This is a genomic window from Pantoea alhagi (assembly GCF_002101395.1).
Lineage (GTDB): Bacteria > Pseudomonadota > Gammaproteobacteria > Enterobacterales > Enterobacteriaceae > Mixta > Mixta alhagi.
On the sequence record NZ_CP019706.1, the window covers coordinates 115,344 to 229,283 of the forward strand.

Here is a 113,940-nt window from a genome sequence, read left to right on the forward strand (position 1 = left end):
GGCGACACGTTTTTCCGCTTCAGCGCGCGACATGACCTTGTGGATCAGCAGCGGCTCCATAATGGAAAAACCGATGGTGAGACGCGGGTCGAGCGAAGCGTAAGGATCCTGAAAAATAAACTGAATATCGCGCCGCAAATGCGCCAGCTGATGCGGCTTCAGCCGATCGATACGTTGCCCGTTAAAGGTAATGCTGCCGCCCTGGCTCTCTACCAGCCGCAGCAGCGAGCGGCCGGTAGTGGATTTACCGCAGCCCGACTCCCCCACCAGCGCCAGCGTTTCACCGGCATACAGGCTGAAGCTCACCTTTTCTACCGCATGTACCCGCCACTTCACGCGGTTCAACAGACCGGCGCGAATATCAAAACGCGTGACTAAATCACGCACTTCCAGGATCGGCGCTTCATGATGTTTTACCGTATCCACCTGCGCCCCGGTGTTCTCCTGCTCGCCCGGCAGCGGAAATTTACGCGGCAGGGGCTGCCCCTGCATAGCGCCAAGACGCGGCACCGCCGCCAGCAGCGCACGGGTATAGGGCTTCTGCGGTGCGCTAAACAGCGTGGCGGTGTCGGCGCTTTCGACCACGGCACCACGGTACATGACCTGCACCCGGTCAGCCATTTCCGCCACTACGCCCATATCGTGGGTAATAAAGATCACTCCCATCGCCATCTCTTTTTGCAGCACGCGGATCAGCTGTAAAATCTGCGCCTGGATAGTGACATCCAGTGCGGTAGTGGGCTCATCGGCAATCAGCAGCGCCGGACGACAGGAGAGCGCCATGGCGATCATCACCCGCTGGCGCATGCCACCGGAAAGTTGATGGGGATAGCGCGTCATAACATTTTGCGCTTCGGGAATGCGTACCAGATCGAGCATTCGTCGCGCCTCCGCCAGCGCCTGCTGGTGGCTTTTGCCCTGATGAAGCCGCACCGATTCAGCGATCTGCTCGCCAACCGTAAAAACCGGATTCAGCGAGGTCATTGGCTCCTGAAAAATCATCGCCATATCCGCGCCGCGAATGGTACGCATCTGCGACTGCCGCAGCTGCGCCAGATCTACCAGCGAGTTATCACGCCGCCGCAGCCACAGCTCACCGCTATCCAGGCGGCCGCCGCTCTGCTCAATCAGACGCATCAGCGCCAGCGAGGTCACCGATTTTCCTGAGCCGGACTCGCCCACCAGCGCCAGGGTTTCACCGCGTTGTACCTCCAGCGAGAGCTGACGTACCGCCTGGATGGTATGGCCCTGCTGGTTAAAGCTGACGCTAAGATTACGTACCGCCAGCACGCACTCTTCGGCCAGCGGTAAAGAGGATGGCTGTTGCATGCTGGCTCCTTAAGCTTGCCGGTAAATCGCGACTACCGGCTCTTGATCCGCGTAACCGTAGCCGCGATACATGCCTTCAGTATTGAACGGCAGCGCAATGTTTCCCTCAGCGTCGACAGCAATCAGGCCGCCGCTGCCGCCCAGCGTTGGGATTTTATCGAAAATAACCTGTTCGCAGGCTTGCTGCAGGCTGAGCCCGCCATACTCCATCAGCGCGGCGACGTCGCCAGCCGCCAGAATGCGGATAAAAACTTCCCCGGTACCGGTACAGGAGACCGCCACGCGGCGATTGCTGAAACAGCCTGCGCCCGGTAACGGCGAATCGCCAATGCGCCCGACCCGTTTATTGGTCATGCCGCCGGTTGAGGTGGCGGCAGCGAGATTGCCCGCGCTGTCGCAGGCTACCGCGCCGACCGTACCCAGTTTGCGGTCGGCATCCAGCGGCGCAGATCCCTGCGCTGCACCATCATGATCCAGCAGCGTTTGCTGGCTGGCGCGGGCGCGCTCCAGCTGCTGCCAGCGTTCATCCGTGGAGAAGAAGTCCGCCGCGACCGGTGCCAGGCCCTGTTCCTGAGCAAACTGCTCTGCACCGCTGCCGCACAGCAACACATGCGGGCTGTGCTCCAGTACCGCGCGCGCCGCCAGGATCGGATTGCGAATATGCGCTACGCCAGCCACCGCACCAGCATCCTGAGTGCGCCCGTCCATGATGCAGGCGTCCAGCTCATGCGTGCCCTGATGGGTAAAGACGCTGCCTTTCCCGGCATTAAACAGCGGACACTCCTCCAGCAGGCGCACCGCTTCGGTGACCGCATCTAACGCACTGCCGCCAGCGGCAAGGATCCTCTGGCCGCTGGCGACAATTTCGCTCAGCGCCCGGAGATAACGCTGCTCCTGCTCCGCGCTCAGCGCCGAACGTGCAATCGCGCCCGCGCCGCCGTGAATGGCAATGGCTGCTCTGCCCATCATTATTTACCCTGTGTTCTGAAACCGCCGGAAACGGCTGAATGGATGTGATGTTATGATTTTTCGGCAAATTTTGACTATAGGTAGCCGCCGGGATGATGTAAAGCGTAAAGCCAGTTAAGTCCTAATAACAAAGCGTTATATCTCATAACTAAAAGCACATCATAAGCCTCAGGTGCGCTGGTGGGGTGATCGTCAGGGCATTTCGCGCCATAATAGGCGTTATCTGTAGGTTCTGGCCGGAGGCCAAATGGAAAGTTTTACTGCGGGATTGATCTCCCTTGAAGAGGCCCGGCAAAAAATGCTGGACCGGCTCTCCCCTCTTAGCGAGAGCGAAACCCTGTCGGTCTACGCTGCTGCCGGGCGGATTACCGCCGCTCCGGTTATTTCACCGCTCAACGTTCCGCCATTCGATAACTCGGCGATGGACGGCTATGCGGTGCGTATGGCGGATATTGCACGCGGCGAAGCGCTGCCGTTGGCTGGCAAAGCCTTTGCCGGCGCTCCCTTTAGCGGCGAATGGCCCGCAGGCAGCTGTATTCGCATTATGACCGGCGCGCCGGTGCCGGAAGGCACGGAGGCGGTGATCATGCAGGAGCAGACCACAACGCAAGGCGAACGTATCCGTTTTACCGCTGAGGTTAAAGCGGGACAAAACATTCGTCGCGCCGGAGAAGATATTCGTCAGGGCGACAGCGTGCTGGCGGCGGGCGTGCGCCTCGGGGCTGCCGAACTGCCGCTGATCGCGTCGCTGGGCATCGGCGAGGTTGAGGTAGTGCGTCGGCTGCGGGTCGCCATTTTTTCTACCGGCGATGAGCTACAGCCGCCAGGTCAGCCACTGGCGGCCGGACAAATTTATGACACTAACCGCTTTGCCGTACGGCTGATGCTGGACCAGCTGGGGTGCGAAGTGATCGATCTCGGCATTATTCGCGACGACCCGCAGGCGTTGCGCGCCGTCTTTATTGAGGCTGACCGCGAGGCGGATGTGGTGATCAGCAGCGGCGGCGTCTCGGTGGGTGAGGCAGATTACACCAAAGCGATACTGGACGAACTGGGTGCCATTACGTTCTGGAAACTGGCGATTAAGCCAGGCAAACCTTTCGCCTTTGGGCGGCTGAGCAACAGCTGGTTCTGCGGCCTGCCTGGCAATCCGGTTTCCGCCGCTGTGACCTTCTATCAGCTGGTACAGCCGCTGCTGGCGAAGCTGAGCGGTCAGCAGCGCGCCGCCCTGCCGCCGCGTCAGCGCGCTCGTGCCGCTACGCACCTGAAGAAAACGCCTGGCCGCCTCGACTTTCAGCGCGGTATCTTCAGCCGTGGCGAAAATGGCGAACTGCAGGTAGTCACCACCGGTCATCAGGGCTCGCACGTATTCAGCTCTTTCAGCCAGGCCAACTGCTTTATTGTGCTGGAGCGCGAACGCGGCCATGTCGAGCCGGGCGAATGGGTAGAGATCGAGCCTTTTAATCACCTGCTGGGAGGCTGACATGCTGCCGGAGCTGAGCGATAGCGAAACCCTGCGTTATAACCGACAGATCGTGCTGCGCGGCTTTGACTTTGATGGTCAGGAGCGGCTGAAAGCATCGAGCGCGCTGGTGGTAGGTCTGGGCGGGCTGGGCTGCGCCGCCAGCCCTTATCTGGCCTCGGCGGGCATCGGCACGCTGACGCTGCTCGATTTTGACGTCGTTTCCCTCTCTAACCTGCAGCGTCAGGTGTTGCACAGCGATGCAGAGATCGGCGAAGCGAAAGTCGAGTCGGCCCGGCGACGGCTGGCGCAAATTAATCCGCTGACCCAGCTACGCACCGTCAATGCCCGGCTGGATGATGAGGCGCTGGATGCGCTGGTGGCGCAGCATCAGGTGGTGCTGGACTGTAGCGATAACGTCGCCACGCGCGAACAGCTGAATCGCCTCTGTTGGCAGCGGCGGATCCCGCTGGTGTCGGGGGCCGCAATACGTATGGAAGGCCAGATCAGCGTTTTTAGCTGGCAGGATGAAACGCTGCCCTGCTACCGCTGTATCAGCCGTCTGTTCGGCAGCGATACCCTGAGCTGCGTGGAAGCGGGGGTGATGGCCCCGCTGGTTGGCGTAATCGGTTCGCTGCAGGCGATGGAAGCGATTCGTCTGCTGACGCACTACGGGGCGGCCGCCTCCGGGAAGCTGCTGATGTATGATGCCATGACGCTGCAGTTCCGGGAAATGAAGGTGGCAAAAGATCCTGCCTGTGAAGTATGCGGCACCGCTTCCTGTTAATTAAAGTTGGTTATTCAGCAGCTTCCCTTTCCCTGGCTATAGTTGAAACATGGAAAATGGAAATGCGCCCCAGGCGCAGGCGTTGAATAAAGCAGACAGCGAAAGCCGTGCTGCAAAACCAGTGCTGCGTCAGATGATGCTGGTCTTTCTGCTGGTTATCAGCAGCGCGGTAATCGCGATCAACGGCTGGAGCCTGTGGAGCAGCTGGCAACGAACGCTCCATCTTACCGAGGAAAACGCGCGTAACCTGTCGGTGTCGCTTGCGCGTCAGGCGGAAGATACCTTTCTGCAAATCGACCTGACCCTGCAGGATGTGCGCGATCGCATTAACCAGGGCGGGATTGAGCAGCAGGCCGCTAATCTGCATCAGCTGCTGATGGCGCGAAAAGCCGCTCTGCCTCCGCTGGACAGCATTGTGATTTATCACGCTTCCGGCTATCCCGCGCTCTCTTCCTCCCCGGTGACGCTATCGAAAACCAGCGTCGCCGATCGGGAATATTTCCGTTTTCATCAACGTTCACCCGACAGCAAACTGCATATCGGCGACGTGGTGCGCAGTCGTGTTAGCGGCAATATGGTGATCCCGGTGACCGAACGCCTGAGTAATCCCGACGGCACCTTTCGCGGCGTGGTGATGGCCTCGATTCGCCTCGATTATTTCCGCCAGGTTTATGATTATTACAACCTGGGCGAACGCGATCTGATGGCGCTCATGAAAGCGGATGCTAACCTGGTCTATATTCGCCCCTACAGCGAAGCGCTGATTAATCGCAATATCTCCCTTAGCCCGTTGTTTACCCAGCTGTTAACCACGACCGCCAGCGGGGCCGCCATTTATCGCGCAGCAGTTGATGGCAGGCCGCGCATTTTCGGCTATGCCCGGCTGACCAATTATCCGCTGGTCGTAACCGCAGGCTACGATTTGCAGGAGGTGCGACAGGACTGGATCGCGGATTCCATCGGCTTTGTTTTGCTCAACCTGGTTCTGCTGGCGTTGCTGTTTCTGCTCGGCTTTATCGTACTGCACCATATCCGCCTGAATCTGCATAATCAGCTGGAGTTAACCAGGGTACGCGATCAGCTCACCCATATGAACCGCACCCTACAGAACATGGCGCTGGTGGATGGGCTCACCGGGCTGGCAAACCGCCGTCAGCTGGACTGGTTTATCCCCAGAGCGATGGAGCGCGCAATAAAGCTGCATACGCCGTTAACCATTGTGCTTATCGATGTCGATTCGTTTAAGGCCTATAACGATACCTATGGTCATCAGGCGGGCGATGCCTGCCTGCGTAACGTAGCCGATTGTTTGAACCGCCTGCCGCTGCGTCATGATGAGCTGATTGCCCGTTACGGTGGCGAAGAATTCATGCTGGTACTGACGGATAAAACACAGCCGGAAGCGCACCTTATTGCCATGCAGGCGGTGCGCGCAGTAGCGTCGCTCAGGATGCCGCATCAGGCAAGCAGCGTGGAGGAGAAGGTCGTCACCATCAGTATTGGCATGCACTGGCAGCCACGGGTGTTCGCCGGGGTTTTACCCGCAGAATTTATCGACAAGGCGGACGAAGCCCTTTATCAGGCGAAACGTCGGGGGAAAAACCGGGTCTGGATGAGCAATATGCCGCCGACGGCAGGATAAAAGTAAGGCCGCCATTTCGGCGGCCCTGAGTCGGCATTTTGGCACCAGTTGAGCTGGCGCCTCAGCGCTTACTGAACGCCTTTGCTGCGCAGATAATCTTCATAGCTGCCGCTGAAGTCGATGACTTTCTCCGCTGTAATTTCCAGCACGCGTGTCGCCAGCGAGCTAACAAATTCACGGTCGTGAGAAACAAAGATCAGCGTACCCGGATAGATCTCCAGCGCCATGTTCAGCGACTCGATCGATTCCATATCCAGGTGGTTAGTCGGCTCATCCATAATCAGGATATTGGGGCGTTCCATCATCAGCTTGCCAAACAGCATGCGGCCCTTTTCACCACCCGACAGCACTTTCACCGGCTTTTTGATCTCATCCTGACCAAAGAGCAAACGGCCCAGCACGCTGCGCACCGCCTGTTCATCGTCGCCTTCCTGCTTCCACTGGCTCATCCAGTCAAACACATTCAGATCGGTATCAAACTCTTCCGCGTGATCCTGCGCATAATAACCAATGCGCACGTTCTCAGACCATTTCACCGTACCGCTGTCAGGCTGTAAATCGCCCACCAGGGTTTTCAGCAGCGTGGTTTTACCCACGCCGTTGGTGCCCAGTACCGCCAGCTTTTCGCCGACTTCCAGCAGCAGATTCAGATCGCGGAACAGCGGGCCGTTATCGAAGCCTTTGGTCAATGCTTCCACTTCCAGCGCGTTGCGGAACAGCTTTTTATCCTGCTCAAAACGGATAAACGGATTCTGACGGCTGGAGGCCTTGACCTCGTCCAGCTTGATTTTATCGATCTGTTTGGCGCGGGAAGTAGCCTGACGCGATTTAGAGGCGTTGGCACTAAAGCGGCTAACAAATGACTGCAGCTCGGCGATCTGCGCCTTTTTCTTGGCGTTATCAGATAGCAGACGCTCACGCGCCTGGGTGGCGGCGGTCATATATTCATCGTAGTTGCCAGGATAGATACGCAGCTCGCCGTAATCGAGATCCGCCATATGCGTGCAGACCATGTTCAGGAAGTGACGGTCATGCGAAATGATGATCATCGTGCTGTTGCGGTCGTTCAGCACCTGCTCCAGCCAGCGGATGGTATCGATATCCAGGTTGTTGGTTGGCTCATCCAGCAGCAGAATATCCGGGTTCGAGAACAGCGCCTGCGCCAGCAGTACGCGCAGCTTCCAGCCCGGCGCCACTTCGCTCATCAGACCGTAGTGCTGCTCAAGCGGGATCCCCACGCCCAGCAGCAACTCACCGGCGCGCGCTTCGGCGGTGTATCCGTCCATTTCGCCATACAGCACTTCCAGATCGGCGACTTTATAGCCATCCTCTTCGCTCATTTCCGGCAGCGCATAGATACGATCGCGCTCCTGCTTTACCTGCCACAGCTCATCGTGTCCCATAATCACCGTATCCAGCACGCTGAATTTTTCAAACGCGAACTGGTCCTGGCGCAGCTTACCGATACGCTCATTCGGGTCACAAGAGACGTTGCCGGCGGACGGCATTAAGTCGCCGCCCAGAATCTTCATAAAGGTTGATTTACCGCTACCGTTCGCGCCGATCAGACCGTAACGGTTGCCGCCGCCAAACTTAACGGAGATATTTTCAAACAGCGGTTTGCTGCCAAACTGCATGGTAACGTTGCTGGAAACTAGCACAGGGATTGCCTTACTTATGCGGGGAAGAGTCCCGTTATAGTTCACATAACAGGGGAGTTAACGCTATGCGCTGACTCGGGCCGTGCCTGAGATGCAGCGGTTCGTTGCCTGCCTGCTGTTGAATTATTTCAGGGAATAACGAAATTTGGCGGGCATTGTGCCATAAAAAAAGGCTGGCGAATACCGCCAGCCTTGCGTAACCCCATTAGCTACCGTGCTGTTCCGCCTTGTGCCTGGTCGGCGCAGGCAGCGGAGGCGTTTCACGATCGGGTGAAAGCCAGTCGCGCAGATAGTGTTCAATCTGCTCCAGGCTGCGGTTGCGCGTTTCCGGGATACAGTTAAGCACAAAGATCGCGCCGCCGATGCCGATAGCGCCGAAGATAAAGAAAGCGCCTGCCAGGCCCACCGATGCCAGCATCACCGGGAACATTAGTGAGATAAGGAAATTGGCGATCCACATGGCGAATACCGCGCCGCCCATAAAAATACCACGCAGGCGCGTCGGGAAAATTTCTGACAGCAGCAGCCAGGTCACCGGCGACAGCGCCCCCTGCTGGAAGCAAAGAAACATCAGCATGCCCAGCAGCACCATATAGCTACGCAGCATATCGGGCTGGCCGTTAAGGGTTTCCGGCATCAGCCAGCTTACCGCGCCGATAAAGAACAGACAGGCGGTACAGCCAAACTGTCCGATCATAGTCATGGTGCGACGGCCAATTTTCCCCAGCAGCCAGATGCCGACAAAAGTCATCAGCACCGAAATGACGCCATTGGCGATAGTGGCAAACAGCGCGGCACTGTTGCTCATGCCGACGCTGGTTAATACCGTCGGCGCATAGTACATAATGGTATTGACGCCGGTCAGCTGCTGGATCACCGCCACGCCGATACCGATCAGAAACAGCTTAAACAGCCAGGGCTGTTTCAGCTCGCGCAGCCGTGGTTTTCCCTGATTTTCCTGCTCCTGCAGCGTCTCTTCGATTTCAGTGAGTTCCCATTCAACATCCTCTTTGGCACGGGTACGCTCCAGCACGCGGCGCGCTTCCGCCAGGCGACCTTTCATCGCATACCAGCGCGGCGTATCGGGCATAAACATCATGCCGAACCACAGCAGTACCGCCGGTAAGGTAGCCACCGCCAGCATCCAGCGCCAGGTATCCGCCCCGCCCCAGATAGCGTCAAAGGAGGCGTTAGAGATATAGGCCAGCATCTGACCGGAAACGATCATCAGCTCCTGTAAGGTTACCAGTTGACCGCGCTTATTCGCCGGAGCGATTTCAGCGATATAAACCGGCACCGTCGCCGCCGCACCACCGACCGCAACGCCCAGCACCAGACGGAAGAAGATCATCCAGTTAACGTCTGGCGCCAGCGAGGTTCCCAGAGCGCCAATGGCAAAGATTACTGCCAGCACCAGAATGATTTTTCGGCGTCCGGCGGCAGAGGCGAAATGTCCGGCCAGCAGCGCGCCAAAGGCGGCGCCGAACAGCAGCGAACTGGTCACCAGTCCGGTGGTGAAAGGTGTGAGATGCAGTTCGTCGCCCATAAACAGCAGCGCGCCGGAAATAACCCCGGTATCGTAGCCAAACAGCAATCCGCCCAGCGTTGCGACCATTGCGATCACTTTAACGAAGGGTTCAGCGGGTGTGCTGCTGTTTGGCCCCGAGGCCTTGCTCAGCGTAATGTATTGTTCTTTTGGCATAGTGACTCCAGCAACCTGGTTGAAGTGGAAATCCGATCTGCGCCCTGCTGACAGAACACAAACCTTTCACAGTACAACATAGATTATTTTTTTCATTTCAAATAATAGTGAAACACCAATTTTGTGGAGGGAGTCATAATCTTCGGTCTGAAGGCTGATCATGGTCACACTATTCCGTTTGCAGAGTTGTTAAATCCCTGCAAAAACCGTTACTGGCGTTAACGGCATACGTTTCGTTTTAAGAAAAAAAGGAAATGTTTATTTTAAATTATACTGCGCGGCGGGCTATGGACAAACAGCGCAGAAAAAAGCCGTCAGGTGAGTACTGACGGCCTGAGATGCATAACGCAGGCGACGACACCCCTTTGTTTTGGTATCCCTGCGCATTAAGCGGTTAACCGGCAGGCGTCGCCGGACCAAACACGTTGAATTGCGGCAAGGCGACGTTTTGATAATTTTCCCAGCCGCCGCCAAGCGCTTTATAGAGCGCGACCAAATCCAGGCTGCTTTGTACGCGCGCCTGCTCCGCCTGCTGTTTTGCCTGCGCCAGCTGACGCTGCGCATCCAGCACCTCAAGGAAGGTAGAGAGACCTTTTTTATAGCTGTCGCTGGCCAGATCAAAGCTGCTCTGCAGGGCGCTAACGGTTTCATCCATCTGCGTTGCCCGCTCCTGATCGGTACGGTAGCTGACCAGCGCATTTTCCACATCCTGCAGCGCGGTTAGCACCGTTTGCCGATAGTTTAATGCAGAGCTGGCCTGCCGGGCGCGGGTAAGCTTCACGCTGGAGACCAGCCTGCCCCCCTGAAAAACAGGAATCGACAGCGCCGGGCCATAGCTGTAAAAGTGGCTGCTCCAGTTATCCAGATAGCTGGCGTCAGTATTGCGCACGCCCAGCTGGCCGGTTAATGAGAGGCTGGGGAAAAGCTGCGCAACCGACACGCCGATATTTGCCGTCGCGGCATGCAGATTAGCTTCCGCCTGACGAATATCGGGACGACGGCGCGCCAGCGTTGAGGGAATGCCTACCGGCACGGCGGCAGGCAGCGCGGGCAGCGCTTTTTCGGCGCTCAGTTCGCTATCCAGCGCGCCGGGCGGTTTGCCCATCAGCACCGCCAGCCCGTTCATCGCCTGACGCGCCTGCGCCTGATACTGCGGCAGCTGAGCGCGTAGCGAGCTAAGCTGCGCGCGGGCGTTTTCCACATCCAGCTGCGGCGCAAGGCCGTTACGCTGCTGGCTTTGCGTCAGCTCCAGCGTCTGCTGCGCCACATCTATCTGGGTTTGCAGCGTGCGCGTTATCGCCTGCGCGCCGCGCAGCTGCAGATAAGCGCGCGCGACTTCAGCCTGCAGCGAAACCAGCGCATCGTTGCGGCTCTCTATCGACTCCTGTTGTTGTGCTGTGGCAGCTTCTGTCTGCCGACGTACTTTGCCCCACAGATCCAGCTCCCAGGAGGCGTCAAAACTGCCCTGGTAGAGATTAATCGGCTGCGTCAGGCTATCCAGCGAGGAGCGCAATTCAGGCGCATATTCATCTATCTGATCATAAGCGCCGTTGGCTTCCAGCACGCCTTTTGCGCCCAGCTGCTGACGTCTTGCAGATACATTGCCGTTAACGGCAGGCAACAGTCCGCCGCGCGCCTGCGCCAGCTGCTCCCGCGCACCGGCAATGCGCAGTATCGCCTGCTGCAATGAGAGATTACCGGCAATGGCGCGGTCGATCAGGCTATTTAGCTGCGGATCATTAAAGCTGCGCCACCAGCTGGGATCGATCGCGCTGGACTGCGGCTTTGACGCCGCCGTTGAAGAGAGATCGCGCCAGCTGACAGGCATTTGAGGCCGGGGCGGCTGGTAATCGGGCCCCACCGCGCAGCCCACCAGTAGCAATGATAAAGCCAGCAGGCCAGGGCGCGAACGCATTATCCCCTGAGTAACGTTCATGTCAGTGTGCTCCTGCACTGCCTTCGCTCTTGACCGGCGAAAGCAGGAAACATAAAGGGATCAAAATAAAGGCGACAATACCCAACCCGACAAATACATCGACATAGGCCAGGATACGCGCCTGCACAATCATTTCCTGATAGAGCTGACCGGTGGCCAGCGTCAGCGGATCGCCAGCGGCCAGGGTAAAGTCGCGGATACTCTGCGCCCAGCGTTCAACGGTGATATTGAACTGCTCATTCAGTGGCGTCATGTTATGCACCAGATGCGCGCTACGTACCTGTTCGCGCTCGGTTATCGCTGCGGTAGAGAGCGAGATGCCAATCGATCCGGCGACGTTGCGGAACATGGTGAACAGCGCCGAGGCGTCGGCATTCAACCGCTGCGGAATGGTGGCAAAGGCGATAGTGGTTAATGGCACAAACAGGAACCCCAGGCCGATAGACTGGGCGCTGCGCATCAGCACCAGCGTCGCAAAGTCAACCTGCGGCGTTAAACCAGAAGAGTAGAACATCGACACCGCCAGGCAGGTAAAGCCGAAAGCGATAATCCAGCGCGTTTGCACTATCGGCATCAGCTTCAGTACCAGCGGAATAGTGAGCACGATCAGGATCGCGCCCGGCGACAGCACCAGACCGGACCAGGTCGCGGTATAGCCCAGATCCTGCTGCGCCAGTTGCGGCAGCACCACGGAGCTGCCATACAGGATCATCGCCATGCCCGCCATCAGCAGGCCGGAAACCCAGAAGTTACGATCACGTAACACACCGATTTCCACCACCGGCTTACGCGCATACATCAGCCAGTAAATCGCGCCGGTCAGGCCAATCAGGGTCATCACGCCGAAAAACTGAATAAAATGCGAGGCGAACCAGTCTTCATCTTCGCCGCGATCCAGCATGACCTGCAAACAGCCGAGACCTAATGTAATCAGGCTGATGCCGATATAATCGATGGTTAATTTACCTTTGGCCCAGCGCCGCTCCCACGGCGGATCTTCCAGCAGTTGATAGATCGCCAGCGTAGCGAGGATGCCCACCGGCACGTTAATAAAGAAGACCCAGCGCCAGCTGTAGTTATCCGTAATCCAGCCGCCCAGCGTCGGCCCTATCACCGGCGCCACAATAATCGCAATGGAGGAGAGGCCGAACGCCTTACCGCGATCTTCCGCCTTAAAGTAATCCAGCAGCACCGACTGCTGTACCGGCTGCAGTCCGCCACCAAAAAAGCCCTGCAGAATACGGAACAGAATAATTTGCCACAGCTCCGTGGCGATGCCGCACAGAAATGAGCAGACGGTGAACATCACAATACAGATCAGAAAATATTGTTTGCGTCCAAACAGGCGGGAAAAGAAGGCGGAAATCGGTAGCACGATGCCGTTCGCCACCAGATAAGAGGTCAGTACCCAGGTTGATTCGTCGTAGCTGGAGGAGAGCGTGCCGGCAATATGCGGCAGCGCCACGTTAACGATGGTGGTATCCAGGATCTCCATGAATACCGCCAGCGTTACCGTTACCGCGACCAGCCAGGGATTACTGGCCGGCTGCCAGCTTTGACTCTGGCTCATTCCACCGTAACCTTAGGCACCACGGAGAGTCCCAGCGGCAGAGGCCTGTCTGGATCAAGCCCTTTATCAATGACAATCTTAACCGGCACGCGCTGTACGATTTTCACGAAGTTGCCGGTGGCGTTCTCCGCCGGGAAGGTAGAGAAACGTGAGCCGGAACCCATCTGAATACTGTCTACGTGCCCTTCAAGCTCCATGTCCGGCCAGGCATCCACGCTAATAGTTACCCTGTCACCCGGTTTCATGCGCTCAAGCTGTGACTCTTTAAAGTTAGCGGTTATCCAGATATCCGGCGAAACCAGTGAAAAGAGCGCGCTCCCCGCCTGCACTAACGATCCGGGCTGTACATTACGTTTGGTCACAAAGCCATCATAAGGTGCCCGTACTTCACTATAAGAGAGATTCAGCTCGGCAACATTGAGCTGCGCCTGAGCCTGCTCAACCTGGCGACGTCGCGCTTCAACATTGGTCTCCTGCTGACGGATCTGCAATGCCACCTGCGAGGCCACTTCGACCTGCGCCTTCGCACTTTGCAGCTGCGCCTGGGCAGAACGCAGCTGAGCGCTGGCGGTATCAATATTACGTTGTGAAGTTGCCCGTGGATCAACGCCGCGCAACCGGCGATAGTCCGACTGAGCATTGAGCAGATTGGCTTCGGCCTGCGCCTGCTGCGCCAGCGCCTGATCGCGCTGCGCCGGATACTCTACTTTTGCCAGCGCCAGCTGTGCTTCGGCCTGATGCAACTGCGCCTGCGCCAGGCCCAGCTGTGCTTTCGCCTGATCGCGCTGCGCCTGTGTATCACGCGGGTCAATCACCAACAGCAGATCCCCTTTTTTAACCCGCTGATTATCGTTAACCAGTAGTTTCACCGCATAACCGGAAGTTTTTGCAGCAATAGTGACCGCATTGCCTTCGGTAAAGGCATCGTCTGTGGTCTCTTCATTTCGCGTGGATAGCCAGAAGAAAAGCGCCACGATAATCATCACCACGACCACCACGCCTAAAATAATCAGCGGTTTTTTCCCAGGGCGTTTACGCGGTTGTTCTTGTTCCTGCTGGCCTTCGTCATGGTCCTGATGCGTTTTATCATTACTGCCCGACGTATCGTTTGAATGAGTCATAGGTTCCATTTTCCTGCAGTACCAATCCTGAACTTACGATTTGAGATTAGCCATAGAAGTAAAAATTACAAATGCCAGGATTAATTGACAAACTGAGTGTAGCGGGAAATGGGCAGGGATAAAGTAAAGAAGCCGTATTAATGATCGGCAAAAAAGGTAGCGGAGCGCTTAATCAAGCGCGGCGCTGAAAACGCGCCGCAGAAAAGCATGCTGTCAGGGTGGCCCTGAATAGTGCGGTACCAACGGAGATTGCCGCCTGGCTGGTAGTATTGGCAGGAAAGTTACTGACGGCTCTCGTAGAACTGACGGAAAACAGTCAGGGTTTCATCACTGACGTGGTGTTCAATTCCTTCGGCGTCGCGTCGTGCGGTATCGGGGCTGATGCCCAACGCCAGCAGAAACGTCTCAACCACATGGTGACGCGCCCGACTCTCTTCAGCCAGCTTCTCCCCTTCACTGGTTAAAAAGACGCCGCGATAGGGTACCTGTTCTACCAGGCCTACGCTTCCGAGGCGCTTCAGCATTTTCGCTACGGTAGGCTGCGATACGCCCAGGCGTGCCGCCATATCGACCTGGCGCGCTTCGCCAAATTCGCGAATCAAATCTGAAATCAGCTCAACATAGTCATCGATCAACTCACGGCGATGCGCCTCGCGAACCTGTCGAAACCCTTCGACATGTTCTTCAATTTCTTTTAACGGCCCATTTATCCTGGCAGGAGCGGGCTTTGCGCGACGACTCATTCAGCTTCCTCTTATTCTTCAACCGGTCATTATCAGGCCTGCCGGTGTGTTGGCGCATCATTGTAAACCATCAGCAAAGAAGCACAAATTTTAGCTGATTAGCATTGGCTAAAGGATATAGCCAGTGCTATATTTGTAGATAAAGTAGTCAGCCAGTATTAACAGCGGAGGAGCCAAAATGAACGAGCCTTACCTGTTGCTGTTAATGTTTCTGCTGTTTATCGCAGGGCTGTGTCTCTTAATTGTCAGACGTTAATCGGGAGGTTCCCATGAACACAACAAAACACTGTCTGGACTGTGGCAGATGTGTTCAGCGCACGCGCCAGGCGAATATGAGCTGGAGAGGTATCCTCTGCTTGCTGACACAATCGCCTTTTCGTCTGCGCCTGATGCTGCTGGAACGTTTGACAGGCGAATGCGCGGAAAGCGCTAACTGCCCACGTTTAATCTGGCGCGGCTAAACGCGCGGCGGTACGCTGCACATACCGGCTTTATCTGAAAAGAATATTTTTGTAGATAACAGCCATAAAAAAACGGCCCTTCAGAGGGCCGTTTTTGTTATCCTGCCAGCGGCAAGATTAGAAGCTGTAGCCAACGCCTGCAATCCAGGTGCCAACGTCAACGTTGCGGATACGGCTCTGCTCGTAGCCTACGTCGATAGCGAAGCTTTCATACGGGTTGAACTGCAGGCCAGCACCGTAAGAGAAGCCAACATCGCTGGTGTCGGACTTGTTACGTACAGCCTGTTCGTTCTGCTGGAATTTACCGTAGCCGATACCTACTACGCCGTAGATGCTGGCCCAGTCGTTCAGACGGTAAGCCGGACCACCGGTGATGCCGTAGTACTGGCCTTTGTTGTAAAAGCCATCTTCGCTACGATCTTTCTCGGTGTAGGTGAAAGAACCGATCCAACCCAGCGGGTTAGAGCCATCTTCGTAACGATATTTCAGGTTGAAGCCGTTAGCTTTATTAGCAACGCCCTGCATATCGCTCTGAGCGTAACCGCCAGTAACGGTGCTTTGAGCCATTGCGGAACCGGCAGATACAGCCAGTACACAAGCCAGTGCTGAAAGACATGCAATTTTTTTCATAACCACCTCAAATGTGATAGTACTTCTCTCCTGACAACGCTGAAAATATAACAAAACTTAGCGGGAAACTCTGCCTCGAAATGGTTGTCTAACCGATAGTTTGGTGTAACAGAAAGTTAATGAAATTTTCTATATCATTCTTTTTTCTTATGAATTTCAGCTTTACGACCCTCTGAATTCTACGATCAAAAAAAGGTTCATTAAGATTGTTCTTAAATAAACCTGACGTTTCTTTACGTAAAAACGCCCTTTCTGGTTAATAATCGCCCGCTTCGCACGCTTACTTTTAGACATAAAGCGCAAAATTTCCTCTCGCCGATGACTTTTTTTAGCCTGACTGTACACTGTTGACTCTTAACATCTGATGGATATTTAAGGCGGATTACAGGATGTCTCTGCGCGCTTTGCAAAAAAATCTTCTTTCTTCACACACTATCATGCCGATAATGGTAATTCTGATCGCCATGATCTCTATACAGTGTGGCGCGGCGCTGGCAAAAACGTTGTTTCCCACTGCGGGCGCAACCGGTATTACCGCGCTGCGTCTGGGTATCGGCACGCTTATTCTTAGCCTGATCTTTAAACCCTGGCGGTTACGCTTTTCCCCACAGCAGCGCAAGGCGCTGATTTTGTATGGCGTTGCGCTGGGTGCCATGAACTATCTGTTCTATCTCTCTATTCGTACTGTTCCGCTTGGTGTGGCGGTTGCGCTGGAGTTTACCGGTCCGCTGACGCTGGCGCTGATTGGTTCACGCCGGGCGACTGATTTTATCTGGATTTTGCTGGCAGTGCTCGGGCTCTGGTGGCTGCTGCCGCTGGGCCACAGCTTTAGCCATGTTGATCCGACCGGCGCGGCGCTGGCAATCGCTGCCGGCGCCTGCTGGGCAGTTTATATATTGGCTGGCCAGCGCGCTGGCGCAGATCACGGTCCGGCAACGGTGGCGATGGGATCGATTATTGGCTCGCTGATTTTTGTGCCGCTGGGATTAACCTTTGCCGCCGACACCATTTGGCAGCTCTCTATCCTGCCGGTGGCGTTTGCGGTAGCGGTACTTTCCAGCGCCCTGCCCTATTCCCTGGAGATGATGGCGCTGACAAGGTTGCCTGCGCGCACTTTCGGTACTTTGATGAGCCTGGAGCCAGCAATGGCAGCAATCTCTGGCATGCTGTTTCTTAACGAATTACTGACGCTGATGCAGTGGCTGGGATTACTGGCAATTATCATTGCCTCGGCGGGTTCTACCATTACCAGCCGCCCGCGTCATGCCGTTGTAACGGAAAGCGGAAAAATAACAGAGTAGTGTGGCTACGAATATTCTTATTTAGCCTGACTTAACAGGCTGAATAAGGGTCTGTTTATTATTTTTGTAATATTCTTAAGGCCGTGATGAAATTATCTTGTTTATATTTTGTTATATTTCATAAAATTTATTCTCAATATCTCCCGCCTGTACAACATGAAAAATAACCTTTTAAATTCATGTAGTTAAATAATTCAATCTTTGCGCATGCCATTTTCTCTGTTGGTTCACTGACCAAAGCGCTAAAAAATTTCTTTACCCAACAGTTTGATAAGCGCTATCTGTTCAATAGGCAGTAACTTTCCTGCAGCCTCTAAATCCGGTGCTATACTTAATTCCGTGCTTAATTAGGACATACGACATTAGAGGATATTAATGATGAGTACCGCAAAACTGGTAAAAAACACATCTTCCGATCTGATCTACACCCGTAATGACGTGGCAGAGAGTGAGAAAAAAGCCACCATCGAGGTACTTAATCGTCTGGTTGTTGAATTCATCGACCTGTCGCTGATCACTAAGCAGGCGCACTGGAATATGCGTGGCGCTAACTTTATTGGCGTACACGAGATGCTGGACGGCTTCCGTACTACGATCACCGACCACCAGGATACCATGGCAGAACGTGTGGTACAGCTGGGGGGCGTGGCGTTGGGTACCGCACAGGTAGTGGTAGATAAGACCCCGCTGCAGAGCTACCCGCTGAATATTCATAGCGTACAGGATCATCTGAAAGCGCTGGCAGATCGCTACGGTCTGGTAGCTAACGACGTGCGTAAAGCAATCGGCGAAGTTAAAGATGAAGACACAGCGGATATTCTTACCGCTGCGTCACGCGATCTGGACAAGTTCCTGTGGTTTATTGAATCAAACATTGAATAATCTGACATTGATTCAGCAAACAAGCGGATGGTTGCCATCCGCTTGTTTTTTGCCTTTTTAACATGTATTTATGACATATTTAACAATTTAAACACTTCACGGTTCACCTTCCCCCCTTTTTCTGGCTCAATCCCTGAGGGCATTGCACCAAATTACGTCAATGCACCAAAAAGGGTCACAACTTTAGTGCATTGGCAGAATTATCTGAATCTTTGGGCTTATCCTGTCCGTTAAGCACTGGTTTCATCCAGTGATATAAAGTTGGCATAGATTTTTCATATGACCATCAGCAACAGCGGTGCAACAGGTACCGCATCGGTAATAAGGATAAAATGATGAAGTCTGTTTTTAAGCTTTCCCTTGCTGCTTTAGCGTTAACGTTTGCCGTTTCCGCCACCGCGGCGGAGAAAAAACTGGTTGTCGCAACCGATACAGCGTTCGTCCCGTTTGAATTTAAGCAGGGCGACAAGTATGTCGGCTTCGACATTGATTTGTGGGATGCCATCGCAAAACAGCTCAACCTTTCCTATAGCCTGAAGCCGATGGATTTCAGCGGTATTATTCCTGCCCTGCAGACGCGTAATGTCGATCTCGCCCTGGCGGGCATTACCATTACCGATGAGCGTAAAAAAGCGATCGATTTTTCTGATGGCTACTACAAAAGCGGTCTGCTGGTGATGGTGAAAGCCAATAATGATGAAGTAAAAGGCATCAACGATCTTAACGGCAAAGTGGTTGCCGTGAAGAGCGGCACCGGCTCGGTTGACTATGCTAAAAAGCATATTAAAACCAAAGATCTGCGCCAGTTCCCGAACATTGATAACGCCTACATGGAGTTGGGCACCAACCGTGCGGATGCCGTGCTGCACGATACGCCAAACATCCTCTATTTTATCAACACCGCAGGCCGTGGGCAGTTTAAAGCGGTAGGCGACTCTCTTGAAGCACAGCAATATGGCATCGCCCTGCCGAAAGGAAGCGATGAACTGCGCGAGAAGATCAACGGCGCGCTGAAAACGCTGCGTGACAACGGCACCTACAATACCATCTATAAAAAATGGTTCGGCAGCGAGCCGAAATAAACCTGCAACCTGAAAGCGTTAACCACGTCAGGGATGCCTACGCATCCCTGCGTTTCTTTATTGCAACAATGACGGATTTTTTCCGGAGAAAACACCATGGAATTTGACTGGAGCGTGATCTGGCCAGCCATTCCCCTTCTGCTGGAAGGGGCCAAAATGACCCTGCTGATCTCAGTACTTGGCCTGATTGGCGGCCTGGTTATCGGCGTTATCGCCGGTTTCGCCCGCGCCTACGGCGGCTGGCTGACCAATAATATCGCGCTGGTTTTCATTGAGCTGATTCGCGGTACGCCGATTGTGGTGCAGGTGATGTTTATCTATTTTGCCCTGCCGATGGCCATACCTGACCTGCGTATCGATCCCTTCACTGCGGCGGTAGTGACGATTATCATCAACTCCGGTGCCTACATTGCGGAAATTACCCGTGGCGCGGTGCTGTCGATTAACAAAGGATTCCGGGAAGCAGGTCTGGCGCTTGGCCTGTCGCGTCGGGAAACTCTGCGCTATGTGATTATGCCGCTGGCGCTGCGCCGTATGCTGCCGCCGCTGGGCAACCAGTGGATTGTCAGTATCAAGGATACCTCGCTGTTTATCGTTATCGGCGTTGCCGAGCTGACCCGTCAGGGGCAGGAAATTATTGCCGGTAACTTCCGCGCGCTGGAAATCTGGAGTGCGGTGGCGATTATCTATTTGGTTATTACGTTGGTGTTGAGCTTCGTGCTGCGTCGCCTTGAAAAAAGGATGAAAATCCTGTGATTGAATTTAAAAACGTTTCCAAGCACTTTGGACAAACCCAGGTGCTGCACAATATCGATCTGAAGATTAATCAGGGCGAAGTGGTGGTGATTATCGGCCCATCCGGCTCGGGTAAGTCCACCCTGCTGCGTTGTATCAACAAGCTGGAGGAGATCACCAGCGGCGAGCTGATCGTCGATGGGTTAAAAGTTAACGATCCCAAAGTGGATGAGCGTCTGATTCGTCAGGAAGCGGGCATGGTTTTCCAGCAGTTTCATCTGTTTCCGCAGATGACCGCACTGGAGAATGTCGCTTTCGGTCCAATCCGGGTACGCGGCACCAAAAAAGAGGCGGCGCATCAGCTGGCGAAAACGCTGCTGGCGAAGGTTGGCCTGGCGGAGCGTGCTCACCATTATCCTTCCGAGCTATCGGGCGGTCAGCAACAGCGCGTCGCCATTGCGCGTGCGCTGGCGGTTAAGCCCAAGATGATGCTGTTTGATGAGCCGACTTCAGCGCTCGATCCAGAGCTGCGTCATGAGGTGTTAAAGGTGATGCAGAATCTGGCTGAGGAAGGGATGACGATGGTTATCGTGACGCATGAAGTGGGCTTTGCGCAACAGGTGGCTTCACGACTGATCTTTATTGATAAGGGCCGCATTGCGGAAGATGGCCCGCCCGATGCGCTGATCTCTAATCCACCCAGCGAACGTCTGCGCGAGTTTTTACAGCACGTTTCTTAATCGCACCTTTGGTCTGGCCTGTCAGACAACTGAGCAGCTGAGGCGCGGGGAGCCCAGACAGAAGAGTAAAGCGTCCCGCGCCATGGACGGCGCGGGCCGAGCTGTCAGGGATGACGTTTTTTGCGTCTTTACGATCGGCCTGGGCTCCCCGCGCAGGCACGATTTTATTACCCTGATATAACCAATCTACTGATGGTTCTCCCCTGGCTGCTGAGCCGTATGAATAAGATAACTGTCCCCGCCCTGCGTACTGGCTGTTGAGCCGTGTAAAAGGGAGAATTAACCTCTGCATGTCCTTCTCGTCCAACCATAAAAGTCATTTTCTCCGCTAGCCTGGCCTCAGGATTCAGACTATTGCCTCAGTATCAGCGTCTATACTTTTCAGGCGCTTCTGCCGTACCGGTTGCTATTGGGGAGAAAGATGTTGGGAATAAACGTCGTGTGGTGTCGTCTGCGTCAGGGAGTTCTGTGTGTATTATTGCTATGCCTGATATCGGCAGCACAGGCCGTGTCGCTGCCCGCTGCTGCCGTTGCCAGCCAGCAGGCTCAGAAACCCGCCAACGAAGCGGCAACGCATGAGCCAACCATCGAAGAGAAAAAAGCGGCCTGGCTTGCTCTGGCAACCATTCTGGAAAACGATGAGTCGCGTCAGGCGCTGATCAAACAGCTGCGTGAAGCCGCCGCCAGCCCCTCCACCACTGACGAGCCAGCGCTAACGCCGCCGGTCGCCGCCGAAGAGCAGGAAGATAAAACCGTTCTGCAAAGCATTACCGATGTCACGCGCGAATATAGCGGACAGTTCGCCGGCAGTTTTATTCGTCTTTATCACAACATTATCTCCGCGCCGCAGAAAGCCTTTAACAAGGCCACCTTCTTTAACGCGCTTAACCACTTCCTGATGCTGGCCGTGGCGCTGTTCGCCTTTTACTGGGCGATACGCATGCTGGTCACGCCGCTTTACCGGCATATGGGTCACTGGGGCCGCAAAAAAAGCAATCAGCCAGGCAGCTGGCTGCATCTGCCGTTAACCATTATCGGCGCCTTTGCGATTGATCTGCTGCTGCTGGCGCTGGCGCTGTTTGTCGGACAAATCCTTAGCAACAACCTGAATGCGGGCAGCCGCACCATTGCCTATCAGCAGGGCCTGTTCCTGAATGCCTTTGCGTTAATTGAATTCTTTAAGACAGTGCTGCGCATGATCTTCTGTCCGCGCTTTCCTGAACTACGCCCGTTTTCATTTAACGACGTGCGGGCACGCTACTGGCATACCCGCCTTAGCTGGCTTAGCGGCGTGATTGGCTATGGATTACTGGTGGTAGTGCCGATTGTCTCTAATCGGGTCAATGTGCAGACCGGCGCGCTGGTCAACGTCATTATTATGGGATTAATGACCGGCTGGGCGCTGTGGCTGATATTTCATAACCGCCGCAGCATACAGCGCGAGCTCATTGCGCTTTCCGAACGCTCGTTATCCTTTTTTACGCTGTTTATTCGCGCCTTCGCCTTTGTCTGGCACTGGATCGCCAGCGCCTACTTTATTGTGCTGTTCTTCTTCTCCATCTTTAACCCCGGCGGCAGCCTGAAATTTATGATGTCGGCGACGGTGCGCAGTCTGGTCATTATCGGCCTGGGTGCCGTTGTGTCCGGCATGCTGACGCGCTGGATCAGTAAAACCATTACCCTTTCGCCTGAGCTGCGCCGCAACTATCCAGAGCTACAAAAACGGGTGAATGGCTGGATCTCTTTTATGCTGAAAGCGGCGCGTATTCTCACGGTCTTCGCCGTGCTGCTGCTGTTGCTGAATGCCTGGCAGCTGTTCGACCTCTGGTACTGGCTTACCGTGGGCGCGGGCGAACAGCTGGTGGATGTACTGATCAGGGTATTTATGATCCTGCTCTTCTCTGCCGTAGGCTGGACCTTACTGGCCAGCCTGATAGAAAGCCGTCTCTCTTCTGATATTCACGGTCGTCCGATGCCCAGCGCACGCACGCGTACGCTGCTGACGCTGTTTCGCAATGCGCTGGCGGTGGTCATCAGCACCATTACCATCATGATATTGTTATCGGAAATCGGCGTTAATATCGCGCCGCTGCTGGCGGGGGCCGGCGCGCTGGGTCTGGCGGTCTCTTTTGGCTCGCAAACACTGGTCAAAGATATTATTACCGGGATTTTTATTCAGTTTGAAAATGGCATGAATACCGGCGATCTGGTTACCATCGGGCCGCTAACCGGCACCGTGGAACGTATGTCGATCCGCTCGGTTGGGGTGCGCCAGGATACCGGTGCTTATCATATTATTCCCTGGTCTTCGATCACCACCTTCGCCAACTTTGTCCGTGGTATTGGTTCCTTTGTGGCTAATTACGATGTCGATCGCAGCGAAGATAGCGATCGCGCTAATGCCGCGCTGCGCTCCGCCGTGGCTGAGCTGATGGCGCGTGAAGATATTCACGCCTTTATTATTGGCGAGCCAAACTTTGCCGGGCTGGTTGGGCTAACCGAGCGCGCCTTTACCGTGCGCGTATCAATTACCACTCAGCCGTTAAAGCAGTGGACGGTGCGCTTTGCGCTGGATGAGCTGGTGAAAAAACATTTTGATGCGGCAGGCATTAAGGCGCCGCGCCAGACGGTACAGGTTGTCCCATCCGGCGACGGCGGCACCGACGCGGCGGCAATAAAAAGCCTGCCGGCGCCGGAGTAAATGTCTCAGGGTCGCGGCTTCATCAGTCGCGTCCGCGCCGCGCTCTCCTGAAAGGTCCAGGCGATAAAGCGGCTCTGCTTCTGCCCCTGCGCCATATCCACAATTCGTACTTCGTGCGCGCCTGCGTCGGTTAATGCCTGGCGCAGCGCAGGCAGATGCTCCCGGCGTGACACCAGCGAGGTGAACCATATTACCTGGCGCGCATAACTCACGCTTTCGCTGATCATCTGACCAATAAAGGCTTTTTCACCGCCTTCGCACCACAGCTCCGCCTGCTGGCCGCCAAAATTGAGCGGCGCATCTTTCGACAGGCCCAGATTACGCACCTTGCGGGCGCTACCTTCCGCAGCCTGCTCGCTGGAGGTGTGGAACGGCGGATTACAGACCACGGCGTGATAGAACTCATTTTTATGAATAATGCCCTGGAACATCCGATCGCTGTTTGGCTGACGACGCAGGCGAATGGCGCGACGCAGTGTCGGGTTAGCCTCCAGGATCGCCCCGGCGGCCTTCATTGCCTGCGCGTTCACTTCAGAACCGGTAAAGCGCCAGCCATACTCACGAAAACCAATCAGCGGATAGATGCAGTTCGCGCCGCAACCGATATCCAGCACGTTAATATCGCGCGGCACCTGCTGTGCATTATCCTGCGCCAGCAGATCGGCCAGCCAGTGCAGATAATCTGCACGTCCCGGCACCGGCGGACACAAAAAGCCATCCGGGATATCCCAGCTGTGGATCTGATAAAAATATTTTAGCAGTGCCTGGTTCAGTGTTTTCACCGCCTGCGGATCGGCAAAATCGATCGAGCTGTCGCCGCGCGGTGTGGTGACAATAAAGGGCTGCAGCGGCGGATGGGCCGCGCTCAGCGCAGCAAAATCATAGCGCTCGCGATGACGGTTTCGGAGATGCAGTTGGTTTTTAGTGGCGGGCTGTTTCATCAGACTCTCTCTTGGGTAACGGCGCGTAAGATACCCGCTCCGGAAAAAACCGTAAACAATTGAGGTGCATTTTTTCACGCCGAAGCGGCTAAGATGAAGCTGTCGCTTAACTCTGAGGATAATTATGTCTCGTCAACGTTACTCCTATCAACCACGTGCGGGCCACGGTCTGCCGCACGATCCCTTTAATGCAATCGTTGCGCCGCGCCCTATCGGCTGGATCAGTTCACTCAGCGCTGCTGGCGTACGCAACCTGGCTCCCTATAGCTTTTTTAACAGCTTTAACTATCAGCCGCCGATTATTGGTTTCGCCAGCCTTGGTAAAAAAGACAGCTTGCGCAATATCCTGGAAACCAAAGAGTTCGTCTGGAATCTGGTCACGCGCCCGCTGGCGGAAGCGGCCAATGAAAGCTCCGCTTCGGTGGCGCAGGAGGTGGATGAGTTTATGTTAGCGGGCGTGACGCCCATCAGCGGCGATCTGGTCAGGGCGCCGATGGTGGCGGAAAGTCCGGTTAACTTTGAGTGCCGCCTGACGCAGCATCTGCAGTTACAGAATGCCGACGGCGCGCCGCTGGATAGCTGGCTGATCCTCGGCGAGGTGGTTGCGGTACATATTGATGATACGCTGCTGGAAGAGGGCATTTATCAGACCAGCAAAGCGCAACCGGTTCTACGCGCCGGTGGCCCCAGCGCCTGGTACGGCATCAGCGAAGCCCAGCGCTTTGAGCTGCAACGCCCGGACGCACGCAAAAAGTAACCCGCCCAGCGCCGCACGTCCCTTACTGGCATCGCCACACTGGCGGAATGAATCGGCTGGATCCGGCGGAAGAGATCTTTCTGCATGAATATTTCGCGGTTCCCGAACAGCGCCGCGATTTAGCCATTAAATAACTACGACTGTTTTACGTCGCGACCGATAGACTGCATCGGCTCTCTCTTCTAGAGTGAAGTTATTCGCTGCGCAAAGAGGCGCGGCCCGAAGAGAGGACCGTTATGAGTTTACCCGCAGCGTTAATTGAAGAGGCGGTGCAATGGCGCCGTCAGCTGCACGCTCAGCCAGAGCTGGGCTACCAGGAACAGCAGACTGCCCATTTTGTTGCCGAACAGCTACGCAGTTTTGGCTTACAAGTCGCGACCGGCATCGCCAAAACCGGCGTCATTGGCACGCTGGAGTGCGGCCCTGGCCCCACGATTGGCCTGCGCGCCGATATGGATGCTTTACCCCTTACGGAACGGGGAGATAAGCCCTGGCGATCGCAGCGATCCGGCGCAATGCACGCCTGCGGTCACGATGGTCATACCGCCATTTTGCTGGCCAGCGCGAAGTGGCTGGCGCAGACACGCCGCTTCAGCGGCACGGTGCATTTTATTTTTCAGCCTGCCGAAGAAAATCTGGGCGGCGCACGTCAAATGGTGGAGGAAGGGCTGTTCCGGCGCTTCCCGATGGATGCCGTTTATGCGCTGCACAACTGGCCTGGTCTGCCGTTAGGCACGCTGGCTGTCAACGATGGCGCAATGATGGCCTCCCTCGATTCGTTTGAAATTACTCTTACCGGCAAAAGCTGCCACGCCGCTATGCCGGAATGCGGTGCCGATCCCATTGTAGCGGCGGCCCAGCTGATTCTGGCGTTGCAAACGATTCCTGCGCGTCGGCTGTCACCGCTGGCCTCTTCCGTGGTCAGCGTTACCCAGATCCAGGGCGGAGAAGCCATTAATGTGATCCCGGAGGCGGTGACGCTGCGCGGAACCGTGCGCTGTTTACAAAGCGAGGTCAGGGAGAAAGTACGCGGGCTTATCGGGTCGTTTGTGGAGGTTCTGCCGCAGCCGCTGGGAGTAGAGGGAACGATTTGCTGGTATCCCGGCTATCCGGTGACACAAAATCATGCTCTGCCCGCCGCCCGCGTGCGCGAGGCGGCTATCGGGCTGTTCGGCGCGGAACAGGTACGCTGGCAGGTGGATCCCTCAATGGCGTCAGAAGATTTCGCCTGCATGCTGGAAGCCTGCCCCGGCGCCTATTTCTGGCTCGGTGCCGATGGCGATACGCCGTCCCGTGCGCTGCATAACGCCAGCTATGACTTTAACGATGCGCTGATTGAACCGGCTGTCGCCTTCTGGCAGCGGCTGGTTGAGAGCCATTTGCCGCTGCCGATAAATCAACGCTAGCGTCGGTTCAGTAGCCCGCCGCCGTCAGCGCCGCCACGCCCTCATCCAGCGAGGCGCTGCGGCCACTGGCCAGATAGCAGCAGGCGATCTGCAGCCGTAATGATTGCGGTACCGGACGGGATTTTTCCAGCACCTGCTGGATCCAGGCGGCAGTGACCGTCGCCTCTTTGCTTTCCGGCAGATCGCAGGTGCACTCCGGCTGACGCGCCACCAGCTCCTGCGGTTCCGCCGCCGCACCGTGGATAAGGTTAATAGCGGGGCAGCGCAGCGGGTTAGCGTAAACTTCCCCTTCCGTGCCGTTCAGGAGTAATGCCCTGCCGCCCTGCGCGCTGAAAAATTTTGCCACGCGCGGAATATATTCTGGGTGGGAAACGCTGGCGAAACGCAGCGCTGCATCCTCATCAAAAGGAGTAATCAGCTTAGCCAGCGTGTGTGCGCTGTTACGCACGCCCAGACGCCAGCGCAGCCCCAGCTGTTTGGCCAGCGGCGCACAGAGATTATCTACGGTGATAAACACCGGCTCGCCCTGCTCCAGTTTCGCCTGCGCACTTTGCGCATCGCTGACGGCAGCAACGCCAAGCGCCTGGAAAACCGTCTCGCTGGTCACGCGCGTGGCATCGTCGCTGACGCCATGTACCACTACCGGAAAGCCAAGACGCGAGAGCAGCAGCGCCAGCAGCGGCGTCAGATTGCCCTGACGGCGTGCGCCGTTGTAGCTGGGGATCACGATGGGCAGCGGCTTGCCCGCCGGTGGCGTCAGCGAAAGCACTCGCTCCTGTACGGCGCGATAGAAACCGGTCATTTCCGCCTCGCCTTCCCCTTTGATACGCATCGCAATCAGCAGCGAACCCAGCTCCAGATCCGGCACTTCGTCGTTAAGCATGGCGCGATAAAGTTGATACGCGCTCTCTTCATCCAGATCGCGCGCATGGTTTTTGCCACGGCCTACTTCTTTAATCAGTTTGTTGTACTGCAACATTTAATGCTTTTCCTTTTTTCGACGCCGCGCCGCCGGTTCGGGCCCGGGTTTGCGGGTGCTTACCGGCGCTATAGTGCCTTCAGGCATCGGCGGCTGCTCTATGGGAAAAACCGGCAGGGCTTTTAACAGGCGCGCACCGTATGTTTTGGTGATCAGCCGCCGATCGTAAATCACAATTTCACCAAAGCACTGATGGCTTCGGATCAATCTTCCCACCTGCTGGATCAGGCTAAATGAGGCGCTGGGCAGACTTTGCACCTCAAACGGGTAGCGCTTCAGGCTCTTCAGCCACTCCCCTTCGGTTAAAATTACCGGACTGTCCACCGGTGGAAAAGCGATTTTGTGAATATGTACCTGAGAAAGCAGCTCGCCTTTTAAATCCAGCCCTTCAGCAAAAGATTGCAGGCCCACCAGCACGCTTGCCTCGCCCTGCTCTACCCGCTTGCGATGCAGCTCTACCAGCCGGTAGCGCGGCTGATCGCCCTGCACCAGCAGCATCAGCCGCAGATCGCTCAGGTGCGTCAAAAACTGCTGCATGGCGCGGTTGCTGGCAAACAGCACCAGCATGCCTTTGTGCTGCCCCGCTTTCACCTGATGGCGAAAGAAATGAGCCATTTCAGCGATATGCTGCGCCTCATTTGCCATCAGCGGCTCAAAGCGCATCTGAGGGATAATCAGCTTGCCTTGCTCAACATGATTAAACGGCGAGCCGAGCGCCACAAAGCGATCGCCCACCTTTTCGTTAAGCCCGGAAAGTTCCTGTAATCGGTTAAAGCTGTTCAACGATTGCAGCGTTGCCGACGTCAGCACCACATGCGGCACTTTTCGCCACAGCAGCTTTTCCAGCTGTTCACTAACGCGAATACCGGCGCAGTGGAAAAAGAGGTGTGGCTGGCCTTCCCGCAGCTCGCGGCTGACCCATTTCGAAACCGGCGCGCCGGAGGCCTGCTCCATCGACGCCAGCCGCCACAGTTTGCTGATGCTTTCAAACCAGCCGAAAGCGCGGTTCATCTGCAACATCGTGCGGTGCAGGCGCACCACATCGTATTGTCCGCTCTTTTCGCTGAGATCGTTTAACAGCCCTTCCGCCAGCCCGCGCAGACCGTCGCTCAGTTTGAAAAGGCGGGCGCATAAGGTTTGCATCTCTTCCGGCAGTTGCCCCATTTCAAAGCGATGCTCACCTTCCTGCGGCTCCGGCGGCAGCCACAGCGCCAGAATGCGCGTCAGGCTGGCAAGATGTTCGCGCCATTCGTCACAGTGGGTTTTTAACCGCTCGGGATTTGCCAGCGGCGGCGGTGATTTTGGCCGAAACTGCGCCATACAGGTTTCCACCAGGCGCACAAACAGATCAAGTTGCAGGCTGGTCCAGGCGGCGGTGATGTCAGCGCTGGTTTCCAGCGCATCGCGCGCTACCTCCGGCAGATGATGGCCTTCATCCAGCACCAGCAGCAAATGTTTCGCCGGTGGCAGCACCGATTCGCTCTCCAGCGCCGCCATCACCAGCGCATGGTTAGCCACCACCACGTCCGCCTGCTCGATCTCCCGCCGGGCGACAAAAAAGGGACATTCGCGATACCAGTGGCAGTTGCGCGCCAGGCAGTTAGCCTTATCGGTGCTTAAGCGCTGCCAGAGCGTATCGTCGATCGCCTCTTCGCAGTGATCGCGCAGGCCGTCCCACTGATGCCGATCCAGCGACTTTTCCAGTTTGGTACAGAGCTTGCGCTCATCTTTGTTGGCCACCAGATTGTCATCAAGAAACAGCAGCAGATCGCCCTGCTTTTCGCTGTCGGTCGCCAGCGCGTTCAGGTTACGCGGGCAAACATAGCGCCCGCGCCCAAAGGCGGCGGTGAATTTCAGATCGGGGATAATTTTTCGCAGCAGCGGCAGATCTTTACTAAAAATCTGATCCTGCAGCGCGACGTTCGCGGTGCTAATCACCAGCGGTTTCTCTTCGGCACGGCCAACGGCAATGCCCGGGATCAAATAGGAAAGGGTTTTGCCCACTCCGGTCGGCGCTTCGATCGCCAGATGACGCCCATCGTCTCCGGCTAGGGTTTTTGCCACTTCGGCAATCATCTGCCGCTGCGGCGCGCGTGGGATAAAATCGGGAACCTGCTGCTGCAGCGCTTTATACCATTCGCCAATCTGCGCTTTTAACGCTGCGGTTAATGCCATCTTGCTCTCTTCCTGCGTTGATAACCTGTATTTTTACACAGTATGACGCTGGCGTCAGCCGCTTATCGATGAATATGGAAGAGCGCTTCCGGCATTGATGCGCCCACTACAGCGGGCGTAGCATTCAGCCGCAAAGCGTAAAATCAGGCCAGCCGCTTATACATCACGGTGGTAGCATCCATCGCACCTTCCGTTGACTGCGCGTAATAAGGAATAGCTCCGGCCACTTCCCAGCCCAGCGACAGATAAAGCAGGCTGGCGATATCACCGCTGCGGGTATCCAGCACCATCAGGCTGCGCCCTGCCTGTTTAACCAGTTGCTCCGCCCGCTCCATCAACTCACGCGCAATGCCTTGCCGCCGCGCCGCCGGATGTACCAGCAGCTTGCTGATTTCAGCGCGATGGCGTCCGTTGGGCATCATATTCCATAACACCATCACCGTGGCGACAATCCGTTGTTGCTGACGCGCCACCAGCAACAGCCGATCGCCCTGTTCGAGGCCGTTAAAATTATCCTGCCAGAAATTTCTCATTACCTGTCGATCGTCGGGATCGATAAATCCCACGCTGGCACCTGCGCTGACACACCCCTGCAGAACATCAGTTAATGCTTCCAGCTCGTTTATCGCCTGTTGCCGATTAATAATCTGATATTCAATCATCTTTGCTCCACCAGTAAACATTATGCGTCCGCCGCGCAAAAGGATCGCTAACAGCACTCGGACCTCTGAGAGTTACCGGCTTTGCGGCCTGGATCAAGTTGTACAACTAAAAAAACTATGTACACGTTAACTCAGCTCCGCTAAGGTTAACGCAGATAATGTATTTAAAATGCAAGTTGAGGCAGTCAATGGCCCTGTACAGCATCGGTGATGTCGCCGAACGCTGTGGTATTAATCCTGTAACGTTACGCGCATGGCAGCGTCGCTATGGGCTGCTTAAGCCACAGCGCACCGAAGGCGGGCATCGACAGTTTGATGAAGAAGATGTTCAGCGTATCGAAGAGATCAAGCGCTGGATAGAGAGCGGCGTGCCGGTAGGCAAAGTTAAATCGCTGCTGGAAGGCGAAAATATTGATACGCATGACGGCTGGCTGGCGTTGCAGGAAGAGGTAATGAGCGTGCTGCGGCACGTTCGTCCGGCGAAACTACGGGCTAAAATCGCCAATATCGGTCGTGAGCATCCTGTTGATGCGTTAATTGATCATGTGTTTGTGCCGGTTCGTCAGCGGCTTGGGCTTGATCAAAACACGGCGAAAACCATGTGCAGTCTGCTGGATGGCGCCCTGATCGATTATGTCGCTTTTTACCTGAGCAGCGCGCGTAAAAAGGCGGGAAAGGATGCGCTGCTGATTGGTTGGGGGGTGGAAGACCGCACCCGTATCTGGCTGGAAGCCTGGCGTTTGTGTCAGCAGGGCTGGCGTGTCGACGTGCTGGCAGAACCGCTGGATAACCCCCGCCCGGAGCTGTTTCCGGGTCAGCAAATTTTTGTCTGGACGGGTAAAAAACTGACCCGTCGACAAGCAGAGCAGTTTACTCACTGGCATGAGCAGGGCTTCTCAATCAGCCTGCATGGGCCGAATTAAAAATGGCGTAAATTGCCTGGTCGCCAGGCACGGATCGGGTTATGATCCGCTCTCTTGTTTGATCGTTACAGGCAGTAGTATGAACTGGCAAAAATTTCTGGTTGGCACCCTGTTTTTCATTATGGCCGTCGGCGGTACCGGCGGCCTGATGCTGGTGGGCTATACCATTATCTTACATTCCCGCTAAAGCAGCGCTGCAGGCGCTCAAACAGCCGGTCCACCACCAGTGCCAGTAGCGCCACCAGCAACGCTCCCTGAATCACATACGCCGTATTAAACCCGCTCAGGCCGATAATAATCGGCGATCCCAGGCTTTTCGCGCCTACCGTAGAGGCGATGGCGGCGGTGCCAATATTGATGATCGCCGAGGTGCGCATCCCGGAGATAATTACCGGCGCAGCCAGCGGCAGCTCCACACGGGTTAAACGCTGCCAGTTGCTCATCCCGACCCCCTGCGCCACTTCTTTAACGCTGGAGGGCACCGATTCGATCCCGGCCAGGGTGCCTTGCAGCACAGGTAAAATTCCATACAGCATCAGCGCGATAATCGCTGGCTGCTCGCCAAAGCCGATTACCGGCACGGCCACCGCCAGCACCGCTACCGGCGGAAAGGTTTGCCCGGCGGCAGCCAGCGTCTCCACCAGCGGACGAAACTCCTGCCCGGCACGGCGCGTCACGGCAATACCTGCGCCCAGCCCTGTCAACGCCGCGCCCAGGCTGGAGATCGCCACCAGTTGCACATGCGCCAGCGCCAGCTGGAAAAAACTCTCTTGCTGATAGACCGGGCGTTCCAGCCCGGGGAACCAGTGGGCGAAAAGCGGCCCGCTCAAGGGCATCAACAACAGCAGCGCGATAAAAAGCGCAATCAGCCACAGCAGCGGATCGCGCGTTAGCCGTTTCATGCACCCTCCCGCTGACGCAGCAGATCGCTGAAGTGCAGCACGCCCAGCGGCACGCCCTGCGCATCGGTTACCGGTAGCTTATCGGTTTGTCGGGCGATAAACAGCGAGAGTGCCTCACGTAACGAAATCGCCGCCGACACCGGCTCCTCCTCCAGCCATTCGCCGCGCCTGGCCGCGCTGCCCGCGTTACCCAACGAGAGCAGGCGCACGCCCAGCTCGCTGCGGCCAAAAAAGTCACGGACAAACTCATTGGCGGGACGGGTTAACAACTCGATCGGCCTGCCCTGCTGTACGATGCGTCCGTTATCCATCAGCACAATGTTATCCGCCAGCGTCAGCGCCTCATCAATATCATGCGTTACCAGCACAATGGTACGTCCGGAAAGCCGATGAATGCGCAACATCTCCTGCTGCAGCGCGCCGCGCGTGACCGGATCAAGCGCGCCGAACGGCTCATCCATCAGTAACACCTCAGGATCGGCCGCCAGCGCCCGCGCTACGCCCACCCGCTGCTGTTGCCCACCGGAAAGCTGATGCGGATAGCGCTGACGCAAGCCCTCATCCAGGTTAAGCAGCGCCAGCAGCTCACTTATTCGCGCCTGTCTCTTCGCCTGCGGCCACTTCAGCAATCCCGGTACGGTGGCGATATTTTTTTCAACCGTCCAGTGTGGAAACAGCCCAATCGACTGGATGGCATACCCCATTCGTCGCCGCAGCGTTTGCGGGTTAAAGCTACGGATCTCTTCGCCGGCAAACAGAATGGTCCCTTCATCATGCTCAATCAGCCGGTTAATCATTTTCAGCGTGGTGGATTTACCTGAGCCGGAGGTGCCAATCAGCACGGTAAATTCTCCGGCGGCGACATGCAGATTGATGCCATCCACCGCCGCCTTACCGGCAAAGTATTTGCTCACCTGGTTAAATTGAATCATAAGGCGTTCCTTTGCAGCAGGGAGATAACGATTTTAAACAGCGTATCCACCAGCACCGCCAGGGCGATAACCGGGATCACGCCCAGCAGCACCAGTTCCAGCGCGCTGCTGAGTAATCCCTGAAAAATAATTGCGCCGAAGCCGCCTGCGCCAATCAGGGCGGCGATAACGGCCAGGCCAACGGTCTGAATGGTCACTACACGCAGGCCGCTAAGCAGCACCGGCAACGCCAGCGGGATCTCTACCTGCCAGAAGATTTGCGCCTGCGACATGCCCATGCCGCAGGCGCTTTCGCGCACGCCCGCCGGCACCTGTTGCAGCCCCGCCACCAGGCTGCGCACCAGCGGCAGCAGCGCATACAGCACCAGCGCAATCAGCGCCGGTGCAAGACCGATGCCGCTAACGCCAAGCCGGCCCAGCCAGGGAAAATGCGCCGCCAGCCCTGCCAGCGGCGCGATCAGCAAGCCGAACAGCGCTACCGACGGCACGGTCTGGATAATATTCAGCACGGAGAAAATCACGCTCTGCCAGCGTGCGCGCCGATAGCAGATCAGGCCCAGCGGGATGCCAATAAGCAGCGCCGGCAACAGCGTCGCCGCCAGCAGCAGCAGATGACGCGCCAGCGCCTGGTCAAACACCTCCTGACGGTTGGCATACTCTTTCAGCAGCGAGAGCTGATCGAGCTGTCCGCCGAACAGCAGCGCCAGCAACGGTAGCCAAACCTGAGCATTCAACAGCAGCCGCCACGGCACGCTGCGCGTCAGGCGCGTCACGCTGTCTGCGGCAATCAGCAGGCAAAGCGCGATAGCCGCCCACAGTCCGCTGCCGAAACCGGTACGCGCCAGCGCGCTGCTCTGCCCGGCCAGCATTTGCGCCGCGTGGCCGCCAAGCGCCACCAGCAGGGTGAGCAGAATTTCGCTTAGCGCCAGCGTCAGGATCAGCGTTGGACGATTCAGCGGCTGCCAGACCAGCAGCAACAGAAGCGGAAGAATCAGCAGGATCAGCCAGCTCACCCCCTGCAGCAGTTCAGTCAGCATCACCGGCTGGCCCGACACCAGCCGGTTCGGTGCAAAACTGGCGAAGGGTAAAAGAAACAGCGCTGCAATCAGCAGCGCGGTCAGCAGCAGCAGTACGCGATTACGGGGGATCAAACGCCGCATGGTTTCGTTGCTGTGAATTACAGCAGTTTTTGCTGTTGCAGCCATTCAGCGGCCACCTTTTTCGCATCCTGCCCTTCAACGGCAATTTTGGCGTTCAGCGACTGCAGGGTTTTTTCATCCAGGGCGCTAAATACCGGTTTCAGCCAGGCGGCGATTTCCGGGTACTGTTTCAGCGCTGCGGCACGGATCACCGGCGCGGGCGCGTAGATCGGCTGGACGCCTTGAGGATCGCTTAATGTTTGCAGCCCCAGCGCCGCCACCGGTCCGTCAGTACCGTAGGCCATCGCCGCATTCACGCCGGAAGTTTGCTGCGCCGCCGCCTTGATAGTGACGGCCGTATCGCCGCCCGCCAGTGACAGTAGCTGGTCCTGACTGAGCTTAAAGCCATACGCCTTTTCAAAAGCAGGCAGCGCATCGGCACGTTCGATAAATTCGGCAGAGGCGGCCAGCTTAAAGGTGCCGCCCTGCTTAAGGTAGCGGCTGAGATCGGCCAGCGAAACAAGCTGGTTTTTCTGCGCCAAATCACCGCGTACCGCAATAGTCCAGGTATTGTTAGCCGGTGCGGGCGTCAGCCAGACCAACTGATTTTTCTGCTCGTCCAGCGTCCTGACTTTTTCATAGCCCGCCTGCGCATTTTTCCATGCCGCATCGCCAGCCAGATTAAAAAAGAACGCGCCGTTGCCGGTATATTCAGGATAAATATCCAGCTCGCCGGCGGTTATCGCACCGCGCACCACCTGCGTATTGCCCAACTGAATTTTATTTACCGTTGGCACGCCATGCTTATTCAGCACCTGCAAAATAATGTTGCCCAACAGCGAGCCTTCCGTATCGATTTTCGAGCCGACGCGCAGCGGATCGGCAGACTGTGCGGTGCCAGACAGCGTCATCAGGGCGGCAAAGAGCAGTATGCCGCGACGCGCAGTAGCAAAAGCCATGGCAGTTTTCCTTTTCAGCAAAGTGAGTCTGTCAAAGCGTAGCGCAAATGTATGCAGTACGAAAATAAAACGGCCTGTGATGGCCCGGCTGGGTGCGGCGATGGGCTGCTCTGATCTACCCATTGGATGCGGCAGGCTTTAGCTGGTCCGCATGCTGAATAAAGCGCGTTAGCTGCGCGGGAATGCGGGCAAACGTATATAAAAACCAGGGAGTAAAGCGGGCAGGATCGTGTGTTATCTCCTGTTGAATGGCTTCCAGCGAAAGCCAGCGACAGGCATCCGCCTCTTCAGGATTGAGCTGTGGCTGGGCGTCGCTAATGGCAAAAAAGACATGCCCATATTCATGCTCGGTCAAACCGTTACTTAACGGCAGGTTATAGCTCAGTTCAAACATCGCCGTCAGGGTTAAATCAAGCCCCATCTCTTCCCGCAAACGCCGTTCGGCGGCATGCTGAGTGGGTTCCGAAGGATAAGGATGGCCGCAACAAGTATTGCTCCACAGGCCGCCGCAGTGATATTTAGCGCTGGCGCGGCGTTGCAGCAACAGCTGATGTTGAGGATTAAAGACGTAAACGGTTACCGCGCGATGCAGTAACCCTTTTTCATGCACTTCCTGTTTTTCCATTATGCCGACAGGGCGATCAAGAGGATCAACAAGGATAACTTCAATAGCGGACATACGGGCTCCTTCAGACTAATCCCAGCTATTGTGGCATAACCACTTGCTCTTTAGCCGCAAAAAAGTCCCGCGTATTCATCAGAATATGTACAAAAAAGTAACCTGATTTACTCCTTCGCTCCGCTGCCCGATTGCACAGCGGAGCCTGTGGATTTATCGCTTACAGTTTGAAACGGGTTACTACCTGCTCCAGCTGAACGCTCTGCTCTTCCATTGCCTGAGCGGCAGCGGAAACCTGCTCAACCAGGGAGGCGTTCTGCTGCGTGGTGTTATCCAGTTGGTTGATCGCCACGTTAACCTGTTCAATTCCCATGCTCTGTTCGCGGCTGGAAGACATGATTTCGCTCATCAGTGTCGTCACGCTGCTGACGCCCTGCATCAGTTCATCCATGGTGCGGCCCGCTTCATTGACCAGCTGGCTGCCCGCATCGATATTTGCCACCGACGTCTCAATCAGTTTTTTAATCTCACGCGCCGAGTTGGCCGAACGCTGCGCCAGATTACGTACTTCGCTGGCAACCACCGCGAAGCCGCGCCCCTGCTCACCGGCTCGCGCTGCTTCTACCGCCGCGTTCAGCGCCAGGATATTAGTCTGGAAGGAGATACTGTCAATCACACTGATAATATCCACCACTTTACGTGAGGAAGCGTCAATTTCGCCCATGGTGGCCACCACCTGTCGTACCACGCCGGTACCGCGCTCCGCCACTTTCGCGGCTTCGCCCGCCAGCTGGTTGGCGTGGGTGGCGTTATCAGCATTCTGACGCACAGTGCCGGTTAACTCTTCCATCGACGCCGCAGTTTGCACAATAGAGCTGGACTGCTCTTCCGTACGTGCCGAGAGATCAAGGTTGCCGCTGGCGATCTGGCGCGAGGCGGAGGTAATAGCCAGCGCGCTGTCACCGACCTGCCGCATCAGCCCCTGCAGATAGCTAATAAACTGGTTAAAGCTCTCTGCCACGGCGTTAAATTCCGGGCTGTTACTGGCTGGCAGACGCTGGGTTAAATCGGCCCCGCCAGTGGATAAGGCCTGGATATTTTCGTTAAGCAGGCTCAGGCGCTTCATCATGCTGCGAATAAAGCCCAGCAGCACCAGCAACAGCACAATAGCTAACGGGATCTGAACCATGCCCAGGCGCGTCATCATTGAGTGGGTCTGCTGCGTCAGCAGGCTGGTCGGCACATCGCTGGCCAGATACCAGGGGCTTCCGGCGATCTGCTGAACAAACAGCGTGCGGTCGCCCTCTTCGCTCTGATACTGGCTCTCTACCGGCTCTTTCCCGGCATTGGCCAGCAGCGTCTTCAGCGGCGCAGCCATCGGCAGGGAAAGCTCATTGAGATATTGCAGTTTCGGCGTACCCTCCGCCAGCGCTGCGTTGCCAACGACTTTGCCATCGGCTTCTACGATCAGCACGCGTCCCTGAATCGCCTCACCCATCTCTTTCGCCAGGTGGTTAAAGAACCCCAGCGTCACGTCAATGGTGGCAACGCCCCAGGCTGCGCCGTTGCGATAGATCGCCATGGCGCAGTTGGTACGCGGCTGCGGGCTGGCGGCATCCTGATAGGCGTTAGCCCAGGCGCACTCTCCTTTGCTGGCAGCAAGACCGGCTTTATACCACGGCTGTTCATAGTAGCGATCCGCCTCTGGTGAGTTCCAGAAGGTGTTTACCTGTAGCTGATTGCTGGCGTCACGGGCAAAGAAGGTGCTGAATTTTTCCCGGTCTGCGGCACGCATGTTCGGCAACGGCCAGATGCCGCCGCCAAAGACGTTGCTGTCATTATATTGATTAACCAGCGCCGGCAGCAGGCTGTCGATAGCGGCGCTATCCAGTACGCTGGCCGCTTCGGTAATGGTGCGTTGCTGAGCCTGAACCCGGTTCATCTGTTCGATAATCCGGGCCGCAAGCGTATCAACTTCGTAGCGCACCAGGCGCTCTTCATTGGTTTTTAATTGTGGAGCAACAAAAAGATTGATGACCACCACGGTGATTGCCATCAATAACAGAAAAAATGCCACGATCGCCGCGGTAAAGCGTGCCTGCGTTGTTTTTATCATGTTCACACCACATAACAGGAAGGGCCATATTGCCCTTCTCGTGTTAACGGCATGTAACTATTTTACTTGAGGCGATCGCTATCACAATTTACAAATCTTCTCTCTGGTCAGAGAAAGTAGTAACAGCCAGCGGTGGCGGGCATCACCACAACAGACGCAGCCATTATGTTTCCTGTTCAACCACCTGCTGGCGCGGCCGGAAGATATGATTCGCGCCATGCTGCAACAGACGCGTAACCAGTAGAATACCGCCCTGGTCATCCGCCTGAGCAAAGGCCTGTTCGGCGGCCGTCACCGGCGTGGTCCACAATAAATTTACCCGCTCGCCTTCGCGTTTTGGCAAGGCAAACTGTCCGCCTTCCGCACCCAGCGTGGCAGAGAGCAAAAATCCTTCAAAGCCCACCGGCGCAACGGAAGAGGACAGCGTATGGCCCTCGCCCAGCCAGTTCAGGCTGCTCCAGGGATAGTGCGCATAGTTCGCCAGCGCGCTGGCCATCTGGATAGCATTATCTTCTGTCATTACTTCCGCATCGATCGCCGTCGCCAGTTCAGTGCGGCGATACTGCGGAGCCAGATCCTCATAGAGAAAATCTACCCACGGCATCGGACGGATGCACATACCAAGCGTGAAGAAATACCAGACGCCCTGATGATAATGTTGCGAAATCGCCATCGGCGGCCACTGGCCCTGGTCGATCGAGTAATATTTAAGCGACGGGCCGTAGTGTGATTCGTAGCACTGCAGCAGATCGTGCTCGACCGGCTGCCAGAGATGCCCGTCATGCCAGTCGCGCCAGAACTGGCGATGCGCCAGAGCCTGAGCGTAATAGTGGTTAGTTGATGCCGATCCCAGCGGCGCGGTCAGGCGATTCTCCTTGATGCAGCCTGCCGAGAAACTCACCTGTTTATTTTGATACAGGCTCCAGCCCGGGATCACCGCCAGCAGTTGCCCCTGATACCAGACCGCCGCGCCATCGTCGGTCGGCTCCCAGATGATTTGCAGACCGGCCGGATCAAGGGGCGGCTCAGCCTCCAGCGTGCGACAACAGTCGGCGCTTAACAGCGGCGCGATCCCCTGCTCTATGGCCGCGCTGTCTTCTTCAAATGGCGCGGGCAGCAGGTTACGCAGCCAGCAGCCGCGTACCGCAAAGCGGGAGCGAAACGGCTCGGTGGGCCAGATATAAAAATAGGCGGCCCGTTCGGTCTGTTCGATGATGGCGGTTAACGTCTGTTGCTGATTAGTCACCTCAGCAATCAACTGCGAATATGTCATAGTGCCTCAACGCAACGTGGAGGAATCCAGCTTCCCCGAGAATAGAGCAGGATCTCCCTTATTGCGACACAGCGGCAAGGGTAATAATCTCAAAAATCACGCCCCATGCGCCGCATTGCGCGCGGAAACGCGCCGTTACGCACCGACCAGCGTAGCATGAGTGCCAGTAAGCGGATGCGTCGATCGATAATGGCCTGACGCCGCGCGCTCAGGGTCAGATCGCTCATCTGCTGCGCCCAGTCGGGTAGCAGGCCCATGCCCGCTTCCATCAGCGTGCCCATAACCAGTTTTGCTGGTCTGCTGGGCGCGGGAGCCTGGCGCAGCAGCCTGATAACTTCGCGGGTGCGCGCGTCACAGCAGAGCCGGGGGCGCATCCGCTGCAGGTACTCCTCTACCGCCTGTACGCTTTTGGGCACCTGCTGCGCGCCCAGCGCCTCGGCAACCTGCGCCGCCTGTGCATAATAGAGATCGCGTTCAGCCAGGCTAAGCGCCGGGTTTTTATAACGCAGATGGCCCGCAAGAAAACAGCTGGCTTCGGCGACATGCACCCAGGTTAACAGCTCAGGATCGCTGGCCGCATAAGGATTGCCATAAGCATCGACGCCGTTAACCTGTAGATGGATACGCTTTACCCGTTCAATTAAGGTAAGCGCATCGGCACGGTTGCCAAAGGTAGTGACCGCGACAAACTGGCTGGTACGACGCAAACGTCCCAACATATCCTGGCGAAAGGATGAGTGATCCCAGACGCCTGCCAGTGCCGAAGGATGCAGCATTTGTAACAGCAACGCGCCAATGCCGCCGCACAGCATGGAGGTGAAGTCGCCATGCACCGGCCAGACCAGGCTCTCAGGGCCAAACAGCCCTGGATCGCCCGGCGGCTGGGAGAGATCGAACTCATTAAGTGACAGGCCGTTTACCCGGAAAACCTGCTTTTCAATGCGCCTGCGTAATAATTCCATTAAATATCCATTGTTTCTGTGCCTGCCGCTGCGTTCTGCAATAAACAAATACACTCTTTTACGCAGAATTACGTCTCTGGCAAGCACATGATTAATAAGATAAAAATTTAATAAGCAAAGTACAAATTAGCACAAACCTTTATCTTTCATCTGTTTGTAAGCGAAGCGCAGATTATTTGCCTGTTTTATCACCGTCTACCAGGCTTTTATGGCAACCGCAGCACACCAACACCTAATTAATAGGGAGATAAGCGTTATGACTATGCAATCGTTAAACGATCTGTTTGTTCATACTCTAAGCGATGTTTACAGTGCTGAAGTTCAGTTAACCAAAGCGCTGCCAAAAATGGCCGAGGCCGCCACTGAAACTCAACTTGCCGAAGGCTTTAGACAACACCTCGAGGAGACCAAAGGCCATATCGAACGCCTTGATCAGGTTATCCAGTCTCTCGACAATGTGGAAATGGAAAATGTTACCTGTGTAGCAATGGAAGGGCTGATCAAAGAAGGCGAGGAGATTATTCAGGAAGTGGAAGAAGGGCCGGTACGCGATGCAGGCCTGATTGTTGCCGCTCAGAAAGTCGAACATTATGAAATCTCCAGCTACGGTTCGCTGATGGCGCTGGCGAAAAATCTGGGCTACGACAATGTCGTCTCTATCCTGAAAAATACCCTGGATGAAGAAAAAGCGACTGATGAAAAACTCACCATGCTGGCTGAGCAACAGGTTAATCAGCACGCCGCCTGACGGCCTTAAGCGCGAAGTGATCTCATTAAGCGTTTTTAACAGAGCATAGATACCAGATAAGCCGATCGGTTGGCTGCCGATCGGTTTTTTTTGTGCCGGTTATCGTGATCCTGTCCCATGCGCATTCATTCCTTTTCATTCGTTGTGCCTGCGTCTCTCTGCACCTCCCTGTTGGCAATACTCAACTGAAGTGACACGATCCTTCGTCATAATATTTATCGCTATTGCCTTGCTGAGTTTGAACATTACATTAATGATGTTTATCACCAGAAAGCGATAAACAGGCGAATCGGACAGAACGAATGAAAAAACACATTACCTTAATTACCGGTGGCGATCGTGGTATTGGACGCGCCACCGCGCTGCTGTTGGCGCAAAAAGGCCATACGATCTGTATCGGCTATCGCAGCCAGCAGGCGCAGGCTGAAGAAGTGGTAGCGCTGATTCGGCGCGACGGTGGCAACGCCATTGCGGTTCAGGCGGATATTGCCGACGAGGAGCAGGTGATAGCGATGTTTCAGCAGGTTGACCGCGAGCTTGGCATGCTGACCGGTCTGGTGAACAACGCCGGCATTCTCAAATCACAGGCCACCATTGAGCAACTGGATGCGCAGCGCATCGCCTCCATTTTCGCCACTAACGTCAGCGGCAGTTTTATTTGCGCGCGCGAGGCGGTAAAGCGCATGGCGCTGCGTCACGGCGGCCAGGGCGGCGCGATTGTTAACGTCTCTTCCGCCGCCTCGCGGCTTGGCGCGCCCCATGAGTATGTCGACTATGCCGCCTCAAAAGGCGCCATCGATACACTGACCACCGGCCTGTCGCTGGAAGTGGCGGCGCAGGGCATCCGGGTTAACGCTGTGCGGCCAGGCTTTATTTATACCGGGATGCACGCCGATGGCGGCGAGCCCGGGCGGGTTGATCGGGTAAAAGAGAGTTTGCCAATGAAGCGCGGCGGCCAGCCCGAAGAGGTGGCGCAGGCGATCGCCTGGCTGCTGTCCGATGAGGCCTCATACATCACCGGCAGTTTTCTCGATATGGCGGGCGGCAAATAGACGTAAAAAAACCGACCCTGAAAGGTCGGTTTTAAACAGAGCCATATGCCTGCATCAGGCGTTGGTTGCCTGTAAGGCTGCAAGCGCCCTACCGCTGAGGCGCTGCGTTACAGGTAAGTGAATTCCGCATCCTGCGTTCTCACCGAATCCAGGCCAATCATCACTTTAAACTTGCCTGGCTCCGCTACCCACTGCATCTGCTGGTTCCAGAATTTCAGCGCTTCCACATCAATCGGGAAGGTCACGGTTTGTGACTCGCCTGCTTTCAGCATGATACGCTTAAAGCCGCGTAGCTCTTTTACCGGGCGGCTGATGCTGGCAACTTTATCGTTCAGATAGAGCTGCACCACCGTTGCACCGTCGCGTTTGCCGGTATTGGTTACCGTAACGCTGGCTTCAACCTTGCCATTATGCGGCATGGTCGATGAGGAGAGCTTCACCGGCGAGACGCTGAAGCGGGTATAGCTCAAACCGTAGCCAAAGGGATAGAGCGGCCCGTTAACCGCATCATAATAGTGCGAAGTATATTTGTTCGGTTTTGCTGAATTATAAGGACGGCCGGTTGGCAGATGATTGTAATAAATCGGGATCTGCCCCACCGAACGCGGGAAGGAGACCGGCAGCTTGCCTGACGGGTTATAGTCGCCAAACAGCACATCGGCGATAGCGTTGCCCCCTTCGGTGCCGCTAAACCAGGTTTCCAGCAGCGCATCGGCCTGCTGATCTTCACGCACCAGCGCCAGTGCGCGTCCGTTCATCAGCACCACCACCAGCGGTTTGCCGGTGGTTTTCAGCGCCGCCAGCAGCTTTTGCTGGCTCTCAGGCAGCGTCAGATCGGTACGGCTGGAGGCCTCATGCGCCATTCCCTGCGCCTCGCCCAGCGCCACCACCACCACATCCGCTTTTTTCGCCGTGGCCACCGCTTCGTCAATCATCTGCTGCGGCGTGCGGCTATCCACGCTTACCGCCTGCTCATAGAGGTTCAGAAAATCCTGGATCCCTTTATGATCGGTAATATTCGCGCCTTTGGCATACAGCAGCGTCGCCTTGTCGGCGGTGGCGTTTTTCATCCCCTGCAGCAGCGTTACCGACTGCTTCGCCACGCCCGCCGCCGACCAGCTGCCCATAATGTCGCGCTGGCTGTCCGCCAGCGGACCGATCAGCGCAATGGTGCCCGATTTTTTCAGCGGCAGCGTTTCCAGCCGGTTTTTCAGCAGCACAATACTTTTACGCGCCACTTCACGCGCATCTTCACGATGCAGGCGGCTTTCCGCATTGGTATCAGTCGGATCGCTGCCCTTCGGTCCTAAATGGCTGTAAGGATCGTTAAACAGCCCCATGTCATATTTCACGTTCAGCACATGGCGCGCCGCATCGTCGATCTCCTGCTGCGATACCACGCCGCGCTTCACCAGCCCCGGCAGATACTGGCTGTAGTAGACATCGCCCATGCTCATATCGATACCGGCTTTTAGCGCTACCCGTACCGCATCTTCAGGATCGCTGGCGACGCCATGTTTGATCAGCTCTTTAATCGCGCCATGATCGCTGATGGTAATGCCTTTGAATTTCCATTGATCGCGCAGCAGATCTTTCAGCAGCCAGCTGTTGGCGGTGGCCGGCATGCCGTTAATGGAATTCAGCGACACCATCACCCCGCCGCTGCCAGCGTCCAGCGACGCCTTATAGGGCGGCAAATAATCCTGGAACATGCGCTGCGGGCTCATATCCACGGTGTTATAGTCGCGGCCGCCTTCAATCGCGCCATACAGCGCGAAATGCTTAACGCTGGTCATCAGGGAATAGCGATCCGCCGGGCTTTTACCCTGCATCGCCTCAACCATGGTGCTGCCCATTTTAGAGGTCAGGAAAGTATCTTCGCCAAAGCCTTCTGAACCACGGCCCCAGCGCGGTTCACGCGTGACATCCACCATCGGTGCCCAGGTCATATTCAGGCCATCGTCTGCCGCCTCCCAGGCAGAGACGCGACCAACGCGGCTGACCGCATCCAGATCCCAGGTGGCCGCCAGGCCTAACGGGATCGGGAAAATGGTGCGTTGACCATGCACCACGTCATAGGCAAAGAATAACGGGATTTTCAGGCGGCTAAGCTGCATTACCTGATCCTGCATAACGCGAATATCGGGACGGGTAACGGTATTAAAAATCGCGCCGACCTGTCCTTTCTGGATCATGTCGCGGATCGATTCTTTTGGGTTGTCCGGTCCGACGCTAATCAGCCGCAGCTGACCAATTTTTTCATCCAGCGTCATTTTCGCCAGCAGATCGGTGACAAACGCATCGCGCGCTTCTGGCGTCATGGGATGTGGACCGAAAAGATCGTCAGCGAAGGCGGGCTGCACCGCCAGAGAAACAGCGAGACTCAGGGAGTAAATCCATTTCATCAGATTGGGCTCTCAACAAGAACGCGGAACGGGTTTTTTTACCCTAAATAGTTGGCGTTGCAGGCAGGCGGCCAGCGCGTAAATTCCGGGCGCTGATGCAAATCAGCGGCCGGGGTAAGCGAGCGCAGCCGACATACCTGCAGCGTGAAGTATGAAGGGTAATTAGTGCTACAGCAATAAGATAGCTACTGTGTGCAACAGCAAGAGAATAGCAGGTAGTTTTGCCGTTGAACGCTTTTGTGTCGGAGCTGCTACAGTAAATTTGACCCACATAACAGGACAATGGATATGCACCCTCATACTCAATCTGCCAGTCAAACCCTGATTAATGAACTGCGCCGTATCGTTGGCCGTAGTCATCTGCTGACCGATCCGCGTAAAACCGAACGCTATCGCAAAGGCTTCCGCTCTGGTCAGGGCGAGGCGCTGGCGGTGGTTTTTCCCGGCTCGCTGCTGGAGCTGTGGCGCGTGCTGAAGGCTGCGGTCGCGGCAGATAAAATTATTCTGATGCAGGCGGCGAATACCGGCCTGACCGAAGGCTCAACGCCGAACGGCAACAATTATGATCGCGACATTATTATTATCAGCACCCTGCGCATGGACCGTATTCAGCTGCTGGATAAAGGCAAGCAGGTGCTGGCATTTCCCGGCAGCACGCTGTTTCAACTGGAGAAAATCCTTAAGCCGCTGGGACGCGAGCCGCATTCAGTGATCGGCTCCTCCTGTATCGGCGCCTCAATCCTCGGCGGCGTGTGTAATAACTCCGGCGGCGCGCTGGTGAAACGCGGCCCGGCCTATACCGAAATGGCGCTTTACGCTCAGTTGGATGAGCAGGGGCAGTTAAAGCTGGTTAACCATTTGGGCATTGAGCTGGGCAGCACGCCGGAGCAGATTCTGGGGCGGCTGGATGATGAGACCTGGCGCGAGAGCGACGTGCGCCATGACTCCCGCCAGGCGTCCGATCACAACTACGTCGAGCGTGTGCGCGACGTAGAGGCAGACACGCCGTCGCGCTTCAACGCTGACGCCAGCCGCCTGTATGAAGCCTCCGGCTGCGCCGGCAAGCTGGCGGTATTTGCCGTACGGCTGGATACCTTTGAGGCGGAGAAAAAGCAGCAGGTCTTCTACATCGGCAGCAACGATACGGCGGCGCTGGAGGATATTCGTCGCCATATTCTGGCCCATTTTAAAAACCTGCCGGTGGCGGGCGAATATATGCATCGCGATATGTATGACATTGCCGAAAAGTATGGGAAAGATACCTTTATTATGATTGACCGGCTGGGCACCGATAAGATGCCGCGTTTCTTTACCTTGAAGGGACGTATCGATGCCATGCTGAGCCACATTCCGCTGTTCCGCCCCCATTTTACCGACCGCATGCTGCAAAAGCTGAGCGTGCTGTTTCCGACGCACCTGCCGAAAAAGATGAAAATCTGGCGCGACCGCTATGAGCATCATCTGATGTTGAAAATGTCCGGCGACGGCGTTGAAGAAGCGCGCCAGTTTTTAAAGGACTTTTTCCGCGAGGGCGGCGGCGACTATTTTGAATGCACCGATGAAGAGGGCTCGAAAGCCTTTCTGCATCGCTTTGCCGCAGCGGGCGCAGCGGTGCGCTATCACGCGGCGCATCATGATGAAGTCGAGGATATTCTGGCGCTGGATATTGCGCTGCGTCGTAACGATCGCGACTGGTTTGAGACGTTGCCGCCGGAGTTTGACGATAAGCTGGTGCATCGCCTCTACTATGGCCACTTTATGTGCCATGTGTTTCATCAGGATTACATCGTGAAAAAAGGCGTAGACGCGCACGCCCTTAAAGAACAGATGCTGGAGATCTTAAACCAGCGCGGCGCGGAATATCCGGCGGAGCATAATGTCGGCCACCTTTATCAGGCAAAGCCGCAGTTGAAAGCGTTCTATCAGCAGCTTGATCCCACCAATAGCTTTAACCCCGGCATTGGTAAAACCAGCAAACTGAAACACTGGGCGGACTGCGGCTGCGAGGCGCATCATCCGGCCGATTAAACGCCAAAAGGCCGCCGTTTCCATGCGAAAAGGCGGCCCTGGCGCGACTTAGCTCTGCTGCGGCTCTTTAACGACCATCTCACCATTCTTGCGCTCAATGATCATGGTTTGCGGGCGCGACAGCACGATGCCCTCTTTACGCAGGCGCGTCAGCAGATCGAACAGCAGATCGCTTTTCACGCTGCCAGTCTGCCGCTGGTTAGAGACGTTACCGGTCACGCTCAGCACAATTCCCTGCGGGGTAAGATCTTTGAAACTGACCGAAGGCTCCGGCGTATCCAGAATGCGTTCGTTTTCCTGATAGACCCCCAGTAAAATCTCCCGCACCTGCACCGGATCGATATCCAGCGGAAACGTCAGCGTAATGGTAACCACGCCCTGAGCATTACCCATGGTGGCGTTACGCACGTTCTGCGAGATCAGCTGCGAGTTCGGTACGATCACCGTAGACTTGTCGCCCAGCTGGATCTCCGTGGCGCGCACGTTGATGCGGCGAATATCGCCTTCAATCCCGCTGATGCTTACCAGGTCACCCACCTTCACCGGACGTTCAGTCAACAGGATCAGGCCGGAGATAAAGTTTTTCACAATCTCCTGCAGGCCGAAACCGATACCTACCGACAGGGCGCTGACAATCCAGGCCAGCTTGTTCCACTGCACGCCCATGGTTGAGAGCGTTAACAGAATAACCAGCACATAGCCGATATTACTGAACAGCGTTACCAGCGAAACGCGCATGCCGATATCCATGGTGGTTTTCGGCAGAAAATCGTTATCCAGCCAGCGACGCACCACGCGTAGCACATAGATGCCAATAACCATGCACAGCAGCGCATTGACCAGATGCGCAGGCACAATATTCAGCGATTCCAGGCCTTTGCCGCCCCAGAACTCCACCGCCTTTTGCAGCAGTTCAATCGGCGTCGAGGTGCCGAAAGTGCCGTTCAGCACCGCCACTACCGCAAACAGCAACAGAATGGTTTTTCCCAGCGCCGACAGCAGCGCCGCCGCCTGCGACAGATGCCGCTCATCGATATTCAGCGAGGTCTGCATCCGCTTGCCGGTCAGGCTATTTACCGACAGCAGCGTTTCGCAGCCATCGCTCACCAGATGGCTAAGGAAATAGTAAGCGCCGCAGACGATACCCAGCCAGACCAGCTCGTAACTAAGAAAGCGCGCCAGGGTAACGTAACCGATAATCAGCGACAGCATGATCGCCAGACCGATAAGCGTAATCGACATCTGAACCAGGCCGACTAAGGTGGATCGAGCCTCCGGCGTCTGCCCTTCCTGCACCAGACGACGACGTACGCGGCTGGAGCGGAAGCTGATAGAGAGCGCGGTAGCGCCGACCAGTAGCGCCGTCATGCCGTTTGCCAGAATGGTGGTGCCGACGCTGGTGCCAACGGTGGTATTCAGCGCTTCTACCGTCTGGAAAATAAATACCAGAAGCGCGGTCAGCGGCGGGTAGGGTTTCAGCGCCTGCGCCACCTCGTTGGAAATCGCTGGCAGTCGCCATGAAGGTCGGCGTGTCGACAGAAACGCCCGCCCCAGCCCGGCAATCAGGCCGCAAAACAGGCTGAGCTGCACCAGACGATCGGCAAAGCCCTGAACATCATCAGAAACTTCCTCGCGGCGGGTAAAGGCCTGGTCAAGAAAGTTAAACGCCAGCACCACCGCCACCAGCGTGGTCAGGGCGATCGCCGCTGCCAGGAAGCTGCGCCGCAGACGCCCTTCCGGCAACTTGTTAATACTGATCCACGCGAGGAACTCCTCTCCGTAGCGGCGGCCCAGCGTAGCGATAAGCACCGCTGCTACCAGCCACAGTACGGTGCCGAGCCGCCAACCCGGCTCCCAGGCCAGCGCCACGGTATCCGTCAACTCGTCACGGAAATTGGCCAGCTTCTCGCCGTCCAGCTGCTGCATACCAAACAGCGGCGCCCAGAAACGCGGACCAAAAATACTGCCAGAGTTCAATGCCAGCTGGGTTTTCAGATTATCGCGCCGCAGATTAACGATCTGCGCGCTGAGGTTAAGGGAGCCGCTTTTGATCGCCTCCGCCTGTTTAATCTGTTCGTCCAGCTTTTGCTTTTGATTTTCCAGCGTGCTTCGCTTGCGAGTGACTTCCGGCGTCTCTTTCACGCCGCTATCCGCTTTTGGCGCCGGACCTAATACTGCCAGCTGCGCCATTAACTGTTGCCGCTGCGGGATCAACGCCTGTCCCAGCGTATCGGCATTGCCCGACAGCTCCAGCGCCATCTCGTTGAGCTGGGAAAGCTGTGCGTCATTGGTTTCGCCGGAAACCTGCCCTTTGATTTTATCGAGGATTTTTTGCATTTTCGGCAGTTCTGCCGACGCATTTACCTTTACTACAGTCTCTTCACCTGCCGCCGCGCTATCCTCAGCGTTTTCCGCCGCGTGAATCACAAACGGCGCCATTACCAGCAGCGCCAGCAGGCTTGTGCGCATTAATCGTAACCACTTTGACATCGAAGGTCATTCCACTCTATTTCTGTTCCACGGCCTCGCCGCGATCGCGCGCCAGTTTATGCTTTTGCCTGCCGCTTCACTATAGGAAAGCGTGAAGAAAAATCGCTCTTTTTGCATAAGAATTTGTTATGAAGGGCTACCGTACGCCTGTGTCAAAGTAAGACTTTCATCCGGTATAAGGAGAAGTTATGTCTGAGAAGGCTGAACCCCTGCTGATTCGTGATGCATACGCGGCTGATATCGCCGCTGTCAGCGAAATTTACGCCTGGCATGTGCAGTACGGCTGCGCCTCTTTTGAGGAGACGCCACCCGATACGGCGGAAATGCAGGCCCGTTTTCTCAAGGTGCAGGCGCAGGAGATGCCCTGGCTGGTCGCTGAACAGGCAGGCCGCCTGGTTGGCTTTAGCTACGCTTCACCCTATCGTCCGCGCCCTGCTTACCGGTATAGCGTGGAAGAGTCGATCTATCTGGCACACGACGCGGCGGGACGCGGCATCGGTAGCGCGCTGCTGGCGGCGCTGATTGCACGCTGTGAACAAGGTCCCTGGCAGCAGATGCTGGCGATTATCGGCAACGGCGAGCAGAACATCGGCTCGCTGAAGCTACATCTCAGGCTGGGATTCCGCCAGGTGGGCGTATTAAAAGAGGTGGGATTTAAGCATGGTGCCTGGCGCGATACGCTGATCATGCAGCGCGCGCTCTCCTCCGCTGATCGCCCAGCGGAGGAGTAACGCATTAGTCGATCTCGCTATTGCTGGCGGTATTCGCGGTTTTTTGCTTTTTATACGCCAGCGCCGCCGCCGGAACCGGTGCGGATTTGCCGGTCTCCAGCCAGTCGCGTAGCCGTTTGGCATCGGCAAAATGGGTATATTTGCCAAAGGCATCCAGCACCACCAGCGCGACCGGACGCTGTTTGATCATGGTGCGCATCACCAGACAGTGTCCCGCCTGATTGGTAAAGCCGGTTTTGGTGAGCTGAATGTGCCAGTCCGGCTTATAGACCAGATGATTGGTATTACGGAAAGGCAGCGTATAGTCCGGATTGCTGAAGCGCGCCATCTCCTCGTGGGTGGTGCTGAGCTGGCCCAACAGCGGATAACGTTTCGTGGCGATCAGCAGCTTTGTCAGATCGCGGGCGGTGGAAACGTTATGAATCGACAGGCCGGTCGGCTCTACATAATGGGTATTGGTCATGCCCAGCGCACGCGCTTTGGCGTTCATGGCGCGAATAAAGGCGTCATAGCCGCCGGGATAATGATGTGCCAGGCTGGCCGCAGCGCGGTTTTCCGACGACATCAGCGCCAGCAGCAGCATATTTCTGCGGCTGATTTCACTCTTCAGGCGTACGCGAGAAAACACACCGCGCATCTCCGGCGTATGGCTGATATCAATATTCAGCATCTCATCCAGCGGCTGATGCGCATCCAGCACCACCATCGCCGTCATCACTTTGGTAATCGAGGCGATTGGCCTTACCCGATCCGGGTGCGAGGCATACAGCACTTTATTAGTATTCAGATCGACAATCATCGCGCTGCCGGAGGCAATTTGCGGCTGGGAGAGCGGCGCAGGCGTGCTTAATGGCGAAGCGGCCAGCGCCTGACCCATCAGGCCCTGCGCGGAGAAAAGAAAAGCCAGGCTCAGCAACGAATAACGAAATTTTGCGGGCATCGTTTAACAACTTACCGGTTCAGGATTGCGCGCTGTGTGTAACACAGGCTGCCGTCGCAAGAGTCAACAGGTGCAACGGCTGGCAGACAGAATAATACGCCGGGCGCTCAGTAAATTCCTATCAGAGATTCGTTTCCGGGCGTAAACGAAGACCTTCTATATTCAAACAGTCATTAATGTTTCCTTATTGTCAACATCAACCGTTCTGCGATATGCTGTTTCCTGCCAGGAAACATGGAGAGTCAGCGATGCATATTATTACGAGGGAACCCTTCGATAAAGCTGCAAAGCGTTTTCCCAACCATGCTTTAGCGCTTGATGACTTATATCGCCACTTAAAGCGGGTAAGGTTTACCAGCCCGGAAGATCTTAATGAAACCTTCCCCAGCCTGGACAGAATGAAGTATCGCGAAAAATGGTGGGTAATCGATATAGGAGGCGGCAATCTGCGCGTCATGTTCTTTGCAGATTTTGAGCGAGGGAAGATCTTTATAAAGCATATAGCCACTCACGCAGAATACGATAAGTTGACTGACTTTTATCGGAGAAACAAAGAATGATTTTCAGCGACGCAATTGAGGCAGCAGATAGCCTGGTGAGAATTCTCCCTCTGTTAGGAGGCAGCACTTGCCGTAAAGACTATGAAGAAGCGGTCAGGCTGGTGGAATATCTGGTGGAGCATCAGCCAGACAGCCCGCTGATCGAAATGCTGACAGCGAAAATTGATGCTTATGAAAACAATGCACCAGAATTTGCCGAGTTTAATGCACGTATTGATACCGAACCGCATGGCGTATCATTGTTACGTATTTTGATGGATCAATATGGACTTAATCAAACCGACTTTGCAAAAGAGATTGGTCAGCGTTCGCTGGTAAGCCGCATATTAAAAGGTGAACGTAAGCTGACGCTGGAACATATGCGTAACCTGGCTAAACGCTTTAACATCCCGGTAAGCCGCTTCGTCGATTAAAAACGTCATTAAGCCACCCGCAGGTGGCTTTTTTAGCGATGCAGAAATATCCGCTGCGGCTGCGCTTCTCTTCACGCGCGCCAGCTTATCCCATACGGAAGCCGTAGCCCCACAGCAGTACCGTTAGCGCCAGCAACACCTCAAACAGCAGAATGCCGATAGCCAGCGTTGAGCCGGAAAAACGCAGGCTCTCATCGCGATCGATATTAAGCAATTGCGGAATGCCCACGTAGAGCAGATAGCCGGTCCAGGCAAGCGCGATTGCTCCTGCCAGCACGCACAACCAGACCACCGGATAAAGCGCAATAATACCGCTCAGGAACAGTGGCGTAGCGACATAGCCGGCAAAAACCGTACAGCGCTGCATGCTGGGACGCTGCGGATAGTCACGCGCCATCCAGTGAATGACCCGTCCCATCACCGCCACGCCGCCCAGAATTAACAGATAGAACAGTACGGCAAGCATCAGTCCGGTCGAAAGCGCGAGCGGAACCGAGCGCCCTCCGCCGAGATACCACCCCATCTGGGTGGTACCAATCAGGGAGCAAATCACCGGAATCGCCGCCATCAGTAAAACGTGATGAGTGTAGTGGTGGGAAACGCTTTCGTTTTCCCGTTCGATATTGCGCATCTCCCGATCGGGATGCGCCAGCAGGCCCCAGACATGATTCATGATATCGCCCTCAGTACCTTGCCGCCAATCTGGCGACGGTTACCTAAGTATACGTCATCTGCCTATTTTTTCACCAATCAAGGGCGCCACCTTTTCCCTGTATCGCCTTTTTTCGCAAGGCAGAGTTAACGAGGTGTACACTTACCCTGACGCTAAGCATAAAAGGGACGGTACGTTTTGCATTTCGATATCAACCAGTTTATTCAGCAGTATGGTTATCTGGCCGTGGTTATTGGCTGTATTGCCGAAGGGGAAACATTCGCGCTGCTGGGTGGCATCATGGCGCACGAAAAGCTGCTGCGCTATAGCGGCGTGGTGCTGGCGGTAATGCTCGGCGGCTTTCTGGGCGATCAGCTGCTTTACTATATCGGTCGTCAATTCGGTTCCCGCATCCTGCGGCGCTTTAAAAAACATCAGGGCAAACTGAAGCGCGCCAATCGCCTGATCCGTCGTTATCCGGTGCTGTTTATTATTGGCGTGCGCTTTATGTACGGCTTTCGCATTATCGGACCGATTATTATCGGTGCCAGCCGCCTCAGTCCGCTGAAATTTATGATTTTTAATGCCATCGGCGCCTTTATCTGGTCACTGGTCTTTGTGACGCTCGGCTATTTTGCCGGTGAAATGATCACGCCCTGGCTGCATCGCCTCGATCATCATCTGAAGCATCTGCTGTGGCTGGCTGCTGCGGTGGTGTTTGTGCTGCTGCTGCGTCTGGCGTTTCGCCGCTGGTCGCGGCGAAACGATGATTAAAAAAGCAGCTGCGCGCGGGCGTTATAAAAGCGACGATAGCCAAGCCAGGCGGCGATGATTGTTGAAATCGCCGCCGTTCCCAGCAGCATAAAGGTCACCATGATCTGATATTTAATCGCCAGCACCGGATCGATACCGGCAAAGATCAGGCCTGACATCATACCCGGCAGGCTAACCAGCCCCACGGTTTTCGCCGCATCCACCGTTGGGCTCATCGCGGCGCGGATGCTGTCGCGTACCAGCGTTGCCGAAGCCTGTTTAACCGATGCGCCAAGACTCAGCATCTCTTCAATTTTCTGACGGTTATCGGCAAAGCGCTGATTCAACTGGGCGTAGCATAATCCCACCGCCACCATCGCGTTACCGGCGATCATGCCGGAAACCGGTATAACCTGCATCGGCACAAAATCAATCGCGCCGCTTGATACCAGAATGGTCAGCGTCATGGCGGTGCCGGAAGTAATGGCGATAAAAGAGATAACAAAGGCGTTACCGATGCGTTTACTGCGTTTGCGTGCATGCAGCGCCGCATTGGTACAGATAAACAGCACCATCAGCAGCGTCAGCCAGCGGTTATTAAAATCGAACAGCGTGTGCAAGACGTAGCCGACCAGGGTGAGCTGAATGATGGCACGCGCCACGCTCCATAAAATATCTTTATGCAGTCCCAGCTTCTCTTTCTGGCTGACGAACAGGGCCACCAGCACCAGCATAAAGGCCAGCGCCAGCGAGGTATTGCTAATTTCCGGATGATTCATTGCGCTGCGTCCATGCGGGTTAAAGAGATAATGCGGGAGCCGTTGTCGATCTCCTGCGAGTCGTGACTGATCCAGAGTACGCTCATCGGCTGCTGCTGCGCCGTCTGGCGGATAAGCTGTTTTACCTGAGCTTTATTCTCTTTATCCAGCGCGCTGGTAACTTCATCCAGCAGCAGAACCGCCGGAGGAAACTGTAAATTGCGCAGTAGCGCCACCCGCTGCCGTTCGCCGCCGGAAAGATCGGTGATGGGCTGCCCGAGTATTTCCGGGTCTAAATTCAGCTGCGCCAGGCTGGCGCGCAGCGCCTGCTTTTCAGGCCGCTGCTGACGAATTAACCAGGGAAAAGCCAGGTTGTCATAGACGCTTTCGCCGAACAGTTGCGGCGTCTGGAAGCAGTAAGAGACCTGCCGACGCCAGGTTTCCGGTTTCAGCGTAGTGCTCTCCTCGCCGCGAAGCGCGATGGTGCCGGTCGTCGGTGACAAGAGCGAGGCAAGAATTTTCAGTAATGTGGTTTTACCGCTGCCCGAAGCACCGGTGAGCCAGACAATTTCATGTTGCTGCAAAGTAAAAGAGAGAGGAGCCAGCAGCATTTTATCCGCCAGATGATAGCTGACGTCACGTACCGCCAGCAGTGGGATCTCCATAGCCATATACGCTTCCTTCTTGATTGTGCGACAAATAATAACGCGGAAGGAGGCGGAACGGAAAAGCAAAACGGGGCAACAGCCTGCCCCGTGAGCGTGCTAAAGCGCCGGAGGTTACTGAGCAGCCTGCTGTTGCGCGGCGGCATACTGCGGATTAGCGAGCATAAAGCCGCCGTCAATAATAAACGACTGACCAGTGGTATAGCCAGACCACTCAGAGCAGAGCCAGGCAACCATGCTGGCGATTTCGCGCGTATCGCCGGGGCGACCGGCAGGAATATTGGGCAGGGAAACCTTGTGCGCGTCGGCATTTTCCATATCGTTCATTGGCGTGGCGATAGCGCCTGGCGCGACCGCGTTAACCAAAATTTTCTGCGGCAGCAGGCTGAGCGCCATCGCCTTGGTCAGGCCGCCCAGCGCATGTTTAGCCGCAGTATAAGAGACCGAACCTGGCAGCGGCGTATGCTCATGCACCGAGGTGATATTGATAATGCGGCCGCCTTCGCCCTGTTTGACCATCTGACGCGCAGCAATCTGTCCGCAAACAAAAGCGCCGTCGACATCCACGGTAAATACTTTACGCCAGTCATCAAAGGCAATATCCAGAAAGTCGCCCTTAACGTTGGTACCGGCATTATTCACTAACACATCGATGCGACCCAGCTTCTCAATCAGCGACGCCAGCGCTTCACCCCCCTGCTGCGGATCGGAAAGATCCATCTGCACCAGTTCCGCCTGGCGTCCCAGATTACGCACCTCTTCAGCTGTCTCCTGCGCGCCCTTCTCATCCGAACGCCAGGTAATGCCGATATCGTAACCCTGCTCTGCCAGCATCACCGCACAGGCTTTCCCGATACCGGAATCCGAGGCGGTGACCACTGCAACCTTGTTTGTCGGCATAGCTTTACTCCTCTGTTACGCTCAATAAATGAACAGCAAGTATAGCCGCTCTGCCCGCCGCTGCCGCCCAGCCTGGCTATAGTAATAGTTCACACAGCGCAACCGGGGAACGGCATGGCTGATATCAAACGACCTATCGGTAATCACGGCGTCATTGGCGATCTGCGTACCTGCGCGCTGGTGGCGGACGATGGCACTATCGACTATTTTTGCTGGCCCAATCTGGATAGCCCTTCGATATTCACTGCCCTGCTGGACAGTGACGAGGCGGGCGTCTTTAGTCTGACGCCGGAGTGGAAAGCGAGCCGCCGCCAGCAGCTCTACCTGCCGGATACCAATATTCTGCAAACACGCTGGCTGGCTGCTGAAGGTGTAGCGGAAATTACCGATTACATGCCGATCTGCGAGCAACAGGACACCAAACCGCGCATTATTCGCCGGTTGAAGATGGTGCGCGGCGAGGGGCGTTTTTCGCTGCGCTGCGCGCCGGTGCATGACTATGCACGTGCCACGCCCAAAGCGAAGCTGCGCGATAATGCCGTGCTGTTCAGCGCCGACGGTCAGCCTACGCTGCGCCTGACCGCCACCATACCGCTCTCTCTCGATCGCCAGGCGGCGGTAGCGAGCTTTACCCTGAAAACGGGCGAACATGCAGAATTTATTTTCGGCTGCGCGCAGGATGAGCATCTGGATAACCTGCAAACCGATATCTGCTTTAAGGAAACGCTACATTACTGGCGCAGCTGGTGTCATCAAAGCAACTGGCGCGGACGCTGGCAGGAGATGGTGAAACGCTCGTCGCTGGCGCTGAAGCTACTGACCTCGTGGCAGCACGGCTCGATTGCCGCCGCCGCAACCTTCGGGCTGCCGGAAGAGCTGGGCGGCGAACGTAACTGGGACTATCGCGCCTCCTGGATCCGCGACGCTTCTTTTAGCGTTTATGCCCTGATGCGCCTTGGCTATGTTGATGAAGCGAAACGCTTTACGCACTGGGTAGGTCATTGTGTGGAAAACAGCCATCATGATAAAGAGCGGCTGCAGGTCATGTACCGCCTTGACAGCGCCACCGAGCTGCATGAAAGCGAGCTTCCGCATCTTTCCGGCTATGGTGACTCGCGTCCGGTACGTATCGGTAATGATGCCTGGCGGCAAACGCAGCTCGATATTTACGGCGAACTGATGGATGCGGTTTATCTCGCCAACAAGTATGGCGAAGCAATCTCTGAGCGCGGCTGGCGCAACGTCTGCAGCACCATCGATTATCTGTGCGAGCACTGGCAGGAGCCGGACGCCGGAATTTGGGAAATGCGCGGCGAACCACAACACTTTCTGCACTCGCGCCTGATGTGCTGGGTGGCGCTGGATCGTGCGCTGCGCCTTGGCATGAAGCGATCGTTACCAATGCCCTATGAGCGCTGGGATCGCGTGCGCAGCGAAATTCGCCAAGAGATCTGGCAGGATTTTTGGGATCCTGAACAGGGACACTTTACCGCTACGCGCCATGGCAAATCGCTGGATGCCTCGATGCTGCTGATGCCGCTGGTGCGCTTTGTAGGCGCAACCGATCCCGACTGGCTCTCAACGTTGGATGCGATCAAGGCGAAGCTGGTGCGCGACGGTATGGTCTGGCGCTATGACCGTGAAGAGACGCCTGCCGATGCGCTAAGCGGTCGTGAGGGATCCTTTGTCGCCTGTTCATTCTGGTACGTGGAGTGTCTGGCGCGGGCCGGACGGGTTGAAGAGGCTCATTTCGAGTTTGAAAAGCTGCTGAGCTACGCCAGTCCGCTGGGCCTGTATGCCGAAGAGTTTGATTTTCATGGCTACGCGTTGGGCAACTTTCCGCAGGCGCTCAGCCATCTGGCTTTGATCAGCGCCGCCTTTTTCCTGAATCGCAAACTGGATGGCGATGACCCGCAATGGCAGCCCTGAATGTAAAAAATCACTTCAGGCCCGGCAAGATTCTGTTAAATGACATAGAGTTAAGGAAAGTTGGTGCGGTTACGAAAAATCCTGGTTCCACAATCAGAGGTTATGCACATATAATGTGCAGCCGGTCACAATGGCCGCACCTGGGTCGACTCTCTAACAAGCCATTTAATGGCATTAATCAATTGAAATAAGATGAAAAAGAGCATTCGCGCGATCGCTTCACTGGCAGTAGCACTGGTGGCATTTAGCCAGCAGGCGCTTGCTGTGGTTTATCCTCTGCCTCCGGCCAACAGCCGTTTGACGGGAGAAAACCTGGAAATTACCATCCCGCAGGACAGCAAACTTCCTCTGGAAGCTTTTGCTGCACAATATCAAATGGGCCTGAGCAATATGCTCGAAGCCAACCCCGGCGTTGACGTTTATCTGCCGCAGGCCGGTTCAAAACTGATTATTCCCCACCAGTTGATTCTGCCCGACGCGCCGCGTGAAGGGATTGTCATCAACAGCGCCGAAATGCGTCTCTATTATTACCCGAAAGGTACCAAAACCGTTGTGGTGCTGCCTATCGGCATTGGCGAACTGGGCAAGGATACCCCGGTAGACTGGACGACCACCGTGCAGCGCAAAAAAGCGGGCCCGACCTGGACGCCAACCAAAAAAATGCATGAAGAGTACGCCGCGCGCGGCGAGACGCTGCCTGAAGTGTTCCCGGCCGGTCCGGATAACCCAATGGGACTTTATGCGCTTTATATCGGTCGCCTCTATGCGATTCACGGCACCAACGCTAACTTCGGTATTGGCCTGCGCGTAAGCCACGGCTGCGTACGTCTGCGCGCTGACGATATTAAATGGCTGTTCGATAACGTGCCGGTTGGCACGCGCGTGCAGTTTATCGACCAGCCGGTTAAGGCGTCGGTAGAGCCGGATGGATCGCGTTATGTTGAGATCCATAATCCGCTCTCCACTACCGAAGAGCAGTTTAAATCTCGTGCGCCGGTACCGATCAAGTTAACGCCTGCGGTGAGCAAAATCTTGTCTGACGCCAGCGTAAACCAGACGATCGTCGATCAGGCGATGAGAGTGCGCTCCGGTATGCCGGTAAAGGTTAACGGATTAGCGGAAGAAGCGCCGGTTGAGCCAGTGGTACCGCAAAATGCTGATACCCAGGCACCAAATCAGACGCTGCCGACCAATGCTGCCGAGCAAAACGGCAATCCTGCGCCAGTGGATCAGGCTCAGCCTGCGGTACCAGCTGGTCAGGTACCGCCTGCAGCGCCAGCCGATCAGCCTCAGCCTGTAGCGCCTGCTGACGAAAACAGCGGTTCCTGAGCATAAAGCAGTATCAAAAAGGGCGATGATTATCGCCCTTTTTTTACCATTTCACCCCCAGTCCGGTGGTAAAACGCCGTTCATTCAACGTATCGCGCGTACCGCTCACCAGGTTACGTCCATAGCCGATATTCAGGGTTGACCAACCGGTCAGGGCATAACGCAAGCCCACCTCCGCATCCAGCATAAAAATACCTTCGTCATCCAGTGAGTGCCCCACTTCGCCATGACTGAACAGCGTGACATCTTTGCCACGCAGGTAGCGCTGATAATCCCAGCGCAGGGAAGAGCCGAAATGTCTGTCAATGGTGCCGTCGCTGTAGCCATAGCCGAAAGCGCCGGTCAGTATTGAAAGCGAGAATGAACCCCGTTCATCGTCCCAAAACTGATAGCCAGGCCCGGTGCCGATGAGCGCCTGATGCGCCAGATCTTCAACCCAGTCACGCTTGTAACTGGCGCGTCCCTGCCAGAAGAACTGTTCACGAAAGGTATAATCTATCGCATAGCGCAGGCTGTAATTATAGGTGTTGACGCTGGCGTCTTCTGTTTCGCGACTCCAGGTTGCGCCGGAATTATGCCGCCATTTACCCTGGCTAATTTTATTGTTAAAAGAGAAATGGGTATCCTGCGTTTCAGTCGATGCGTGTTTCAGGTTAATGCCTGCATCTACGTTGCCGCTCCAGTTGAGCCGATCGCTTTTGACTTTCGCTTTCATAAAATCATCAATACGGGAAACCGCGACCTTCTCTTCCTGCTGATTACTGCTGACCACCTTCAGCCAGCCCGCTTCAGCCGCCTCCAGTTTGACGCCATAACTCTCTCCAGTCTGACTATTGCGTAAAGTAATCAGGTTCTTACTGTTAAGCGTGCTGACTGCGCTCCAGTTTAGTGACAGCGTACCGCCCCAGTCGGTATCCATTATTAATTTTCCGTCTTCCAGCGAGCGTACGGTACCGCTAAGGCGATCGCCATTTTTTAGCCAAACGGTGTCGGCCATCGCTGCGCTGCACCACAGCGCAATCAGCCAGACGGCAGGAAAAAGGAGGCGGGAAATTTTAAAGTAGAGCATGGCCTGGTATCTGGGATCCCTGACGGGCAAAAGAGTAAGCCTGGCAGCGAACCGGCAGCAGTAAAAGAGAAGATAATTCTGAAACCGCTATCCGGCGCGGTTGTGGCTTGCCGTGCGCAGGGAATACCTCTGCTGCCAGCCTTTTCATAACGTCATACTGTTGTCATATAAAAAGCGTATCACCACAGGAGCATTCCATAATCTTACGATGTGATATGAGCGATTACAGCACTTTTGCCCGCTATAACTCACGCTTCCCCACGCTTTATCCGGCACGCTCCGGTCGGCAACAGCGTCTGCGAATGGCAATAGCTGGCCTGCTTCTGCTGGTAGCGATCGGCTGGATGATGGCACAGCTTACGGCTGAGATGCGCGCCTCGGGCAACGTTTTTACTCCTGACCTGCTGCTGAGCGGCGCCTTGCTGTTGGCTCTGGGCTTTATTTTTGTTAACGGCATGCACGATACCGCCCATGCCGTTACGACAGTGATTTATACCGGTACGCTCTCCCCGGGGCGGGCAGTGCTGATTTCCGCCATCGCGAATATGCTGGGCGTGCTGCTGGCAAGCGGCGTGGTGGCCTGGGGCGTCATGTCTCTGTTGCCGGCAGAGGGGCTGCTGCAAATGGATGCCCGTCATGGCTATGCGCTGATTTATGCCCTGCTGCTGTCGGCGATTAGCTGGAATCTTGCCAGCTGGTACTTTGCTATCCCTTCTTCCTCTTCACATGCGCTGCTGGGGGCGATGGTGGGCGTGGGCGGTGCCAGTAGTTTGCTGAACGGCAATGGCGCGTTGACCGGAATCGACTGTCATCAGGCTGGCTGGGCTGGCTGGGCGCTGCTGCTGTCGCCGGTGCTGGGTTTTGTCGCCGCCGGGCTGTTGCTGCTGGCGATGAAGGCGCTATTGCCGACTCGCCAGCTCACTCAGGCTGCCGATCTGCAATGCCCTCCTCCGCTCTGGCTGCGCGGCATGCTGCTACTGACCAGCAGCGGCGTCTCTTTCGCGCACGGTGCCAACGACGGGCAAAAAGGAATGGGATTGATTATGGTCATCCTGCTGATCGCGCTGCCGGGCACGTTTGCCCTGAACCGCACCCTGCCGGAGCGCGAAATAGCCAGCTTAACCGTACTGACCGCACAGGCGCAGGCGCAGCTGCCGCAGCGCAGCGATCTCACGCTGCCGATGGCAGAAAGTGAACTGCAGCGCTATTTACAGCAGCAGCACTGGCAGCAAGAGGTATTGCCAGCGCTGGGCAAAGTTACGGGCAGCCTGCATCAACAGCTGAGCGCCCTGCCCCACTTCGATCGGCTCTCAACCAGCGAGGCAACCCGCCTGCGCCTGCAAATGTCGCTGACCAGCAAAACCCTGCATCAGCTGTTAAACAGCCCTGCGCCGCTGACGCATAATGAGCGCGCGCTGCTGACGACGCTGGCCGGACAGTTAAATCACGCCAGCAGCCTGATCCCCTGGTGGGTAAAAATCATGGTGGCACTGGCGCTGGGATTGGGTACCTTAACCGGCTGGCAGCGCATCGCTATTACCATTGGCGAACGCACCGGTAAAGCGCCGCTTAGCGCAGCGCAGGGTGCCAGCAGCGAACTGGTCACCATGACAACGTTAGGCATGGCAGAGCAGTTTGGCCTGCCGGTTTCCACTACTCAGGTACTGACCTGCGGCGTCGCAGGCAGCATGGTGGCGAATCGCAGCGCCCTGCAGTGGCGAACACTGAAATGCATGGGCCTGGTATGGCTGCTGACGTTACCGGCTTGCGCGCTAATGGCCGCGCTGTTTTATACGCTGCTGGTAATGCTATAACGCCTCGTTGAGAGACAAAGCCTCGGCCAGCTGGCACTGAAGATCGATCGCCGCTGCGATCTCCGGGGAGCTTTTCAGGGTTCGGACGGTCGTAAACAGCGTATCCGCCTGCGGGTAAGCTTTGCGCAGATAGCCAAGCCACTGTTTGATACGTGCCACATGGTACATCCCGGTATCGCCCTGCTTTTCCAGCCGGGTGTAGCGATGCAGCAGCGCCATAACCTGCGGCCAGGGCATCGGCGGCGCATTCTCTTTAATAACCCGGCTCAGGTTAGGCACGTTAAGCGCGCCACGACCAATCATTACCGCATCGCAGCCGGTTGCCGCCATACACGCCTGCGCGCTTTGCCAGTCCCAGATCTCGCCGTTGGCAATCACCGGAATCGATAAACGCTGACGAATCTCGCCTATCGCCTGCCAGTTAATCGCCTCAGCACGATAGCCATCCTCTTTGGTACGCCCATGCACTACCAGTTCGCTGGCGCCTGCCTGCTGTACCGCATCGGCAATTTCAAAACGTCGCTCGCCGGAGTCCCAGCCAAGACGCACTTTCACCGTGACCGGTAGCGTAGCGGGCACCGCTTCACGCATCGCTTTGGCTGCACGATAAATAAGCTCAGGATCTTTCAGCAGCGTAGCCCCACCGCCGCTGCCGTTCACCAGCTTCGAAGGGCAGCCACAGTTGAGATCGACGCCCCACGAACCCAGTTCAACCGCCCGCGCCGCGTTTTCTGCCAGCCACTGCGGATGTTGTCCCAACAGCTGAACCCTGACTAAGGTGCCGGAAGAGGTACGGCTCTGGTGCTGTAGCTCCGGGCAGAGACGCAGAAAAGATTTTACCGGCAGCAGCTGATCCACCACGCGTAAAAATTCGGTGATGCAAAGATCGTAATCATTCACTGAGGTCAGTAATTCACGTACCAGAGAATCAAGTACGCCTTCCATCGGCGCCAGTAACACCCGCATGAGAAATACCTTTGACAAAATTGACGCGCAAGTTTACGCCTTTTGCCTGAAAGTGAGAATCACCCGGGCAGGTGTTTATTGCAGAAGCGGATAAAAAACAGCGGGAAGGTAACGCAAAATGCAGCAAAAAAAACGGCTACCACAAGGGTAGCCGTGTTTAGCCAGGCGAAATTAACGATTGCCGGAAGGCTTATCGCTGCGCGCCTGTGCCGGGCGCTGGCCGGAAGTGCGGCGCGGCTGATTGCTATCGCCGGAAAGTCGGCGTGGATGGCTGCTGTCGCCGGAAGTGCGGCGCGGATTGCTGCCATCGCCAGAAGCGCGACGCGGCTGATTGCCATCACGCTCGCCGGAAGCGCGACGCGGATTGCTGCCATCGCCAGAGGCGCGGCGCGGCTGATTGCCATCACGTTCGCCGGAAGCGCGACGCGGCTGGCGATCGGCTGAGGCGGATTGACGCTGGCCTGAAGGCTGACGATCGCCGCCCTGAGCGCGACCGCCCTGGCTACGTCCACCGCCGCCGCCACGCTGCTGGCGGCCATTGAGGATCGGCTCCGCTTTAATGCTCGGATCCGGCTCAAAACCTGGCTGCGCCATACGCGGGATTTCACGCTTCAGTACGCGCTCAATATCACGCAGCAGCTTGTGCTCATCCACACAGACCAGCGAAATCGCTTCGCCGGTTGCGGCGGCGCGACCTGTACGACCGATGCGGTGCACATAATCTTCCGGCACGTTGGGCAGTTCATAGTTCACTACGTGTGGCAGCTCTTCAATATCCAGGCCGCGCGCGGCAATATCGGTCGCCACCAGCACACGAATCTGACCGCCTTTAAAGTCGCTCAGCGCACGGGTACGCGCGCCCTGGCTTTTATTACCATGGATCGCAGCGGCGGTAATGCCATCTTTATTCAACTGCTCGGCTAAATGGTTAGCGCCATGTTTGGTGCGGGTAAATACCAGCACCTGCTGCCAGTTGCCCTGGCCAATCATCAGCGACAGCAGTTCCCGCTTGCGTTTTTTATCAACAAAATGCACATGCTGAGTAATCTGTTCAGAAGCGGTATTACGACGCGCAACTTCAACCTGGCTGGGGTTATCCAGCAGCTTTTCCGCCAGAGCTTTAATTTCGTCGGAGAAGGTGGCGGAAAACAGCAAATTTTGACGTTTCGCCGGCAGGCGCGCCAGAACGCGACGGATATCATGAATAAAGCCCATATCGAGCATGCGGTCCGCTTCATCCAGCACCAGGATTTCAACCTGTGACAGATCGACCGCATTTTGCTGCGCCAGATCGAGCAGACGGCCCGGCGTTGCCACCAGCACATCCACGCCGCCGCGCAGTTTCAGCATCTGCGGGTTGATGCTGACGCCGCCAAATACCACCAGCGAGCGCAGGCTCAGATATTTACTGTATTCACGTACGTTTTCGCCTACCTGCGCCGCCAGTTCACGCGTCGGGGTAAGAATTAATGCGCGTACCGGGCGACGGCTTTTCGCCGCCAGCGGTTTCGCGCTCAGGCGCTGCAGAATAGGCAGCGTAAAGCCTGCCGTCTTGCCGGTGCCGGTTTGGGCACTGGCCATCAGGTCGCGGCCTTCCAGTACCACCGGGATAGCCTGGCGCTGTACAGGGGTAGGCTCACGATAGCCTTGCTCGGCCACGGCACGCAAAATATCGGCGTTCAGGCCGAGAGAATCAAAGGACATAGGGGTTCAACTCCGGTTCCGCCCTGACCGTCGTTAACGGTGCAGTTTCCAGGGGGGAGATCATGACGCTTGTTGAGCAAGCGGTTGAAAGGGCACAAACTACGGTGCGTAATGAGATCAGTGTAACAGTTTACACGTCGGGGGGATAGCGGCGTGGCGCTGTGGTGTTAAAAAGCGTATGGCGGCGAAAAAACCAGGGCCGCACAAGGCGGCCCTGACAGCAGAAGAACAGCAGGCTTAGCTACGTTTCTTTTCGATACGCGGCGGCGGCTCTTTCGCCAGCAGCGAAACCAGTGCCGGTCCCGCCAGCATCACCAGCCCCAGACAGGCCAGCAGCAGATTGTTATGCAGGATGCGCGAAACTAAAAACAGCAGCAGCATCGCCGCGCCGAAATAGTAGGTGGTGGTGATCTCTTCTAAAAAATCACCGGTGCGTCGCAGACGCGGTATACGCTGCGTCAGCAGCATAGCGATAAATACCGCAGCATAGGCGGCAACCAGTACGCTGCTCACTTCAACCAACGCCCGTTCCCGCCAGCCCCAAACCAGAGCGACAAGCATCACCAGATGCAAAGAAATGTGCAGACAGGGTTGGCCAGTGGCAATCTGTATACGGTTAAACCATTTCATTCTCTTCTCCTGATCGCGTTTAAATGCGATCCAAGTAGTCGGCAAAGCCAACGACGAATGTCCATAATGTAACGCAGTTTTCGGACAATGCCGCAAAACGCGGCGGAAGTCAGCGCCCTTTTGTGACAAAGACTACACTTTATCGGAAATCAAAATCAAAAGGAGAGCGCCCCCAGTATGTCACAAAAAGCGCAAGGATTTTCCTTTAAAGTCCTGACAATTAATACACATAAGGGTTTCACTACTTTCAACCGGCGCTTTATTTTACCTGAACTGCGCGAAGCAGTACGCGCGACGTCCGCCGATATCGTTTTTTTACAGGAGGTAATGGGTACGCACGCTGTGCATCCGCTGCAGGTGGAAAACTGGCCGGACACCCCGCACTATGAGTTTCTCGCTGATACCATGTGGAACGATTTCGCTTACGGACGTAACGCTGTCTATCCTGAAGGGCATCACGGCAACGCAGTGCTTTCCCGCTTCCCAATCGTTGAGTATGAGAACCGCGATATTTCAGTAGCGGGCACCGAGAGGCGCGGCGTACTGCACTGTCAGTTACAGCTTCCTGACCGCGATCAGACGCTGCATGTTATGTGCGTTCACCTTGGTCTGCGCGATGCGCATCGCCATGCGCAAATGAAAATGATGTGCGAGATGATCGCCGCCCTGCCCCCCGATGCGCCGCTGGTGGTGGCAGGTGATTTTAATGACTGGCAAATGCGCGCCAATAAAATGTTGAAGCGTTGCGCCAATCTTGATGAGGTATTCAGCCGTAAGCACGGACGCCCGGCGCGCACTTTCCCGGCGCGTTTTCCGCTGTTGCGCCTCGATCGTATTTATGTGCGTAACGCCGCAACCAGTCATCCCTGGGCATTACCTGTGCGGCCCTGGTCTCATCTTTCCGATCATGCGCCGCTGGCTGTGGAGATTCACTTATGACAATGAACTGGCGCGATGGTAACCGTATCCAGTTACTGGAAAACGGTGAACAGTTTTTCCCACGCGTATTTGGGGCAATTCAGCGCGCACAGCAGAGCGTGCTGCTGGAAACCTTTATTCTGTTTGAGGATAACGTTGGCAAGGCGCTGCATCGCGAACTGCTGGCTGCCGCGAAGCGCGGCGTAAAAATCGAGCTGATGGTTGATGGCTACGGTTCACCCGATCTGTCGGATGAGTTTATTTCCAGCCTTACCTCCGCTGGCGTGCGCTTTCTCTATTATGACCCGCGCCCGCTGGTGATGGGCATGCGTACCAATGTCTTTCGTCGACTGCACCGTAAAATTGTGGTTGTCGACGGCGTTATCGCCTTTGTCGGCGGCATTAACTTTTCCGCCGAGCACAACACCGATTTCGGTCCGGAAGCCAAGCAGGATTACGCCGTTGAGGTTAAAGGGCCGATTGTCGACGATATCGGTGCTTTTGTGGCGGAGGCTTTTGGCAGCGAAGCGAATACGCGCCGCTGGTGGGGGCAACGTTCTCATCGCCCGGCGCGCAACCAGAAGCCCGGCGATGCACAGGCGCTGTTTGTTTTTCGCGATAATGATGAACATCGCGACGATATTGAACAGCACTATATGGAGATGCTCAGCAACGCTAAACAGGATGTAATTATCGCCAACGCCTACTTTTTCCCCGGCTATCGCCTGCTGCGCGAGATGAAAAATGCCGCCCAGCGCGGCGTGCGCGTGCGTCTGATCGTACAGGGCGAACCCGATATGCCGATTGTTAAAGTAGGCGCGGAGCTACTGTATAACTACCTGGTGGGAGGCGGCGTGGAGGTGTATGAATATATTCGCCGTCCGCTACACGGAAAGGTGGCGGTACAGGATCAACAGTGGGCCACGGTCGGCTCCAGTAATCTCGATCCGCTTAGCCTGTCGCTGAATCTGGAAGCGAATTTGATTATTCATGATCGACAGTTTAACCAGACGCTGCGCGATAATCTGGAACAGCTGTTACAGAACGACTGTGTGCGCGTACGGGAAGATAAACTGCCGAAGCGCACCTGGCTACAGCTGACTAAAAGCGTGATTGTTTTCCACTTCCTGCGCCATTTCCCTGCTATCGCTGGCTGGTTGCCTGCCCATACGCCTAAAGTAAAGCAGGTACCACCGCCGGTTCAGCCGGAACTGGAAACCCAGGATCGCGTTGATAGCGAAAAACAAGGAGTGAAATCCTGATGTCAAAAGCCCATCCCAAATGGAAGCTGGCCAAAAAAATCCTCACCTGGCTGTTTTTTATTGCGGTTATTGTGTTGCTGGGAGTCTATGCCGGCAAAGTAGACTGGGAAGATGTCTGGAAGGTAATTGTCAACTATAACCGCATAGCGATTCTCAGCGCGGTGGGTCTGGTGATCCTGAGTTATCTCGCCTACGGCGGCTATGATCTGATTGGCCGCGCCTACTGCGGTCATAAGCTGGCCAAACGTCAGGTGATGCTGGTGTCGTTTATCTGTTACGCCTTTAACCTGACGCTAAGTACCTGGGTGGGCGGCGTTGCGATGCGCTATCGGCTTTACTCCCGGCTGGGGCTGAGCGGCAGCACTATCACCCGTATTTTTTCTCTCAGTATTGCCACCAACTGGCTCGGCTATATCCTGCTGGCGGGAATTATTTTTACCGCCGGTATGGTGCCGGTACCGCCCGGCTGGTTTATTGGCGAAGGGACGCTGCGGTTGATCGGCGGCATTCTGGCGCTGCTGGTTCTTGCCTATCTGGGCGCCTGCGCCTTTTCTAAACGACGTCGCTGGACAATCAAAGGGCAAAAACTGGCGTTGCCTTCGCTGCGTATGGCGCTGTTTCAGTTTGCTATCTCCAGCGCTAACTGGATGGTCATGGGGACAATCATCTGGCTGCTGCTGGGACAGGAAGTGAATTATCCGGTAGTGCTGGGCGTGTTGCTGATCAGCAGTATCGCCGGGGTGATAATCCACATCCCGGCCGGTATCGGCGTGCTGGAGGCGGTATTTCTGGCGTTGCTGCGTGATGAGCATGCCGGCCACGGGCAGATTATCGCCGCCCTGCTCGCCTATCGCGTGCTCTACTTTATCCTGCCGCTGCTGCTGGCGCTGGTGCTTTACCTGTGGCTGGAAAGCCGGGCGAAACATCTGCGGGCGAAAAACGAGCGAAAAATGCAGCAGCAAGATAACGAGCAACCGGCGGAACAGGATAAGCACCTGGAGCGACACGAAACGGAAGACGGGCTAAACCCGCACAGTAAACTCACACAGTAACCATATCGCCCGGCATCACGCTGATGATGCTCTGCTTTTTCACCAAAAATAAAGCACCGAAAAGAGGATCTTTCGGTGCTTTGTTTACCCGCAGAGAGGTGACTCTACAAGGGGCACTGGCCTGAGTGCGGGTCTGGTGCTGCTCTGCCGACGGTTGCCGCAGATGTGCAGCATGCCCTAGCGGCGGTTGCCAAAGATGCGCAGCAGCATCAGGAACAGGTTGATAAAGTCCAGATAGAGCGTTAATGCGCCCATAATTGAATAGCGGCGCAGGTTCTCTTTATCACGCGTATCAATATTTTCTCCTATTGCCTTTAGCTTTTGCGTGTCATAGGCAGTCAGGCCGACAAACACCAACACGCCAATATAGGTAATCGCCCACATCAGCGCCGGGCTTTTCAGCCAGAAGTTAACCAGTGAAGCCAGCAGCAGGCCAATCAGCGCCATAAATAAAATGCTGCCCATTTTGCTGAGATCGCGTTTGGTGGTGTAGCCCCAAAAGCTCATGGCACCGAACATTCCGGCGGTGACAAAGAAGGTGCTGGCGATAGATGAATAGGTATACACCAGAAAAATACTGGCTAAGGTTAAACCGGTCATTGCTGAATAGAGCATAAACAGCGCGGTGGCCACCGCACCACTAAGCTTATGCACCAAGCCTGAAAGCACAAACACCACCGCCAGTTGTGCAATGATCAGCCCAAAAAACGTAATACGGTTGGCGAATACCAGCTCCATTACCGCAGGCGTATTCGCCGCATACCAGGAAATAAAGGCAGTCAGCAGCAGACCACAAGTCATCCAGCCATAAACCTGCGCCATGTAAGTTTGCAGGCCGGTACCGGCGCGCTGCACGATAGTCTCTTGCGAGTGTGGAAATCGATTCATTGATCCCCCTAATTATGTGAAGTAACAGGTCTCTCAAGTGTGGCATAGATTTAACGAATTATGGATATCTCGCTAATAAACGCAACGGATCCAGTAATCCTGCGTAATAATCACTCAACTTTATTAATTCACTGCCGATAAGCTGTACAGAAGGAAACTCACTGACAGTGAGGTTATTTTAATTTTTTACTTTTCCGGGGAATGACATGACCACTTTATCTGCCAGTCGGCGCAAAATGCGCACCCAGACCCTGATGCTGCTAACGGGCATTATTACCATCTCCCTCGGGTTTATTCTCACTATCGGCTTACTCAGTAGCCAGTCACGCGATCAGCAGCGCCAGCTGGCGCAGGATTATCTGCAGCAAATCGCCAGGGCCAACGCGCAACAGGTGCAAAACAAGCTCGACGAGGCATTGCACACCGCGCGTGCATTGGGTAATGACGCCTGGAGCTTAAAAGAGGCGGGCGTGCCGGAGCGGCGGGTGCTGGATCGTATGCTGACCGCTACGCTGGGTTCGCATCAGGATTACCTTTCGGTCGCACTGGCCTTTGAACCCAACGCGTTTGACGGCAGAGATGCGGAATTTGCAGGCCAGCCGGACCAGGATGCTACCGGTCGCTATGTACGCTATACCGATCGCAACAGTGAAGGTCAGCTCGCGCTCCATAACCTGGTGGACTATGAGAAGCCGGGTATTGGTGACTATTACCTGCTGCCGCGTCAGCGTATGAAAGATGTGATCCTCGAACCTTATCATTATCCCTATAACGGCGTAGAGGTGATGCTGACTTCGGTTGCCGCGCCGATCATCAAGGATGGTCAGTTCAAAGGCGTGGTCACCGCTGACTTCTCGCTGGAGACACTGCAAAAAGTGATCGGTGCCATCAAGCCGTGGCAGGGCAAAGGTTATGCGATGCTGCTGTCGCATCAGGGTAAAGTTATCGCCAGCCCCGATGCGTCGCTGGCAGGCAAAGCCTGGCAGGGAGAAAAAGGTGAAAACCTCACGGTACATGAATATCAGGATACGTTTCTGAAGGAAGCCACATTTATTAGCTGGCAACCGATCCATGTCGGCAACAGCGAAACGCCATGGCAGCTGGCGATTGTCGCACCAGTCAGCGATGTCATGGCCGCCGCTAACCGTCAGCTTATCTGGGCGCTGGTGTTGATGCTGGTCAGCATTGTCGTGGTATGCGGCGTGCTGGGCCTGATCTTCAGTCGTAAAATCGCGCGTCCCGTCGGCGGCGAACCGGCCGAAGCGGCAAGCCTTGCTCTGGCGGTCGCACAGGGCGATTTAAGCCGCACCATCACCGTGCAGGCAAAAGATCAGCAAAGCATTTTCTACGCCATGCAAACCATGCAACAGCAGCTGCGCAATATGGTGAGCGAGATCATGACCGCCAGCGCCTCGGTACGTAGCGGCGCCAGCGAAATCGCCAGTGGCAACCTCGATCTCTCTGCACGCACTGAACAGCAGGCCTCGGCGCTGCAGGAGACGGCAGCCAGCATGGAGGAGCTAACCGCCACGGTGAAGCTGAATGCCGATAACGCGCACCAGGCCACGGAGCTGACCGACAACGCCACGGCGGTAGCCGGACGCGGCGAGGCGCTGGTACAGCAGGTGGTAGAGATCATGGCGCAGATTGACGAAAGCTCGCGCAAAATCGGTGATATCACCAGCCTGATCAGCAGCATCGCTTTTCAGACCAATATTCTGGCGCTGAACGCGGCGGTAGAGGCGGCGCGCGCCGGTGAACAGGGACGCGGCTTTGCGGTAGTGGCTTCTGAGGTGCGTAATCTGGCGCAGCGCTCCGCCAGTGCGGTAAAAGAGATCACCGCGCTGATCGACGAGTCTTCGTCACGGGTCAGCACCGGCGTCTCGCTGGTGAATGAGACCGGTAAAACCATGAAAACCATGACCGAGTCCGTGGCGGCGGTGCAGTCGATTATCGACGAAATCGTTAATGCTTCCGATGAGCAGTCGCAGGGCATTAGTCAGGTCAGCGTGGCGGTCAATCAGATGGATGGCGTTACGCAGCAAAACGCCGCGCTGGTGCAGCAAATGTCGGCTGCCGCCGCCTCGCTGGAAGATCAGGCGCGCCAGCTGGCCGATACGGTTTCGACCTTCCAGCTGGAGCAGCGCTAAGCCGGAGCATTATCCCTTATAACAAAACGGCCTGCCCGTGATGGATTAACGTCACGGGCATTTTTTTAACGCCGCGCCATGCATTGCTGATAGCGGCTGTTGACCCGCTGAGCGAACCAGGCGGTAGTGAGGTTGCGGGTGATTTTCGGGCTCTCCAGACGGATGCCGGGCAGCATTTCACGCGGCATTCGGCGCCCGGCCTGTTTATCGGCCAGCGCGAAGACCTGCTTCCACAGTTCGCTTTTTTCAAACTCCAGCTTATCGCCCTTTTCTAAATCGCGACGGATCGCCCGATGGCTCATATCGATTTGCCCCGCCAGCGTGCGTACCGCCAGCTCCGTTGCACCCGCCTTATCGGAGCCATAGATAATCAGATCGCCGTCCAGCGCCAGCTTCATGCCGGTGGTGCGCGCCACCGCTGCCTGAAATGCTGCATTGCGGCTGGCGTACCAGCCAGCGTTAAAGTCGGCGAAACGGTACAGCGGCGTGCTGTAATTAGCTGGATAGCCCAGCAGATGTTTAACGCCAAACCAGATGCCGCCATGACGAGTAAAGACTTCCTGCCGGATGGTGGTCTCCACCGGCCACGGATAGCCTCGCGCATTCGCCTCGGCAAAGGCGATACTTACCTGCATCGGGCCGCCGGTATGAATTGGGTTCAGGTTGCCAAACAGCGTCTGCCCCATCGGTACCATATTAATAAAGTCATCAAAAATGGCGCTCAGCTCTTTTTCTGTACGCACGCTGTCCAGCCGATCGGCATAGCTGCGCCCGTTGGGCGATTTAATCAGCAACGCAGTACGGACCAGAAAGGCGGGAATATGCAGCCGTGCCGCCCGTTTGTTGATCTCTCCCCAGGCAATTTTTGGCAGACCGGGCACCGGTGAATCGGCGTTAAAATTGGTTTCCTGATCGGCTACGGCAATCACGGCGCAAATATTGCTGTCGCTGGCCTCGATCTGCTGGGTACGAAATGCAGTGGCCATATCGCTGGACCAGTCCGCTTTTTGCCGCACATGCCCCGGCATTAACGCTGTAATGCGCGCCTGCATCTGCTGCGGCGTTTGCTGCGGCGTCTCTTTCTGTTTGCTGGTACAGCCCGCCAGCGCCAGCAGCGCAACCAGCGGCATAAGGCGAAGTAACTGAGATGACATACCTGTCCTTATCGTTTTTGAAGATAAGCGCACCTTAACCACTGCCGCAGCGAAATGCCAGCGCCGCTTTCATTCATAGCTCCCTCGCCTTTCCATTTCTCAGTTTTACGCTAACGTTAAGTTTTGTTAATTATTATTACAGGAGTTATCAATGAAAACCTCATGGTTACCGGTGGTCGCAGCGCTGATGCTGGCTGGCTGCGGCGGCAATAATACCCCGGCGCAGGTGAACACCCCCGGCGCGCCGACTTCAACAAAAATGAAGCTGCTGGATACCGGCGCCGCCGCAATGCAGTCACGCCCGCCGATTGACGCCATTAACGCCTATCTCGACGGCTTTCATTTTTACAACGGCGATAAAGATGGTCAGATGGAAGCGCACCACTACGTCACTATCCTGAATGATGATGTAATGCAGGCGCTGATTTATGACGGCAACACACGCGATGCCCGTTTAATGGGCGTGGAATATATTATCAGCGAGCGGTTGTATAAAACGCTGCCGCCGGAAGAGAAAAAGCTCTGGCACAGCCACAGCTATGAGGTGAAATCGGGCACGCTGGTGGCACCAGGACTGCCGGACACGGCAGATAAAGCGTTGATGACCAAACTGGTTAACACCTATGGTAAAACCTGGCACACCTGGCATACCGACCGCGATAAAACGCTGCCGTTCGGGATCCCGGCGCTGATGATGGGTTTCACCGCCGACGGTCAGCTCGATCAGCGCCTGCTGAAAGATCGCGACGAACGGATGGGAATTGATACACGTAAGATGCGCCAGCAGCGTGCTGATATCATTGCGCATCCGGTGGTCAAAGGCGCTAACGCCTGGCAGGATGGTGAGGTGATCCAGCTCCAGCGCGTTGAGGGCGGCGGTGAACATGCCCACGGCAATACTGAGTTTGGCACCTCAGAACAGACGAAGCGCCACCAAACCACTCATTGATCCCAGCGTCCGGCCGCCTGCTGGTCACTGTCGCGCGCCTCAACCCAGCGATCGCCTTCGGGCGTCGCTTCCCGTTTCCAGAACGGCGCGCGGGTTTTCAGATAGTCCATGATAAATTCGGCGGAAGCGAAGGCCGCACCGCGATGCGCCGCGCTAACGCCGACGAAAACAATCTCATCGCCGGGAATCAGCTCGCCGATGCGATGGATCACGCTCACCCGTTCCAGCGGCCAGCGCGCGCGCGCCTGTTCCACAATCTCTGCCAGCGCTTTTTCCGTCATGCCGGGATAATGCTCCAGCGTCAGAGCGGAAACGTGCTCCCCCAGATTGTGATTGCGCACTTTGCCGGTAAAGGTCACCACCGCGCCATCCTCGTCGCAGGCGGAGAGCCACTGATACTCTTCGGCCATATTGAATGGCGCCTGTCCCACGCGAATACGGGTCGTCATATTAACCTCCGGTGACCGGCGGAAAGAAAGCGACCTCGTCGCCATCCTGTAACGGATGCTGTAGCGATACCAGCGTCTGGTTTACCGAGGCCAGCAGTTTGCCCGCGCTCAGCGCCAGATCCCAACGATCGCCACGGGCGGCCAGCGCTGCGCGTAGCTCTTCTACCGTGGCATATTCCGCCGGCAGCGATAAAGAAGAGGTCGCCACCAGTTCGCGTACCTGCGCGAAAAACAGCACGTTAATCATTATCCACCGCCTGAAAATCCCCTGATTTGCCGCCGCTTTTCTGCAGCAGGCGCACTGACTCAATGACCATATCTTTCTGTACTGCTTTACACATATCGTAAATGGTCAACGCAGCTACGGAAGCGGCGGTTAACGCCTCCATCTCTACGCCGGTTTTGCCGGTTAGCCGACAAACCGACTCAATCCGCACCCGATTTTTTTCCGGCTCGGCGGTGAGTTCCACTTCAACCTTGCTCAGCATCAGCGGATGACAGAGCGGGATCAGCTCCCAGGTGCGTTTTGCTGCCTGAATACCGGCGATACGGGCGGTGGCAAAGACGTCGCCTTTATGATGACGCCCCTCAATGATCATTTGCAGCGTGGCGGGCGCCATCACGACGCAGGCTTCCGCGCGCGCTTCACGCAGCGTTTCCGCTTTGGCAGAGACATCAACCATATGCGCTTCGCCTGCGGCATTAATGTGGGTTAATTGCGACATAGTTATGATTTTTTCAGATGTGATACAAACTGGCAGGGGCGCGTGCGGGCGTCGAGCTGCTCACAGATAATACGTTCCCAGGCGGTCTGGCAGGCAGAAGTCGAGCCTGGCATCGCGAAAATCAGCGTCTGGTTAGCCAGACCGGCCACCGCACGCGACTGCAGGGTTGAAGAACCAATCTCCTCCCATGACAGCATGCGAAACACTTCGCCGAAGCCTTCAATTTCCCTGTCAAACAGCGGCAGCAGCGCTTCCGGCGTACTGTTTTTGCTGTTAAAGCCGGTGCCGCCGTTGATCAGGATCACCTGAATATCATCGCTGGCAATCCAGCTGGAGACCACCGCACGGATGCGGTAGAGATTGTCTGCAACAATCGCGTGATCGCGTACCTGATGACCCGCTTCGGTCACCGCCTCGCGTAAATAGTCGCCTGAGGTATCATCTGAGGCGTCGCGGCGATCGGAAACGGTCAGTACCGCAACCTGTAGCGCCTGAAATTCCGGTGTGGCTTTGCCCATGCTTTGCTCCGCGTTTAACCGCCGATAAATGAAAGATTCTGCGTAATGCCGGTGTTGCCCTGATGCAGGAAGTGCGTCTGCTTTTTATGCCCCAGGCTTTCGGCGATGCGCGCCTGTAGCTCAGGCTGCTGCGCATCAGAAACCAGAAGATCGCGTAGCGGCACGCCGCCATCGCCAAACAAACAGAGATGCAGATTGCCAGTGGCCGATACCCGCAGGCGATTGCAGCTGGCGCAAAAATCGCGTTCATAAGGCATGATCAGGCCAATTTCGCCCTGATAGTCAGGATGGCTAAACACCTGCGCCGGACCGTCGCTGCGCGCCCGAATCTGACGCTGCCAGCCCTGCATAATCAGCTGATCGCGGATCACTTCGCCGGAAATATGGTGACGTCGAAACAGATCGCTGCCCTCCCCGGTTTCCATCAGCTCAATAAAACGTAGCTGAATCGGGCGGTGGCGAATCCAGTCGAGGAAGGTTTGCAGGCTGTGATGGTTAACATCGCGCATCAGCACGCTATTGACTTTCACTTTGCTGAAACCGGCCTCCAGGGCAGCGTCAATACCGCGCATGACCTGGTGAAATTTATCCTGACCGGTAATGGCGTGGAATTGACGTGCATCAAGACTATCGACGCTAACGTTAATGGAGGTCAGGCCTGCATCGCGCCAGCGTGCGACATCGCGCGCCATACGGTAGCCGTTGGTGGTGACCGCCAGCTGACGGATCCCCCGATTTTCACGCACGGCAGCAATGATATCGACAAAGTCGCGGCGCAGGCTCGGTTCGCCGCCGGTCAGACGGACTTTTTCCGTACCGGCATCGGCAAATGCGCGCGTAACACGCCGAATCTCATCAAGCGAAAGGAAACTTTTGTTTGTCGCGCCCTGCGGCTTATAGCCATCGGGCAGGCAGTAGGTGCAGCGAAAGTTGCACACATCCGTGATCGACAAACGCAAGTAATAGAACTTGCGGGCATAGGAATCAATAAATTGGGTCACCGGAACACCTTTCCAAATGGGAGATGCAGTCATTTCTTTCTGCACCCTGGCAGCTCGCGGCTGCGGCCAGTGCCCCCTATCTGTCGACGTAGGCGCAAAGGCTTGAGTGTGGTTTTGCCTGTTAAACAGGAATCTGCAAATAGTAACGCCATTTATCCCGGTATGCCACGGTGAATTTCGTTATATAACCCGATATATATCGATACTTAGATGCATTTTCCTGCATGATAGCGACAGTTCCCTGCACAATGATTTTAATTATTCACAAGCGAAGCCCGAACGATGATTGTGATAGCGCATTTTTGCACCTTGTTCGGCAAATCACAGCCGTGCTGCTGCGGCCAGAGAGTATTAAACGCCCGGAGAAACGATTATCCTGTGGCGATTCGACGGTTAAGATGACCGTCACTTATTGTCAGGAGAATTATGCGTAATCGTACCCTTGCGGATCTGGATCGGGTGGTGGCCCTGGGCGGCGGACACGGACTGGGACGCGTGATGTCGGCCCTTGCTTCGCTGGGCTCACGTCTGACCGGCATCGTGACCACCACCGATAACGGCGGCTCTACCGGTCGTATCCGACGATCGGAGGGCGGCATAGCCTGGGGCGATACGCGTAACTGCCTGAACCAGCTGATTACCGAGCCGGGTGTGGCGTCGGCAATGTTTGAGTATCGCTTTACCGGCAATGGCGAGCTGGCAGGACATAACCTTGGCAACCTGATGCTGAAAGCACTCGATCATCTCAGCGTGCGCCCGCTGGAGGCGATTAATCTGATACGCGATATGCTGAAGGTGGATGCCATGCTGATCCCTATGTCGGAGCAGCCGGTGGATTTAATGGCAACCGACTGCGAAGGTCATATGGTTTACGGCGAAACGGCGATCGATACGCTGGCACGGGTGCCGCAGGATTTAATGCTGCATCCCAACGTGGCACCAACGCGCGAGGCGATAGAGGCGATTGCCGAAGCCGATCTAATTTTGATCGGACCCGGCAGCTTTTTTACCAGCCTGATGCCGCTGTTGCTGATGGATGAAATGGCGCAGGCGCTGCGCCGCACGCCCGCACCGCTGATTTTTATTGGTAATCTGGGCCGGGAACTCAGTCCCGCCGCAGCCGGCCTCAGGCTGGAAGATAAGCTGGCGATCATGGAAAAGTATATTGGCAAAAAGGTGATTGACGCGGTGGTGGTTGGCCCACGAGTGGATGTGCAGGGCGTTCAGGATCGGCTGATTGTGCAACAGCCTCTGGAAGCGGCGGATATCCCCTACCGTCACGATCGCCAGCTGCTGCGTCTGGCGCTGGAGCAGGCACTTCAGGCGCTCGGCTAAGGCGCGCTATCCGTAGCGAAACAGACTCCGGGCGGTGGCTTCTGACACGTCCATAAAAAAAGCCGCAGCGGTTCAGGCGGCGGCTTTTTCGGGACGCGTTATTTACGAAGCAGCGATAAACAGCTCGCGTAGCTGATGTAACTGATCGCGCACGTTGGCGGCTTCTTCGAACTCCAGATTTTGCGCATGCTGCTGCATCTGCGTTTCCAGCTGGTGGATCTTTTTCTGCAGCGCCTGCGGCGTAAGCGCCAGATAACTGGCTTCGGTCTCAGCAGCGCCACGATTGCTGCTCTTGCCACGCGTTTTCCCTTTGGTCGCGCTTTTGCCCAGCTCAAGAATATCGGTAATTTTCTTGTTCAGGCCCTGCGGCACAATACCGTGTTCAGTGTTGTACTCGATCTGTTTCTCGCGGCGACGCTCGGTTTCGCCAATCGCTTTCGCCATCGAAGGCGTAATCCGATCGCCGTAAAGAATTGCCTTGCCGTTAACGTTACGTGCCGCGCGTCCGATGGTCTGAATCAGCGAGCGTTCAGAACGCAGGAAGCCCTCTTTATCGGCATCCAGAATCGCCACCAGCGACACTTCCGGCATATCCAGCCCTTCACGCAACAGGTTGATGCCCACCAGCACGTTGAATTCGCCCAGACGCAGATCGCGGATAATTTCCATACGCTCAACGGTATCAATATCTGAGTGCAGATAGCGTACCTTCTCGCCGTGCTCTTCCAGATATTCGGTCAAATCCTCCGCCATGCGCTTGGTCAGCGTGGTCACCAGCACGCGCTCGTTAATCTCAACGCGCTTGCGGATTTCCGACAGCAGATCGTCCACCTGAGTAGCGACCGGGCGCACTTCAATAATCGGGTCGAGCAGACCGGTAGGACGCACCACCTGATCGATCACTTCGCCAGCGGATTTTTCCAGCTCGTAGTTGCCCGGCGTCGCCGAAACATAGATGGTCTGCGGCGCCAGCGCCTCAAACTCTTCAAACTTCATCGGGCGGTTATCCAACGCCGACGGCAGTCGGAAACCATACTCCACCAGCGTCTCTTTACGCGCCCGATCGCCACGGTACATGCCGCCGATTTGCGGAATAGTAACGTGGGACTCATCCACCACCAGCAGCCCATCCGCAGGCAAATAGTCAAACAGCGTTGGCGGCGGCTCGCCCGGCCCGCGTCCGGAGAGATAACGTGAATAGTTTTCGATGCCGGAGCAGTAACCCAGCTCGTTCATCATCTCCAGATCAAACTGGGTACGCTGCGTCAGGCGCTGCTCTTCCAGCAGCTTGTTGTTCGCCAGCAGCGTTTTACGACGGTCGGCCAGTTCAAGTTTGATCTCTTCCATCGCCTGCAAAATACGTTCGCGCGGCGTAACGTAGTGCGTTTTCGGATAGATGGTAAAGCGCGGCACCACGGAATCTATCTGTCCGGTAAGCGGATCGAACAGCGACAGCCGCTCTACCTCTTCATCGAACAGCTCGACGCGCAGCGCCAGATCGTCCGATTCCGCCGGGAAAATATCGATCACTTCGCCGCGTACGCGGAAAGTGCCACGCTGAAACGCCTGATCGTTACGGCTGTACTGCAGCTCAGCCAGGCGCCGCAAAATACTACGCTGGTCGATAAGCATACCGCGCGACAGGTGCAGCATCATTTTCAGATACAGATCGGGATCGCCCAGGCCGTAAATAGCCGAAACCGACGCCACCACGATCACATCACGCCGCTCCAGCAGCGCTTTGGTGGCGGAAAGACGCATCTGCTCAATATGTTCGTTCACCGAGGCGTCTTTTTCGATAAAGGTGTCGGAGCTGGGCACGTAGGCTTCAGGCTGATAGTAGTCGTAGTAAGAAACAAAATACTCGACGGCATTATCGGGAAAGAATTCTTTCATTTCGCCATACAGCTGCGCCGCCAGCGTTTTATTGGGCGCTAACACCATTGTTGGCCGGTTAAGATCGGCAATCACGTTGGCAACGGTGAAGGTTTTCCCGGAGCCGGTCACCCCCAGCAGCGTCTGGTGTGCCAGACCGTCCTCAAGCCCCTCTTTCAGACGACGTATCGCCTCTGGCTGGTCGCCGGAGGGCTGAAAGGCGGAGTTAAGTTTAAAGGCTTTACTCATTAGGAATGATCTCTGCTGAAGAATTGCACGGACAGGAGGATAATTTTACTCCGCTTCGATGATTTTTCCAGCGCGTGACACTGGATAAATAATCAGTTATTTTGCCCGATACCCATAAAAAAGGCAAAGCGACAATTTAAAGACTTATCATTACATGGGGATAATATTAAGAGACGCAAGGTTATCCCCAACAGCGGGCAGCATTTAACATTTGTCAATAGGCGCAGCGCAAAAGCCATAGCGGAAAAAAGCGTGCGCAATGGCAGGCTTGATTTTAACTAACATATTGAAATTTAATAAAATATAAATAAAGCCCAGTTTCGCGCCAGTTCAGGAAAAAGCCGCGCCCGCTCTGGCTTGCACGTTGTTTTCACTCGGTAATGCACATGGTTATCCACAGGAATAGTGGATAACTGTTTACAGGCCCCGCAACATCGGGGATGGATAAAATTACGCCCCGGGCCGTAACACGGATGAAATATTTTTTTTTCGCGTTTTTCAGCCTGACCTGCCCCTGAATTTTCTGGTTTAACGCCTGCTATTCGGCGTTGCCGGGATTTTTCTGTCCTAAACGTCAAGCCGTTATTAATAAATTTTTCTGCCTTATGGTGGTTCCTCTGCACCATAAGCGTGATCTCATCGGCACCGTCAGCGTGCAGCCCATTTATTACCCGATTAAATTATTAAGTATTTCTGACCATTTAACTCCTGCGGTTCATGCCATAACAGCCCGTCTTCAGCCCGTTTTCGATGATTTGGCCTGTGGATTGCAAGAAAGCATGGACCTCCTGTCAGGATCGGCCCTTGAGCCTCCAGGGGAAAAAGGCGGTGATATCACCTCGCCGACATCTGTTACCTGCCTGACCTGAGGCAGACGGCAGAATGATTTGAACTGTACGGAAGGAGATTATCAGATGCTGCGTTTACGTTCGGTGAATCAGTTTTACGGTAAAAACCATATCCTGTGGGATGTGGATCTTGACCTGCCGCCCGGCACCTGTACCGGCATAATCGCTCAGCCCGGCATGGGAAAAACCACCCTGGTAAACTGTATTATGGGCCACCTGCCGGTTAACAGCGGCAGCATGATATGGCAGCAGGCTGGATCGCCGCCGGAAAATTTACTGATGCAGCCAGCGGCAACGCGCGCGCGGCTGGGGATCGGCTATGTGCCGCAGGGACGGCAGATTTTTTCCCAGCTCAGCGTCGAGGAGAATCTGCTGATCGCCTTGCTGGCTGGCCAGCAGGATCGCCACAGTGCCATTCCGCCGCTGGTTTATGAACTGTTTCCCACGCTGTGGCAGCTGCGTCATCAGCGCAGCGGCGATCTAACCCTGGAGCAACAGCAGAATCTGGCGCTGGCCCGTGCGCTGGCGCTACAGCCGCAACTGTTGATTTTGGATGAACCAACCGAAGGAATGTCGCCGTGGCTGGAGGAGGAAACCGGTAATTTGCTGCATCGACTGAATCATGAATTTGGCCTGACGATCCTGCTGCTGGAACAGCGTGTTTCAGTTATTCGTCGCGTAGCGGACTATTTTTTGCTGCTGCATCGTGGACGCAACGTGGCGCAGGGCCACGTTGCGGAACTGGATGAAAAGGTCGTGGATAAATGGCTGGCGGTGAGCTAAACGCGCGTCAGACGGGCAGACGAACATAGTCGCCCAGCGCGGCGTTATCAACCTGCTCCAGCCAGGGAATTTCGCCCAGCAGAGGCGCAGGCAGGCGCTGTTGCAGGGTCGCCATATATTCCTGATGACGTCGGCCCGGCGGCTGAATATCGTTGGCGATCCAGCCCGCCAGCGGCAGTCCTGCATTGAGGATCGCTTCAGCGCTGAGCATCGCATGGTTGATACAGCCCAGTTTAATGCCCACCACCAGGATCACCGGCAGCTGCTCCTCACGCACCCAGTCAGCATATGTCTGCTGCTCCGACAACGGCGTATACCAGCCGCCCGCGCCCTCGACCAGCACCCATTCAGCTTTTTCCCGTAGCGTCTGCAGCCCGGCGGAAAGCCGCGCGAATTCAATCGGCTGGCCGGTATCGGCGCTGACAATATGCGGCGATGTCGGCTCCATAAACACCAGCGGATTCACCTGTTCATAGCTCAGCGGCACGCTGCTGTTACGCTGCAGCGCCAGCGCATCGCCGTTGCGGATACCCTCCGGCGTCATTTCACTGCCGGAGGCCACTGGCTTATAGCCTGCAGTACGAAAGCCCGCGCGGTTAGCTGCCTGCAGCAGCGCGCTGCTGGCAACGGTTTTGCCTACTTCAGTATCGGTTCCGGTCAGGAACCAGCAGTTACTCACAATCAATTACTCCGGTAACCAGTTGATAAGAGAGTCGATAGCCGCGTTCATCCTGCGGCCAGTGCTGTGCCAGCTGCTGCAGGCGCTGGCGCGTTAATAGCCCGCTGGCACGCCCCTGATGAATATGGGTGGCGCCGATGCCTTTTAGCGATTGCAGCGCGCTGCGCACATCAGGAAAGCGCTGCTCAACCGTTTCGCTGCTCAGCCGCAACCCCAGGCCGTCGCCAGCACGCTGGATCGCCGCCACGGAAAGAAAGGTATTCACATGTTGATAGTCATCCAGCGCCTGCCAGGCGCTGCGCATCTCATACAGTGAATCCTCCGCCAGAGTAGAAAACAGTACCCGTCCGCCAGGGCGCGTTACCCGACACAGCTCACGCAGCCCCTGCGCCAGATCGTCGCACCACTGCATTGCCAGATTACTCCAGCAGATATCTATGCAGCGCGCATGCAACGGCAGCGCCTCAATATCACCCAGCAGATAGTGATGCGCGGTCTCATCGCGCCGCGCCTGTGTCAGCATGCCTGGTGAAAGATCAAGGGCTATGACCTGATGACCCTGCTCGCGCCAGCGTCGGCTGAACCAGCCGGTGCCGCAACCCGCATCCAGCACGGTTCCGCCGGATAACGCAGGCTGCAGCGCCATAAGGCGTTCTCCGCTGTAGCGCTGTAGTTCGGCAAAGCGGTCGTAACCGCCTGCCGCGCGGCCAAATGCCTGCGCCACCGCCTGCTTATTCACTTTGTGCGTCATACAGCGCCTCCAGTAGCCGATCGATATCGTCCGCCGTGTGACTTGCGGTTAAGGTAAGACGCAGGCGCGCCGTGCCCGGCGGCACCGTAGGTGGTCGAATCGCCGTAACCCAGCAGCCGCGCTGACGCAGACGGCTGGCGAGCGTCAGCGCCTGGCTATCCTCACCCACCAGCAACGGCTGAATAGCGGTGGAGGAAGGCAGTAGCATTAAGGAGAGTTGCGCGGCGCCGTGACGAAAGCGGGCAATGTTCGCCGCCAGTTGTTGACGCAGATCGTCGCCCTGCTGGACAGCTTGCAATGCCGCACGCAGCGCTTCGGCCTGCGCTGGCGGCATTGCCGTGCTGTAGATCAGATGGCGGGCAAACTGCAGCAGATAATTCGCGGTGTCGTTATCGCACAGCAACGCCGCGCCGCTGATGCCAAATGCTTTGCCAAAGGTAACGATCAGCAGTTCCGGCCTGACGCCCTGCTGCCAGCAGCTGCCGCGTCCCTGTTCGCCCTGTACGCCGATACCATGCGCATCATCCACCAGCAGCCAGCCGCCTGCCTGCTGCGTAAGCTGATGCAGCGCGCCCAGCGGCGCGCTGTCGCCATCCATGCTGAATACCCCTTCGGTTACCACCAGCGTTTCGCCCGCCTCTTGCGGGGTTAACAGACGTTGCAGGCTCTCTGGCTGATTATGGGCAAAACGCCGCAGCGTGGCCGGACTGAGGCTGGCCGCTTCCAGCAGCGAGGCGTGTGACAGTTTATCCGCCAGGATGCGGTCGCCCGCCTTTGCCAGCGCGCCGATCGCAGCCTGATTAGCGGCATAGCCGGAATTAAACAGCAGCGCACAGGGATAGCCAAGCCAGTCAGCCAGCTCCGCTTCCAGTTGAGCGTGCGGCAACGCATAGCCGGTAACATGACCCGACGCCCCGGCACCCACGCCGTAGCGTTCAGCGCCCTGCTGCCAGGCCTGCACCAGACGCGCATCATGGCTCAACCCGAGATAATCATTGCTGGCGAAGTTGCGGTAGTGTTTTCCGTTATGCAGCAGCCAGCCCGCGCGGCTCTGTTCCAGCAGGCTGCGCTGACGAAAGCGCTGCTGCTGCTGACGCTCGGTCAGCGCTGCTGCAATCCGATGTTGCCAGCTCATTACTGAGCCGCGTTGTAATACTGTGGGGTATCGGCGTTAACCAGCTGCTGCGCCAGCGCCTGTTGCTGTTCGTTATCCCCGGCGTGAGTGTGGGTGTGCTCAGGATTAAGGCCCAGCTTACGGAACAGCAGCAGATCCTTATCCTCTTCCGGGTTAGGCGTGGTAAGCAGTTTGCAACCGTAGAAAATAGAGTTCGCGCCCGCCATAAAGCACATCGCCTGGGTCTGCTCACTCATCTGCTCGCGCCCGGCGGAGAGACGCACGTGCGAACGCGGCATCATGATGCGCGCCACGGCGATGGTACGGATAAAATCAAAAGGATCGACATCCTCGTTATCCGCCAGCGGCGTGCCTTTGACCTTAACCAGCATGTTGATCGGCACGCTTTCCGGCGGCGTTGGCAGGTTCGCCAGCTGTACCAGCAGCGCGGCGCGATCTTTTACCTCCTCCCCCAGACCGACGATGCCGCCGGAACAGACTTTGATCCCCGCCTCGCGCACTTTTTCCAGCGTATCCAGTCGCTCCTGATAGGTGCGGGTAGTGATGATATTGCCGTAAAACTCCGGCGAGGTATCAAGGTTATGGTTGTAAAAATCGAGTCCCGCTGCGCCCAGCCGCTGTGCCTGCTCATCGTTAAGGGTACCTAGCGTCATACAGGTTTCCAGCCCCATCGCCTTTACGCCCTGCACCATTTTTTCCAGGTAAGGCATATCGCGATCGTTGGGGTTTTTCCATGCCGCGCCCATACAGAAACGGGAGGAGCCTGCCGCCTTCGCCTTACGCGCCGAGGCCAGCACCTCTTCCACTTCCATCAGGCGTTCTGATTCCAGCCCGGTTTTATAACGGGCGCTTTGCGGACAGTATTTGCAATCTTCCGGGCAGGCACCGGTTTTAATCGATAACAGCGTACTCACCTGTACCTGACGCGGGTCGAAGTGCTGCCGGTGTACCTGCTGCGCTTCAAACATAAGTTCAAGAAAAGGCTTATTAAACAGGGCCTGAGCCTGTGCCAGCGTCCAGCGCATTGACATTGCTTACTCCAGAAAGGGTCGTTTTTATCATGGTATCTGATGTAGACTTGTAAACTAAATCTTTTTATTTTGGTTTACAAGTGATCATGACTTCTGACGATCTCGCCTTCGACCGCGACCATATCTGGCATCCTTATACTTCCATGAGCGAACCGCTGCCCTGTTATCCGGTAGTGGGCGCGCGGGGCGTTCATTTGCAACTGGCCGATGGTCGTGAGCTGGTGGATGGCATGTCCTCATGGTGGGCGGCGATCCACGGCTATAACCACCCTCGTCTGAATCAGGCGCTGCAGCAGCAGATGACGCAAATGTCGCATGTGATGTTCGGCGGTATTACGCATCCCGCCGCCGTGGCGCTCTGCCGCCGTCTGGTAGACATGACGCCTGCGCCGCTGGAGTGCGTGTTTCTGGCCGATTCCGGCTCGGTGGCCGTGGAAGTGGCAATGAAAATGGCGCTGCAATACTGGCAGGCGCGCGGTGAGCGGCGGCAGCGCTTTTTAACCCTGCGACGCGGCTATCATGGCGATACCTTCTCCGCCATGTCGGTTTGCGACCCCGATAATTCAATGCACAGCCTGTGGCAGGGCTATCTGCCAACGCATCTGTTTGCACCCGCGCCGCAGTGTGGCTTTGATGATTGCTGGGATGAGCAGGATATTGCCGAATTTGCCGCGCAGATTGCCACGCATGCAGGCAGCATCGCCGCCGTGATCCTTGAGCCGATTGTGCAGGGCGCTGGCGGGATGCGCTTTTACCATCCTGATTATCTGCAGCAGGTCCGCGCGCTGTGCGATCGCTATCAGGTACTATTGATTGCCGATGAGATCGCCACCGGCTTTGGCCGTACCGGCAAACTTTTCGCCTGCGACCATGCCGGTATCGCACCTGATATTCTCTGTCTGGGCAAAGCGCTGACCGGTGGCACCATGACGCTTTCCGCCACGCTGACCACACGCGAAGTAGCGAACACCATCAGCAATGGCGCGGCGGGCTGCTTTATGCACGGACCAACCTTTATGGGCAATCCGCTGGCCTGCGCCGTGGCCGATGCCAGTCTGGCACTGCTGCAGGAAGGCGACTGGCAGACGCAGGTAGCGACCATTGAACAACAGCTACGCACCGCGCTGCTGCCGCTGACGGCTCATCCGCAGGTTGCGGACGCGCGCGTCCTGGGCGCTATCGGCGTGATTGAAAGCCGTCAGCCGGTCAATATGGCAGCAATACAGCGCTTTTTCGTTGAGCACGGCGTATGGATCCGTCCCTTTGGCAAACTGATCTATCTGATGCCGCCCTATGTGATTACATCGCAGCAGCTGAGCCAGCTAACCGAAGCAATTAAGGCGGCACTGGATCACGCCGAACTGTTTCTGCCGGGCTAATGCCGACCGCCGTTAAGCGCGGGGCCGTGGGATAAACTACGCTTTTAGCATCCCCATTAGCCAAGGAGTGAATAATGTCACAGCAGAAAGAGCATAATCGCCGCGTCATTCTGGTCTCGCGTCCACACGGTGCGCCGACTTCCGCCAACTTTCGTCTTGATACGCAGCCGGTTCCCACGCCCGGCGAGGGAGAGCTGCTGTTACGGACGGTTTATCTCTCACTCGACCCTTATATGCGCGGTCGCATGAGCGATGCGCCTTCCTACGTTGAGCCTTTTGCCGTGGGAGATGTGCTGGGTGGCGGTACGGTGGCGATTGTTGAGCAGTCGCAGCATCCCGACTATCAGCAGGGCGACTGGGTGGTCAGCCAGAGCGGCTGGCAGGATTATGCGCTGTCGGATGGCCGTGGTCTGTTTAAATTACAGGGCCCGGTGTTAAAGCACCCTTCGTGGGCGTTGAGCCTGTTGGGAATGACCGGCTTTACCGCCTATATGGGGCTGCTGGATATTGGTAATCCGCAACCGGGCGAAACCGTGGTGGTGGCAGCCGCAACCGGCGCCGTTGGCTCGGTAGTGGGTCAAATCGCGAAGCTGAAAGGCTGTCGCGTGGTCGGCATCGCCGGCGGTGAAGAAAAATGCCGCTACGCTATGGAAAAACTGGGCTTTGACCACTGTGTCGATCACCGCCGCGACGATCTGGCGCAGCAGCTGAAGCAGCACTGCCCTGACGGCATCGACGTCTATTTTGAAAATGTCGGCGGCAAAGTGTTCAACGCGGTATTGCCGCTGATGAACAGCAAAGGCCGAATCCCGCTGTGCGGCCTGATAGCCGACTATAACAGCACCGACCTGCCGCAGGGGCAGGATCATTTACCGCTGTTCCAGGGAGCCATTCTGCGTAAGCGCCTGCGGGTACAGGGCTTTATTATCAATCAGGATTACGGCGATCGTTTTGAGGAATTTTTCCGTCAGATGAGCCAGTGGGTAGCGGAAGATCGCCTGGTATTCCGTGAACATATGGTTGATGAGCTGGAAAACGCGCCTGAAGCCTTTATTGGCATGCTGGAAGGCAAAAACTTCGGCAAGCTGGTTATTCGGGTAGCAATGGATCAACCGGGAGAGCAATAATGAAAATTTTAATGGTCTTAACGTCCCACGATCGGCTGGGCGATACCGGCAAAAAAACCGGCTTCTGGCTGGAGGAGTTTGCTGCGCCTTATTATATCTTCAAAGACGCCGGTATCAGCGTGGTACTTGCCTCGCCGCAGGGCGGGCAGCCGCCGCTCGATCCGAAAAGCGACGAGCCGGATGCGCAGACCCACGATACCGAACGCTTTCGTCAGGATATTGCTGCTCAGCAGGCGCTGGCGAACACGCAACGTCTGGAAACCATTGATGGCAGCAAGTACGACGCGGTATTTTATCCCGGCGGCCACGGTCCGCTATGGGATCTGGCCGAGGATAAGCACAGTATCGCGCTGATTGAAAATCTGTTCGCCAACGGTAAGCCGGTCGCTACCGTTTGCCACGCGCCAGGCGTTTTGCGCCATGTGAAAAAACCAGACGGTACACCGCTGGTAGCGGGTAAACGCGTCACCGGTTTTACCAACAGCGAAGAGCAGGCGGTCGGGCTGTCGGATATTGTGCCTTTCCTGGTGGAGGATGAGCTGAAGAAACAGGGCGGCCTGTTTGAACGCACCCAGGACTGGGGCGTCTGGACGGTAACCGATGGTCATCTGATCACCGGCCAGAATCCCGCTTCTTCCGCCGCCACCGCCGAAGAGTTACTGAAACTGTTGCATCAATAAAATGGAGAGGCGATGAGGGTTTATAGTCACAATTTTAACGACGGCGAAAAGATGCCGGAGCGCCATGTCTTTAATGGCATGGGTTATCAGGGCGATAACATTTCACCGCATCTCGCCTGGGATGAGGTGCCGGAAGGCACGAAAAGTTTTGTCGTGACCTGCTACGATCCCGATGCCCCGACCGGTTCCGGCTGGTGGCACTGGGTGGTGGCGAATATTCCTGCTAACGTCACGGTACTGCCACAGGGCGCGGGTTCCGGTCAGGCATCGCTGCCTGAAGAGGCGATCCAGACGCGCACCGATTTTGGTAAAGCGGGCTACGGCGGCGCGGCACCGCCGCAGGGCGAAAGCCACCGCTATATTTTTACCGTACATGCGCTGGACGTGGATAAAATCGAGGTGGATGAAAACGCCAGCGGCGCGATGGTAGGCTTTAATGTCCATTTCCACCGCCTCGCCAGCGCATCGATTACCGTGAATTACAGCTAATAGTATTCAGCGGGGCGCTATTGCGCTCCGCCTGCTGCCAGCCGCCTGAATTCCTCTTTTGCTTTTATCCTCTGCTGACTCAACTGCGCGTTCTTGTGCAGCCTTGCCACTATTGCCGCAGCGCAGCCGAAACTGCGATGCGGCTCAGGCTTTACAGCGCGTGGATCACCACCCACATCGGGCCCTGCCCTACCGCATAACGCGCCAGCGGCGTCAGCAGCCCCTGCTCGCCATCGATACGATAGACTTCGATATGATGCGATTTCTGCCCCGCCGCAACCAGATACTGGCCGCTGCGATCGATGTTAAAGCCGCGCGGTTGGGTTTCCGTCGGCTGATGCCCTTGCAGAGTTAACGTACTGCCATCTTCACTGACGCTGAAAATAGTCAGGGTGCTGGAGGTACGATCGCAGGCGTAAAGATGACGACCATTCGGCGTCAGATGAATATCCGCCGCCCAGCGAGTGTCGGTAAAGTCGGCAGGCTGCATATCCAGGCTCTGTACGCACTCTACTTCGCCGTGGGCGTTGCGCAGCTTCCAGACGTCAACGGTGCTGTTAAGCTCATTGACGCAGTAGGCATACTGCTGACTGGGATGGAACACCATATGACGCGGGCCTGCGCCCTCAACGGTAGTGACCTGCGGCTGCTGATGCGGCGTGAGTTTACCGGTGGCATGGACATCAAACAGGCAGATACGGTCCTGCTTCAGGGCTGGTACAAATAGCGTCTGGTTGTCGCTGCCGATATTCGCGGAATGGCACCCTTCCAGCCCGTTAATAATCTGGCTCGGCTCCAGCGGTACGCCATCCGCGCCGATCGGGCTAATGCTGACGCAGGCGTCGTTATAAGATCCGCAGAACAGGAACCGGCCCTGATGGTCGGTAGAGATATGCGTCGGGCTGCCCGGCAGCGAGGCCTGCCCCGCTTCGCTCAGCGTACCATCCTCAGCGATACGATATGCAATAGTACGGAACTGTGGGCGCACGCCTACGTATAAAAAAGGCTGGGTGGGGTTCACCACCATCGGCTGCACCTGACCGGCGACATCCACCACTTGCAACAGCGTCAGCGCGCCATCCTCATTCATACGCCAGACGTGAATCTGTTGGCTTTCCGGACTGGCGGTATAAACAACTTGCTTCATGAATTCTCCTTGTCTGATTACCTGTAATTGTTGGCCTGTGGCAAAGGGTAGCGTGTTTTAACCAGACTCGGCGGATTGATTGTGCCGCTATGGTTTGGTGACCAGCACCACAGGGTGTAACATCGCTGCTTTGCTAATAATGACTGGCGGAATTAACTATGAGCTATCGCGTGATTGCCCTCGACCTTGACGGTACGCTGCTGACGCCGCGTAAAACCATTCTTCCTGAATCGCTGGCCGCCCTTGCCGAAGCCCAACGGGCCGGGGTAAAAGTCCTGATCGTCACCGGACGCCATCACTGCGCCATCCATCCTTTTTATCAGGCGCTGGCGTTAGATACACCTGCAATCTGCTGTAATGGTGCCTATTTGTATGATTATGCAGCGAAAAAGGTATTAGCTGCCGATCCGCTGGCTAAGCCGCAGGCGTTGAAAGTGATTGAGATGCTTGAGCAACAGGCGATTCACGGCCTGCTCTACGTTGATGACGCCATGCTCTATCAAACGCCGACCGGTCATGTTGAGCGCACTCTGCTGTGGGCGGAATCATTACCGCCGCATCAGCGTCCGTGCTTTTTGCAGGTGCCGGATTTGGCTGCCGCCGCGCAGGATGCGCAGGCGATCTGGAAGTTCGCCCTCTCCCATCCCGATACGCGCGCGCTGCAGCAGTTTGCCGAAAGCGTTGAGCTGGAGCTGGGTCTGGCATGCGAATGGTCGTGGCACGATCAGGTGGATATTGCGCAGGCGGGCAACAGCAAAGGCAAGCGTCTGGCGCAATGGGTCGCTTCGCAGGGACTGGAAATGAAGGATGTGCTGGCGTTCGGCGATAATTATAACGATCTCAGCATGCTGGAAACGGTGGGGCTGGGCGTCGCGATGGGCAACGCCGATGAGGCGATTAAAGCGCGCGCCGCGCGGGTTATCGGCACTAACCTGGAACCAGGGATTGCAGAAACCATTCGCCGCGAAGTGCTGTAAAGCCTTACGTGCCATACATCAACGGACCAGCCGTTGCTGCCTTATCTGACAGGCAGAGAAAAAACCGCGGAGCCAGAGACGGCTCCGCCGCTTTCAGGGCGTGATAGAAACGCTTTTGATCTGGGCGTACAGCCACATTCCCGGTTTGATCGCCAGCTCATCGCGCGCCCACGGCGTGATGCGCGCCCACAGCTCGCTGGAACCGATGCGCAGCTTGACTTCAGTCTGCTGATTTGAGACTTCAATCAGCTCGCTGACCTGCGCGGGCAGCACGTTACGAATGGTGCTGTTAAGCGGCGGCTGCAGAATTAACGACACGTCCGATGACTGAACGCGAATACGCAGCGGCGTTTTCAGCGGCGCGTCTACCCGGCTGACCCAGATATGCTGATCGCCAAGCGACAGCGCGGTCATGGCATAATCGGGATGCTGCTCCAGTACCTGCACGCGCAGTACGCTGCTCTGTTCGCTACGCGGCAGCCACGGACGTAGCGCGCTGCCGTTCCATACCTCTTCCAGCGTCCCGGTCGCCTTAACCTGACCGTTATCAAGTACCAGCACCCGATCCGCCAGCTGTAAGATCTCATCCAGGCTGTGCGACACGTAAAGCAAGGGAATATCTACCTGCTTTGCCAGCTTCTGCAAATAGGGCAGCAGTTCGCGCTTACGTAGCAGATCCAGCGCCGCCAGCGGCTCATCCATTAGCAGGATATCGGGCGCGGTCAACAGCGCGCGTCCAATCGCCACGCGTTGCTTTTCACCGCCGGAGAGCGACCAGGGAAAGCGATCCAGCAGGTCGCCAATGCCCAACAAACTGACCAGCGCATCAAACTGCCCCTGGCGGCTTTTCGCCATACCGTAGCGCAGATTGCCGCGCACCCGATAATGCGGAAACAGGCGCGCCTCCTGAAACACATAGCCGACGCGCCGTTTCTCGGGCGGTAGCCAGACAGCCTGTTCCGCATCGCTCAGCGTGCGCCCGTTCAGGCGGATATAGCCCTGCTGTGGCGCAGCCAGCCCGGCGATGGCATTGATCAATGAGGTTTTGCCCGCGCCCGAGACGCCGAAAATGGCGGTAATACCGCTGGCGGGCAGCTGCGTATCGATCTGCAGCGAGCTGTCGCCCTGCTGCAACGTGAAGTTAAGTTCCAGCATCAGCCCCCCAGACGCTTACGGCCCCAGCGAGCGAGCCATTCCGACAGCAGCAATGAAATCAGCGCCAGCGCAATAGCGATCAGGCAGAGTCTGGCGGCATTCGTTTCGGCTCCCGGCGTTTCCAGCAGCGTAAACATCGCCAGTGGAATAGTGCGGGTTTCGCCAGGAATATTGGATACAAAAGTAATGGTGGCGCCAAACTCGCCGAGCGAGCGGGCAAAGGCGAGCACGGTGCCAGCGATCAGGCCCGGCAGCGTAAGCGGCAGAGTAACCGTAAAAAACACGCGCCAGCGCCCGGCCCCCAGGGTACGCGCCGCCTGCTCCAGTTTCGGATCGACCGCCTCCAGCGCCAGGCGAATAGCGCGCACCATCAGCGGCAGCGCCACCACGGCGGCAGCCAACGCCGCACCGCGCCAGCTAAACGCGAAGCTGATACCAAACCAGTCATAGAGCCATGCGCCCAGCCAGCCGCGCCGCCCGAGCGACAGCAGCAGCAGATAACCCACCACCACCGGCGGCAGCACCAGCGGCAGATGAATCAAACTATCCAGCAAGGCTTTGCCACGAAACTCACGGCGCGCCAGCACCCAGGCGAGCAAGATGCCAAAAGGCAAACTGAACAACACAGCAATAGCAGAAACTTTCAGGCTGAGCTCGACAGCCTGCCATTCAACATCACTCAATATCATTAGCGTGGCGTAAATCCATATTTTTTAAATATTGTTGCCGCTTCAGGCCCTTTTAAGTAGTCATAAAACGCGCTGACGGCAGGATGGCGGTGATCTTTGACAATGGCCATCGGATATTCCACCGGTTTATGGCTGTTTGCCGGGAAATGCCCGACCACCGTCACGTTATGGCTGGCGACTGCATCAGAGCCGTAAACAATTCCGTAAGGGGTTTCGTTACGTTCCACCAGCGCCAGCGCGGCGCGTACATTATTGGCGCGCGCCATAACCGGCGACAGCGTATCCCAGGCGCCTAAATTTTGTAAGGCCTCTTTCGCATAAATACCGGCCGGAACATGATCCGGATCGCCGCCAGCAATACGCTGCCCCTTTAGCAGGCTTTTCCAGTCGGTATTTTTATCAATGGTAACCGCTTTCGCCTGCGCGTCGGCGGGAGCGATAAGCACCAAATCGTTGCCCAGCAGCGTATAGCGCGAATCGCCCTCGATACTGTTTTTTTGCGCCGCGTAATTCATCCACTGCTGATCGGCAGAAATAAACAGATCGGCCGGCGCGCCCTGCTCTATCTGACGCGCCAGCGTCGACGAGGAGGCGTAAGAGGTAACGATTTTAATCTCATGTTTGTTTTTTTCATACTGACTGACAATATCCTGTAGCGCATTGGTCAGCGACGCGGCGGCAAACACCGTCACATTTTGCGCGGCAACGGCGTGCCCCGATACGCTCAAACTGATGGCGGCAGCACCCAGCCAGCAGCTCCATTTAACAGCAGACATAGCATTTCTCCCGGTTACGTTATATAGCGCATAATATAACGAGACGGGAAGGTATGTCATACGTTTGATCAAATAGCGGCAAATGGGTAGATAAACAGCAGGGCCGACATCATGCCGGCCCTGCTAAAAGAAGAGAATCGCGCGGTGGGACTACTGGCGATGCTTTGCCGGCTGGTCATTACGATGACCGAATTTAGAAATGACGTTGAAAACTTCGCCCAGGCCATAAATCAGGCCAAGAATGATCGCCATTACGATCGGCACCATGATCACGGCGACAGCAAGGCTTTTTAATAACTCCAGCATAGTTGCCTCGTTTATTACGGTAAAAAAACCATTTTAACCAGCGTGGCAGAAAACGCACTGCTATTTTGTGCGCTTTACCTTTCCTTAAGCGGCAGCGCTTAACGCCGTGACACCCCCTGCCGCCTCTTTTACAATCCGATGATTACCACTTTTTGGGGTTTAGCATGCAGGCTGATATTTCTCTGATTATTCGACTACAGCAGAAGCTGTTTGCCGATCCGCGCCGGATTGCGTTATTGCAGCAAATCAAACACACCGGTTCGATTAGCCAGGGCGCAAAACTGGCTGGCATCAGTTACAAAAGCGCATGGGATGCGATCAATGAGATGAATCAGCTGGCGGAGCGCACGCTGGTAGAGCGCGCAACGGGCGGCAAAGGCGGCGGCGGCGCGCAGCTTACGCGCTATGGCGAACGTTTAATTGAGCTGTTCCGTCTGCTGGAGCAGATTCAGCAAAAGGCGTTTGATGTGTTGCAGGATGACCAACTGCCGCTGGATAGCCTGCTGGCGGCCATTGCCCGTTTCTCGCTGCAAACCAGCGCGCGTAATCAGCTGTTTGGCACCGTCATCAATCGTGATGCAGAGCCAGTGCAGCAGCACGTTGACATTTTGCTGGCCGATCGCCAGACGCGTCTGAAAGCTGCCCTGACCCGGCAGAGTGCGGATCGCCTGCAGCTAAGCGCGGGCAAGGAGGTGTTACTGTTAATCAAAGCGCCCTGGATCGAGGTAAGCCATACGCCTTCCGGGGCGGATAATCAACTTCCCTGTACCATCAGCGCGATTGAGCATGGCGAGCAGCAAAGCGAAGTATTGATGCGCCTGACCAGCGGCGAAACCCTGTGCGCCACATTAAGCAATCAGCAGGTCGTGCAGCAAAATCTACAGCCAGGGGCGACGGTGCTGGCACATTTCAATGCCGATCGGGTGATTATCGCGACGCTGCTCTGAATTGGTCACGGTTGTTTGACAAGCTTTCAGCCAGCCATTAAAAATCCTTTTTACGCTGCAAAAAACGGAATGAAAAATGGCTACATTGCAAATTTCGCAAGGCACGTTTCGTCTTAGCGATACCCGGATCCTGACCCTTAATGATTTAACGCTGCACGGCGGAGAAAGCTGGGCTTTTGTTGGCACCAACGGCAGCGGCAAATCTTCACTGGCGCGCGCGTTGACAGGTGAGCTGCCGCCGCTGCAGGGCCGCTTTTCCAGCGACTTTATCCGCCCGAGGCGCCTGTCGCTGGAAAAACTGCAAAAGCTGGTTGAGGAGGAGTGGCAGCGTAACAATACCGATCTCCTGAGCGAAGGCGAAGAGGATACGGGGCGCACGGCGGCGGAAATGATTCAGGAAGAGGTAAAAGATGAGATGCGCTGCCGCCAGCTGGCGCAGCTGTTCGGCATTGAATACCTGCTGGAACGCCGCTTTAAATATCTTTCCACCGGTGAAACGCGCAAGACCCTGCTTTGTCAGGCGCTTATGGCTCAGCCGGATCTGCTGGTGCTGGACGAGCCTTTTGATGGGCTGGATGTGGCTTCGCGCGCCAGCCTGGCGGCGCTACTTGAGCAGCTGCATCAGCAAGGATATACCCTGGTGCTGGTGTTAAATCGCTTTGACGATATCCCCGCTTTTGTCGAGCGTACCGGCGTGCTGGCAGAGTGTAATCTGACCCATGTCGGCACACGCGAAACGGTACTGGCAGAGGCGCTGGTGGCGCAGCTGGCACACAGCGAACAGCTGGCGGGCATGGCGGTGCCGGAAGCGGACAATCCCGCTCAGCAACCGCGACTGGCACCTGACGTGCCGCGCATCGTGCTGAAAAACGGCGTGGTCAGCTATAACGATAAACCGGTTTTACACGGATTAACCTGGGAGGTTAAGCCAGGCGAGCACTGGCAAATCGTCGGGCCTAACGGCGCAGGGAAATCAACCTTGCTGAGCCTGGTAACCGGCGATCATCCGCAGGGTTACAGCAACGATTTAACCCTGTTTGGTCGTCGGCGCGGCAGCGGCGAAACCATCTGGGATATCAAGCAGCATATTGGCTATGTCAGCAGCAGCCTGCATCTGGATTACCGCGTCGCCATCAGCGTGCGCAACGTGATCCTTTCCGGTTATTTCGACTCTATCGGCCTGTATCAGGCGGTTTCCGACCGGCAACGCAAGCTGGCCGACAACTGGCTGGCGCTGCTGGGAATGGCGACGCAGGGCGATACGCCTTTTCATAGTTTGTCGTGGGGACAGCAGCGGCTGGTGCTGATTGCGCGGGCGCTGGTCAAACATCCTGCGCTGCTGATTCTGGACGAGCCGCTACAGGGACTGGATCCCATCAATCGACAGCTGGTACGCCGCTTTGTAGATATATTGATTGCCGAAGGCGAGACGCAATTGCTGTTTGTTTCGCATCATGCTGAAGATGCGCCGCAATGTATTACCCACCGTTTGAGCTTTGTGCCGCAGGACGATCGTTACCGCTATGAAATTGCCGCGCTGAGTTAATGTTATGGCCCGGGCAAACCGGGCCGTAATGAAGCCACAAACGCAGGCCGATCGTTACCTTCTGATTTCCCCTGTTCTTCTTGCATTTGCTGCCTGTCACAAAGCGGCATTCATTATGTAACCGCTACCATTATTTCACCCGGTTAAATTAATCCACAAAGCGCCAGATACTATTAACACTGGCAAATAAGAATTTTCAGCTTGTGTAAACGATTCCATTTATCCAGACTGGATCACGCTTTCAGGTTTTACACTGTGCTATTTTTTATTCTGCGATCTCCGCTTTAGTCAGCTATCAGGACACAACATGGAAAAATTCAATCCGGTCGATCATCCTCATCGCCGTTATAACCCGCTGACCGATCAGTGGGTACTGGTTTCCCCACATCGTGCGAAACGCCCATGGCAGGGCGCGCAAGAGGCGCCGACCGTGCAGCAACTGCCGAAACACGACCCTGACTGCTTTCTTTGTCCGGGAAATATCCGTGTAACCGGCGACAAAAATCCCGATTATTCCGGTACCTGGGTGTTTACCAACGACTTCGCCGCGCTGATGGTTGATACGCCTGAAGCGCCGCAAAGCGACGATATGCTGATGCGCTGCGAAAGCGCGCGCGGCACCAGCCGGGTGATCTGCTTTTCTCCTGACCACAGCAAAACGTTGCCGGAATTAAGCCTGTCGGCGCTGGAAGAGGTGGTCGCCACCTGGCAGCAGCAGACCGCCGAGCTGGGCCGCGACTATCCCTGGGTACAGGTGTTTGAAAATAAAGGCGCGGCGATGGGCTGCTCAAATCCCCATCCGCACGGGCAGGTATGGGCCAACAGTTTTCTGCCGAACGAAGTGCAGCGCGAAGATCAGCATCAGCGCGCTTACTGGCAGCAGCACGGCTCGCCGATGCTGGTGGATTATGTGGCGCGCGAGCTAAAAGACGGCAGCCGCACGGTGGTGGAAACCGAACACTGGCTGGCGGTGGTGCCCTGGTGGGCGGCCTGGCCGTTTGAAACGCTGCTGCTGCCGAAAACGGCTGTTCAGCGCCTGGTGGATCTGACCGATGCGCAGCGCAGCGACCTTGCGCTGGCGCTGAAAAAGCTTACCAGCCGCTACGATAACCTGTTCCAGTGCTCTTTCCCCTACTCCATGGGCTGGCACGGCGCGCCGTTCAATGGCGAAGAGAACCCGCACTGGCAGCTGCATGCACATTTTTATCCGCCGCTGCTGCGTTCGGCGACGGTACGTAAGTTTATGGTTGGGTATGAAATGCTGGCAGAAACCCAGCGCGACTTAACTGCAGAACAGGCAGCGGAGCGCCTGCGTTCCGTCAGTGATATTCATTTCCGCCAGACGGGAGACTCAGAATGAGCTTAAAAGCAACCACCGACCAAATTTTCCAGCAGCAGTTTGGCTATCAGCCGACACACACCATTCAGGCACCGGGCCGCGTAAACCTGATCGGTGAACATACCGATTACAACGACGGCTTTGTGTTGCCCTGCGCTATCGATTACCAGACGGTGATCAGCTGCGCCAGACGTGACGATCGCCAGGTTCGGGTTATCGCGGTGGATTATGATAATCAGCAGGACAGCTTCTCGCTGGATGAGCCGATCATGAGCGTTAAAGAGCCGATGTGGGCGAACTACGTGCGCGGCGTGGTGAAACATTTACAAAAGCGCAACGGCAACTTTAACGGTGCGGACCTGGTGATCAGCGGCAACGTGCCGCAGGGTGCCGGACTCAGCTCATCTGCGTCGCTGGAAGTAGCAGTGGGTACCGTATTCCAGCAGCTTTACCATCTGCCGCTGGATGGTGCCGAAATCGCGGTAAACGGTCAGGAAGCGGAAAACCAGTTCGTCGGCTGTAACTGCGGCATCATGGATCAGCTGATCTCCGCACTGGGTAAAAAAAATCACGCCATGCTGCTCGACTGTCGCACGTTGGGCACGCGTGCGGTGCCGATGCCGCAGGATGTGGCGGTGGTGATTATCAACTCGAACTTCCGTCGCAGCCTGGTAGGCAGTGAGTACAACACGCGCCGCGAGCAGTGCGAAACCGGCGCGCGTTTCTTCAGCCAGCCCGCGCTGCGCGATGTGGATATCAATCAGTTCAGAGCAGTAGAGCATGAGCTGGATCCGCAGGTTGCTAAACGCGTGCGGCACGTATTAACCGAGAACGCCCGCACGCTGGAAGCTGCCGAGGCGCTAAGCAAAGGCGACCTGAAACGCATGGGTGAGCTGATGGCGGAATCACACGCCTCAATGCGCGATGATTTTGAGATCACCGTACCGCCTGTCGACCAGCTGGTTGAGATAGTGAAAGAGGTTATCGGCGATCGGGGCGGCGTACGGATGACCGGCGGCGGCTTTGGCGGCTGCGTGGTAGCGCTGATGCCGGTTGACCTGGTGGAGCCGGTAAAAGCCGCCGTTGCCAGCCAGTACGAAGCCAAAACCGGGATTAAAGAGACCTTTTATGTCTGCAAGGCATCGGAGGGCGCAGGACAATGCTAAACGAAGCGACGTCGCTGGCTCCCGACGGCCAGCCGTTGCGCATTACCGCGCTGCGCAACGGCAAGGGCATGGTCGCCACCTTTATGGACTGGGGTGCAACCTGGCTTTCAGCGCGCGTACCCATGAAAGACGGCAGCGTCCGTGAAGCGCTGCTCGGCTGCGCAACGCCTGCCGACTACCTTAAGCAGACCGCTTACCTTGGCGCGACCGTAGGCCGCTACGCCAACCGCATCGCCAGTGCGCGTTTGAACAAGGCAGACATTTTTTTAGCGGCAAATCAGGGCGCGCATCAGCTGCACGGCGGCCCGGAAGGCTTCGATAAACGCCGCTGGCAAATTGTTCGCCAGAACGAAAACAGCGTGATTTACCGTATCGATTCACCTGATGGCGACCAGGGCTATCCCGGAAATCTTATCGCCCAGGTGGAATATCGGCTGGATGATAATAACTGCCTGTCGATTAACTGGGAGGCGCAGGTCGATCGTTCCTGCCCGGTCAATCTGACCAATCACGCCTATTTCAATCTGGACGCGCATCACGGCGATGCGCGTCAACACAGGCTGCAGCTCAGCGCCGACCGCTATTTGCCGGTAGACAGCGAAGGCATTCCGCGCGCGCCGCTACAGACGGTAGAGAACAGCGGCTTTGATTTCCGCCAGCCAAAATCCATTAGCCGTGACTTTTTGCAGGATGAGGATCAGCGTCTGGTACAGGGCTACGACCATGCCTTCCTGCTGAATGAACGCGATGCGGCGCAACCTGCAGCGCAGCTCTGGTCGGCAGATGGCAAACTTAAGCTGACGGTGCATACCAGCGCGCCGGCGCTGCAGTTTTACAGCGGCAATTATCTGGCAGGAACGCCGGCACGTGACCAGGAGAGCTATACTGCTTTCCAGGGCATCGCGCTGGAGAGTGAGTTTTTACCCGATTCACCAAACCATCCTGAATGGCCCCAGCCTGACTGTTGGTTACAACCGGGCGAAACCTATCACAGTGTTACCCGCTATACGTTAACGGCGGAATAACATCAGGCTGAAAAACAGGCATCGCGCAGGTTGAGTACTTACGCCGTGCGTAGAATTCCGCTATGGTAGGGCACTATCGATTGCCGTGCCGCGCGCGACGGCAATATAATGGTTTCATTATCATACGAGCGTTAAGGAGTTAAGCTATGGCTGTAACTAAGCTGGTTCTGGTGCGCCACGGCGAAAGCCAGTGGAACAACGAAAACCGCTTTACCGGATGGTACGATGTGGATCTGTCTGATAAAGGCCGCGGAGAAGCAAAAGCAGCAGGTCAGCTGCTGAAAAAAGAGGGTTTCACCTTCGATTTCGCTTACACTTCCGTGCTGAAGCGCGCTATTCACACTCTGTGGAACATTCTGGATGAACTGGATCAGGCCTGGCTGCCGGTAGAAAAATCCTGGCGTCTGAACGAGCGTCACTACGGTGCGCTGCAGGGTCTGAACAAAGCAGAAACCGCTGAGAAATATGGCGACGAGCAGGTAAAACAGTGGCGTCGCGGCTTTGCCGTTACCCCGCCGGAACTGGATCGCGAAGATGAACGCTTCCCGGGCCACGATCCGCGCTATGCGAAACTGACCGCTGAGCAGCTGCCTACCACGGAAAGCCTGGCGCTGACCATTGAACGCGTTATCCCTTACTGGAATGAATCTATTCTGCCGCGCCTGAAAAGCGGTGAGAAAGTGATCATTGCCGCTCACGGTAACTCACTGCGCGCGCTGGTGAAATATCTGGATAACATGAGCGAAGAAGAAATCCTCGAACTGAACATCCCAACTGGCGTACCGCTGGTTTATGAGTTCGACGAAAACTTCAAGCCGCTTAAGCGTTACTATCTGGGCGACGCTGACGAAATCGCAGCGAAAGCCGCAGCAGTAGCGAACCAGGGCAAAGCGAAGTAATTCGTTATTTGCAAAAAAACCCGCCAGACGGCGGGTTTTTTATTGCTGCCTGCGCGTAAGGCTACGTTCAGCCCCGGCGCGCTTTTACCGCAGCAGCCAGCTGATGCAGTACCTTTTCCGTATCTTCCCAGCCGATGCAGGCGTCGGTAATGCTCTTGCCGTAAACCAGCGGCTCGCCGCTTTCCAGGCTTTGATTACCTTCCACCAGATGACTTTCGATCATCACGCCGATAATGCCCTGCTCTCCGCCTTCGATCTGCTGTGCAACATCCTCAGCCACTACCATCTGACGCTGGAACTGCTTACTGCTGTTAGCATGGCTGAAATCGATCATAACCTGAGCCGGCAGACCCGCTTTTTCCAGCCCCGCTTTTACTGCGCTGACATGATGCGCACTGTAGTTCGGCTCTTTACCGCCGCGCAGGATAATATGGCAGTCACCGTTGCCGCTGGTTTCAACAATCGCAGAATGACCATACTTGGTTACCGACAGGAAGCAGTGCGGCGATCCGGCGGCATTAATCGCATCAATAGCGACTTTAATGGTGCCGTCGGTGCCGTTCTTAAAGCCCACGGGGCAAGAGAGGCCGGAAGCCAGCTCACGATGCACCTGCGATTCGGTGGTACGTGCGCCAATAGCGCCCCAGCTCATCAGGTCGGCCAGATACTGCGGCGTGATCATATCCAGGAATTCGCCCGCCGTCGGCAGACCGGCGTCATTGATGTCCAGCAACAGTTTGCGGGCAATGCGCAAACCATCATTGATCTGGAAGCTGCCGTCCATCAGCGGGTCGTTGATCAGCCCTTTCCAGCCCACCGTGGTACGCGGCTTTTCAAAATAGACGCGCATCACGATTTCCAGCTCGCCGCTTAGCGCTTCACGCAGCGTTAACAGACGGTCAGCATATTCTTTGGCTGCTTCAACATCATGAATAGAACAGGGACCGATCACCACCAGCAGACGGTCATCTTCATTTTTCAGAATTTTGTGGATCGCCTGCCGTGAAGCGGCAACGGTCGTCGCAGCTTTCTCCGTCGAAGGAAATTTTTCCAGTAGCGCAACCGGAGGTAACAGTTCTTTTATCTCTTTGATTCTTAAATCATCATTCTGGTAATTCATAAGCTATCCATTTTTATATTTTGCCTGGCATGCAGCTGGCACACCTTGCTCAATCTATCCCGTCACTGCCGCGCTGTAAATCGCCTTTCCCTCGACAAAGGGCATTTGGGATTTGCGTTTCTTTGGTTCCTTACTACACTTTTAACCGTTAGTTCTTAAAAATTTATTATTTTCATCACAAGTTTTCGCCACATGTTGCTGTGGCGATATATTGTTTTGCCTGCACGAGAAAATGACTTAAACGTTTTATCAGGTTTCGTCAGCAACTATCAATAATTAACGGGAGCATAATTATGAATAAGTTTGCCATTGCCATTCTGACAGCAGCCATGACTTTGGGTAGCGGTGCCGCACTGGCCGCAGACGGTAACAACGGTACAGCGAACCAGGCAGCGGATGCCGGCGCAGTAGCGCCAGGCGCAAAAGAAAATTTGCCGCCGAATAATGTTGATAACAGCCAGATTAATAATTCCGGTATTAATACTAATACCAGCAGCACGCCAACCGCGGGCAGCAACGGTATGAGCGCCGATGAAATGGATCAAAACGCGCAGTGTAAAGACGGTAAATGCCCTAACGTCAATGAAAAAGTTCAGACGCAGCAGGGCGGTGGCGATGTTGATCGTAAAACCGACGGCACTACGCAATAACATTACGCCGTCAGGCTGATTAAATAAAAGAGAGCTGCGGCTCTCTTTTATTTTGACCCATAATACATTTCTTTCTTACCTTGTCCTTTCTCTTTGCTGCTGCTTTACCACCTTCTCTTCTGCCAGACATTGCTTCCACCACTTTTTTCGCTATTCTAAGATGCTGTAATAAATCAAATAACGATCAATGAAATATTCCTATGGCGCATCTGTTACTTATTGACGACCATCCGCTGGTGCAGGTTGCGCTGGAAGCTGCACTGGCAAGCGCGCCTATTCCCCTGAGCCTGATGGCAGTGGATAGCGAAGCCGCCGCTTTTCAGGCTTTGCAGCAGCAAATGCCTCAGTTGGTGATCCTGGATATCAGCCTGCCTGACAGCAATGGGCTGGAGATGCTCAAGCTGCTTAAACGCCGTTTTCCTGACCTGCCGGTGCTGATCTACTCTGCTCAAACCGAGCGCCTGTATATGCAAATGGCGCAGGCTGCCGGTGCCGCTGGCTATATTGTAAAAAGTCAGAGTATGCCGCAATTGCTGAGCGCTATTCTTGCGGTGCTGGGCGGTAAGATGGTTTTCGCCGCCGATATTTCCGCCGCGGGCGCTTTGCCGCTGACCGGCAAAGAACAGCAGGTGCTTTCCTTACTGGCACAGGGCTTGTCTAATTTGCAGATCGCCCAACAGCTGCATATCAGCAATAAAACGGTCAGCACGCATAAAAAGAATATTCTGGAGAAAACCGGAGCCCATTCCGTACTGGATCTCGCCGCCTTATGGAAAGCTCAGCAATAGCTCGCCTGCTGATCCTGCTGGCGCTGCTGCTGAGTCTCCCGGCCACCGCTGCCTGGCGACCGGTAAGCAGTATGCCGCTGCCGCAGGAGCTGATGATGCCGGGCGGCGAAACAGTGCCCTGGCAGGGAAAAACGTTGCGCGTGGGCGTGCTGCAGGCCAGCAGCGCGCCGTGGAATATGTTTGTTGGTAAGGATTTATATGGCATTAACGCCGATTACCTGGTGGCGCTGGGTAATCTGACCGGCGCGCGCTTTGCCATTAACAGCTATCCGACTAACGCTGCGCTGCTGGATGCGCTGCGTCAGGGCAAGGAAGATCTCGCCTTTGGCATCCCGCGTCAGGCGATTGCCGAGGATCTTTACGCCACCCGCCCCTGGTTTAGTACCCCGCTACGCATTTACCGCAGCCGTCAGAATCATCGCCCGGTCATGTTTAATTCCCAGGAGGCGCGCATTGCGGTTAGCGCCAGCACGCTGCAGCAGATTGATCCTGACTTTGCGCATCGTCACCGCTGGGAAACTTACAGCAATGATTTGCAGGCGCTCTATACCCTGTTCAACCGGCAAAACGATTATGTTGTGGCGGATGAAACCAGCGCGGGCTTTCTGCTCAGCCAGCTACAGCAGGGAGAAATTTATCAGATCGCCTCCACGCTTGAGCCAGGGGAGCTGAGCCTGTACGCCGTTACGCCGCAGGTCGCGCTGCGCGACGCGCTGAATCAGGCGATTCGGCAACTGCCGGTCGAAGTGATTAATGGTATCCAGGGGCGCTGGAGCATGCAGCTGCCGCGCTACTCTGATACCAATACGTTGCATCTTACCGCAATGGAAAAAGCCTGGCTGAAGCAGCATCCGCAGGTGGTCTACAGTGCGCTAACGGATAATTACCCCTGGAGCTACCGCAGCGCCAGCGGCGAAGCGCGCGGCTATAGCGTCGACCTGCTGAACGCTATCGGACAAAGTACCGGTCTGCGCTTTACTCCGCTGTGGGTTAATAATCCGCAGCAGGCGCGGGAACGGGTCAGCACAGGCCAGGCGCTGATTGAACTGGTACAGCCACTGACCGGCAGCGATGATATGGAAAGCAGCACGCTTCCGGTCTGGCGTGCGCTATGGGGCGTTTATGTCGGCACGCTGTCGCCCACCGTTACCCGCTGGCAGGATTTACAGGGCAAACGCGTGGGTATCCGGCGTGGCGATTTATCACTGCAGCTGCTCCCTGAAGGCGTTACCGTGCAACCTTTTGACGATGCCCCTACGTTGTATAATGCGCTGGCCAACGGACAGCTGGATGCGGTGGTAGATAATGTGCTCTCGGCACGCTGGCTGATACAAAGCCGCTATGGCGAGGCCGTGCGCTTCGCCTTCGCCGCCAGCGATATTGCCTGGCCGATCGCGATGGGCGTCAACAGTCAGCAGCCGCTGCTGCGTGCCATCCTCGATAAAGGACTGCAGCAGATCCCGCCCGATACTCAGCAGCGTATGAGAGCCGCATGGAGCAATGAAAATCAGCCCGGCGGTGCAGATAGCGGTGCCATGCGCCCCGTTATTCTGACGCTGTTGGTTCTCGCTCTGGCCGCTATTCTGTTACTGCTGACGTTGCTGATACGCCGCTGGCGGCAACAGCGCCAGGAGGCGCGGCAGCGTTTACGGCTTGAGCAGGAGCGCGAGGCGGCAGAGCAAGCCAACCGCATGAAAAGTCAGTTTATCGCCAGCGTCAGCCATGAACTGCGTACGCCAATGCAGGCGATTCTCGGCCTGCTGGAGCTGGAACTGGCCCATCAGCCGCAGACAAGCCGCCTGAGATTAATCCACAGCAGCGCCACCTCGCTGATGTCGTTGTTAAACGATCTCCAGGATCATGCGCGGATCGAAAATAACACCTTTAGTTTGCAGCCGGTCCCGCTGGATCTCCAGCAGTGGCTGGAGGATCTCTCCCGCTTCTGGTCGCCGCTGATGCGTACCAACGGTCCCGCCTTCAACGTGAAGGCGCTGAGCGCCCTGCCCCGGCGCGTGCTGCTGGATGGCGGCCGCCTGCAGCAGATCGCCACAAACCTTATCAGCAATGCGCTGAAATTTACCGCTCAGGGCACGATTACCCTGACGCTGAGCGCCACGGATAATCAGCTTACGCTATGCGTTACCGATAGCGGCAGCGGTATCCCTGTACATGAGCAGGCGCGCCTGTTTGAACCCTGGTATCAGACACCTTCAGGGCGTGCGCGCTCTGTCCAGGGAAGCGGACTGGGACTCTCGATTTGTCGTGAAATAGCGCGCCGAATGGGCGGCGATATCATTCTGCACTCGCAGCCCGGCCAGGGTACCCGGGTCACCGTGATGCTACCGCTGACCTTCACTTCCGAAGCGCCATTGATTACGACATTTTCCGCCAATAATCCCTCAGAGCTTCAGCATCTAACGATTGCGGTAGTTGACGATCATCCTACCAACTTGCTGGTTATGCAGCAGCAGCTCAGCTGGCTGGGCGCGCATGTTCAGGTATTCGCTGAGGGGCGCGCGCTGCTGCGGGCCGCACAAAGTACCCGCTTCGATATTATTTTGATCGATTACAATATGCCGCATCCCGATGGCCCAACGGTGGCGCGCATTTTACGGCGACGCGAACGCGGTGCGGAAAAACGCACGCGGCTTATCTACTGTAGCGCCGACGTTCAACTGCCACAGCACCCGGAAGCCTGGCGCGACGCGGACGAAGTGATACTGAAGCCGGTCAGCCTCACTGCGCTGCGAACCTTGTTAACCAGCCAGCCGGCTACCCGGATACAGGACGAGCTGGAGCAGCAACTCTGGCAGTTGGCCAACCGGGATGCGGCATTCTTACCACGGGTCATCACCACGCTGCGCCAGACGCTTCAGGAAGACAGTGAGGCTATTCAGCAGGCGCTCGATCGGCAGGACTGGGCGCAGCTGGAAAAACATGCTCATCGCATGAAGGGCAGCTGGTTGCTGTTAGGCATTGATGAAGGCAAGCAGCTTTGCCAGCAGCTGGGCGCGCAGGCGCAGGCGCGGCAGGCGTGCGGGGAAACCAGCCGTTTACTGTTATTATTAATCAGAGATTTATTAGCCAGACTGGAAACCTATGACGCATCATCATTCACACCCGGAACATGACGGCAACCGCTCCCGCCTGCTCGCGGCTTTTATTGTTACCGCCCTGTTTATGCTGGCAGAAGTGGCAGGCGGGCTGCTCTCCGGCTCGCTGGCGCTGCTGGCCGATGCCGGTCATATGCTGACGGATACCGCCGCGCTGCTGATGGCTCTGCTGGCGGTACATTTTGCGCAGCGTAAGCCGAACGCCAGCCATACCTTTGGCTGGCTGCGCCTGACCACGCTGGCAGCCTTTGTTAACGCCATCGCGCTCTTTGTGATTACCGTACTGATTGTCTGGGAAGCGGTGCAGCGCTTTTATCAGCCGCAACCGGTAGCAAGCGGGATGATGCTGGCTATTGCCACTGGTGGCCTGTTGGCCAATCTGCTCTCTTTCTGGCTGCTGCATCGTGGCAGCAGCGAAAGCAATCTGAACGTGCGGGCGGCGGCGCTGCACGTGCTGGGCGACCTGCTCGGCTCTCTGGGAGCGATTGTTGCGGCGTTAATTATTATGTTTACCGGCTGGACGCCTGTCGATCCCATCTTGTCGCTGGTGGTCTCTGCGCTGGTGCTGCGCAGCGCCTGGGCATTGCTTAAAGAGAGCCTGCATGAATTGCTGGAAGGCGCGCCTGCGGCAATTGACGCAGAGAAGCTAAAGCGTGATTTAACGCTGAATATTCCGGAAGTGCGTAACGTGCACCATGTTCATCTTTGGCAGGTTGGCGAAAAGCCTATCGTCACGCTACACGTTCATGTGATCCCCCCTTACGATCATGACGCGCTGTTGCAGCGTATTCATCACTATTTGCATCAGCGTTATCAGATCGATCACGCTACGGTTCAGATGGAATACCAGGCCTGCGAAGGGGGAGACTGCGGCCTGACGCTGGGCGCGCCGTCGCACGCCCATCATCACCATCACTAACCCTTTAAGGCGCGCGTTGATGCTGACGCGCGCTTTTGATCCACAGCCAGCTGCCATTTAACGCAATCAGCGTCAAAATCAGATATTCCAGCGACATGGCATAGACGCCCTGACGGGCAAAAATCCACACGCTGATCACATCAATCACAACCCACAGCAGCCAGTTCTCGACATATTTACGCGTCATCAGAATCATCGCCACGATCGATAACACCATCATGGTGGAATCCCAGAACGGGAAAGCATCAGGCTGCAGTTCCGGCATGGTGACCTGTAGCCCCAGCGCCTGCATCAGCATCACGGCCACCTCGGTCAGAAAAGCGAACACCGGGTCGATCCATAACGTCATTAAGGCTATCGCTAACAGACTGCCCACGCCCCAGCCAAGCGCTTTGTTGCGTGGTAGCCAGCGAATCTGCAACGCCGCCTGGTTTCCCTCCTGTCGGCTCCAGGCGTACCAGCCATAAAGATTGGCGGCAAAGAAAAACAGCTGCAGCAGCAGGCTGGCATAGAGCTGGATCTGGAAAAAGATAATGGCGAACAGCGTGACATTAATCAGCCCAAACAGATAATTAATGATTTTTTCCCGGCTGGCCAGCCAAATACAAAGCAGCCCCGCCAGGGTGCCAATCGCCTCAATCCATGATAAGTCGTAACCGCCTTTGCCCAGCGGAATGTGAATCAGAATGTTTTGCGTGCTTAAAAAGTCCATCCTGGCACCCTGAAGTAAGCCGTCAGGCATTACCCTTTACGTTAAGTTTAAGTTCCGCTGCAAAAGATAGCATACGGTTAAGCGGCAGCAGCGCCCGCTCACGCAGTGCCTCGTCCACATGGATCTCATGCGCCTTACCGCCCTGCTCCAGCCCTTCTGCAATCGCCTGCAGACCATTCATCGCCATCCAGGGACAGTGCGCGCAGCTGCGACAGGTTGCGCCTTCGCCTGCGGTAGGCGCTTCCAGCAGAACCTTTTCCGGCACCGCCTGCTGCATCTTATAGAAAATGCCGCGATCGGTAGCCACGATCATCTGCGGATGCGGCAATGTTTTCGCCGCCTGAATCAGCTGACTGGTAGAGCCTACCGCATCGGCCAGATCCACTATCGCCTGCGGCGATTCCGGATGAACCAGCACCGCCGCCTGCGGATACAGCGCTTTCATCTGCTGCAGCGCCTGGGTTTTAAATTCATCATGAACAATGCAGGCACCCTGCCAGCACAGTACATCGGCCCCGGTTTGCTGCTGCACGTAACGTCCAAGATGTCGGTCCGGCGCCCACAGAATTTTCTCGCCGAGACTGTCAAGATGTTCTATCAGCTCAACGGCAATGCTGGAAGTGACCACCCAGTCAGCCCGCGCTTTTACTGCCGCCGAGGTATTAGCATAAACCACTACGGTGCGGTCAGGATGCTGGTCGCAAAAGGCATTGAACGCGTCAATCGGGCAGCCGAGATCCAGCGAACATTCCGCCTGCAGAGTAGGCATCAGAATCGTTTTTTCCGGGCTGAGGATTTTTGCCGTTTCGCCCATAAAGCGCACGCCAGCAACCAATAATGTTGAAGCGGAATGGGCGCTGCCGAAACGCGCCATTTCCAGCGAATCGGCAACGCAGCCGCCGGTTTCTTCCGCCAGCGCCTGAATTTCTGGATCGGTATAGTAGTGCGCCACCATTACCGCATTACGCTCACGCAGCAGGCGTTTAATCTTCTCGCGATAGTGCTGTTTTTCATCAGCGGTCAGGCGGCCCGGTTTGGGCGGAAAAGGATAGAAGTCATTGAAATCGGGCAACAGGCTCATTCAGCGCTCTCGTTTTATCAACTTAACTTATTTAGCATTCACACCGCTAAAGAACGGCATAAAAACCTACATCTGTTTTTTATGCTAAACAAGATAATGGAAAACGAGGCCGCTGTCGCGCGTTTTACGCGGCGCCTGGTGAAACAGTCGCGCCGCGTTCGTTACTGGCTCAGCAGGTCAGGCTTTTCAATCGCCAACAGGAAAGCCTTGGCCTCCAGACCACCGGCAAAGCCGGTTAATTTGCCGTTAGAGCCAATGACCCGATGGCAGGGAGCAATAATAGAGACGGGGTTTCTGCCGTTGGCGGCACCGACCGCTCTTACCGCTCCAGGATGGCCTATCGCCCGGGCAATGTCAGCGTAACTGCGCGTTTCTCCATAGGGAATCGCCACCAGCGCCTGCCAGACCTTTTTCTGAAATTCGGTGCCGTTAAAATCGAGCGGCACGGTAAACTGCCGCAGCTCGCCGTTAAAATAGGCGTTAAGCTGGCGTTCTGCTTCCAGCAGCAGAGGATGCCGGGGATCTTCCGTTACCGGAACCAGCCGGATGCGTCTCAGTTCATTGGGCCACAGCACCGCTGCCAGTCCGCGTTCGCTGGCAAACAGCGTTAACTCACCAACCGGCGACGCCATTTTTTTGCTGTAGTAGCTCATGGTATTTCTCTCCGTTCACTCGCACTGTTTGCTTATTATCGCGCCTTCTCTGGCGCTTACTCGCTGTTTCCGGTCAGCAGAACAAAAAATATGCCTGTCCGAAAACAGCGAGTTTTATACTGAACCAGAGCATAAAATAAGGTTCATGACCCCTGGCGGAGCAAGACAATGATTAACGGCGATACCGCTTATCAAGCCCTGACCTCTAAAGACACACGCTTTGACGGCCTGTTTTATGTTGGCGTAACGTCGACCGGCATCTATTGTCGCCCCGTTTGTCCGGTGAAAGCGCCGCGAAGGGAGAACTGCCTTTTTTTTGCCAGTGCCGAAGCGGCGGAAAAGGCTGATTTTCGCCCCTGTCTGCGCTGCCGTCCTGAGCTGGCACCGGGCAATGCGCCAGTTGACAGCGCCCATCGGATAACCGATCTGCTGTTGCAGCGTATTGATGAAGGCATGATTGATGAAGTAAGCAGCCTGGAAGAGGTTGCCGCCTGGTTCCATCTTAGCCTGCGCCAGCTACGACGCATTGTGCAGCAGGAGCTGGGGGTTTCCCCGCTTGAGCTGAAACAGACACGCCGCCTGTTGCTGGCTAAGCAGCTGCTGACCGAAACGCGCCTGCCCATCACCGAAGTCGCTTTCGCCAGCGGCTTCAGTAGTCTACGCCGTTTCAACGATGTTTTTAATGCACGTTATCGTATGCCGCCCAGCCGTCTGCGTAAAGAAGCCGCTGGCGGAGAAAAAAATTTCGGTCATTTAGGTTCATCCACTCTGCTGTTGGGTTATCGGCCCCCTTATAACTGGCAGACCATGCTCGACTTTCTTCGTCTGCGTGCGTTAAAGAATGTGGAGTGGGTTGATGAGGCTCGCTACCTCAGAACAGTGCAGCTGGGGCGCTATCGCGGCTGGATTTGTGTGACCCATGCTCCGCAGAAAAACGCATTGCAGGTAGAGTTTTCGCACGCGCTGACCGGGGCGCTGCCTGCATTGCTGCGTCGTCTGCGTAATTTATTCGATCTTAATGCGCATCCGCAGTGTATTGACGAGCGTTTACGGCAGGATCCTTTGCTAACCGCCAGTATCGATCGCGATCCCGGCCTGCGTGTCCCGGGCGCTTTTGACGGCTTTGAAATGGCGGTACGCGCTATTCTGGGCCAACAGATTACGGTTAAAGCAGCCACGACGCTGGGAGGCCGCTTTGTCAGCGCCTTTGGTGAGGCATTTGAAACGCCTTTTCCTGAACTGACCCGGCTCGCTCCCCTGCCGCAGCGCATTGCTGAGGCAAACATTGATGAAATCGCCAGCCTGGGCATTGTCAGCGCACGGGCGCGTTCCATTCTGGCGCTGGCCGCCGCCTGTGCCCAGGGCGATCTGCAACTGGATACCTGTACCCACCCCGAAGAAATGATGCAAAAGCTTAAGCAGCTGCCGGGTATCGGTGACTGGACGGCTGCCTATATCGCCATGCGCGCGTTGCGCTGGCCAGATGCTTTTCCCGCTGGCGATATTGTGGTGCGCAATAACCTTGGCAAGATCAGCGCAAAGCAGGCAGAGGCACGCTCTGTGGCCTGGCAACCGTGGCGCAGCTATGCGGTGATGCATATCTGGAAAAATCTGGGGCCAAAAAAATAGCGTGGTGAATAGAGGTTCTCACCCTGCCGATTTTGCATAGCAAAAAGGCGCCTTTAGGGCGCCTTTCTACACTGGTGGGTCGTGCAGGATTCGAACCTGCGACCAATTGATTAAAAGTCAACTGCTCTACCAACTGAGCTAACGACCCGATGGTGGGTGATGACGGGCTCGAACCGCCGACCCCCTCCTTGTAAGGGAGGTGCTCTACCAACTGAGCTAATCACCCGCAATGCGGTTACTGCTGTTCAGGAAGAAACGAGGTTCGCTTCCTGCCGATTTACACCGGATGCTGCTTTAATATTGGTGGGTCGTGCAGGATGACTCGGCTTATGCCTCGCCCTTCGGGCCGTTGCCGCTGGCAACGTTGTCTCGCTTACGCTCGACCCGAACCTGCTGCAGGTTCGCTTCCTGCCGATTTACACCGGATGCTGCTTTAATAATGGTGGGTCGTGCAGGATTCGAACCTGCGACCAATTGATTAAAAGTCAACTGCTCTACCAACTGAGCTAACGACCCGCAATGCGGTTAATGCTGTTCAGGAAAAAAACGGGGTTCGCTTCCTGCCGATTTACACCGGATACTGCTTTAATATTGGTGGGTCGTGCAGGATTCGAACCTGCGACCAATTGATTAAAAGTCAACTGCTCTACCAACTGAGCTAACGACCCGCAATGCGGTTACTGCTGTTCAGGAAGAAACAGGGTTCGCTTCCTGCCGATCTACACCGGGTACGGCTTTAAGTGGTGGGTCGTGCAGGATTCGAACCTGCGACCAATTGATTAAAAGTCAACTGCTCTACCAACTGAGCTAACGACCCACTTTTTGCCGTCCGAAACCTAATTGCTTAAGCCTCGTCAACGGCGGCATATATTACTGATTTACCTTTCCAGCGCAACCACTATTTTCCCACAGGAGGTTCAACTGCTTACCTTTCATGCGTTAAGACCAGAAATCCAGCGAAATCTGGTCATTATTACGCGCTTAAAGGCTGGCAGCGCGTTTTTCCGCCTGTTTGGCTGCTTCGGTATTTGGATACTGTTTAATGACCTGCTGATAAACAGCTTTGGCTTTTGCGTTATCACCTTTGTCCTGCATGATGACGCCCACCTTATACAGCGCTTCCGAGCTTTTGGGTGATTTCGGATACTTTTTCACCACGGTGGCGAAATAATATGCCGCATCATCCTTTTTGCCTTTGTTGTAATTCAACTGTCCCAGCCAGTAATTTGCATTAGGCTGGTAGGTTGAATCAGGGTATTTCTTTACAAAGGCCTGGAACGCTGCAATAGCCTGATCGTACTGTTTCTTTTCCAGTACCAGCGCAACGGCACTGTTGTAATCAGTATTAGCGTCACCGCTTTGTACTGGTGCCGCTGACGTCGCACCTGTCTCTGCCGGGGCCGCTGCCGCTGCGGTATCACCGCCGGCATCAGAGGCCGCATTACTGGTCGCCGCTGCAGCGCCGCTGCTCAGGCTGTCAATTTGCTGATAGATCTGTTTTTGCCGCTCAACAACCTGATTCAGTTGATAGCTGTTTTCCTGAATCTGACCACGCAGTGAATCGATATCGCTTTGCGTTGCATTAAGCTGCTGTTGAAGCTGTTGAAGAAGCTGAGCCTGTGCATTGGAAATGCGCTCAAGGGAGGTGACACGGTCTTCTACCGAGCCGGAGCCGACGCTACTGATTAATGCCTGAGCATTAGCGGCCCAGGGGGCCGCTAAGCCAATCAGTAACGACAGACTCAACAAGTGAGGTCTGAAGCTACTAATCATGTGACTCTCTTAGTATACCAAGACGGCACGGCGGTTTTTGGAATAAGCCGCTTCGTCATGACCAAGAACCGCAGGCTTCTCTTTACCGTAAGAAACGATAGAGATCTGATCGGCAGAAACGCCTTTACCCTGCAGGTACATCTTCACTGCGTTAGCACGACGCTCGCCCAGTGCAATGTTGTATTCCGGCGTACCGCGCTCATCTGCATGACCTTCAACGGTAACTTTGTAGGACGGGTTATTACGCAGGAAAGTCGCGTGCGCATCCAGCATCTGAGCGAAGTCAGAACGGATGTCATATTTGTCCAGGTCAAAGTAAACGATGTTGTTCTGCTGCAGCTGCTGCATCTGCAGACGCGCCTGCTCGTCAGAAGACATGTTGCCGCCGTTCATGCCATTGCCGCTACCGTATGCACCATCAGCGCCGCCCATACCGTTGGTCTGGTCGTTGTCGTTGTTTTTGTGCGAGCTACATGCAGCTACAGCGATTACCGGCAGAGCCAGCATTAAACCTTTCAGCACTTTGTTCAGTTGCATTTCTAAATCCTGTTATTAGTTTGCCATACATATTTACACATGCATCACAGATACGGCGACCAGGCAGGAAATTTGACCTGTCCATCAGTCGCCGGAAGACGCGCTTTGAAACGCCCATCTGTCGAAACCAACTGCAACACGGAACCCATCCCCTGAGTAGAGCTATAGATTACCATCGTGCCGTTAGGTGCGAGACTTGGCGTCTCATCCAGGAACGTGTCCGTTAATTGTTGAACGGCTCCCGTTTCCAGATCTTGTCTGGCGACGTGTTGAGCGCCGCCGTTGGTGCTGATCATCACCATAGATTTGCCGTCAGTAGCAACGTCAGCGTCCTGGTTTTGTGAACCTTCCCAGGTAATACGCTGCGGTGCGCCGCCATTGACATTAATTTTATAAATTTGTGGACGTCCGGCCTGATCCGAAGTGTACGCCAGGCTCTGGCTATCCGGGAACCAGGTAGGTTCAGTACTGTTAAAGCGACCATCGGTCACCTGACGAATCTGACCCGATCCCAGATCCATTACGTAAAGGTTAAGGCTGCCGGTTTTAGAGAGCGCAAACGCCAGCTTAGAACCGTCCGGCGAGAAGGCCGGTGCACCGTTGTGACGCGGGAAAGAGGCAACCTGACGAATCGCACCGTTAGCCAGCGTTTGGATCACCAGCGCAGATTTGCCGCTTTCAAACGTAACATAGGCCACCTTGCTGCCGTCCGGTGACCAGGCCGGCGACATCAGCGGCTGTGGTGAGCGGTGCACAACAAACTGGTTATAGCCATCGTAATCCGCTACGCGTAGTTCATAAGGGAACTGGCCGCCATTGGTCTGCACCACA

103 protein-coding genes, 5 tRNA genes, 1 other RNA gene and 1 riboswitch (2 of these 110 running past the window's edge) are annotated in these 113,940 nt (G+C 56.0%); of the genes, 47 read left to right on the plus strand and 62 right to left on the minus strand.

The features are described 5' to 3' along the window. Positions 1-1,329: the 5' portion of a glutathione ABC transporter ATP-binding protein GsiA gene (gsiA, locus tag B1H58_RS00495; protein WP_085067476.1), read on the minus strand. 528 nt of this gene lie to the left of the window's left edge; the window shows 1,329 of its 1,857 coding nt (coding positions 1-1,329); it begins with the start codon at positions 1,327-1,329; the stop codon falls past the left edge of the window. 9 nt (positions 1,330-1,338) lie between these two features. Further along, the gene (locus tag B1H58_RS00500) at positions 1,339-2,295 is read right to left on the minus strand and encodes an isoaspartyl peptidase/L-asparaginase family protein (RefSeq protein WP_085072198.1); all 957 of its coding nucleotides are present in this window, start codon (positions 2,293-2,295) and stop codon (positions 1,339-1,341) included. Between the two features lie 250 nt (positions 2,296-2,545). Between B1H58_RS00500 and moeA the strand changes: the two genes are divergently transcribed. Genes moeA through B1H58_RS00515 form a run of 3 tightly spaced genes read left to right on the plus strand, consistent with a single transcriptional unit; the run spans position 2,546 to position 6,189 of the window. Next, on the plus strand, positions 2,546-3,781 hold the full coding sequence (gene moeA, locus B1H58_RS00505) for a molybdopterin molybdotransferase MoeA (protein ID WP_085067477.1): 1,236 nt from the start codon (positions 2,546-2,548) through the stop codon (positions 3,779-3,781). A 1-nt stretch (position 3,782) separates the two neighbouring features. Then, complete coding sequence (gene moeB, locus B1H58_RS00510; RefSeq protein ID WP_085067478.1) at positions 3,783-4,547, plus strand: molybdopterin-synthase adenylyltransferase MoeB; 765 nt, start codon at positions 3,783-3,785, stop codon at positions 4,545-4,547. 49 nt (positions 4,548-4,596) lie between these two features. After that, positions 4,597-6,189 carry a sensor domain-containing diguanylate cyclase gene (locus tag B1H58_RS00515; protein ID WP_085067479.1) on the plus strand — a complete coding sequence of 531 codons (1,593 nt, stop codon included), beginning with the start codon at positions 4,597-4,599 and terminating at the stop codon, positions 6,187-6,189. Positions 6,190-6,257: 68 nt separating this feature from the next. Here the strand turns inward: B1H58_RS00515 and B1H58_RS00520 are convergent, their stop codons facing one another. The 6 genes from B1H58_RS00520 to mntR all read right to left on the minus strand — a co-directional run bounded on the left by B1H58_RS00520 (position 6,258) and on the right by mntR (position 14,922). Next, positions 6,258-7,850, minus strand: a complete 1,593-nt coding sequence (locus tag B1H58_RS00520; protein ID WP_085067480.1) for an ABC-F family ATPase — start codon at positions 7,848-7,850, stop codon at positions 6,258-6,260. A 205-nt stretch (positions 7,851-8,055) separates the two neighbouring features. Next, on the minus strand, positions 8,056-9,552 hold the full coding sequence (locus B1H58_RS00525; RefSeq protein WP_085067481.1) for a sugar porter family MFS transporter: 1,497 nt from the start codon (positions 9,550-9,552) through the stop codon (positions 8,056-8,058). A 394-nt stretch (positions 9,553-9,946) separates the two neighbouring features. Continuing rightward, positions 9,947-11,488: an efflux transporter outer membrane subunit gene (locus B1H58_RS00530; protein ID WP_085067482.1), complete on the minus strand. Its 1,542-nt coding sequence runs from the start codon at positions 11,486-11,488 to the stop codon at positions 9,947-9,949. A gap of 1 nt (position 11,489) precedes the next feature. Next, a complete protein-coding gene (locus B1H58_RS00535) occupies positions 11,490-13,058 on the minus strand; it encodes a DHA2 family efflux MFS transporter permease subunit (RefSeq protein WP_085067483.1) in 1,569 nt (522 codons plus the stop codon). Then, a complete protein-coding gene (locus tag B1H58_RS00540; protein WP_208615331.1) occupies positions 13,055-14,179 on the minus strand; it encodes an HlyD family secretion protein in 1,125 nt (374 codons plus the stop codon). Before B1H58_RS00540 ends, B1H58_RS00535 begins: the two co-directional genes overlap by 4 nt. Positions 14,180-14,460: 281 nt before the next feature. Further along, positions 14,461-14,922: a manganese-binding transcriptional regulator MntR gene (gene mntR, locus B1H58_RS00545; RefSeq protein ID WP_085067485.1), complete on the minus strand. Its 462-nt coding sequence runs from the start codon at positions 14,920-14,922 to the stop codon at positions 14,461-14,463. A 269-nt stretch (positions 14,923-15,191) separates the two neighbouring features. Here mntR and B1H58_RS00550 point away from each other — a divergent pair, with 269 nt between their 5' ends. Continuing rightward, positions 15,192-15,383: a hypothetical protein gene (locus B1H58_RS00550; RefSeq protein WP_085067486.1), complete on the plus strand. Its 192-nt coding sequence runs from the start codon at positions 15,192-15,194 to the stop codon at positions 15,381-15,383. Between the two features lie 117 nt (positions 15,384-15,500). Here B1H58_RS00550 and ompX read toward each other — a convergent pair whose 3' ends face one another. Beyond that, entirely contained in the window at positions 15,501-16,013 is a 513-nt protein-coding gene (ompX, locus tag B1H58_RS00555; protein ID WP_085067487.1) for an outer membrane protein OmpX, read from the minus strand. A 389-nt stretch (positions 16,014-16,402) separates the two neighbouring features. Here ompX and rhtA point away from each other — a divergent pair, with 389 nt between their 5' ends. The 6 genes from rhtA (at position 16,403) to ybiO (ending at position 23,454) form a co-directional block, all read left to right on the plus strand. Then, entirely contained in the window at positions 16,403-17,314 is a 912-nt protein-coding gene (gene rhtA / locus B1H58_RS00560) for a threonine/homoserine exporter RhtA (protein WP_157130125.1), read from the plus strand. A 378-nt stretch (positions 17,315-17,692) separates the two neighbouring features. Continuing rightward, the gene (dps, locus tag B1H58_RS00565; RefSeq protein ID WP_085067488.1) at positions 17,693-18,196 is read left to right on the plus strand and encodes a DNA starvation/stationary phase protection protein Dps; all 504 of its coding nucleotides are present in this window, start codon (positions 17,693-17,695) and stop codon (positions 18,194-18,196) included. A gap of 335 nt (positions 18,197-18,531) precedes the next feature. Continuing rightward, complete coding sequence (gene glnH, locus B1H58_RS00570) at positions 18,532-19,278, plus strand: glutamine ABC transporter substrate-binding protein GlnH (RefSeq protein ID WP_085067489.1); 747 nt, start codon at positions 18,532-18,534, stop codon at positions 19,276-19,278. Positions 19,279-19,374: 96 nt separating this feature from the next. Further along, positions 19,375-20,034 carry a glutamine ABC transporter permease GlnP gene (gene glnP, locus B1H58_RS00575; protein ID WP_085067490.1) on the plus strand — a complete coding sequence of 220 codons (660 nt, stop codon included), beginning with the start codon at positions 19,375-19,377 and terminating at the stop codon, positions 20,032-20,034. After that, a complete protein-coding gene (gene glnQ / locus B1H58_RS00580) occupies positions 20,031-20,753 on the plus strand; it encodes a glutamine ABC transporter ATP-binding protein GlnQ (RefSeq protein WP_085067491.1) in 723 nt (240 codons plus the stop codon). Before glnP ends, glnQ begins: the two co-directional genes overlap by 4 nt. A gap of 421 nt (positions 20,754-21,174) precedes the next feature. Next, a complete protein-coding gene (gene ybiO / locus B1H58_RS00585; RefSeq protein WP_085067492.1) occupies positions 21,175-23,454 on the plus strand; it encodes a mechanosensitive channel protein in 2,280 nt (759 codons plus the stop codon). Positions 23,455-23,459: 5 nt separating this feature from the next. Here the strand turns inward: ybiO and rlmF are convergent, their stop codons facing one another. After that, a complete protein-coding gene (gene rlmF / locus B1H58_RS00590) occupies positions 23,460-24,395 on the minus strand; it encodes a 23S rRNA (adenine(1618)-N(6))-methyltransferase RlmF (protein WP_085067493.1) in 936 nt (311 codons plus the stop codon). A 124-nt stretch (positions 24,396-24,519) separates the two neighbouring features. Here rlmF and B1H58_RS00595 point away from each other — a divergent pair, with 124 nt between their 5' ends. Together B1H58_RS00595 and B1H58_RS00600 are read left to right on the plus strand one after the other, a co-directional pair. Then, positions 24,520-25,152 (plus strand): flavin reductase family protein, encoded by a 633-nt coding sequence (locus B1H58_RS00595; protein WP_085067494.1) that lies wholly within the window; start codon positions 24,520-24,522, stop codon positions 25,150-25,152. A 236-nt stretch (positions 25,153-25,388) separates the two neighbouring features. Beyond that, positions 25,389-26,558, plus strand: a complete 1,170-nt coding sequence (locus tag B1H58_RS00600) for a M20 aminoacylase family protein (protein ID WP_085067495.1) — start codon at positions 25,389-25,391, stop codon at positions 26,556-26,558. Positions 26,559-26,565: 7 nt separating this feature from the next. On the opposite strand, the gene ybiB is transcribed toward B1H58_RS00600, so the two are convergent. From ybiB to B1H58_RS00615, 3 genes are all read right to left on the minus strand, one after another. Then, entirely contained in the window at positions 26,566-27,534 is a 969-nt protein-coding gene (gene ybiB, locus B1H58_RS00605) for a DNA-binding protein YbiB (protein ID WP_085072200.1), read from the minus strand. Positions 27,535-27,537: 3 nt separating this feature from the next. Further along, the gene (gene dinG, locus B1H58_RS00610) at positions 27,538-29,712 is read right to left on the minus strand and encodes an ATP-dependent DNA helicase DinG (protein WP_085067496.1); all 2,175 of its coding nucleotides are present in this window, start codon (positions 29,710-29,712) and stop codon (positions 27,538-27,540) included. A gap of 143 nt (positions 29,713-29,855) precedes the next feature. Next, the gene (locus B1H58_RS00615; RefSeq protein WP_085067497.1) at positions 29,856-30,374 is read right to left on the minus strand and encodes a GNAT family N-acetyltransferase; all 519 of its coding nucleotides are present in this window, start codon (positions 30,372-30,374) and stop codon (positions 29,856-29,858) included. A gap of 188 nt (positions 30,375-30,562) precedes the next feature. Between B1H58_RS00615 and B1H58_RS00620 the strand changes: the two genes are divergently transcribed. Beyond that, a complete protein-coding gene (locus tag B1H58_RS00620) occupies positions 30,563-31,297 on the plus strand; it encodes a MerR family transcriptional regulator (protein ID WP_085067498.1) in 735 nt (244 codons plus the stop codon). Between the two features lie 167 nt (positions 31,298-31,464). On the opposite strand, the gene B1H58_RS00625 is transcribed toward B1H58_RS00620, so the two are convergent. From B1H58_RS00625 to B1H58_RS00660, 8 genes are all read right to left on the minus strand, one after another. Then, positions 31,465-32,199 carry an ABC transporter permease gene (locus tag B1H58_RS00625; protein WP_085067499.1) on the minus strand — a complete coding sequence of 245 codons (735 nt, stop codon included), beginning with the start codon at positions 32,197-32,199 and terminating at the stop codon, positions 31,465-31,467. Next, complete coding sequence (locus tag B1H58_RS00630) at positions 32,196-33,131, minus strand: ABC transporter ATP-binding protein (RefSeq protein ID WP_085067500.1); 936 nt, start codon at positions 33,129-33,131, stop codon at positions 32,196-32,198. The genes B1H58_RS00625 and B1H58_RS00630 overlap by 4 nt, the downstream gene beginning before the upstream one ends. Beyond that, positions 33,128-34,291 (minus strand): ABC transporter permease, encoded by a 1,164-nt coding sequence (locus tag B1H58_RS00635; RefSeq protein WP_085072201.1) that lies wholly within the window; start codon positions 34,289-34,291, stop codon positions 33,128-33,130. The genes B1H58_RS00630 and B1H58_RS00635 overlap by 4 nt, the downstream gene beginning before the upstream one ends. Positions 34,292-34,308: 17 nt before the next feature. Beyond that, positions 34,309-35,229: a glycine betaine ABC transporter substrate-binding protein OsmF gene (gene osmF / locus B1H58_RS00640; protein WP_085067501.1), complete on the minus strand. Its 921-nt coding sequence runs from the start codon at positions 35,227-35,229 to the stop codon at positions 34,309-34,311. Between the two features lie 115 nt (positions 35,230-35,344). Further along, positions 35,345-35,908 (minus strand): isopentenyl-diphosphate Delta-isomerase, encoded by a 564-nt coding sequence (gene idi / locus B1H58_RS00645; RefSeq protein WP_085067502.1) that lies wholly within the window; start codon positions 35,906-35,908, stop codon positions 35,345-35,347. A gap of 160 nt (positions 35,909-36,068) precedes the next feature. Beyond that, positions 36,069-37,964 (minus strand): methyl-accepting chemotaxis protein, encoded by a 1,896-nt coding sequence (locus tag B1H58_RS00650; protein ID WP_085067503.1) that lies wholly within the window; start codon positions 37,962-37,964, stop codon positions 36,069-36,071. A gap of 163 nt (positions 37,965-38,127) precedes the next feature. Beyond that, positions 38,128-39,237, minus strand: a complete 1,110-nt coding sequence (locus B1H58_RS00655; RefSeq protein WP_085067504.1) for a suppressor of fused domain protein — start codon at positions 39,235-39,237, stop codon at positions 38,128-38,130. An 89-nt stretch (positions 39,238-39,326) separates the two neighbouring features. After that, positions 39,327-40,199: an oxygenase MpaB family protein gene (locus tag B1H58_RS00660; RefSeq protein ID WP_085067505.1), complete on the minus strand. Its 873-nt coding sequence runs from the start codon at positions 40,197-40,199 to the stop codon at positions 39,327-39,329. A 256-nt stretch (positions 40,200-40,455) separates the two neighbouring features. Between B1H58_RS00660 and B1H58_RS00665 the strand changes: the two genes are divergently transcribed. Together B1H58_RS00665 and B1H58_RS00670 are read left to right on the plus strand one after the other, a co-directional pair. Further along, a complete protein-coding gene (locus B1H58_RS00665) occupies positions 40,456-40,947 on the plus strand; it encodes a YciE/YciF ferroxidase family protein (protein WP_085067506.1) in 492 nt (163 codons plus the stop codon). A gap of 302 nt (positions 40,948-41,249) precedes the next feature. Then, the gene (locus B1H58_RS00670) at positions 41,250-41,999 is read left to right on the plus strand and encodes an SDR family oxidoreductase (protein ID WP_085067507.1); all 750 of its coding nucleotides are present in this window, start codon (positions 41,250-41,252) and stop codon (positions 41,997-41,999) included. Positions 42,000-42,106: 107 nt separating this feature from the next. Here the strand turns inward: B1H58_RS00670 and bglX are convergent, their stop codons facing one another. Beyond that, positions 42,107-44,404, minus strand: a complete 2,298-nt coding sequence (gene bglX, locus B1H58_RS00675) for a beta-glucosidase BglX (protein WP_085067508.1) — start codon at positions 44,402-44,404, stop codon at positions 42,107-42,109. Between the two features lie 288 nt (positions 44,405-44,692). On the opposite strand from bglX, the gene dld reads away from it, so the two are divergent. Continuing rightward, positions 44,693-46,432: a D-lactate dehydrogenase gene (dld, locus tag B1H58_RS00680; protein ID WP_085067509.1), complete on the plus strand. Its 1,740-nt coding sequence runs from the start codon at positions 44,693-44,695 to the stop codon at positions 46,430-46,432. A 48-nt stretch (positions 46,433-46,480) separates the two neighbouring features. Here dld and B1H58_RS00685 read toward each other — a convergent pair whose 3' ends face one another. Then, positions 46,481-48,922, minus strand: coding sequence for a DUF3772 domain-containing protein (locus B1H58_RS00685; protein ID WP_085067510.1), 2,442 nt, complete (start codon positions 48,920-48,922; stop codon positions 46,481-46,483). 188 nt (positions 48,923-49,110) lie between these two features. Here B1H58_RS00685 and B1H58_RS00690 point away from each other — a divergent pair, with 188 nt between their 5' ends. After that, positions 49,111-49,653 (plus strand): GNAT family N-acetyltransferase, encoded by a 543-nt coding sequence (locus B1H58_RS00690; RefSeq protein WP_085067511.1) that lies wholly within the window; start codon positions 49,111-49,113, stop codon positions 49,651-49,653. A 4-nt stretch (positions 49,654-49,657) separates the two neighbouring features. Here the strand turns inward: B1H58_RS00690 and pbpG are convergent, their stop codons facing one another. After that, positions 49,658-50,593: a D-alanyl-D-alanine endopeptidase gene (pbpG, locus tag B1H58_RS00695; protein ID WP_085067512.1), complete on the minus strand. Its 936-nt coding sequence runs from the start codon at positions 50,591-50,593 to the stop codon at positions 49,658-49,660. Positions 50,594-50,841: 248 nt separating this feature from the next. Here pbpG and B1H58_RS00700 point away from each other — a divergent pair, with 248 nt between their 5' ends. Both B1H58_RS00700 and B1H58_RS00705 read left to right on the plus strand, forming a co-directional pair. Beyond that, positions 50,842-51,153, plus strand: coding sequence for a type II toxin-antitoxin system HigB family toxin (locus B1H58_RS00700; protein WP_085067513.1), 312 nt, complete (start codon positions 50,842-50,844; stop codon positions 51,151-51,153). Then, positions 51,150-51,566 (plus strand): helix-turn-helix domain-containing protein, encoded by a 417-nt coding sequence (locus B1H58_RS00705; RefSeq protein WP_085067514.1) that lies wholly within the window; start codon positions 51,150-51,152, stop codon positions 51,564-51,566. Before B1H58_RS00700 ends, B1H58_RS00705 begins: the two co-directional genes overlap by 4 nt. 85 nt (positions 51,567-51,651) lie before the next feature. On the opposite strand, the gene B1H58_RS00710 is transcribed toward B1H58_RS00705, so the two are convergent. After that, entirely contained in the window at positions 51,652-52,239 is a 588-nt protein-coding gene (locus B1H58_RS00710; RefSeq protein ID WP_085067515.1) for a Yip1 family protein, read from the minus strand. A gap of 177 nt (positions 52,240-52,416) precedes the next feature. On the opposite strand from B1H58_RS00710, the gene B1H58_RS00715 reads away from it, so the two are divergent. Continuing rightward, positions 52,417-52,992, plus strand: a complete 576-nt coding sequence (locus B1H58_RS00715; RefSeq protein WP_085067516.1) for a DedA family protein — start codon at positions 52,417-52,419, stop codon at positions 52,990-52,992. Here the strand turns inward: B1H58_RS00715 and fetB are convergent. The 3 genes from fetB to B1H58_RS00730 all read right to left on the minus strand — a co-directional run bounded on the left by fetB (position 52,989) and on the right by B1H58_RS00730 (position 55,294). After that, positions 52,989-53,750, minus strand: a complete 762-nt coding sequence (gene fetB / locus B1H58_RS00720) for an iron efflux ABC transporter permease subunit FetB (protein WP_085067517.1) — start codon at positions 53,748-53,750, stop codon at positions 52,989-52,991. The two genes, B1H58_RS00715 and fetB, sit on opposite strands and share 4 nt — an antisense overlap. Continuing rightward, complete coding sequence (gene fetA / locus B1H58_RS00725) at positions 53,747-54,400, minus strand: iron efflux ABC transporter ATP-binding subunit FetA (RefSeq protein WP_085067518.1); 654 nt, start codon at positions 54,398-54,400, stop codon at positions 53,747-53,749. Before fetA ends, fetB begins: the two co-directional genes overlap by 4 nt. A gap of 108 nt (positions 54,401-54,508) precedes the next feature. Further along, positions 54,509-55,294 (minus strand): SDR family oxidoreductase, encoded by a 786-nt coding sequence (locus B1H58_RS00730; protein WP_085067519.1) that lies wholly within the window; start codon positions 55,292-55,294, stop codon positions 54,509-54,511. 114 nt (positions 55,295-55,408) lie between these two features. On the opposite strand from B1H58_RS00730, the gene B1H58_RS00735 reads away from it, so the two are divergent. Continuing rightward, the gene (locus tag B1H58_RS00735) at positions 55,409-57,223 is read left to right on the plus strand and encodes a glycoside hydrolase family 15 protein (RefSeq protein WP_085067520.1); all 1,815 of its coding nucleotides are present in this window, start codon (positions 55,409-55,411) and stop codon (positions 57,221-57,223) included. A gap of 192 nt (positions 57,224-57,415) precedes the next feature. Next, positions 57,416-58,552, plus strand: coding sequence for a L,D-transpeptidase family protein (locus B1H58_RS00740; protein ID WP_085067521.1), 1,137 nt, complete (start codon positions 57,416-57,418; stop codon positions 58,550-58,552). 43 nt (positions 58,553-58,595) lie between these two features. On the opposite strand, the gene B1H58_RS00745 is transcribed toward B1H58_RS00740, so the two are convergent. Beyond that, complete coding sequence (locus B1H58_RS00745; protein WP_085067522.1) at positions 58,596-59,621, minus strand: DUF481 domain-containing protein; 1,026 nt, start codon at positions 59,619-59,621, stop codon at positions 58,596-58,598. Positions 59,622-59,836: 215 nt separating this feature from the next. Between B1H58_RS00745 and B1H58_RS00750 the strand changes: the two genes are divergently transcribed. Then, positions 59,837-61,435, plus strand: a complete 1,599-nt coding sequence (locus B1H58_RS00750) for an inorganic phosphate transporter (protein WP_085067523.1) — start codon at positions 59,837-59,839, stop codon at positions 61,433-61,435. On the opposite strand, the gene dusC is transcribed toward B1H58_RS00750, so the two are convergent. The 3 genes from dusC to B1H58_RS00765 all read right to left on the minus strand — a co-directional run bounded on the left by dusC (position 61,430) and on the right by B1H58_RS00765 (position 64,735). Then, entirely contained in the window at positions 61,430-62,401 is a 972-nt protein-coding gene (gene dusC, locus B1H58_RS00755) for a tRNA dihydrouridine(16) synthase DusC (protein WP_085067524.1), read from the minus strand. The two genes, B1H58_RS00750 and dusC, sit on opposite strands and share 6 nt — an antisense overlap. A 171-nt stretch (positions 62,402-62,572) precedes the next feature. Next, positions 62,573-64,105: an ATP-dependent RNA helicase RhlE gene (gene rhlE / locus B1H58_RS00760; RefSeq protein ID WP_085067525.1), complete on the minus strand. Its 1,533-nt coding sequence runs from the start codon at positions 64,103-64,105 to the stop codon at positions 62,573-62,575. 237 nt (positions 64,106-64,342) lie between these two features. Continuing rightward, the gene (locus B1H58_RS00765; RefSeq protein ID WP_085067526.1) at positions 64,343-64,735 is read right to left on the minus strand and encodes a YbhQ family protein; all 393 of its coding nucleotides are present in this window, start codon (positions 64,733-64,735) and stop codon (positions 64,343-64,345) included. A 177-nt stretch (positions 64,736-64,912) separates the two neighbouring features. Here B1H58_RS00765 and B1H58_RS00770 point away from each other — a divergent pair, with 177 nt between their 5' ends. The 3 genes from B1H58_RS00770 to B1H58_RS00780 are packed head-to-tail and all read left to right on the plus strand — an operon-like array spanning position 64,913 to position 67,967. Next, positions 64,913-65,674 (plus strand): endonuclease/exonuclease/phosphatase family protein, encoded by a 762-nt coding sequence (locus tag B1H58_RS00770; protein ID WP_085067527.1) that lies wholly within the window; start codon positions 64,913-64,915, stop codon positions 65,672-65,674. Beyond that, complete coding sequence (gene clsB, locus B1H58_RS00775) at positions 65,671-66,915, plus strand: cardiolipin synthase ClsB (RefSeq protein ID WP_085067528.1); 1,245 nt, start codon at positions 65,671-65,673, stop codon at positions 66,913-66,915. Before B1H58_RS00770 ends, clsB begins: the two co-directional genes overlap by 4 nt. Continuing rightward, positions 66,915-67,967 carry a lysylphosphatidylglycerol synthase domain-containing protein gene (locus B1H58_RS00780; RefSeq protein ID WP_085067529.1) on the plus strand — a complete coding sequence of 351 codons (1,053 nt, stop codon included), beginning with the start codon at positions 66,915-66,917 and terminating at the stop codon, positions 67,965-67,967. The genes clsB and B1H58_RS00780 overlap by 1 nt, the downstream gene beginning before the upstream one ends. 177 nt (positions 67,968-68,144) lie before the next feature. Here the strand turns inward: B1H58_RS00780 and B1H58_RS00785 are convergent, their stop codons facing one another. Beyond that, complete coding sequence (locus B1H58_RS00785) at positions 68,145-68,855, minus strand: Bax inhibitor-1/YccA family protein (protein ID WP_085067530.1); 711 nt, start codon at positions 68,853-68,855, stop codon at positions 68,145-68,147. 206 nt (positions 68,856-69,061) lie between these two features. On the opposite strand from B1H58_RS00785, the gene B1H58_RS00790 reads away from it, so the two are divergent. Beyond that, a complete protein-coding gene (locus B1H58_RS00790) occupies positions 69,062-71,005 on the plus strand; it encodes a methyl-accepting chemotaxis protein (RefSeq protein WP_085067531.1) in 1,944 nt (647 codons plus the stop codon). A 65-nt stretch (positions 71,006-71,070) separates the two neighbouring features. Here the strand turns inward: B1H58_RS00790 and B1H58_RS00795 are convergent, their stop codons facing one another. Further along, the gene (locus B1H58_RS00795) at positions 71,071-72,159 is read right to left on the minus strand and encodes a DUF1615 domain-containing protein (protein WP_085067532.1); all 1,089 of its coding nucleotides are present in this window, start codon (positions 72,157-72,159) and stop codon (positions 71,071-71,073) included. A gap of 151 nt (positions 72,160-72,310) precedes the next feature. Here B1H58_RS00795 and B1H58_RS00800 point away from each other — a divergent pair, with 151 nt between their 5' ends. Next, positions 72,311-73,108: an OBAP family protein gene (locus B1H58_RS00800; RefSeq protein WP_085067533.1), complete on the plus strand. Its 798-nt coding sequence runs from the start codon at positions 72,311-72,313 to the stop codon at positions 73,106-73,108. On the opposite strand, the gene moaE is transcribed toward B1H58_RS00800, so the two are convergent. The 5 genes from moaE to moaA all read right to left on the minus strand — a co-directional run bounded on the left by moaE (position 73,102) and on the right by moaA (position 75,801). Then, positions 73,102-73,557 carry a molybdopterin synthase catalytic subunit MoaE gene (gene moaE, locus B1H58_RS00805; protein ID WP_085067534.1) on the minus strand — a complete coding sequence of 152 codons (456 nt, stop codon included), beginning with the start codon at positions 73,555-73,557 and terminating at the stop codon, positions 73,102-73,104. The two genes, B1H58_RS00800 and moaE, sit on opposite strands and share 7 nt — an antisense overlap. Before the next feature lies 1 nt (position 73,558). Then, complete coding sequence (gene moaD, locus B1H58_RS00810; RefSeq protein ID WP_085067535.1) at positions 73,559-73,804, minus strand: molybdopterin synthase sulfur carrier subunit; 246 nt, start codon at positions 73,802-73,804, stop codon at positions 73,559-73,561. Continuing rightward, a complete protein-coding gene (gene moaC, locus B1H58_RS00815) occupies positions 73,797-74,282 on the minus strand; it encodes a cyclic pyranopterin monophosphate synthase MoaC (protein WP_085067536.1) in 486 nt (161 codons plus the stop codon). Before moaC ends, moaD begins: the two co-directional genes overlap by 8 nt. 2 nt (positions 74,283-74,284) lie before the next feature. Beyond that, a complete protein-coding gene (gene moaB, locus B1H58_RS00820; protein ID WP_085067537.1) occupies positions 74,285-74,800 on the minus strand; it encodes a molybdenum cofactor biosynthesis protein B in 516 nt (171 codons plus the stop codon). 14 nt (positions 74,801-74,814) lie between these two features. Next, positions 74,815-75,801 (minus strand): GTP 3',8-cyclase MoaA, encoded by a 987-nt coding sequence (gene moaA / locus B1H58_RS00825; protein WP_085067538.1) that lies wholly within the window; start codon positions 75,799-75,801, stop codon positions 74,815-74,817. After that, a riboswitch (molybdenum cofactor riboswitch) is annotated at positions 75,791-75,922 on the minus strand. It overlaps the preceding gene by 11 nt. Positions 75,923-76,227: 305 nt before the next feature. On the opposite strand from moaA, the gene B1H58_RS00830 reads away from it, so the two are divergent. Further along, a complete protein-coding gene (locus B1H58_RS00830; protein ID WP_085067539.1) occupies positions 76,228-77,136 on the plus strand; it encodes a gluconeogenesis factor YvcK family protein in 909 nt (302 codons plus the stop codon). Between the two features lie 102 nt (positions 77,137-77,238). On the opposite strand, the gene uvrB is transcribed toward B1H58_RS00830, so the two are convergent. Next, positions 77,239-79,260 carry an excinuclease ABC subunit UvrB gene (gene uvrB, locus B1H58_RS00835; RefSeq protein ID WP_085067540.1) on the minus strand — a complete coding sequence of 674 codons (2,022 nt, stop codon included), beginning with the start codon at positions 79,258-79,260 and terminating at the stop codon, positions 77,239-77,241. Positions 79,261-79,865: 605 nt separating this feature from the next. Here uvrB and B1H58_RS20525 point away from each other — a divergent pair. Further along, on the plus strand, positions 79,866-80,129 hold the full coding sequence (locus tag B1H58_RS20525; RefSeq protein ID WP_157130127.1) for a hypothetical protein: 264 nt from the start codon (positions 79,866-79,868) through the stop codon (positions 80,127-80,129). A gap of 45 nt (positions 80,130-80,174) precedes the next feature. Then, positions 80,175-80,891 carry an ATP-binding cassette domain-containing protein gene (locus B1H58_RS00840; protein ID WP_085067541.1) on the plus strand — a complete coding sequence of 239 codons (717 nt, stop codon included), beginning with the start codon at positions 80,175-80,177 and terminating at the stop codon, positions 80,889-80,891. Positions 80,892-80,898: 7 nt separating this feature from the next. Here the strand turns inward: B1H58_RS00840 and bioD are convergent, their stop codons facing one another. The 4 genes from bioD to bioB are packed head-to-tail and all read right to left on the minus strand — an operon-like array spanning position 80,899 to position 84,487. After that, positions 80,899-81,570, minus strand: coding sequence for a dethiobiotin synthase (bioD, locus tag B1H58_RS00845; protein ID WP_085067542.1), 672 nt, complete (start codon positions 81,568-81,570; stop codon positions 80,899-80,901). Beyond that, positions 81,563-82,321: a malonyl-ACP O-methyltransferase BioC gene (bioC, locus tag B1H58_RS00850; RefSeq protein WP_085067543.1), complete on the minus strand. Its 759-nt coding sequence runs from the start codon at positions 82,319-82,321 to the stop codon at positions 81,563-81,565. Before bioC ends, bioD begins: the two co-directional genes overlap by 8 nt. After that, entirely contained in the window at positions 82,302-83,456 is a 1,155-nt protein-coding gene (bioF, locus tag B1H58_RS00855) for an 8-amino-7-oxononanoate synthase (protein ID WP_085067544.1), read from the minus strand. The genes bioC and bioF overlap by 20 nt, the downstream gene beginning before the upstream one ends. After that, positions 83,456-84,487: a biotin synthase BioB gene (gene bioB / locus B1H58_RS00860; RefSeq protein ID WP_085067545.1), complete on the minus strand. Its 1,032-nt coding sequence runs from the start codon at positions 84,485-84,487 to the stop codon at positions 83,456-83,458. Before bioB ends, bioF begins: the two co-directional genes overlap by 1 nt. Before the next feature lie 86 nt (positions 84,488-84,573). Between bioB and bioA the strand changes: the two genes are divergently transcribed. The 4 genes from bioA (at position 84,574) to B1H58_RS00880 (ending at position 88,162) form a co-directional block, all read left to right on the plus strand. Further along, entirely contained in the window at positions 84,574-85,866 is a 1,293-nt protein-coding gene (gene bioA, locus B1H58_RS00865; RefSeq protein ID WP_085067546.1) for an adenosylmethionine--8-amino-7-oxononanoate transaminase, read from the plus strand. A gap of 74 nt (positions 85,867-85,940) precedes the next feature. Further along, a complete protein-coding gene (locus B1H58_RS00870) occupies positions 85,941-86,993 on the plus strand; it encodes an NADP-dependent oxidoreductase (protein ID WP_085067547.1) in 1,053 nt (350 codons plus the stop codon). Further along, on the plus strand, positions 86,993-87,673 hold the full coding sequence (locus tag B1H58_RS00875; protein ID WP_085067548.1) for a type 1 glutamine amidotransferase domain-containing protein: 681 nt from the start codon (positions 86,993-86,995) through the stop codon (positions 87,671-87,673). Before B1H58_RS00870 ends, B1H58_RS00875 begins: the two co-directional genes overlap by 1 nt. 12 nt (positions 87,674-87,685) lie before the next feature. Continuing rightward, positions 87,686-88,162 carry a kinase inhibitor gene (locus B1H58_RS00880; protein WP_085067549.1) on the plus strand — a complete coding sequence of 159 codons (477 nt, stop codon included), beginning with the start codon at positions 87,686-87,688 and terminating at the stop codon, positions 88,160-88,162. A 151-nt stretch (positions 88,163-88,313) separates the two neighbouring features. Here B1H58_RS00880 and pgl read toward each other — a convergent pair whose 3' ends face one another. Next, positions 88,314-89,309, minus strand: a complete 996-nt coding sequence (pgl, locus tag B1H58_RS00885) for a 6-phosphogluconolactonase (protein ID WP_085067550.1) — start codon at positions 89,307-89,309, stop codon at positions 88,314-88,316. A 158-nt stretch (positions 89,310-89,467) separates the two neighbouring features. On the opposite strand from pgl, the gene B1H58_RS00890 reads away from it, so the two are divergent. After that, a complete protein-coding gene (locus B1H58_RS00890) occupies positions 89,468-90,286 on the plus strand; it encodes a pyridoxal phosphatase (RefSeq protein ID WP_085067551.1) in 819 nt (272 codons plus the stop codon). A 93-nt stretch (positions 90,287-90,379) separates the two neighbouring features. On the opposite strand, the gene modC is transcribed toward B1H58_RS00890, so the two are convergent. From modC to B1H58_RS00910, 4 genes are all read right to left on the minus strand, one after another. Next, complete coding sequence (gene modC / locus B1H58_RS00895) at positions 90,380-91,441, minus strand: molybdenum ABC transporter ATP-binding protein ModC (protein WP_085067552.1); 1,062 nt, start codon at positions 91,439-91,441, stop codon at positions 90,380-90,382. Then, positions 91,441-92,130 carry a molybdate ABC transporter permease subunit gene (gene modB / locus B1H58_RS00900; protein ID WP_085067553.1) on the minus strand — a complete coding sequence of 230 codons (690 nt, stop codon included), beginning with the start codon at positions 92,128-92,130 and terminating at the stop codon, positions 91,441-91,443. Before modB ends, modC begins: the two co-directional genes overlap by 1 nt. After that, on the minus strand, positions 92,130-92,906 hold the full coding sequence (gene modA, locus B1H58_RS00905) for a molybdate ABC transporter substrate-binding protein (RefSeq protein ID WP_237172439.1): 777 nt from the start codon (positions 92,904-92,906) through the stop codon (positions 92,130-92,132). The genes modB and modA overlap by 1 nt, the downstream gene beginning before the upstream one ends. 150 nt (positions 92,907-93,056) lie before the next feature. Further along, a complete protein-coding gene (locus B1H58_RS00910; RefSeq protein ID WP_085067555.1) occupies positions 93,057-93,212 on the minus strand; it encodes an AcrZ family multidrug efflux pump-associated protein in 156 nt (51 codons plus the stop codon). A 164-nt stretch (positions 93,213-93,376) separates the two neighbouring features. Here B1H58_RS00910 and modE point away from each other — a divergent pair, with 164 nt between their 5' ends. The 6 genes from modE (at position 93,377) to gpmA (ending at position 100,134) form a co-directional block, all read left to right on the plus strand. Next, positions 93,377-94,159, plus strand: a complete 783-nt coding sequence (gene modE / locus B1H58_RS00915) for a molybdenum-dependent transcriptional regulator (RefSeq protein WP_085067556.1) — start codon at positions 93,377-93,379, stop codon at positions 94,157-94,159. Between the two features lie 76 nt (positions 94,160-94,235). After that, a complete protein-coding gene (gene modF, locus B1H58_RS00920) occupies positions 94,236-95,705 on the plus strand; it encodes a molybdate ABC transporter ATP-binding protein ModF (protein ID WP_085067557.1) in 1,470 nt (489 codons plus the stop codon). Between the two features lie 307 nt (positions 95,706-96,012). Then, positions 96,013-97,065 carry a galactose-1-phosphate uridylyltransferase gene (gene galT / locus B1H58_RS00925; RefSeq protein ID WP_085067558.1) on the plus strand — a complete coding sequence of 351 codons (1,053 nt, stop codon included), beginning with the start codon at positions 96,013-96,015 and terminating at the stop codon, positions 97,063-97,065. Then, complete coding sequence (gene galK, locus B1H58_RS00930; RefSeq protein ID WP_085067559.1) at positions 97,062-98,210, plus strand: galactokinase; 1,149 nt, start codon at positions 97,062-97,064, stop codon at positions 98,208-98,210. The genes galT and galK overlap by 4 nt, the downstream gene beginning before the upstream one ends. Next, positions 98,204-99,235, plus strand: coding sequence for a galactose-1-epimerase (gene galM / locus B1H58_RS00935; protein ID WP_085067560.1), 1,032 nt, complete (start codon positions 98,204-98,206; stop codon positions 99,233-99,235). The genes galK and galM overlap by 7 nt, the downstream gene beginning before the upstream one ends. A 146-nt stretch (positions 99,236-99,381) precedes the next feature. Beyond that, on the plus strand, positions 99,382-100,134 hold the full coding sequence (gene gpmA / locus B1H58_RS00940; RefSeq protein WP_085067561.1) for a 2,3-diphosphoglycerate-dependent phosphoglycerate mutase: 753 nt from the start codon (positions 99,382-99,384) through the stop codon (positions 100,132-100,134). 67 nt (positions 100,135-100,201) lie between these two features. Here gpmA and aroG read toward each other — a convergent pair whose 3' ends face one another. After that, a complete protein-coding gene (gene aroG, locus B1H58_RS00945; protein WP_085067562.1) occupies positions 100,202-101,254 on the minus strand; it encodes a 3-deoxy-7-phosphoheptulonate synthase AroG in 1,053 nt (350 codons plus the stop codon). A 293-nt stretch (positions 101,255-101,547) separates the two neighbouring features. Between aroG and B1H58_RS00950 the strand changes: the two genes are divergently transcribed. From B1H58_RS00950 to zitB, 4 genes are all read left to right on the plus strand, one after another. Next, positions 101,548-101,904, plus strand: a complete 357-nt coding sequence (locus tag B1H58_RS00950) for a YbgS-like family protein (RefSeq protein ID WP_085067563.1) — start codon at positions 101,548-101,550, stop codon at positions 101,902-101,904. 200 nt (positions 101,905-102,104) lie between these two features. Further along, positions 102,105-102,692: a response regulator gene (locus B1H58_RS00955; protein WP_085067564.1), complete on the plus strand. Its 588-nt coding sequence runs from the start codon at positions 102,105-102,107 to the stop codon at positions 102,690-102,692. Further along, entirely contained in the window at positions 102,674-105,823 is a 3,150-nt protein-coding gene (locus B1H58_RS00960) for an ATP-binding protein (protein WP_085067565.1), read from the plus strand. Before B1H58_RS00955 ends, B1H58_RS00960 begins: the two co-directional genes overlap by 19 nt. Further along, positions 105,792-106,724 carry a CDF family zinc transporter ZitB gene (gene zitB / locus B1H58_RS00965; protein ID WP_085067566.1) on the plus strand — a complete coding sequence of 311 codons (933 nt, stop codon included), beginning with the start codon at positions 105,792-105,794 and terminating at the stop codon, positions 106,722-106,724. Before B1H58_RS00960 ends, zitB begins: the two co-directional genes overlap by 32 nt. 4 nt (positions 106,725-106,728) lie before the next feature. Here the strand turns inward: zitB and pnuC are convergent, their stop codons facing one another. The 3 genes from pnuC to B1H58_RS00980 form a co-directional block, all read right to left on the minus strand. Beyond that, entirely contained in the window at positions 106,729-107,436 is a 708-nt protein-coding gene (gene pnuC, locus B1H58_RS00970) for a nicotinamide riboside transporter PnuC (RefSeq protein WP_085067567.1), read from the minus strand. A 22-nt stretch (positions 107,437-107,458) separates the two neighbouring features. Next, positions 107,459-108,517 carry a quinolinate synthase NadA gene (gene nadA, locus B1H58_RS00975; protein WP_085067568.1) on the minus strand — a complete coding sequence of 353 codons (1,059 nt, stop codon included), beginning with the start codon at positions 108,515-108,517 and terminating at the stop codon, positions 107,459-107,461. 161 nt (positions 108,518-108,678) lie between these two features. After that, positions 108,679-109,170: a methylated-DNA--[protein]-cysteine S-methyltransferase gene (locus tag B1H58_RS00980; protein WP_085067569.1), complete on the minus strand. Its 492-nt coding sequence runs from the start codon at positions 109,168-109,170 to the stop codon at positions 108,679-108,681. 168 nt (positions 109,171-109,338) lie between these two features. Here B1H58_RS00980 and B1H58_RS00985 point away from each other — a divergent pair, with 168 nt between their 5' ends. Continuing rightward, positions 109,339-110,799, plus strand: a complete 1,461-nt coding sequence (locus B1H58_RS00985; protein WP_085067570.1) for an AlkA N-terminal domain-containing protein — start codon at positions 109,339-109,341, stop codon at positions 110,797-110,799. Positions 110,800-110,871: 72 nt separating this feature from the next. On the opposite strand, the gene B1H58_RS00990 is transcribed toward B1H58_RS00985, so the two are convergent. From B1H58_RS00990 to tolB, 9 genes are all read right to left on the minus strand, one after another. Further along, positions 110,872-110,947 (minus strand) — tRNA-Lys (locus tag B1H58_RS00990). A gap of 2 nt (positions 110,948-110,949) precedes the next feature. After that, positions 110,950-111,025, minus strand: a tRNA-Val gene (locus B1H58_RS00995). A 75-nt stretch (positions 111,026-111,100) separates the two neighbouring features. Then, positions 111,101-111,226: non-coding RNA, RtT sRNA (locus tag B1H58_RS01000), on the minus strand. Positions 111,227-111,239: 13 nt separating this feature from the next. Beyond that, a tRNA-Lys gene (locus B1H58_RS01005) sits at positions 111,240-111,315 on the minus strand. Positions 111,316-111,391: 76 nt separating this feature from the next. Then, positions 111,392-111,467 (minus strand) — tRNA-Lys (locus B1H58_RS01010). A gap of 73 nt (positions 111,468-111,540) precedes the next feature. Beyond that, positions 111,541-111,616: transfer RNA gene (locus B1H58_RS01015), tRNA-Lys, on the minus strand. A 164-nt stretch (positions 111,617-111,780) separates the two neighbouring features. Beyond that, complete coding sequence (gene cpoB / locus B1H58_RS01020) at positions 111,781-112,572, minus strand: cell division protein CpoB (RefSeq protein WP_085067571.1); 792 nt, start codon at positions 112,570-112,572, stop codon at positions 111,781-111,783. 9 nt (positions 112,573-112,581) lie between these two features. Continuing rightward, entirely contained in the window at positions 112,582-113,109 is a 528-nt protein-coding gene (gene pal, locus B1H58_RS01025; protein WP_085067572.1) for a peptidoglycan-associated lipoprotein Pal, read from the minus strand. A gap of 44 nt (positions 113,110-113,153) precedes the next feature. Then, on the minus strand, positions 113,154-113,940 hold the 3' portion of the coding sequence (gene tolB / locus B1H58_RS01030) for a Tol-Pal system beta propeller repeat protein TolB (protein ID WP_085067573.1). The gene runs 509 nt beyond the window's last position; 787 of the gene's 1,296 nt are visible here — the last part of the coding sequence; its start codon lies beyond the right edge, outside the window; it ends in the stop codon at positions 113,154-113,156.

What these genes read in the sequence shown, in the direction of transcription:
- B1H58_RS00500 (WP_085072198.1), bottom strand. Translation starts at nt 2,295, where the DNA reads ATGGGCAGAGCAGCCATTGCCATTCACGGCGGCGCGGGCGCGATTGCA.
- moeA (WP_085067477.1), top strand. Translation starts at nt 2,546, where the DNA reads ATGGAAAGTTTTACTGCGGGATTGATCTCCCTTGAAGAGGCCCGGCAA.
- moeB (WP_085067478.1), top strand. Translation starts at nt 3,783, where the DNA reads ATGCTGCCGGAGCTGAGCGATAGCGAAACCCTGCGTTATAACCGACAG.
- B1H58_RS00515 (WP_085067479.1), top strand. Translation starts at nt 4,597, where the DNA reads ATGGAAAATGGAAATGCGCCCCAGGCGCAGGCGTTGAATAAAGCAGAC.
- B1H58_RS00525 (WP_085067481.1), bottom strand. Translation starts at nt 9,552, where the DNA reads ATGCCAAAAGAACAATACATTACGCTGAGCAAGGCCTCGGGGCCAAAC.
- B1H58_RS00530 (WP_085067482.1), bottom strand. Translation starts at nt 11,488, where the DNA reads ATGAACGTTACTCAGGGGATAATGCGTTCGCGCCCTGGCCTGCTGGCT.
- B1H58_RS00535 (WP_085067483.1), bottom strand. Translation starts at nt 13,058, where the DNA reads ATGAGCCAGAGTCAAAGCTGGCAGCCGGCCAGTAATCCCTGGCTGGTC.
- B1H58_RS00540 (WP_208615331.1), bottom strand. Translation starts at nt 14,179, where the DNA reads ATGACTCATTCAAACGATACGTCGGGCAGTAATGATAAAACGCATCAG.
- mntR (WP_085067485.1), bottom strand. Translation starts at nt 14,922, where the DNA reads ATGAGTCGTCGCGCAAAGCCCGCTCCTGCCAGGATAAATGGGCCGTTA.
- B1H58_RS00550 (WP_085067486.1), top strand. Translation starts at nt 15,192, where the DNA reads ATGAACACAACAAAACACTGTCTGGACTGTGGCAGATGTGTTCAGCGC.
- ompX (WP_085067487.1), bottom strand. Translation starts at nt 16,013, where the DNA reads ATGAAAAAAATTGCATGTCTTTCAGCACTGGCTTGTGTACTGGCTGTA.
- rhtA (WP_157130125.1), top strand. Translation starts at nt 16,403, where the DNA reads ATGTCTCTGCGCGCTTTGCAAAAAAATCTTCTTTCTTCACACACTATC.
- dps (WP_085067488.1), top strand. Translation starts at nt 17,693, where the DNA reads ATGAGTACCGCAAAACTGGTAAAAAACACATCTTCCGATCTGATCTAC.
- glnH (WP_085067489.1), top strand. Translation starts at nt 18,532, where the DNA reads ATGAAGTCTGTTTTTAAGCTTTCCCTTGCTGCTTTAGCGTTAACGTTT.
- glnP (WP_085067490.1), top strand. Translation starts at nt 19,375, where the DNA reads ATGGAATTTGACTGGAGCGTGATCTGGCCAGCCATTCCCCTTCTGCTG.
- ybiO (WP_085067492.1), top strand. Translation starts at nt 21,175, where the DNA reads ATGTTGGGAATAAACGTCGTGTGGTGTCGTCTGCGTCAGGGAGTTCTG.
- rlmF (WP_085067493.1), bottom strand. Translation starts at nt 24,395, where the DNA reads ATGAAACAGCCCGCCACTAAAAACCAACTGCATCTCCGAAACCGTCAT.
- B1H58_RS00595 (WP_085067494.1), top strand. Translation starts at nt 24,520, where the DNA reads ATGTCTCGTCAACGTTACTCCTATCAACCACGTGCGGGCCACGGTCTG.
- B1H58_RS00600 (WP_085067495.1), top strand. Translation starts at nt 25,389, where the DNA reads ATGAGTTTACCCGCAGCGTTAATTGAAGAGGCGGTGCAATGGCGCCGT.
- dinG (WP_085067496.1), bottom strand. Translation starts at nt 29,712, where the DNA reads ATGGCATTAACCGCAGCGTTAAAAGCGCAGATTGGCGAATGGTATAAA.
- B1H58_RS00615 (WP_085067497.1), bottom strand. Translation starts at nt 30,374, where the DNA reads ATGATTGAATATCAGATTATTAATCGGCAACAGGCGATAAACGAGCTG.
- B1H58_RS00620 (WP_085067498.1), top strand. Translation starts at nt 30,563, where the DNA reads ATGGCCCTGTACAGCATCGGTGATGTCGCCGAACGCTGTGGTATTAAT.
- B1H58_RS00625 (WP_085067499.1), bottom strand. Translation starts at nt 32,199, where the DNA reads ATGAAACGGCTAACGCGCGATCCGCTGCTGTGGCTGATTGCGCTTTTT.
- B1H58_RS00630 (WP_085067500.1), bottom strand. Translation starts at nt 33,131, where the DNA reads ATGATTCAATTTAACCAGGTGAGCAAATACTTTGCCGGTAAGGCGGCG.
- B1H58_RS00635 (WP_085072201.1), bottom strand. Translation starts at nt 34,291, where the DNA reads ATGCGGCGTTTGATCCCCCGTAATCGCGTACTGCTGCTGCTGACCGCG.
- osmF (WP_085067501.1), bottom strand. Translation starts at nt 35,229, where the DNA reads ATGGCTTTTGCTACTGCGCGTCGCGGCATACTGCTCTTTGCCGCCCTG.
- idi (WP_085067502.1), bottom strand. Translation starts at nt 35,908, where the DNA reads ATGTCCGCTATTGAAGTTATCCTTGTTGATCCTCTTGATCGCCCTGTC.
- B1H58_RS00650 (WP_085067503.1), bottom strand. Translation starts at nt 37,964, where the DNA reads ATGATAAAAACAACGCAGGCACGCTTTACCGCGGCGATCGTGGCATTT.
- B1H58_RS00655 (WP_085067504.1), bottom strand. Translation starts at nt 39,237, where the DNA reads ATGACATATTCGCAGTTGATTGCTGAGGTGACTAATCAGCAACAGACG.
- B1H58_RS00660 (WP_085067505.1), bottom strand. Translation starts at nt 40,199, where the DNA reads ATGGAATTATTACGCAGGCGCATTGAAAAGCAGGTTTTCCGGGTAAAC.
- B1H58_RS00665 (WP_085067506.1), top strand. Translation starts at nt 40,456, where the DNA reads ATGACTATGCAATCGTTAAACGATCTGTTTGTTCATACTCTAAGCGAT.
- B1H58_RS00670 (WP_085067507.1), top strand. Translation starts at nt 41,250, where the DNA reads ATGAAAAAACACATTACCTTAATTACCGGTGGCGATCGTGGTATTGGA.
- bglX (WP_085067508.1), bottom strand. Translation starts at nt 44,404, where the DNA reads ATGAAATGGATTTACTCCCTGAGTCTCGCTGTTTCTCTGGCGGTGCAG.
- dld (WP_085067509.1), top strand. Translation starts at nt 44,693, where the DNA reads ATGCACCCTCATACTCAATCTGCCAGTCAAACCCTGATTAATGAACTG.
- B1H58_RS00685 (WP_085067510.1), bottom strand. Translation starts at nt 48,922, where the DNA reads ATGTCAAAGTGGTTACGATTAATGCGCACAAGCCTGCTGGCGCTGCTG.
- B1H58_RS00690 (WP_085067511.1), top strand. Translation starts at nt 49,111, where the DNA reads ATGTCTGAGAAGGCTGAACCCCTGCTGATTCGTGATGCATACGCGGCT.
- pbpG (WP_085067512.1), bottom strand. Translation starts at nt 50,593, where the DNA reads ATGCCCGCAAAATTTCGTTATTCGTTGCTGAGCCTGGCTTTTCTTTTC.
- B1H58_RS00700 (WP_085067513.1), top strand. Translation starts at nt 50,842, where the DNA reads ATGCATATTATTACGAGGGAACCCTTCGATAAAGCTGCAAAGCGTTTT.
- B1H58_RS00705 (WP_085067514.1), top strand. Translation starts at nt 51,150, where the DNA reads ATGATTTTCAGCGACGCAATTGAGGCAGCAGATAGCCTGGTGAGAATT.
- B1H58_RS00710 (WP_085067515.1), bottom strand. Translation starts at nt 52,239, where the DNA reads ATGAATCATGTCTGGGGCCTGCTGGCGCATCCCGATCGGGAGATGCGC.
- fetB (WP_085067517.1), bottom strand. Translation starts at nt 53,750, where the DNA reads ATGAATCATCCGGAAATTAGCAATACCTCGCTGGCGCTGGCCTTTATG.
- fetA (WP_085067518.1), bottom strand. Translation starts at nt 54,400, where the DNA reads ATGGCTATGGAGATCCCACTGCTGGCGGTACGTGACGTCAGCTATCAT.
- B1H58_RS00730 (WP_085067519.1), bottom strand. Translation starts at nt 55,294, where the DNA reads ATGCCGACAAACAAGGTTGCAGTGGTCACCGCCTCGGATTCCGGTATC.
- B1H58_RS00735 (WP_085067520.1), top strand. Translation starts at nt 55,409, where the DNA reads ATGGCTGATATCAAACGACCTATCGGTAATCACGGCGTCATTGGCGAT.
- B1H58_RS00740 (WP_085067521.1), top strand. Translation starts at nt 57,416, where the DNA reads ATGAAAAAGAGCATTCGCGCGATCGCTTCACTGGCAGTAGCACTGGTG.
- B1H58_RS00745 (WP_085067522.1), bottom strand. Translation starts at nt 59,621, where the DNA reads ATGCTCTACTTTAAAATTTCCCGCCTCCTTTTTCCTGCCGTCTGGCTG.
- B1H58_RS00750 (WP_085067523.1), top strand. Translation starts at nt 59,837, where the DNA reads ATGAGCGATTACAGCACTTTTGCCCGCTATAACTCACGCTTCCCCACG.
- dusC (WP_085067524.1), bottom strand. Translation starts at nt 62,401, where the DNA reads ATGCGGGTGTTACTGGCGCCGATGGAAGGCGTACTTGATTCTCTGGTA.
- rhlE (WP_085067525.1), bottom strand. Translation starts at nt 64,105, where the DNA reads ATGTCCTTTGATTCTCTCGGCCTGAACGCCGATATTTTGCGTGCCGTG.
- B1H58_RS00765 (WP_085067526.1), bottom strand. Translation starts at nt 64,735, where the DNA reads ATGAAATGGTTTAACCGTATACAGATTGCCACTGGCCAACCCTGTCTG.
- B1H58_RS00770 (WP_085067527.1), top strand. Translation starts at nt 64,913, where the DNA reads ATGTCACAAAAAGCGCAAGGATTTTCCTTTAAAGTCCTGACAATTAAT.
- clsB (WP_085067528.1), top strand. Translation starts at nt 65,671, where the DNA reads ATGACAATGAACTGGCGCGATGGTAACCGTATCCAGTTACTGGAAAAC.
- B1H58_RS00780 (WP_085067529.1), top strand. Translation starts at nt 66,915, where the DNA reads ATGTCAAAAGCCCATCCCAAATGGAAGCTGGCCAAAAAAATCCTCACC.
- B1H58_RS00785 (WP_085067530.1), bottom strand. Translation starts at nt 68,855, where the DNA reads ATGAATCGATTTCCACACTCGCAAGAGACTATCGTGCAGCGCGCCGGT.
- B1H58_RS00790 (WP_085067531.1), top strand. Translation starts at nt 69,062, where the DNA reads ATGACCACTTTATCTGCCAGTCGGCGCAAAATGCGCACCCAGACCCTG.
- B1H58_RS00795 (WP_085067532.1), bottom strand. Translation starts at nt 72,159, where the DNA reads ATGTCATCTCAGTTACTTCGCCTTATGCCGCTGGTTGCGCTGCTGGCG.
- B1H58_RS00800 (WP_085067533.1), top strand. Translation starts at nt 72,311, where the DNA reads ATGAAAACCTCATGGTTACCGGTGGTCGCAGCGCTGATGCTGGCTGGC.
- moaE (WP_085067534.1), bottom strand. Translation starts at nt 73,557, where the DNA reads ATGACGACCCGTATTCGCGTGGGACAGGCGCCATTCAATATGGCCGAA.
- moaD (WP_085067535.1), bottom strand. Translation starts at nt 73,804, where the DNA reads ATGATTAACGTGCTGTTTTTCGCGCAGGTACGCGAACTGGTGGCGACC.
- moaC (WP_085067536.1), bottom strand. Translation starts at nt 74,282, where the DNA reads ATGTCGCAATTAACCCACATTAATGCCGCAGGCGAAGCGCATATGGTT.
- moaB (WP_085067537.1), bottom strand. Translation starts at nt 74,800, where the DNA reads ATGGGCAAAGCCACACCGGAATTTCAGGCGCTACAGGTTGCGGTACTG.
- B1H58_RS00830 (WP_085067539.1), top strand. Translation starts at nt 76,228, where the DNA reads ATGCGTAATCGTACCCTTGCGGATCTGGATCGGGTGGTGGCCCTGGGC.
- uvrB (WP_085067540.1), bottom strand. Translation starts at nt 79,260, where the DNA reads ATGAGTAAAGCCTTTAAACTTAACTCCGCCTTTCAGCCCTCCGGCGAC.
- B1H58_RS20525 (WP_157130127.1), top strand. Translation starts at nt 79,866, where the DNA reads ATGGTGGTTCCTCTGCACCATAAGCGTGATCTCATCGGCACCGTCAGC.
- B1H58_RS00840 (WP_085067541.1), top strand. Translation starts at nt 80,175, where the DNA reads ATGCTGCGTTTACGTTCGGTGAATCAGTTTTACGGTAAAAACCATATC.
- bioC (WP_085067543.1), bottom strand. Translation starts at nt 82,321, where the DNA reads ATGACGCACAAAGTGAATAAGCAGGCGGTGGCGCAGGCATTTGGCCGC.
- bioF (WP_085067544.1), bottom strand. Translation starts at nt 83,456, where the DNA reads ATGAGCTGGCAACATCGGATTGCAGCAGCGCTGACCGAGCGTCAGCAG.
- bioB (WP_085067545.1), bottom strand. Translation starts at nt 84,487, where the DNA reads ATGTCAATGCGCTGGACGCTGGCACAGGCTCAGGCCCTGTTTAATAAG.
- bioA (WP_085067546.1), top strand. Translation starts at nt 84,574, where the DNA reads ATGACTTCTGACGATCTCGCCTTCGACCGCGACCATATCTGGCATCCT.
- B1H58_RS00870 (WP_085067547.1), top strand. Translation starts at nt 85,941, where the DNA reads ATGTCACAGCAGAAAGAGCATAATCGCCGCGTCATTCTGGTCTCGCGT.
- B1H58_RS00875 (WP_085067548.1), top strand. Translation starts at nt 86,993, where the DNA reads ATGAAAATTTTAATGGTCTTAACGTCCCACGATCGGCTGGGCGATACC.
- B1H58_RS00880 (WP_085067549.1), top strand. Translation starts at nt 87,686, where the DNA reads ATGAGGGTTTATAGTCACAATTTTAACGACGGCGAAAAGATGCCGGAG.
- pgl (WP_085067550.1), bottom strand. Translation starts at nt 89,309, where the DNA reads ATGAAGCAAGTTGTTTATACCGCCAGTCCGGAAAGCCAACAGATTCAC.
- B1H58_RS00890 (WP_085067551.1), top strand. Translation starts at nt 89,468, where the DNA reads ATGAGCTATCGCGTGATTGCCCTCGACCTTGACGGTACGCTGCTGACG.
- modC (WP_085067552.1), bottom strand. Translation starts at nt 91,441, where the DNA reads ATGCTGGAACTTAACTTCACGTTGCAGCAGGGCGACAGCTCGCTGCAG.
- modB (WP_085067553.1), bottom strand. Translation starts at nt 92,130, where the DNA reads ATGATATTGAGTGATGTTGAATGGCAGGCTGTCGAGCTCAGCCTGAAA.
- modA (WP_237172439.1), bottom strand. Translation starts at nt 92,906, where the DNA reads ATGTCTGCTGTTAAATGGAGCTGCTGGCTGGGTGCTGCCGCCATCAGT.
- B1H58_RS00910 (WP_085067555.1), bottom strand. Translation starts at nt 93,212, where the DNA reads ATGCTGGAGTTATTAAAAAGCCTTGCTGTCGCCGTGATCATGGTGCCG.
- modE (WP_085067556.1), top strand. Translation starts at nt 93,377, where the DNA reads ATGCAGGCTGATATTTCTCTGATTATTCGACTACAGCAGAAGCTGTTT.
- modF (WP_085067557.1), top strand. Translation starts at nt 94,236, where the DNA reads ATGGCTACATTGCAAATTTCGCAAGGCACGTTTCGTCTTAGCGATACC.
- galT (WP_085067558.1), top strand. Translation starts at nt 96,013, where the DNA reads ATGGAAAAATTCAATCCGGTCGATCATCCTCATCGCCGTTATAACCCG.
- galK (WP_085067559.1), top strand. Translation starts at nt 97,062, where the DNA reads ATGAGCTTAAAAGCAACCACCGACCAAATTTTCCAGCAGCAGTTTGGC.
- galM (WP_085067560.1), top strand. Translation starts at nt 98,204, where the DNA reads ATGCTAAACGAAGCGACGTCGCTGGCTCCCGACGGCCAGCCGTTGCGC.
- gpmA (WP_085067561.1), top strand. Translation starts at nt 99,382, where the DNA reads ATGGCTGTAACTAAGCTGGTTCTGGTGCGCCACGGCGAAAGCCAGTGG.
- aroG (WP_085067562.1), bottom strand. Translation starts at nt 101,254, where the DNA reads ATGAATTACCAGAATGATGATTTAAGAATCAAAGAGATAAAAGAACTG.
- B1H58_RS00950 (WP_085067563.1), top strand. Translation starts at nt 101,548, where the DNA reads ATGAATAAGTTTGCCATTGCCATTCTGACAGCAGCCATGACTTTGGGT.
- B1H58_RS00955 (WP_085067564.1), top strand. Translation starts at nt 102,105, where the DNA reads ATGGCGCATCTGTTACTTATTGACGACCATCCGCTGGTGCAGGTTGCG.
- B1H58_RS00960 (WP_085067565.1), top strand. Translation starts at nt 102,674, where the DNA reads ATGGAAAGCTCAGCAATAGCTCGCCTGCTGATCCTGCTGGCGCTGCTG.
- zitB (WP_085067566.1), top strand. Translation starts at nt 105,792, where the DNA reads ATGACGCATCATCATTCACACCCGGAACATGACGGCAACCGCTCCCGC.
- pnuC (WP_085067567.1), bottom strand. Translation starts at nt 107,436, where the DNA reads ATGGACTTTTTAAGCACGCAAAACATTCTGATTCACATTCCGCTGGGC.
- nadA (WP_085067568.1), bottom strand. Translation starts at nt 108,517, where the DNA reads ATGAGCCTGTTGCCCGATTTCAATGACTTCTATCCTTTTCCGCCCAAA.
- B1H58_RS00980 (WP_085067569.1), bottom strand. Translation starts at nt 109,170, where the DNA reads ATGAGCTACTACAGCAAAAAAATGGCGTCGCCGGTTGGTGAGTTAACG.
- B1H58_RS00985 (WP_085067570.1), top strand. Translation starts at nt 109,339, where the DNA reads ATGATTAACGGCGATACCGCTTATCAAGCCCTGACCTCTAAAGACACA.
- cpoB (WP_085067571.1), bottom strand. Translation starts at nt 112,572, where the DNA reads ATGATTAGTAGCTTCAGACCTCACTTGTTGAGTCTGTCGTTACTGATT.
- pal (WP_085067572.1), bottom strand. Translation starts at nt 113,109, where the DNA reads ATGCAACTGAACAAAGTGCTGAAAGGTTTAATGCTGGCTCTGCCGGTA.